The organism is Hydrogenophaga sp., from assembly GCF_030651625.1.
Taxonomy (GTDB): domain Bacteria; phylum Pseudomonadota; class Gammaproteobacteria; order Burkholderiales; family Burkholderiaceae_C; genus Hydrogenophaga.
In genome coordinates, this window is the sequence record NZ_JAUSCF010000006.1 from 168,229 (window position 1) to 279,489 (window position 111,261).

The window sequence follows — 111,261 nt, forward strand, 5'->3', positions numbered from 1 at the left end:
CCAGCTTTTGCTCGGCCAGCTTGGTGCCCGGCTGCAGGCGATGTTCCACAATGGCCTTCGTCAGCGATGCGACGATGTGGTGTGTGCTGGAGATTTCCATCGCGGCATCATATCCGGAACAATGAAAAACTGTATACACTTTTGGTCGACTGCAGACCGCCAAGAAAGGACACGGGCATGGGCATGAGTACACACGTTCTGGACACCATGCATGGCTGCCCGGCCGCTGGCATGGCGGTGGCGCTCTACACCACCAACGGTGAGCAGGCGACGCTGGTCAAACGGTTCACGCTGAACGCAGATGGAAGGAACCCGGACGGCCCGCTGTACGACAACGCCAGCCTCAAGGTGGGAACCTACCGCCTTGTGTTCGATGTGCAGGGTTACTTTTCGCAGTGTGGCGTCCCACTGCCGGAGCCGCAGTTTCTGAACCGCGTGGCGATCGACTTCGGCGTGGCGCATGTCGATCAGCACTACCACGTGCCGCTGCTCGTGAGTCCCTGGAGCTACTCCACTTACCGGGGCAGCTGACGCTGCGCCCCCCTGCGCAGCAGGGGGGAAGACGCGTCAGCGGCGCAGGGGGGCTTTACCGATTCCGCTGGCCTTCGGTCAATGTGTCCAGCTGGAAGTGACCGCTGCGGTCCCAGAGCCAGACGTCCGTGTAGACGACACCGCCCAGCGAAACAGGCGCCGGGAAGGGTGCAGCCGAGTGCACGGTGCGTTCGATTTCACGCATCACGTCCGGAACGTGGCTCGGTGCACGCATCCAGTTCAGGTTGCGCACATTGCCCCGGTTGTCCACCTCCACCTGTAACACGCCCACCGCATGCAACAGCGGCGGCATCTTGCCCTTGAAGATGCGGTGCCCGTTGTGACCATACAGGTGGCTGGCGCCGTCCTTTCGGTATTCGAGGGGGGTGCGCGCATGGGAAATGATGGCCGGTGGGGGCAGCTCGACCACGGGTGGCGGAGCCGGCGGGGTGGGCAGGACAATGGGCTCGGGCGCAACTGGCTCCGGCAGCGGCGTTGCGCAGGCGGCCAGCAGTGCGGTGATGCCTGCGGCCATCCAGAGCCGCACGCCACGCAGGGGATCTGCCTGCTGGGTCGGTGTAAGAGGGTCAGGGACGTTGTCTCTCATGTTGGCGGCCTGTCGTTTGTTGGAGGGCCACAGCGGCTCAAAGAGGGCATATGGCTGCGCGAATGCAGTGTATGGTGGTTTCGAAATTCCGGTGCGCCTTGCATCGTCCGATACTCCACGCTGGTCGCTGCGTTAACGTTTTCACACAATTTTTTGCATCCATGCCACAGCGCTGCTCGGATTTGGACTGCCTTCTGGATCGGCTTCGTCGCGAGCCGGCGGTGCTGGTCACCGTTTCCCGGACCCGAGGTTCGGTTCCTCGCGAAGCGGGCGCATGGATGGCCGTATTTGCCGACTCGGTGTTGGGCACCATCGGAGGTGGTCATCTGGAATGGGATGCTGAGCGACAGGCGCGAGACCTTCTGAACAGCGGTGAAGGGCGGGTCCGCGAACACACGATGGTGCTCGGACCCAGCCTGGGTCAGTGCTGCGGCGGCGCCGTGGGCCTGCGAATGGAGCCGGTGGACCGGAGCCGCTTCACTGAACTGCAAAGCCGGTTGGCACCGCCGCTTTGGCCGGTGGCCCTGTTTGGCGGCGGACACGTGGGGCGCGCCATCGTGCAGGCCCTGCACCCCTTGCCTTTTGCCGTCACCTGGGTCGACAGCCGAGACGAGGTGTTCCCGGTCGATCTGCCAGTGTCTGTGCGAACCGAGCACTCCGAGCCGGTGCAGGCGGCGGTGCGCGAACTCGTGCCTGGCAGCCGGGTGTTGGTCATGAGTTTTTCCCACGCTGAAGACCTGGAAGTGGTGGCCGCCTGCCTGCATCGAATGCGCGAACGCAACGATCTGCCCTTCGTGGGGCTCATTGGCAGTCAAACCAAATGGGCCACTTTTTCAAACCGTTTGCGGCAGCGCGGTTTCGAGAGTGCTGATCTGGCGAGCATCACCTGTCCCATCGGTGTCCCCGGCGTCCATGGCAAACAACCTGCCGTGATCGCTGCGAGCGTGGTGGCCCAGTTGCTGATGGTTCGCACTGACGCAGTTCGATGAGCAGTGGTGACGCTCCATCGCGCAGTGCGTCAGTCAATCTGCTCAGGTAGCCACAAGTTGAGGGTGATGGAAATGGCTGCGGCGGGCAGAAGGCCACTGGTCATGATGATTTTCAATGTGTCGGGCAGATGCTGCAGCGCGTCTGGTGCCTGCTGCAGACCCAGCCCCACCGACAGCGACAGCGCCAAGATGATCATGCTGCGGCGGTTCCATTTCACCTCGGCCAACATGTTCAGACCCGCTGCGGCGACCATGCCGAACATGATGATGGCGCCGCCTCCCAGCACGGTGACCGGCATGCTGGCCACAATGGCACCGAGTTTGGGTACCAGTCCGCACAGGATCAGAAAAATCCCGCCCAGCGTCACCACGTGGCGGCTCATCACGCCTGTCATCGACACCAGCCCCACGTTCTGGCTGTAGCTGGTGTTGGGCAATGCACCAAACACACCGGCCAGTGCGGAGCCCAGGCCGTCGGCGAAGGTGGCACCCCGGATCTCTGTGTCGGTCGCCTGCCGACCGGCGCCCCCTTTTGCAATGCCTGAGACGTCTCCCACGGTTTCAATGGTGGAGACGATGGACATGAAACACATGCCGATGATGATGGTCCAGTTCAATTCCCAACCGAATCTGAAGGGCTGGGGCAAGGTGAACCAGGCGGCATCTGTCACGCCCGCAAATCCGACGTTGCCCAGCAGCGCGGCATACAGGTACCCGGCGACCAGACCGAGCAGCACGGCAGCCACCGAAAGCATCCCTCGCGTAAAGAATTTCAGCAACAGCGTGACGCCGATCACCACGAGGGCGGCCGACCAGTTTTCAAGACTGCCGTAGGCTGGCTGGCCCTTCAGTGCGGCACCACCCGCCGCGTATTCCACGCCCACCTTGATCAGGGCGAGTCCGATCATCAGAATGATCAGCCCTGTGACCAGCGGCGGAAAGGCGTGGCGGATTCGGCCAATGACGAACCCGATGCAGAAGTGGAAGATGCCTCCGATCACCACGCCTGTCATCAGTCCGGCCATCCCGGCCACACCTGCGCCGGCGACCGCCGGCACCATGATCGGGATAAACGCGAAGCTCGTGCCTTGCATCACCGGGAGCCGTGCGCCTATCGGCCCCATGCCCAAGGTCTGCAGCAAGGTGGCCACGCCAGCGAAAAGCATGGACATCTGGATGAGGTAGACGGCACTTGGGAAATCGGATGAGCTCGACCCGAACCCGAAACCTGCGGCGCTCGAGACAATGATGGCCGGCGTGACGTTGCTCACGAACATGGCCAGCACATGCTGAATGCCCAGTGGCACCGCCTTGGCCAGGGGTGGCGTGTGATCCGGATGCCGCAGTTGCTCCGGTGTGCCAAGAGAATGGTCGGCCACGCATGCCTCCATGAGGGGTTATCGGGGGCGTGGCCATAGCGTTCCATCACCCGTTTGCATCAGCAATATACGGAAAATGTGAAACCTTTGGCTGCGGTCTACCCGTTACGCAAGTGGTGCGTGCGATCTGTCACGAACATGGTGGGATGGCACGCGCCGTGCTTCGGCTTCCCATGCGCAGAGCGCCAGTCAGATCGTCAACGTGTCGATCTTCGTGTTCCAGTGTTCAAAATGTGTATACAATTTTTCTACAGGCCGCAGCGGCGCAGGACGTTCCATCCAACGTTCCCGGTTCGCGGCCTTCATCCGGTTCAGAGCGCCCGCAGTGGTGAACCGCAAACCATTGACGGTAGATACCGACCCGTCGATCTGAGGTGCCATGGAAACTTATTTGCTGGATTGGGCCAACCTGCTGCTGCGATGGGTCCACGTCATCGTGGCCATTGCATGGATTGGCTCATCGTTCTACTTCGTGTTTCTGGACAGCAGCCTCACCCCACCCGTGGATGAACAGCTGAAAAAGGAAGGCGTCAGCGGTGAGCTCTGGGCGGTGCATGGCGGGGGCTTCTATCACCCCGTCAAATTTGCGGTGGCGCCCCCCAAACTGCCGGAGCATTTGCACTGGTTCTACTGGGAGAGTTATTCCACCTGGCTGTCGGGTTTTGCGCTGTTCCTGGTGTCCTATCTCTGGAGTCCCAGCGTCTACCTGATTGACCCGAACGTTTTCGACTGGTCTCCCGCAGCCGCCATTGCCAGCGCGCTGGCGTTCTTGATTGTGTTCTGGCTGCTTTACGACGCCATCTGCCGCAAGCTCGGTGACAGGGACAACGGTGACGCCAAGGTTGGTGCGCTGGTGCTGGTGCTGGTGTGTGTGGCTGCGTGGCTGGCGACGCAGCTCTTCGCGGGCCGAGCGGCGTTCCTGCTGGTGGGCGCCATGATCGCCACGGCAATGAGTGCGAACGTGTTCTTCTGGATCATTCCGGGGCAGCGCACCGTGGTGGCAGACCTGAAGGCGGGCAGGCCGGTGGACCCGATCCATGGCAAGCGCGGCAAACAGCGCAGCGTGCACAACACCTACTTCACACTGCCGGTGCTGTTCGCCATGTTGAGCAACCACTACAGCTTCACTTATGCCCACGAACACAACTGGCTCGTGCTGATCGCCATGATGTTCGCGGGCGCCGCCATTCGCCAGTTCTTCGTGATGCGGCACGGCTACAAGCTGGGCCGCAATCGCCATCCATGGCCTTATGCCGCTGTGGGCGTGGTGGCACTGGTGGCGCTCATCGTCTGGCTCAGGCCTGCGCCCGCAGACACGGCGGAGGCCACCGCTGGCGCCGGACCCGTCAGCATGGCGCAGGTGCAGACCATCATGGATCAGCGCTGCGTGATGTGTCATGGGGCGGCGCTGCAGTCCAAGAACGTGCGGCTGGATTCGCCTGCGGCGATCCGGCAGCATGCCATGACGGTCTACCAGCAGGTTGTGGTGACCCGCCAGATGCCGATGAACAACGCCACAGGCATCACCGAAACCGAGCGTGCACAGATCGCACAGTGGTTCAAGGACGGCGCCAGGCTGGATTGACCTCACGCAGCGCTTCGCGTCAACCCCCAATGGGGCAGCAACAGCGGTCAGGCAATGTCAGTTCGTCGGCTTTGCGGGTTGTGATCATGCCGTTTTGCATGGGGGTTCCTGATCTGCGGTAACCTTTGAGACCCGGTTCACTCACCCTCAAAGCACCGAACGCCCATGAAGACCCAAGCAGCCGTCGCCTGGAAAGCAGGACAGCCCCTCACCATTGAAACAGTGGATCTGGAAGGGCCGAAGTTCGGTGAAGTGCTGGTCGAAATCAAGGCCACCGGCATCTGTCACACCGACTACTACACCCTCAGCGGTGCGGACCCCGAAGGCATCTTCCCGGCCATTCTCGGTCACGAAGGCGCGGGCATCGTGGTGGACGTGGGCCCTGGCGTGACCTCGCTCAAGAAGGGCGACCACGTGATTCCGCTCTACACACCGGAATGCCGCCAATGCAAGTTCTGCCTGAGCCGCAAAACCAATCTGTGCCAGCTCATTCGCGGCACCCAGGGCAAGGGCCTGATGCCCGACGCCACCAGCCGCTTCAGCATGGACGGCGAGCCCATCTTCCACTACATGGGCACCAGCACCTTCAGCAACTACACCGTGGCGCCCGAGATCTCGCTGGCCAAAATCCGTGAAGACGCCCCCTTTGACAAGGTCTGCTACATCGGCTGCGGCGTCACCACCGGTATCGGCGCGGTGATTTTCACCGCCAAAGTGGAGGCTGGCGCCAATGTGGCGGTGTTCGGCCTGGGCGGCATCGGGCTGAACGTGATCCAGGGTGCGAAGATGGTGGGCGCTGACAAGATCATCGGCATCGACCTCAATCCCGAGCGCGAAGCCATGGCCCGCAAGTTCGGCATGACGCATTTCATCAACCCCAAGACCGTGCCCAACCTGGTGGACGCTATTCAGCAGCTCACCGACGGCGGCGCTGACTACAGCTTCGAATGCATCGGCAACACCAAGGTCATGCGCGACGCTCTGGAATGCACCCACAAGGGCTGGGGTCGCAGCATCATCATCGGCGTGGCCGAAGCGGGGGCCGAGATCAGTACCCGTCCGTTCCAACTCGTCACCGGCCGCAAGTGGGAAGGCTCGGCTTTTGGCGGTGCGCGCGGCCGCACCGATGTACCCAAAATCGTGGACTGGTACATGGAGGGAAAGATCAACATCGATGATCTGATCACCCACAAGCTCAGGCTGGACCAGATCAATGAAGGCTTCGACCTGATGAAGCGCGGTGAATCCATCCGCTCGGTCGTCGAGTTTTAGCCGTTGGCCCACCCCTGCCGAGTTTTGCTCTCCTCCATCCAGGGTGCGGTGCAAGCGGCTCGGCTGAGCCGGCAGTGCTTCACCTCTGGATCCAGCACACTTCAGTTCCACCACCTCATCGGGGTATTTCATGTCTTCTTCATTTGATGGTCTTGAGTTGGTGAGCGAGCACGGCAGCTTTGGTGGTGCGCAGCGCTTCTACAAACACGCATCGGCTGAGATTGGATTGCCGATGCACTTTGCGCTGTACCTTCCGCCCCAGGCGCTGCTCGGCAAGACAGTGCCGGTGATCACCTTTCTCGCCGGACTGACTTGCACCGAAGAAACCTTCGCCATGAAGGCGGGTGCACAACGAACGGCAGCCGAACTGGGTCTGGCGCTGCTCATGCCCGACACCAGTCCGCGCAACACCGGCGTGGACAGCGAGGATCATCACTGGGATTTTGGTGTGGGTGCCGGCTTCTACCTGGACGCCACGCAGGCGCCCTGGTCTGGCCATTGGTGCATGGAAAGCTACCTGCTCAAGGAATTGCTGCCTCAGGTGGTGAACGAGTTCGGTTTGAACGCCGACCGCATGGGCTTGTTCGGTCACTCCATGGGTGGCCACGGCGCGCTCACACTGGCATTGCGGCATCCGGGCCGTTTTGCCAGTGTGTCCGCCTTCGCACCGATCTGCGCTCCCACCCAGTGCCCCTGGGGTCACAAAGCCTTCACGGGTTACCTGGGGCAGGACGAAAGCACCTGGGGTGCGCACGACGCCAGCGTGCTTATGGGGCAGCAAACCGCTGCGCCTTACCCAGGCGGTATCCTGATCGATCAGGGGTTGGCCGACAAATTTCTCGCCGAGCAGCTGCATCCGGAAGCCTTTGAAGCGGCCTGCGCCAAGGTGGGTCAGCCGCTCACACTGCGCCGCCACGCGGGGTACGACCACGGCTACTATTTCATCAGCAGCTTTGTCGACGACCACCTGCGCCACCACGCGCGCGGCTTGGTCATCTGAACAAGCCCCAATCTTCATGCCACAGCGTCAATTTGACCTCATCGCCTTCGACTGGGACGGCACCCTGTTCGACTCCACTGCCCTGATCACCCGCTGCATACAGGCCGCAGTTGCCGACGTCGGTGGCACCGTGCCCACGACCCGGGATGCCAGCTACGTGATTGGTATGGGGTTGATGCAGGCGCTTGCACATGCGGCGCCCGATGTGCCGCTCGAAAAGTACCCTCTGCTCGGCGAGCGCTACCGATTCCACTACACCCGGCATCAGCGCGACATCAGTTTGTTTGAAGGGGTTCTGCCCATGTTGGCCCACCTCAAGGAGCGGCACCATCTGCTGACGGTGGCCACCGGGAAAAGCAGAGGTGGATTGAACGAGGCCCTGCGCAGTGTGGAGCTTGTTGGGGTGTTCGACGGGTCGCGTACCGCCGATGAGACGGCTGGCAAACCCAGTCCCCTGATGCTCAATGAACTGATGAGTGAATTTGGTGTGACTCCCGAGCGCACGCTGATGATAGGAGACACCACCCACGATCTGCAGATGGCGCTCAATGCCGGCTGTGCCAGTGTGGGCGTGAGCTATGGCGCTCACGAGCCTGATGCGTTCCATGTTCTCCATCCGAGGCACGTGGCACATTCGGTTCAGGAACTGCGAGACTGGCTCGCCACCCACGCCTGAACGTGTCATGCACCAACATGATGGTGACGCCGCCCTCCATCCCCTGTGCAACAGCCGGGACCTGACGGACGGCGGCCAGGCGGTTCCTTTCGATGTGAACCACGCCGGGCAGACCTGCAGGGCATTCGCCATTCGGTTCCGGGGTCTCCCTCACGCCTACCTCAATCGTTGCGCACACGTCGCCATGGAGATGGACTGGCAGCCGAACCGCTTTTTTGACGACACCGGCCGTTGGCTGCTCTGCGCCACCCACGGAGCCGTCTACGAACCCGATACCGGTGCCTGCAAAGGGGGGCCATGCCGGGGTGGCCTGATCAAGATCGAATTGACGGAGCGCGATGGGGTTGTGCACTGGCGGTCACAATATCCGTTTTCCCCTGTCGAATTCTGAGCAATCCACCATGAACCAAGACCACACGGGCTTTGCCCACGAACCAGGTGCCGACCGCCGATGGGAGCGCGACACCATCGAAAAGCTTGTGTTCGCGACCTTGAAGGAACAACGCAGCGCACGCCGCTGGAAGCTGTTTTTTCGACTGCTGTGGCTGGTCCTGATTGCAGCGCTGATCTGGTGGGTCTACACCTCCGATTCGGTGGGCACGACCGCCAGCGCGCCGCACACCGCGCTGGTGGAAATCAAGGGAGAAATCGCCTCGGGTGCGGAGGCCAACGCGCAATCGGTCATGGCGTCTCTGAGGTCTGCCTTCGAGGACAAAGGTGCTCAAGCGGTGGTCTTGCTCATCAATTCGCCCGGAGGCAGCCCGGTACAGGCTGGCATCATCAACGATGAAATCACCCGCCTGCGTCAGCTCCACGACAAGCCGGTGTACGCCGTGGTGGAAGAAACCTGCGCTTCTGCGGCTTACTACATCGCCGCCGCAGCCGACAACATCTATGTGGACAAGGCCAGCCTGATTGGCAGCATCGGTGTGCTGATGAACGGCTTCGGTTTCACGGGTCTGATGGAGAAAATCGGCGTTGAGAGGCGTTTGTTGACCGCCGGCGAGAACAAGGCCATGCTGGATCCCTTCAGCCCGCAAGACGAAGAGCAACGGGCCTATATCCAGGCCATGCTGGGCCAGATTCACAACCAGTTCATCGAAGTGGTCAAGAAGGGGCGCGGCAGCCGCCTCAAGCAGGATGAAGACACTTTCAGTGGGCTGGTCTGGAGCGGTCAGCAATCCATCGAGCTGGGTCTGGCCGACGGGCTGGGCAGTCTGGACTACGTGGCCCGCGAGATCGTCAAGGCCGAGAACATCGTGGACTACACGCAGCGCGAGAACCTGGGGTTGCGACTGGCGAAACGCTTTGGCGCGAGCATCGGAGAGGGCATCTACCTCGCAGCAAGCTCGGCCGGGTTCCAGCTCAAGTAATCATTCACCGTCGGCCCTTCAGACATCGCCCGATCGGTAGCCGGTCGGGTTGGCGCTCTGCCAGCGCCAGGCGTCGGTGCACATGTCCTGCAAGGTGTGCCTGGCTTGCCAGCCCAGCAGTTCTTTGGCCATTGCTGGATTGGCAAAACATTCGGCCACGTCACCCGCGCGCCTGGGCACGATCTGGTAGGGCACGGGGCGGCCAGACGCTTTTTCGAACGCCCCCACCACCTCCAGTACGCTGCTGCCGGTGCCTGTCCCGAGGTTCACCGTGAAGCTTTGGCCATTTTCCAGCAGCTTTTGCAGTGCGGCCACGTGGCCGGCAGCCAGATCCTGGACATGGATGTAGTCGCGAACGCCGGTGCCGTCTCGCGTGGGGTAGTCGCCGCCGTAGACGTTGAGGTAGGGCCGTTGACCCACCGCGACCTGCGCCACATAGGGCATGAGATTGTTGGGTGTGCCATTGGGGTCCTCGCCGATCAGGCCGCTGGGGTGTGCACCCACCGGGTTGAAATAGCGCAGCACACCCATGCGCCAATGCGGCGCCGAACGTTGCAGCGCTTCCAGCATGTCCTCGATTACCAGCTTGGTGTGGCCATAGGTGTTGGTGTGGCTGCGCGGAAAATCCTCAGTGATGGGCACGGAAGCCGGGTCCCCGTACACCGTTGCGCTGCTGGAGAAAACGAGGGTGGGTGAGCCCTCCATGCCACCGTCAGCCGCCACCCGTGTCATCGCCTGCAGCAGGCTGATCGCACCGCCAATGTTGTTGTGGAAATATTTGAGCGGATTTGCGACGCTTTCACCCACTGCTTTGTCGCCTGCAAAATGCACCACCCCCCTGGGGCGATGGCGCATCAGAACTTGCTCCAGCCACGGGGTGTCGAGCACATCCCCGCGCTCCAGCACCACAGGCCGGCCGAGGATGCGGGCCAGCCTTTCCAGCACCACCGGGTTGCTGTTGGAAAAATTGTCCAGCACCACGGGTTCGTAACCGGCCTCGACCAATGCAATGCAAGTGTGGCTCCCGATGTACCCGGCGCCCCCGGTGAGAAGTATTTTCATGGTGTGTCCGTTTTGCAGAGGCACGGCGCCTCTCACTGAGCGTGGAGCATGTGCACGGACGGTCCTGTGGTCCGGCGCGCACTGCAAGGAGACTTACTTGGCAATCTCGGTGGTGTTGCGACCGTAGTTGTCTTCCAGGCGCACGATGTCGTCTTCGCCAAGGTAGCTGCCCGACTGCACTTCGATCATTTCCAGTTCCATCTTGCCCGGATTGTGCAAGCGGTGCACTTCGCCAATGGGGATGTAGGTCGACTGGTTCTCGGACAACAGGAAACGTTCCTGGCCACGCGTGACTTCGGCCGTTCCCTTGACCACTATCCAGTGTTCGGCTCGGTGGTGATGCTTCTGCAAGCTCAACGAAGCACCAGGTTTGACGCCGATCCGCTTGACCTGGAAGCGTTCACCCGCATCCACGCTGTCGTACCAGCCCCACGGCCTCGCCACGCGCCGATGCAGCAGTGCCTCGGGGCAATTTCGCTGGTTCAGGTAGGCGACCACATCCTTCACTTGTTCGGCATGGTCTTTCTGGGCCACCAGAACCGCATCCGGCGTTTCAATGATCAGCAGATCGGTTGTGCCCAGAGCCACCACGGTTCGACCAGTAGAGTGGATGTAGGTGTTGCGTGCATGCATCGCATGGCCCGGTCCGGTGATCCGGTTGCCTGAGTCGTCCGCGATGCTGAGTTCGGCCACGGCATTCCAGCTTCCCACGTCGCTCCACTGGCCATTGAAAGGCACGACCGCCACGTTGTCGTGCGGTTCCATCACGGCATAGTCGATGCTCTGCGAGCGGCATCCTGTGAACACGGCGCCGTTGGGGCGAACAAAGCGCACCGAGGCGTCAGGCTCCCCGACCTGCTCGGATGCTGGCTCACTCATGGCTTCTTCACACACCTTGAGGATGTCAGGGGCATGTTGTGACATGGCGGCCAGCAGCGCGCTGCCTCGTGCCAGAAAGATGCCCGCATTCCACAACACATTCCCTTGCAGCAACAGCTTCTGGGCATCGGCTGGCGCCGGCTTTTCAATGAATCGCTCGACAGAATGGCTGCCGTCATTGCGTTGTTCCCCTTGCAGGATGTAACCATAGGCGCTGCTGGGGAAACTGGGCGTAACACCAAATGTGACGATGGCGCCTGCTTCGGCCGCCGGTACGCCACGCCGCACGGTGGCTTCAAACGCCTTGATGTCGGGAATGTGATGATCGGCCGGGCAGAAAAGCAGCAGGGCATCGTCGTCTGCATTTGAACGCGCAAGCAAAGCCGCCAGGGCCATGGCCGCAGCGGTGTTGCGCGCAGCGGGTTCCAGCAACACATGGCCTTGTGTTTTTTCGGTGCGCAGGGCGTCTTGCACCAGAAATCGATGTTCTTCGGACGCCACACAGATCACCGGCTGTTCGCACCAGGTCAGTCGGTCCAGTGTCAATTGAAGCAGGTTTCGCTGCCCTATGAGTGGCACAAACTGCTTGGGAAAACTCTGGCGACTGAGAGGCCAGAGCCGCGTTCCAGATCCGCCACAGAGAATGACGGGGGTGATTTTCGTGGACAAGCTCATTTGGGGTCTGGAGGGGGTTGGATGGTCACGCGCGACCGGGTGCCTGTGTATTGTGGCGATGCGGCGCTTGTATTATGGATGTCTGTCAAACCAATGCATTAGGGATTCAAAGCGTCATGATGATCAGAAAAGCCGTTTTCCCTGTGGGAGGCTTGGGAACACGCTTCCTGCCAGCCACCAAAGCCATCCCCAAAGAAATGCTGCCTGTTGTGGACAAGCCGCTTATCCAGTACGCTGTCGAAGAAGCCTATGCGGCCGGCATTCGGCAGATGATCTTCGTGACAGGGCGTCACAAGCGCGCCATAGAAGACCACTTCGACACCGCCTTCGAGCTCGAGACCGAACTGGAGGCCGGCAACAAGCATGCGCTGCTTGCACTGGTTCATGCGATCAAACCCGACGACATGGACTGCGTCTATGTGCGCCAACCGCGCGCGCTGGGCCTTGGCCATGCCGTTCTGTGCGCGGAGCGACTGGTTGGCGATGAACCCTTCGCCGTGCTGCTGGCTGACGACCTGATGATCGGTGATCAGCAGGGCGGTGGCGGCCCAACGGTATTGCAGCAGATGGTGGCTGCGTTCGAGCAGAGTCCGGGCACGGTCCTGGCCGTTCAGGATGTACCCAGGGCCGACACCCGACGCTACGGCGTTGTGGATGTGCACGGTGTTGATCAGCCGCTGGCTGAGGTGTTCGCCATGGTGGAGAAGCCAGCACCAGAGGTGGCGCCTTCCACGTTGGCGGTTGCGGGGCGCTACATCCTCACGCCTGCGGTGTTCGAGAGCGTGAGGCGTCAACCGCGTGGTGCCGGTGGTGAGATCCAGCTCACTGACGGCATTGCGGCCCTGATCGGCAGGGAAAAAGTTCAGGCATTCCGCTACCAGGGCACACGATACGACTGCGGCAGCAAGGAGGGCTTCTTGCAGGCAACCATCGATCTGGCCCTGGCCAATGACGAGCTCAGCGAGTCAGTGAGGGCTCACATCCGACGCGTGATGGCATGAAGGAAGCACCCCCACGCCGCCTGCAGCACCACCCACTGCGGCGGGATTACCAGTTGTCCGGCCAGGCCGGCCCGACGGTCTCTCTGGATGGAGCGGCCCGGTGGTGTTCCGGGACGGGCCTATTCATGTGTCAGGGCATCAGCGTCCGAAAAGAAACACCGTTGGCTTGTCCAGGGGCAGTTGCTGGCTCAAGGTCTTTCGTTTCCAGTCACTGACCAATGCACTGCGCACCGCTTGCTCCGGCAGCGTGAGGGCACAGGCCAGAGCGAGGCGGCTGTGGGGCTGCAATGTCTGCAACAGGCTTTGCAACAAAGCCGAATTTCGGTAAGGCGTTTCGATCAGGATCTGGGTCTGGCCCGTTTTCAGAGCGAGACTTTCCAGTTCGCGCACGCGCTGCGCTCGCTCAGCCGGGTCCTGAGGCACGTAGCCCACAAATGCGAAGTTCTGCCCGTTGAGGCCGCTGGCGGCCAAGGCCAACATCAATGAAACAGGCCCGGTCAACGCCACCACCCGCAGCCCAAGGGCGTGTGCCGCCCGCACCACCGAACTCCCTGGATCCGCAATGGCGGGCATGCCCGCCTCGCTGACCAATCCCATGTCGTGACCTTCCAGCGCCGGTGCCAGCAGACTGCGTGCCATGGCATCGGCTTCCATTCCGGGCTGGTGATCGCCCTTCTTGTGAGCGGCGCGCGGCAGTTCCATCAACTGCTGTGCCTGCAGCGGGCAGCCCAGCGTGCCAACCGACTCGACGCGCTTGAGGAATGCCCTTGTGCTCTTGGCGTTTTCCGTGATCCAGTGTGTCAGCCGACTGGCAACGGCAAGCGTTTCAGTCGGCAGCCACTGCGTCACTTCCTCAGGCTCGGCGGCATTGGTACCGAAGTCCAGCGGAGCAGGGACCAGATAGAGCGTTCCAAGGTGCCCGTCGCCCTGGTGCCCGTCGCCTTTGTGCCTGTTCACAGGACGTGTCCTCCTGCCGCGCGAATCAGATGGCAGGTTCGAATCAGGGGCAGTCCGATCAATGCCGTGGGATCGTCGTTGTCGATGCGCTCCAGCAAGGCAATGCCCAGTCCTTCGCTCTTGGCACTGCCAGCACAGTCATAGGGCTGTTCCGCTCGCAGGTAGCGCTCGATCTCGCCATCGCTCAGTTCCCGAAACTTCACATTCACCTGCGCCAGCTCGCTTCGCTCGAAGCCGGTGTCAAGACAGACCACAGCGAGGGCGGTCTGAAAGATCACCGTCTTGCCGCGCATTCGGCGAAGCTGTTCGGTGGCCTTTTCGTGTGTGATGGGCTTTCCCAAAGGGCTCCCGTCCAGGTCGGCCACCTGGTCGCTGCCAATCACGATGGCATGAGGTCGTCGAAGCGCAACGTCGCGCGCCTTGGTCATGGCCAGCCTCAGCGCAAGGTCGATCGGAGATTCTCCAGGGAAAGGTGTTTCGTCCACATTCGGGCCGACCACTTCAAATGGAATCTGCAATCGGGAAAGCAGTTCGCGCCGGTAGGGTGAGGTGGAGCCCAGAACCAGGCTGCGGGGGGCGATGTCGGTTGCCCGGGAAGAGTGTTCGTGCATGCAGCGCATTTTCCCCGCATTCTTTTAAACTGGCTCAATGAACACGCCTCAATCGAAAACAATGTGGACACCTGAGCGCCTGGATGTGCGTTCTTTTGCTCGGGCTTCTGGACAGATCACCGGCGAGGCGCCCGTGACGCGGTTTGCGCGACTGGTTGAAGAATTGTTTGAGTCTTCCCTGGCCGAGGTGCCGGCTCTTGTTCAGTGGCGTGCCGAAGGCAGCGTGCGCGAAGATCCTCAAGGCGGCACGCCCGCCATATGGCTCAATCTGCACGCAAAGGCGGTGGTGCCACTTCAGTGTCAGCGTTGTCTGGGGTCGGTGGATACGGCGCTGGAAATCGATCGATGGTTCCGGTTTGTCGCAGACGAAGTCACCGCCGAGGCACAGGATGATGAATGCGAGGAAGATGTGCTAGTGCTGGAACCCTCAATGTCGCTCTACGACCTGCTGGAGGACGAATTGCTGATGTCGTTGCCGCTCGTTCCCATGCACGACACCTGTCCGGTGTCCGTCGTCATGCAGGTGTCCGACCCTGGCATGGCCGCGGAAGGTGGTGACAAGCCCCCAGTGCATCCATTCGCGGCGCTTGCCCGGCTGAAGAAGTGATGCTTGTTCGGCGGGTGAGTGGCTTGGGGGTATGCATCGGAACAGCCACGTTCTGGGCTCCTGCTTGCCTCACCAGCCCCTGTTGGACGCGCCGGATACTTCGAGTTATAATGCTTGGCTTTGCGCTGGCATGCTACTCACCGAACCGCAGATGACGCGGTCGGGATTCATCAGTTACCAGACAGTCATCAGGCGCACCCGACCCACTTACCGATTTTAGGAGCCCACCATGGCCGTCCAGCAAAACAAGAAGTCCCCCTCCAAGCGCGGCATGCACCGTTCGCACAATGCACTGAATGTGCCCGGTATCGCGGTCGAGCCCACCACCGGCGAAATCCATTTGCGTCACCACATCAGCCCCAATGGTTTCTACCGCGGCCGGCAGGTGTTGAAGAACAAGTCTGAAGCCTGAAAGTGACGGGAGTCAGCAGGCCTCGTCGCACGGATGCGAGCAGGGCCTGTCAAACCTGTGAAACGCAGGCCCGCATGAATCATGCGGGCTTTTTTCTGGTCAGTGCTGTTGTCAGCATCTGCATCGAGGCAATGTCATGATCACCGTTGCTGTCGACTGCATGGGCGGAGATGTGGGTCCGGCGGTGACCCTGCCTGCCTGTGAGGCTTTCTTGTCAAGGCACCCGAATGCCCAGTTGCTGCTGGTTGGTCTGCCCGATGCAATGAGTGCCTGGCCACAGGTCAAGAACAACGTGCGTTGCCGGGTGGTGCCCGCAACGGAGGTGATCACGATGGACGACACGGTCGAGGTGGCGCTTCGCAAGAAGAAGGACTCCTCGATGCGCGTGGCCATTGCGCAGGTCAAGGAAGGCTCTGCTCAGGCCGCCGTCTCGGCTGGCAACACCGGCGCGCTCATGGCGATCGCCCGATATCTGCTCAAGACACTCGACGGTATCGATCGGCCGGCCATTGCCACCCAGCTGCCGAATGCCAAGGGAAAGGCAACGACTGTTCTGGACCTGGGGGCCAATGTCGACTGCAGCGCGGAGCACCTGCTCCAGTTTGCCTTGATGGGCTCTGCTCTGGTATCTGCCACAGGCGGCAAGGATCCCACGGTGGGGTTGCTGAATGTGGGTGAAGAGGTGATCAAGGGCAGCGAAGTCATCAAGCGGGCGGGGCTGTTGCTTCGGGATGCTGCCGATGCCGGCGACCTCAATTTCTACGGAAATGTCGAGGGAGATGATATTTTCAAAGGCACAACCGACATCGTGGTGTGTGACGGCTTCGTGGGTAACGTGGCGTTGAAAGCGAGCGAAGGCCTGGCCACCATGATCAGTGGATTCATTCGCGATGAGTTCTCCCGCAATCTTTTGACAAAAATGGCGGCGATCGTTGCCTATCCGGTTCTATCTGCTTTCAAAACGCGTGTAGACCATCGAAGATACAACGGCGCGGCCTTGATGGGTCTGCGGGGACTGGTCTTCAAGAGCCACGGCTCTGCAGACGCTTTTGCGTTTGAGCAGGCTTTGTGCCGGGCTTATGATGCGGCCCACCACAATTTGCTGGGCAATGTGCGTGATCGTATCGAGCATGCCCGGCACCTTCTGGTGCCGCCAGGCAGCACCAGCGAATTCAAGAACGTCCCCACTCTCTGAGCCCTTTCGTCATGACCCGCTACGCCCGAATCACCGGCACAGGCAGCTGTCTGCCTTCTCAGCGCCTGAGCAATGCCGACATGGTTGCCATGTTGGCCAAGCGCGATGTGGAGACCAGTGACGAATGGATCGTTGCCAGAACAGGCATCCGGGCCCGCCATTTTGCGGCCGAAGGTGTTTTTTCGAGCGATCTGGCGGCGCATGCCTGCCGCCAGGCTTTGAGCGCGGCCGAGGTTTCAGCAAGCGAGATCGACCTGATCATCGTTGCCACCTCGACGCCAGACATGGTCTTCCCGTCCACTGCGGCGCTGCTTCAGCACAAGCTGGGCATTGCAGGCTGTCCTGCATTCGACGTTCAGGCGGTTTGCAGCGGTTTCATCTATGCACTGACCGTGGCGGACGCCATGATCCGCACGGGCAGCGCGAAAAAAGCACTGGTGGTGGGCGCCGAGGTGTTCAGCAGAATTCTGGATTTCAACGATCGGACCACCTGTGTGCTGTTCGGTGATGGCGCCGGTGCCGTGGTGCTGGAAGCCAGTGATGAGCCTGGGATTCTGGCGACCGACATTCATTCGGATGGCAGGCACAGCGGTATTCTGTGTGTGCCGGGGCATGTCTCGGGCGGGCAGGTGCTGGGTGATCCCTTGCTGAAAATGGATGGTCAGGCCGTGTTCAAACTGGCCGTGGGCGTGCTTGAAGAAACGGCGCTGGCCTCGCTGCACAAGGCGGGCAAGTCGGCCGAAGATATTGATTGGCTGATTCCCCACCAGGCGAACATCCGCATCATGCAGAGCACCGCCAAGAAGCTGAAACTCCCCATGGACAAAGTGGTGGTGACGGTCGATGAGCACGGCAACACGTCTGCCGCCTCCATTCCGCTGGCGCTCGACCATGGCGTTCGCACCGGAATGGTCAAACCGGGGCACATGCTCTTGCTGGAAGGTGTGGGTGGTGGATTCACCTGGGGCTCGGTCCTTCTTTCCTACTGAGGTCCCGCGAAATCTCGCGCCTGGATCAACTTCCTGATTTCATGATGAACTTTGCTTTTGTTTTTCCTGGTCAAGGATCGCAATCCGTCGGCATGCTGGATGCCTGGGGCGACCATCCTGCTGTCGCTGAGGTGCTTCGCGAGGCATCTGACGCGCTGGGAGAGGACGTCGCCCGTTTGATTCATGAAGGCCCGGCCGACGTTCTGGCGCTGACCACCAACACGCAGCCCGTGATGCTTGTGGCAGGCGTGGCCGCGTGGCGGGTCTGGCTGGCTGAAGGGGGTGCGCTGCCTGCGGCCGTGGCAGGACATTCGCTGGGTGAATACAGCGCACTGGTGGCTTCCGGCGTCTTGTCGTTGTCTCAGGCCGCGCCGCTGGTGAGGTTCCGGGCAACAGCGATGCAGGAAGCGGTGCCGGTGGGGGTGGGGGCCATGGCTGCAGTGCTGGGTCTGCCTGCTGACCAGGTCATGGCGGTCTGCGCGAAGGTGCAGGCCTCTTATGGCGATGGGAGCATTGAGGTGGTGGAGGCTGTGAACTTCAATGACCCGGTGCAAACCGTGATCGCAGGGAGCAAGGCTGCGGTGGAAAAGGCATGCGAAGCGGTCAAGAGTGCCGGGGCCAAGCGGGCGCTCCCACTCCCTGTGTCTGCACCATTCCATTCGTCGCTGATGCGACCGGCCGCAGAACGTCTGAAAGTGAAGCTGGCTGAAACGGTCTTCGCTCCGCCGCAAATCCCTGTGATCAACAACATCGATGTGGCGGTGGAAAGCGAGCCGGATCGCATTCGCGACGCGCTGTACAGGCAGGCCTTCGGGCCAGTTCGTTGGGTTGAGTGCATTGGCGCCATCAAGGCTCGTGGTATCCACACGCTGGTCGAATGCGGACCCCGCAAGGTATTGACCTCGCTCACCAAGCGGATCGATCCGGACCTGACTGCGGCCGCCATTTTTGATCCGTCGACACTTGGCGAAGTCAAGTTGATGCTGGCGTGAACCAAGACAGAAAGCTGACCATGGCAGAAGTGAATTTCAAAGGGCAGGTCGCTCTTGTGACGGGTGCCACAAGAGGCATAGGTGCAGCCATTGCCCAAGAACTTGTATCCCGTGGTCTGGTGGTGATTGGAACCGCGACCAGTGATGAAGGTGCCGCACGCATCGGACACAACCTGATGGCCGTGAAAGGCGCTGCTGCCGGCTGCCGGGGCGCCAAGCTCGATGTGAACGACATGGCATCAGCAGATCAGCTGATTGAAGAGATCACAAAGTCACACGGCGGTCTTCATATTCTGGTCAACAACGCGGGCATCACCCGTGACATGCTGGCCATGCGTCTGAAGGATGAAGACTGGGATGCCGTACTCGATACCAACCTCAAGGCGGTTTTTCGCTTGAGCCGGGCGGTGATTCGTCCCATGATGAAACAACGTTATGGGCGCATCATCAGCATCACCAGCGTGGTGGGTGCTTCTGGCAATGCTGGACAAGCCAACTACGCTGCGGCCAAGGCCGGTGTGGCCGGCATGACCCGAGCCCTGGCTCGCGAGCTCGGCAGCCGCAACATCACGGTGAACTGCGTGGCGCCCGGCTTCATTGAAACGGACATGACGGCTGGACTGCCCGAAGAGCAACAAAAGGCATTGCTGGGGCAGATCCCTCTGGGTCACCTGGGCAAGCCCGCAGACATCGCGCACGCGGTAAGCTATCTGGCCAGCCCGCAAGCCGCGTATGTGACAGGACAGGAACTCCATGTCAATGGTGGCATGTTCATGGCCTGAACACACGAAAACAACCATCGGTTCAATGCGTCGAAAAGCCGCCCGGCGGGCCGTCTAGGGGCATCTCCCTAGCCCGGCTAAAATGGCGGTCTGTATTTCAACCACCCTCAGAGGGACTTATGAGCGACATCGAAGCACGTGTTAAGAAAATCATTGCCGAGCAACTCGGCGTGGAAGAAGGTCAGGTCACCAACGAAAAGGCTTTTGTGGCCGACCTGGGTGCCGACTCGCTCGACACGGTGGAACTGGTGATGGCCCTCGAAGACGAGTTTGGCATCGAGATCCCCGATGAGGATGCAGAGAAAATCACCACGGTGCAAAACGCCATCGACTACGCGATGGCCAACCAGAAGGCCTGATCCAGGTGCTGGCGGCCACGCGCTGTCTGAAATTGATCATCGCTCCCTGCGGGGAGCGTTCTATTTTTACGCAGTCACCGGCGTGGGGGAAATGAATGAATCGTCGACGCGTTGTCGTGACCGGCTTGGGATGTGTCAGCCCTGTCGGAAACACAGTGGCCGATGCCTGGTCCAACCTGATTGCCGGGCGCACTGGCATTGACCTGATCACCAAATTTGACGCGACCGCATTCGCGTGCAGGATCGCTGGTGAGGTCAAAGGCTTCGACCTCGATGCCTACATCGGGACCAAAGAAGCCAGAACGATGGACACGTTCATCCACTATGGCATTGCGGCCGCGCATCAGGCGGTTGTGGACTCTGGCCTGCCTGTAGGTGAATCGCTTGATGAAGAGCTTGCCAATCGCATTGGCTGCATCATCGGATCCGGCATCGGGGGCCTTCCCCTGATCGAAGAGACCCATGCAGAGCTGGTCGGGCGTGGTCCCCGGCGCATTTCGCCGTTCTTTGTTCCGGCCTCCATCATCAACATGATCGCCGGTCATGTTTCAATGCGATTCGGCTTCAAGGGCCCCAACCTGGCGGTTGTCACAGCCTGCACCACAGGGCTTCATTGCATAGGCGAAGCGGCTCGCAAGATCGAGTATGGCGACGCCGATGTGATCGTGGCTGGTGGCGCAGAGGCCACGGTATCGCCGCTGGGTGTGGGTGGGTTTGCAGCCATGCGTGCACTTTCCACCCGCAACGACGACCCTGCCACCGCATCACGTCCCTGGGACAAAGACAGGGATGGATTTGTGCTGGGTGAGGGCGCCGGTATCCTGGTGCTTGAAGAGTACGAACATGCCAAAGCCCGTGGAGCGAAGATTTACGCCGAGCTTTCTGGCTACGGCATGAGCGCAGACGCCGGGCACATGACGGCTCCGAGCATGGATGGGCCGCGGCGAGCCATGATCAATGCCTTGCGCAACGCGGGAGTCAATGCCGATGAGGTGGACTACCTGAATGCACATGGCACATCCACTCCCCTGGGTGACGTGAACGAAACGCACGCCATCAAGGCCGCACTGGGAGAGCATGCGAAAAACACGGTTGTGAACTCCACGAAGTCCATGACAGGGCACTTGCTCGGTGGCGCCGGCGGGATAGAAAGTGTGTTCACCGTGTTGGCCGTTCATCATCAGAAGAGTCCTCCAACCATGAACATTTTCAATCAGGATCCGGAATGCGATCTTGATTACTGTGCCAATGTGGCCAGGGACATGAAGATCGACGTCGCAATGAAAAACAACTTCGGTTTCGGCGGAACCAACGGCACGCTGGTATTCAAGCGCGTTTGAATCTGACTCCGCACAGATCGCTCACTTCTGGTCATGCGCAGCGCCCCATCGGTGGTCTACCCTGTGGGGCGTTGTGTTTTGTACGGGCGTTATCTGTTCGCGTTGAGCGCGCTCGTACTGACTGTCCTGATCGGGTGGGCACTGAGTTCATCAGGCCGATACTTCGTGGACGCGATCTGGGCGGGAGTCGCCTCGTGGGCGCTTTGGTCGATCTGGGTGTTCAAGTCCTGGTGGTACACGCCAAAGGGCGCACTCCATTGGGATTCGCTTGCGCCTTCCGCTGGCGACTCGCCGCGAGCCGGCGCATGGCGGTGGCTTGCCGACGAAGGGGGCGAAAATGTGTCGCTGCAGGCCATCGAGTGTGTCATCGACTGGCAAAGCTGGATGCTGCTCCGCTTGAAACAACCATCGCACTTGGCAACCTGGGTGTGGGTGGAGCGCCATTGCGGTCCCGCGCGTTGGGGCGATTTGAGGCGAGCCCTGATGGCGACCCGCCGCGTTTAGCCTGCATGGTGAATGGCCGCGCACGGGGTTGTGTGCAAGCTTCTGGGTTATATTTCCGCGCGCATGACACCTGAAGACCACAACGCTCCGCCACCGCCCGACAGCGATGTCATGTTGGTGCAACGCACCCTTGGGGGGGAGCCGCGGGCCTTTGAATTGCTGGTGATCAAATATCAGCGTCGAGTCGAACGCTTGATCGGACGCATGGTCAGGGATTCTGATCTGGTTCAGGACATCGCTCAGGAAACTTTTATCCGCGCTTACCGCGCGTTGGGGCAGTTCCGGGGTGATGCGCAGTTTTATACCTGGCTCTACCGGATAGCCGTTAACACCGCCAAGAAGCAGCTCATGGAGCTCAAGCGCGACCCCCTGGTTTTTCAGTCCCAGATGAAATCTGGCGACGATGATGAAACTTCCGGCTCGGAACGCGAACTAAATCCCAGTGTGGCCGACACCGAAACGCCTGAGGCGGTGCTGGCCTCCAAGGAAATTGCGGAGGCGGTCAACGCTGCCATGGAAGCATTGCCTGAAGAGTTGCGCAATGCCATCGCGCTGCGCGAGATCGAGGGCTTGAGTTACGAAGAAATTGCGCAGGCGCTCGACTGCCCCATTGGCACGGTGCGCTCGAGGATTTTTCGGGCAAGGGAAGCGATTTCGAACCGCATCAAGCCCATGCTGGAACGTCAGACCGGCAAGCGCTGGTAGGAATTTCATAGGTGTCAGCGCCTGCTGTGTCGGGTGAACGGGATGTGAGATATGAAAGCTTCAAACGAACCAATGACCGATGCTGCCTTGGCGCAGCAGGCATTGCAGCGTGTCGAATCAAGCCAGGCAAGTCCTGACCATTGGGAAGACGCGAGTGCGTGTTCTGCATTGGTGGATGGGTCTGCCAGTGAACGCGACTGGAATGCGTTGTGGGAAAGCTCTCGCGCCTCGGCGCTCGAAGACTGGAATGCTTATCAAGTGGTGGGCGATGCTCTCAGGGGCGGAGTGCCGCTTGCTGCTGTCACCCCGGCGGCTACGTTCCTGGTGAATTTCCAGGCCCGCATACAGCAGGAGCTGTCAGCTGCAACTCGCAGGCCAGTGACTCAATCGGTCGCGGAATCCGTGCACTCTGTGGATGGACGCCACAAGACGCCTGCCAACGACGCTCTCTTTCGCTGGAAAATGCTGGCGACGGCGGCCTCGATTTCGGCCGTCATGGCCGTGAGCTGGGCGGTACTTGGAACGGTGACTGGTGATCCCGCATCGCAGAGGGGCACCGAGATGGCCATGACCGCGCCTCCTGCACCTCCGGCGGAGGGGGTTGTTGCAGAATCCGCCAATCCCGATTCGGCCGTTATCGTCAACACCGGGCAAGGGCCTTTGATACGGGATGCCCGACTTGAAGCGTTGCTGGCTGAGCATCGGCAATATGGTGGACTGTCGGCATTGCAGAAGCCAGCAGGTTTCCTGCGAAACGCCACCTATGACGCGCCAGCCCGCTGAACCCGTTATGTCAGCCATTTGCTCACACCAGGTTCGCGGTCCCGTTCTTCGCTCGACGCCCGGTCGCACCCAGCCATACTGCTGGATCAAGCGCGTGGGGGTTGGCTGCCTGGTTGCGCTAGGCCTGTCTGCGGCTGGCTGGTCGTCGGCTCAGTCCGCAACACCGATTGCAGGCAGCGAACGGTCAGTGACCGAATGGTTGACCCGCATGCACGACGCGTCCCGTCGAAGGGCCTACATCGGGACGCTGGTGGTTTCGGCCGGTTCGTCCATGTCTGCCTCGCGCGTATGGCATGTCTGCGATGGCGAGCAGCAAATGGAACGCGTGGATACGCTCACAGGCGCTCCGCGGACCACGATTCGTCACAACAACGATGTCATCACCTTTGCGCCAGAGTCCAAGACAGCATGGGTTGAAAAGCGCGAATCTTTGGGATTGTTCCCCGACCTATTGCGGACCCCTGACAATGTGATTCCGGACCACTACACCGTCCAGGCCACAGGTCATGATCGGGTGGCCGGACACAAGGCGGATGTGCTGGAAATCCGCCCGCGAGACACCTTGCGGTTCGGCTACCGAATCTGGTCAGAGAAAGACTCCGGTCTGGTGGTCAAGCTGCAAACCCTGGATGGTCAAGGGCAGGTGCTGGAACAAGTGGCATTTACCGAACTCCAGCTGAATGCCCCTGTCAGCATGGACAAGCTCTCCAAGCTCATGAAGGGCACCCGTGGCTACGAGGTGCACCGGCCTGTGCTCAGGAAGACCACTGCGGCGGCTGAAGGGTGGCGATTGAAAGAGGTCGTTCCGGGTTTTCAGTCGATGAGTTGCCACACCCGGGAGAACGCCAGTGCTTCGGGAGCGACCAGTCATCCCATGCAGTGGGTGTTCTCGGACGGTCTGGCATCTGTTTCGTTGTTCGTAGAGCCCTACGACGAGCAGCAACATCTCGAAGAGAAAGCCGCCGTCATTGGGGCCACGCATTCGCTGACCCGCCGCTTGGGGCAGCATTGGTTGACCGCCTTGGGCGAAGTGCCGCACGCCACTTTGCTTCTGTTTGCCAAATCGCTCGAGTACACCCGTTGATTTGCGATTTGCCGTGGACCGAAGTGCGGCCAGTGTTGCTTGGTGGTTTGTGCCAGGGCCTGCACTGTTTTTCTTTTGCATCGATTGTGTGAGGTTACCGATGAATATGATTTCCGCGAATGGACACGCTTCTGTGCGCAAGCTGCTGCTGCTGCCTGCTGCGCTGTTGACGTTCTCCGCCGCCACGTTGCTTGCGCCCTCCCAAGCGCTGGCTCAATCTGCACCCGCCGCCCCGGCCCTGGTTCAGGGTCTGCCCGACTTTACGGGTCTGGTTGATTTGGTGGGGCCTTCTGTGGTCAATATTCGCACGCTTGAACGGGCGGCGCCCAGAACAGGTACTGGTCCTGGCACCGATGAGCAGATGCTGGAGTTTTTCCGTCGATTCGGCATTCCTGTTCCTCCTGGCATCACGCCACGTGGACCGCAGCAGGAGCAACCGCCGAATGGTGAAGCACAACCACGGGGCGTGGGGTCCGGCTTCATTCTCAGCTCCGACGGTCTGATCATGACCAACGCCCACGTTGTGGAGGGGGCTGACGAATTGATGGTCACCTTGCCTGACAAACGAGAGTTCATGGGCAAGATCGTGGGCGCTGATCGTCGCACCGATGTGGCGGTGGTGAAGATCGAGGCCACCGGGCTGCCAGCCGTGAAGATCGGTGACATCAACCGCTTGCGTGTGGGCGAGTGGGTGATGGCGATCGGTTCACCCTTTGGTTTGGAGAACACGGTCACCGCAGGCATTGTGAGCGCGAAAAAGCGTGACACCGGCGATTTCCTTCCTTTCATTCAAACGGATGTGGCGATCAATCCGGGTAACTCGGGCGGCCCTTTGATCAACATGCGCGGCGAGGTGGTCGGCATCAACAGTCAGATCTACTCCCGCTCCGGTGGCTTCCAGGGCATCTCCTTTGCGATCCCCATCGACGAGGCGGTCAGTGTCTCCGATCAGTTGCGCGCCACAGGAAGGGTCACTCGCGGCCGTATTGGTGTACGCATCGACCAGGTCAGCAAGGAAGTGGCGGAGTCGATCGGGCTGGGGCGGCCCCGAGGCGCGCTGGTGCGGGGCGTTGAACCCGACTCGCCCGCCTCGCAGGCCGGGTTGGAGCCAGGTGACATCGTGCTCAAATTTGATGGCAAGGAAATTGAACGTTCGGTGGATCTGCCACGCATGGTGGGTGCCACCAAGCCAGGCAACAGAAGCCGGATCACCGTGTTTCGCCGTGGCAGCCAGCAGGAGCTGACTGTGACGGTGGCGGAGCTTGAGCCCGAGCGTACACAACCGATTGCCGCGGTGCCTCAAACGCCAGCGCCTTCGGCCTCGGTGGCGGGGGAGTCCCTGGGATTGACCCTGGTGGAGCTCACCGACGCACAAAAGAAAGAATTGAAACTGCAGGGCGGTGTTCGTATTGCCAAGGCTGAGGGGCCTGCTGCGCGCGCGGGCCTGAGGGAGGATGATGTGATCCTCGCGATCGCCAACAAGGAAACGTCCAACCTGAAGGAGATGGAGGCTGCGATGGCAGGGTTGGACAAGTCCCGCCCTGTCAACGTGCTTTTCAGGCGTGGTGAGTGGGCGCAGTATGTGGTGATCCGCCCCCAGCGCTGAAAGACGAAGTTGGGGCTGCGTCAAGCCCCCTGATCGATTGGGGCTATCCGCACAGGCAGAGGTAGCGTGTGCGCCACAGGCTTGCCAACCTTCGATCAGCTTGCCAGCGGGCATAAAAGTTAGTCACTGCTGACATAGTTTGTCGCGCATTGACCGAATTCGATAAAATCCCAGGATTGACAAGCACATTCAGGTCAAATGAGAAGCCTGGAGTTCACAATACGGAAAATTTATGGGTCGTGCTGTGGACATCCCCACGCTGTTCTGATTCGAATGAATATTCTGTTGATAAGTTGTTGATAAAAACGCTGTTGTAGCCCTGCGACAGGCGTAGGCTGGCGGTTTGAGGGTTGGCTTTCCCGGCTTTTTGCCTACAATGAAACCCCAACTATCGCAGTTGCCATTGATTGTTGGTTATGGGCGCGTCAGCAGTTGACGCGCCCTTTTTTATGGCTGTCCGTCCCTGTTCATGATGGCCATGTTCTCTGTGTCTGAGCTGATTTTTTGATGAACCACATCCGCAATTTTTCCATCATCGCGCACATCGATCACGGCAAGTCCACGCTCGCTGACCGGATCATTTCGTTGTGCGGCGGGCTCTCCGACCGCGAGATGAGCGAGCAGGTACTCGACTCCATGGACATCGAGAAGGAGCGTGGCATCACCATCAAGGCACAGACCGCTGCGCTGCGTTACCAGGCCCGCGATGGTCAGGTCTACAACCTCAATCTGATCGACACACCCGGGCACGTGGATTTCTCTTACGAGGTCAGCCGTTCGCTGTCGGCATGCGAAGGTGCTTTGCTGGTCGTCGATGCGAGTCAGGGTGTCGAAGCGCAGACCGTTGCCAACTGCTACACGGCGCTGGACCTTGGCGTGGAAGTGGTGCCCGTGTTGAACAAGATGGATCTGCCCAACGCCGATCCCGAAAACGCCAAGACCGAAATTGAAGACGTGATCGGCATCGACGCCACCGATGCCATTCCATGCTCGGCCAAGACGGGCATGGGGGTCGAGGACATCCTGGAAGCGGTGGTCGCCCGCATCCCGCCTCCCAAAGGCGATCCGGCTGCGCCCTTGCGCGCCATGATCGTGGACAGCTGGTACGACGCGTACGTGGGTGTGGTCATGCTGGTCCGGGTCGTTGACGGGCGCCTCCTCAAGGGCGAGCGCTTCAAGATGATGGCGACCAACACGGTCTACAACGCGGACAACCTCGGAGTGTTCACGCCCGCCAATGCGCCACGGGACTCTTTGCAGGCGGGTGAGGTGGGCTACATCATCGCGGGCATCAAGGAGCTGCAGGCGGCCAAGGTCGGTGACACGATCACGCTGGAGAAAAAGCTGCCGAACAATGCCGGGCCCGCCACAAAAGCGTTGCCGGGCTTCAAGGAAGTCAAACCGCAGGTTTTTGCAGGCCTGTATCCAACTGAAGCCAATCAGTACGACGGCTTGCGCGACGCACTGGAGAAGCTCAAGCTCAATGACGCTGCCTTGCAATATGAGCCTGAGGTGTCCCAGGCGCTGGGCTTCGGGTTCCGGTGCGGATTCCTTGGACTGTTGCACATGGAGATCGTGCAGGAGCGCCTGGAGCGCGAGTTCGATCAGGACCTCATCACCACCGCCCCGAGCGTGGTGTATCAGGTGGTCAAGCCCGACGGCGAAGTAATTCTGGTGGAGAACCCGTCCAAGATGCCGGAGCAGGGGCGCATAGAAGAAATACGCGAACCCATCGTGACCGTGCACCTGTACATGCCGCAGGACTATGTGGGCGCCGTGATGACGCTGGCCAACCAGAAGCGCGGCATGCAGCTCAACATGGCCTACCACGGCAAGCAAGTCATGCTCACTTACGACATGCCACTGGGCGAGATCGTGCTGGACTTTTTCGACAAGTTGAAGTCAGTGAGCCGTGGCTACGCTTCCATGGATTACGAATTCAAGGAATACAGGCCGTCCGATGTGGTCAAGGTCGACATTTTGCTCAACGGCGAAAAGGTCGATGCCCTGTCAATCATCGTGCACCGGTCACAGTCTCAATACCGGGGACGAGCGGTTGCTGCCAAGATGCGGGAAATCATCAGTCGCCAGATGTTCGATGTGGCCATCCAGGCGGCCATTGGCGGCAACGTGATCGCGCGCGAAACCATCAAGGCACTTCGCAAGAATGTGCTGGCAAAATGCTACGGCGGTGACATTACCCGCAAACGCAAACTCCTCGAAAAACAGAAGGCGGGCAAGAAGCGCATGAAGCAAATCGGATCTGTTGAAGTGCCTCAAGAGGCATTCCTGGCTATCTTGCAGGTGCAAGACTGATGGGGGCCGCAATGAGCGCACTGACTGCGCTGCTGCTCACCGCTTTCATAGGCTACACAGGCGCCTGGTATCTGGGCATGGTGCAAGGCAATTTCGCCTTGCTGTTGATGATGGCCACATTGGTCACAGGTGTTTACTGGATTGCCGAAAAGCTGGTATTCCTGCCTCAGCGAAAGAAGGCAGCTGAACAATTGCAGGTTGAACACAATGCCCGCAGGGCTGCATTGCAGCAGCAGGGCTTCAGCCAGATCGAAGGCGATGTCGATGCCGCTCGGCAGAAGCTGCTGGCTCAGCCATGGTGGCTGGACTGGACCGCCGGTTTGTTCCCGGTGATTCTTGCCGTGTTTGTCCTTCGGTCGTTTCTGTTCGAGCCGTTCAAAATTCCATCGGGATCCATGATCCCCACATTGCGTGTTGGCGATCTGATTCTGGTGAACAAATTTCACTATGGCATTCGGTTGCCAGTTTTCAATACGAAGCTGATAGCCAACAACGACCCGGAACGCGGTGATGTCATGGTGTTCCGTTACCCCCCTCAGCCCAGCCTCGACTACATCAAGCGCGTGGTGGGGCTGCCAGGAGATGAGGTTGCTTACCTGAACAAGTCACTCACGGTGAACGGTCAGTCTGTGCCAAAGGCTGCCCAACCCGAGTTCTTTGACAGCGACAGCATGCGTTATACCAAGCAGTTTCGCGAGACGATAGGGTCGCGTTCCTACAACACCCTCAACGACGATGAGCGACCTGCCTTCATTCCAGGTGCAACGGAGTTCCCTTTTAATGACAATTGCCGGTACTCCGTCGAAGGGGTGGTGTGCAAGGTACCTCAGGGGCACTATTTCCTGATGGGTGACAATCGGGACAATTCGCTCGACTCCCGTTACTGGGGGTTTGTACCTGAAGCCAATATCGTGGGCAGAGCCTTCTTCGTGTGGATGAATTTTGGTGATCTGGGGCGCATTGGCGCCTTCGAATAGATCCGTTCGTTACGGTCAATCTGGAGATCAAGAATGAAAACGAAAAAACGTCAGCAAGGACTCACTTTTTTTGGACTGCTGGTGGTCGGTATTCTGCTGGCGCTTGCAGGGGTGGTGGCCGCGCAAGTGGTCCCGACTTACATCGAATACCTCGCCGTGCAGAAGGCGGTCAAGCAAGCGTCTACCGGTACGACCGTCGCAGAGGTTCGCAGCATTTTTGACAAGGCCGCTCAGATTGACGACATTCGAACCATTTCAGGCAAGGATCTCGAAATCGGCAAAGAAGGTGATCGCGTGGTGGTCTCGTTTTCCTACGACCGCGAAATTCATTTGACTGGGCCGGCCTATCTTGTCATGCGGTACGAGGGTCGCTCGCGATGATCAGGTGGAACCGGAGATGGCGCCCTGTGGGGTGCCCTGGCGCTTGAACGCAGACCTGGCAGCGCTGCAACAGCGCCTGAATCACAGCTTCAACAATGTGCGCCTGCTGGAGCGCGCGCTGACACATCGCAGTTTCTCGGCCGACCACAACGAGCGCCTTGAGTTTCTGGGAGACTCCGTGCTGAATTTGGCCGTGTCCGGTCTCCTGTTTGAAAAGCTCAGCGATCTGCCTGAAGGCGATTTGTCCCGTGTGAGAGCCAATCTGGTCAAGCAGGACACCTTGTTTCAGATAGCGAGCACGCTGGGCCTCGCCACGGCGTTGCGACTGGGCGACGGTGAGAAACGCTCGGGCGGTCACAAGCGACCATCCATACTGGCCGACGCACTTGAAGCGATCATCGGTGCCGTGTATCTGGATGCCGGATTCGATGTCGCTGCAGTTGTGGTGCGTCGCCTGTATGGTGATCTGGAACTGAACACGCAGATGAGCGCGATGGGCAAAGATCCCAAGACAGAATTGCAGGAGTGGTTGCAGGGGCGCAAAATGAAGCTGCCTGCCTATCGGGTGGTGGCCACGCTGGGTGAAGCGCACAAGCAGACTTTCGATGTGGAATGCACGGTCACCGAGTTCGCTCACAGCGAGCGGGGTATTGGCGCTTCCCGCCGTGCGGGCGAACAGGCCGCTGCCGCGGCCATGTTGCAGCACCTTGCTTTGCATGCAGGCGAGCGCAGCGCCTGAGTGCTTCCTTGCAAATGGTGTGTCCTTGGCACATCCCAACCGAATCCAGCTGACCCGAACCCATGCCCAAACATCCCGACCATTCTCCACAGTCGAACGCCGCTCCCGCTGATCCGGGCGCCAGCACCGAGCTCGATGCCATGCTGGCCCGTGCGCTGGGTAAACCCGGTGCGCCAGCGGATGGCGTTGATTCCCATGCGGGCGAGGTACCTGAGGCGGTAGATCCTGAAATGCAGCGGTGTGGTTACGTTGCCATCGTAGGCAAACCCAACGTCGGGAAATCCACGCTGCTCAACGCGCTTGTGGGCCAGAAGGTCAGCATCACGTCGCGCAAGGCCCAGACCACGCGCCACCGTATCACCGGCATGCGCACGCTAGGGGCTTCCCAGTTTGTTTTCGTTGACACACCCGGCTTCCAGACCCGGCACGGCAATGCCTTGAATCGGGCGCTCAACAAGACAGTGCTCGGTGCCGTCAGTGATGTGGATCTGATCCTGTTCGTGGTGGAAGCCGGGCAGTTCAATCTGGCGGACGCCAAGGTGCTGTCGCTGCTGCCCGCCAACGTGCCCGCCATTCTCGTGGCCAACAAGTTCGATCTGGTTCACCGCCGAGGTGAACTTGCTCCCTGGCTGCGCGCCATGCAGGAACGCCATTCCTTTGCCGAGTTTGTTCCGATGTCGGCCAAAACGGCCAAGGACATCGAGCGGCTTTTCGGTATTTGCGAGAAATACCTTCCCCAGCAACCCTGGATGCACAGCCCCGACGACCTGACCGACCGGAGCGAGCGCTTCATGGCCAGCGAAATGGTACGTGAGAAGCTGTTCCGGCTCACAGGTGATGAACTGCCCTACACCTCGACCGTGATCATCGACAAGTTCGAAGAAGAAGGACGACTCAAACGGATCGCTGCCACCATCGTGGTGGAGCGCGAAGGTCACAAAGGCATGGTCATTGGTGACAAGGGCGAAAAGCTCAAGCGCATCGGAACCGAAGCCCGACAAGAGCTTGAGAAACTCTGGGACTGCAAGGTGTTCCTGGAGCTCTGGGTGAAGGTGCGGTCTGGCTGGGCTGATGACGACGCTCGCGTGCGTTCCTTTGGTTATGAATGAGTGTCGAAGCGCATTCAGCGGTATCGAGAGCCAAATTCGCAGATCTCTGCGCGATTGATTTTTTGCTGATGAGCTCCTGACATGGCTTCGCGCCGTTTTGCCGACGAACCCGCTTTTGTCCTGCACCGGTACGACTGGAGCGAGTCGAGCCTTGTTCTGGAAGTCTTTGCCCGCCACCATGGGCGCGTCGCCTTGGTGGCGAAAGGGGTCAAGCGACCCACCTCTCAATTCCGCCCGGTGTTGTTGCCGCTGCAACCGCTGCTGCTGAGCTGGAGCGGAGATGCCGAGGTCAGAACGCTCAAGGCCGCGCAATGGCAGGGTGGGCACGTCATGCCGACCGGTGAGGCGCTGCTGTCAGGCAGTTATCTCAATGAATTGCTGATGCGTCTTCTGGCCAGAGATGATGCGCACGAGCGCCTTTTTGACCACTACGCCATGGCAGTCCAGTTGCTGGCGGAGCGGGGCGACACGCAGGAACTTCTGCTGCGGGCTTTTGAGCTTTTGTTGTTGAAAGAGACTGGTCTGCTGCCAGATCTGTCTCGGGATGGGAGCTCCATGATCGCCGTGGATCCGGAAGCCTCTTACGTGCTTGCGCCCGAGAGCGGCCTGCGCATGGCGCAAGCTGGCGACAGCAGCCCATTGTCTGGTGAGCAGTGCCTGGGCCTGTACCGTGCAATGGAAGGGGACAGTCCCTTTCTGGCCACGCTGCGGGCTTGTGCTTCTTGCATGGCAGCACTGCGCATCCCTTTGCGTGGCCTGCTGCACTACCATTGCGGCGTCAGGGTGTTCAAGACCCGGCAATTGATGATCGATGTCCAGACCATGATGCGTGTGAGCGCGCCGTCCGTGCTCGACAAAGATCGGATCTCCGTTCACAACAAATCCTCCGCCCCATCATGACTGCAGCCCTACCGCCCGGCGTCTCCGGCACGGCCTTGTCTGTCAACCTGAACAAGGTGGCCCTGGTTCGCAACACCCGCCATCTGGGTATTCCATCTGTGGTCCGCGCGGCAATCCAGTGTCTGGAGGCCGGGGCACAAGGCATCACTGTGCACCCTCGACCGGACGAACGCCACGTGCGCCTGAGCGACGTGTTCGATCTGGGCGAACTGATGCGGTCATGGCCCGATCGGGAATTCAACATTGAAGGCAACCCACTTCACAACCTGATGAGCGTGGCGCACGAGGTCAAGGCAAGAGGACTGCCCCTGCACCAGTTGACTTTCGTGCCCGACAGCGAAGGCCAGTTCACGAGTGATCATGGTTGGTCATTCCCGCAGGACGCAGAAACCCTTCGCGAACTGATTGCAAAGGGGCATTCACTGGGCGCGCGGGTGAGCCTTTTCATGGATGCCGAGGCTGCATCCATGAACGCTGCGCGCGAGGTGGGCGCAGACCGGGTGGAGCTTTACACCGAGCCGTATGCCGCCGCCTGGCATGTGCCTTCCGCGCGCGCGTTGCAGCTGGAACGGTTCCATGCCGCAGCGCGAGCCGCAGCGGCGGCTGGCCTGGGTGTGAACGCCGGTCACGATCTCAACCGGGAGAATCTGGCCGAGTTTCTTCGCCAGGTGCCAGGCGTGCAAGAGGTGTCCATCGGTCATGCATTGATCGCCGATGCCCTTGAAATGGGTTACGCCGCGACCATTCGAGCCTATCGTCGTGTCATGGACGAGTCCTCGAACTGAGACAACGAAGCCCCATCCTTGAACAGGCACGAGATGATTTACGGCATAGGTACCGACATTTGCGACATCCGGCGCATCGAGGCCACCTGGACACGCCAGGGCGAACGATTCGCTCGCCGGGTGCTGGCCGATGCCGAATTTGCAGTCTGGCAGCAGCGCAGCGTACGTTGGCCGCAACGAGGTCTTCGCTATCTCGCCACCCGGTTTTCGGCCAAGGAAGCCTTCTCAAAAGCGGTGGGCATGGGCATGCGCATGCCCATGACCTGGCGAAGCTGCGAAATTGCAAACCTGGCCAGCGGACAACCGGTGATCGTCCTCCATGGCGACCTCAAGAGCTGGTTTGAAGGCAAAGGCCTTCGCGCCCACGTGACGGTCACCGACGAAACCGATTACGCCGCAAGCTTCGTGATCGTGGAGCGGGACTCGATCACGCCTTGACAGTTCACTCAATACTTCAGCCATGCACGCCCTAGCTCCTTTGATCATCGATGTGGCCGGCTTCGGGCTCAACCCTGACGACCGCCGTCGACTTGCCCATCCGTTGGTGGGAGGGGTCACGCTGTTCGGACGCAACTGGCACGATCGCGCCCAGCTGACCGCGCTGTGCCAGGAAATCAAGGCTGTGCGAAGCGACCTCCTGATCGCGGTGGACCACGAGGGAGGGCGGGTGCAGCGATTCCGTACCGACGGTTTCACTCATCTGCCACCCATGGCCGAGCTGGGTCGGCTGTGGATGGCACCAGCAGAAAAAAATGGGGAGGAAGGTGCAGCCGCATTGCGAGCATGCAATGCCGCCGTGGCTGTGGGCTATGTGCTGGGTGCCGAGTTGCGCGCCTGCGGCGTGGACCTGAGTTTCACGCCTGTCCTCGATCTTGACCATGGCGGCAGCACCGTCATTGGCGACCGATCTTTTGCGCGAGACCCCCGGATCGTTTCTCTGTTGGCGCAAAGCCTGATGCACGGAATGCTGCAAAGCGGCATGGCCAATTGTGGCAAGCACTTTCCGGGGCATGGTTTCGTTCGTGCCGACTCACACCAGGCCATCCCGGTCGACCCGAGAAGTCTCAAACGCATACTGGCCGAAGATGTCGCGCCCTACGGCTGGTTGTCTGCCAGTCTGCAGGCGGTCATGCCAGCCCACGTGGTTTACCCCAGGGTGGATTCGCGCCCGGCGGGATTTTCTGCACGCTGGTTGCAGGACGTGTTGAGGCGAAAGCTCGGGTTCACCGGAGCGATCTTCAGCGATGACCTGAGCATGGAAGCAGCGCGCCACATCGATGGGCAGCAGGTCGGCTTTGCAGAAGCCGCGTTGGCCGCACTCGCTGCGGGTGTTGACATGGTGGTGTTGTGCAATCAGTCGGTCGTCGACGGTGGCGCGCCCATCGATGATGCGATCGAGGCCCTTTCGCGAGCGATCTACATGGGCCGATGGGTGCCCAATTCGTCCAGTGAAGGAAGGCGCCTTGCATTGTTGCCCCGTTTCAAGGCACCGGAATGGGACGACTTGATGGTGAGCGAACCCTACATGCGGGCCATGAATCTGCTGCCTTGATGCCTTGACAGGCGCCGTCTGTTCAGCCGTCGAGCCCCAACTTTTCTAGCAGATCGGAAACCAGCTCCAGGCGCAGCAACGGGTTGTCCAGCGCCATCAACCTTTGTTTGAGGTCGGTCGGTGCCGGCAGCAGCTCGGTCCAACGGTTGGCGACCCAACCACTGTCGTCCCAATGGTAGGGGGGCTGGATGGGCAGCTCTTTCAGTTGCTCGGGGTCACGCTCTTGCAGGTTGTTCAACAGTCGCTGCAGCGCATCCCGGGTACTTGCAAGGTGGTCGGGCACCGCAACAGTCGCTTCATGCGCGTCCAGTCGCACGTCGGCCACCCACAGTCCGTGTTGCAGCTGCTGGCGGCGGTTGACATGAAAACGCTGCAAGCCTCGACACCGGATCAGCATCAACCCAGGCTGGGGTCGCTCCAACATTTCAATCTGCGCCAGGGTCCCGACGGAATGAAACACCTCCTTGGCAAAGCCGTCTCCGCTGGGAGGTGCCAGAGGATCGATCCGGCGCACTTCGCTGCCTTCGCTGAGTGCCACAATGCCAAACGGAGCCCCAGCCTTGTGGCAGCGGCCAATCATGTCGAGGTAGCGCACCTCAAAAATGCGCAAGGACATCCACCCGCCCGGAAACAGCACGGTCTGGAGTGGAAACAGGGGCAGCTGTGACAGCGTGAGCGGTTCAGCCTCGGGTCGCGAGGTCAATCGACGACCACCGCATCAGCGCTTTGGCGCTGCAACATGGCCAGCGTGCTGGCGATGGTGGCGCGCAGTTCGCGCCTGTCACAGATGAAATCGACAGCACCCTTTGTCTGCAGGAACTCGGCCCGCTGGAACCCTTCGGGAAGCTTCACCCGCACGGTGTTTTCAATCACCCTGGGACCGGCGAAGCCGATCAATGCCTTGGGCTCTGCGATCACCACGTCACCCAGAAAGGCAAAGCCTGCCGAAACGCCGCCCATGGTGGGATCTGTGAGCACGCTGATGTAGGGAAGGCCCTTCTTGGCCAGTCGCGTCAAAGCGGCATTGGTCTTGGCCATCTGCATCAGTGACAGCAATCCCTCCTGCATGCGCGCCCCACCGGTTGCGGTGAAGCAGACAAACGGCACTTTTTGTGCGATTGCTTCTTCCACACCGCGCACAAAACGCTCACCGACCACCGAACCCATGGAGCCGCCCATGAAATCAAACTCGAAGCAGGCCGTGACCAGGCTGATGCCGTGCACGGCACCGCCCATGACGATGAGGGCGTCGGTTTCGCCTGTGGTGTCCAGTGCTTCATTCAGCCGCTCGGGGTATTTGCGACTGTCCTTGAATTTGAGTGCGTCAACCGGCAGCACCTCCTGGGCCAGTTCGTAGCGGCCTTCAGCGTCGAGAAAGGCATTCAGGCGCGCACGGGCGCCGATCCGATGGTGATGGCTGCAGTGAGGGCATACGTTCTGGTTTTTCTCAAGATCATTCTTGTAGAGCACAGCCTCGCAGCTGGGGCATTTGATCCAAAGGCCCTCTGGCACGCTGCGGCGTTCGGTGGGATCGGTGCGGGTGATTTTTGGGGGCAGCAGTTTTTCTAGCCAGGACATGGATTCTCCTTTGCGTGGGCGGCGTGTGCCGACCACGAATTGCGGATTATGCGTCGAGCGCTTTTCGGATGGTGCGAAGGAAATTCGACGCCACGGCGATGACTTTTTCGTGTGGTTCGTTCTCGATCAACTGGATGATTTTGCTTCCGATCACCACCGCATCGGCCGATCGTCCGATGGCTCTGGCGGTTTCGGCATCCCGAATCCCGAAACCCACACCCACCGGAACGCTCACATGCGCACGAATGCGCGGCAACATGGCCTCAACCTGACCAATGTCCAGCGTGCCGGCACCCGTGACACCTTTGAGTGAAACATAGTAGACATAGCCACTGGCCACGCGCGCCACCTGTGACATGCGCTCGTCTGTGGAGGTGGGTGCAAGCAGAAAAATCAGGTCCATGCCGCGCGAGCGCAGGTCAGCCGCAAAGTCTTCACACTCTTCTGGTGGGTAGTCGACGATGAGCACACCGTCCACACCTGCAGCGCTGGCGTCATTGACGAACGCCTTGGCGCCGTGCTTCTGGTCGTAGCGCTCAACCGGGTTGGCGTAGCCCATGAGCACCACGGGCGTGGTGGTATCGCGCTCACGAAAGGTCTTGACCATGGCCAGCACCTGCACCAGGCCGATGCCCAGCGCGAGTGCGCGGTCGCCCGCCTTCTGTATGACCGGCCCGTCGGCCGAAGGATCAGAGAATGGCACTCCCAGCTCGATCACGTCGGCACCTGCTTCAACCATGCCGTGCATCAGGTCTGGCGTGATGTCTGCATAAGGAAACCCCGCGGTGACATAGGGTATGAGTGCCTTCCGGTGCTGGGCTTTCAATGCGCTCAAAGCGGTATCAATGCGGCTCATTGGGGTGCCCCCGCTTTGTCACCCTTTGCTCGGGAAGTGCGTGCGGAGCCAAGCTTGGGCGCGACCTGTATGGGCGCAGCGTCCATGCCGCCTTTGACGGACTGCCCACGACAACTGGGCCTGCAATAGAAGTCGGCTTGCGAGAGGTCGGCCACGGTGCCGATGTCCTTGTCGCCCCGACCAGACAGGTTGACCAGAATCGACTGGTCGGGCCGCATGGTCTTGGCCAGCTTCATGGCGTAGGCAATGGCATGGCTCGACTCCAGGGCCGGAATGATGCCTTCGGTGCGGCACAGGTAGTGAAATGCTTCGAGCGCTTCGGCGTCGGTGATGCCCACATACTCGGCACGACCAATGTCCTTCAGGAAAGCGTGTTCTGGCCCTACCCCGGGGTAGTCCAGGCCGGCGCTCACGCTGTGTGTTTCGGTGACCTGACCGTTGTCGTCCTGCAGTACATAGGTGCGGTTGCCATGCAGCACGCCCGGACTACCCTTCTGCAACGAGGCAGAGTGTTTACCGCTGTCGATTCCCTCACCGGCCGCTTCAACGCCGATCAGGCGGGTCTGGGTGTGATCGATGTAAGGGTGAAAGATGCCCATGGCGTTGCTGCCGCCGCCCACACAGGCCACCACCGCGTCGGGCTGTTCGCCACTGCAACCGGCTTGCATGAGCATCTCGGGCATCTGCACCAGACACTCCTTGCCGATCACGCTCTGGAAATCGCGCACCATCATCGGGTAGGGGTGGGGACCAGCCACGGTACCGATGATGTAGAAGGTGTTGTCTACATTGGCGACCCAGTCGCGCATGGCTTCGTTGAGCGCGTCTTTCAAGGTCTTGCTGCCGCTTTCCACCGGCACCACAGTGGCGCCAAGCAGTTTCATGCGGTAGACGTTGGGGCTTTGTCGTTTGACGTCTTCGCTGCCCATGTAGACCACGCATTCCAGTCCATATCGGGCACAGATGGTGGCGGTGGCAACGCCATGCTGGCCTGCGCCGGTTTCGGCAATGATGCGTGGCTTGCCCATGCGCTTGGCGAGCATCGCCTGCCCTATGGTGTTGTTGACCTTGTGTGCGCCGGTGTGGTTGAGGTCTTCGCGCTTGAGGAAGATCTGCGCGCCACCCTGCTCGCGGCTCATGCGCGCGGCGTGGTAGACCGGGCTTGGCCTGCCCACGAAGTGGGCGAGCTCGCTGTTGAATTCGGCGAGGAATTCAGGGTCATTCTGGTACGTGGCGTACGCGGCCTTCAATTCGTTGATGGCGTGGGTGAGCGTTTCGCTCACGAAACTGCCGCCATATATGCCAAAGTGGCCTTTGGCATCGGGTTGCTGGTAAGTGGTCATGGGATGTCCCGAAGCGGAGGTCCGGGCCTACTCCCCAAGGAGATCAGCCTGAACGGTCAATCAATGCATCGGCTGCGCGAACGGCAGCCACGAAAGCGAACATTTTGGTGCGGTCCTTGATGCCCTTTGACATCTCCACACCCGAGCTCACGTCAACGGCCCAAGGCCGTACGAGAGTGATGCCATCGATCACGTTTGCAGGCGTGAGTCCACCAGACAAAACGAGGCGAGAGCTGGCGCTTAGATGCGGATGTGACCAAGGGAAAGCCGTCCAGTCAAAAGTCTGCCCTCCGCCGCCATAACCTTCGACATGAGCGTCAAGAAGGATGGCCTGGGCATCGGAATGTTGGAGCGCGTATTTTAGGAGATCGAACCCGGCCCCGGCGGGGCCAGGTGGAATTCTGGCCGCTCTCAGGTAAGGCCGGGCAGCGGCTTTGCAGGTTTCGGGTGATTCGTCCCCATGGAACTGCAGCAAGGCGTTCGGGACTTCGCTGCATCCCTGATCAACGTGATCGCGTGTGGCATTGACGAACAGCAACACCGGCGTGACAAATGCAGGCAGGCGACGAGCCAGTTCGCCTGCCCGCGCTGGCGTGACAGCGCGGGGGCTGGACGGATAGAGAACGAATCCAATTGCATCAGCGCCTGCATGCACTGCCGCGTCCACGTCATCTTCTCGCGTGAGGCCGCAGATCTTGATTCGGGTTCGATGGATGGGCATGTTCTGCAGGTTGTCTGTCCGGAAAGGCCGCCGATTCTGTGCTTGGGCGGAAGCGCGCGCAGGTGGTGGAGGCGGTTGCAAGAGGATCCGGCCCGTGCCGGACGGTTCAGGGCAGCCAGTCGAAGGCAGCGGTGTGGACGGGAAGGTTCAAGGCTGGATCGTACCGTGGCCCCACGAAGTACAGACCATCCGGGGCGAACGTGGGCGCTGCCACCTCCCTGCATTTCGCCTCCAGCACCTCGTTCATCCAGCTTGCAGGCCGGCTGCCAGTCCCGATGGCCACAAGACAGCCCATGATGTTGCGGATCATGTGGTGCAGGAAGGCTGAGGCCTCGAATTCGAGACGCCAGTAGGCCCCTCGCCGCTGGATGTCGATGCGCAGCATGCGTTTGACGGGCGAGAGGGCCTGGCAGCGGGAGGCGCGAAACGATGAAAAGTCATGTTCCCCCAGCAGCATTTCCGACGCTTGGCGCATGGGCTCCAGTTGCATTGGCCGAAACACCCAGCCCACGCGCCGCGCTTCCACGCTGGGTCTGACGGGTGACTCCAGCAGCACGTACGCGTAGCGGCGCGACTGTGCGCTGGCGCGCGCATGAAAGGAGGAGGGGACATGCCGAGCCCATTGGACTGCGATGTCTGATGGCAAAAAGCTGTTGGTGCCACGCACCCATGCGGCGTCTGAACGCTCGACCGGGCAATCAAAGTGAACCACCTGCATCAGGCCGTGCACAGCGGCATCGGTACGGCCGGCGCACAGTGTGCTCACCCTGTTCTGGGCGGTGAACTTTGACAAGGCCAGTTCGAGCTGATCCTGTATGGTTCGCCCGCTTGGCTGGCTTTGCCAGCCTTCGTAGCCGGCTCCGTTGTAGCTGACACCCAGTGCAATGCGGGCAGACTGCCCAGCTGAGACCAGATAGGGAGCAGCCCGGCTATCGTCGATGAGAGCCGGGGGAGAGGCCGCAGACTCAGGCAAGATCCGAAAGGAAAGTTCGTGCTTTGGTCTTGAGTGTGCCGGACGCTTCAGCAAGCACTTCTTCTGCCAGAGAGCGGGCGCCCTCCATATCGCCAATTGCACGGAATTCCTCGGCCAGCGACAGTTTGGTATCCAGCGGGCTCTCTTCGGTGACCTGTTCGACATCGACCTGTGCAGCACTCGATCCATCGTCAAGATCGAGATTGAGTTCGTTCAGGTCGAAGGCCATCAACTCGGCGGCATTTGCATCTGATTGCTCTTCAGTTTGAGGCGTATCCAGATTCATGAGCGGTACGTCACTTGCGCTGAAGTCGGGCAATACCTCGCTCTCATCGAAAGTGGGCGCCATTGCGTTGTCCTGAGGCGCTTCGGCGACCAGCTCTGCTTCATCCGATTTGGCCAAAGGCACTGGTTCAGAAGGAAAGTCAAGATCGAAATCCATGGACTTCGATGTTGGGCCGGCTGCGGGTTCGTCGGGCAGATCGGTCAGTGCTTCAGTGAATTTGAGATCGTCCAATGCGGAGACAGGCTCGCTCCCGCTCTGAGCTGGCATCGAATCGCCAAGTCCTGCTGGTTCGACAGGATCATCGAACGAAAAATCGAGGTCCAGCCCGGAACCACCCTCGACATCCCCGCCTGCGGACTGCGTGCTGTTCATGAAGGGCTGGGTATTGAGCGCTCCACCTGCCACGCCCGCCGCAGCTGCCAGCTTGACCGCTGGACTGCCTCCGGGTTGGTACAAGGGGTTGGATGGGTCCAGTTCCTTGCCAATATCGCAGGCATGCTCCCACTCAGGACCCTGGCCCTGTGTGAGGTTGTAAGCCTCCGTTGCCACCACTTCAAATGCCTTGGCGTCCCGACGCTTGGCGTAGATCTCAAGCAGCTTGACATGAATCGCCACACGGGTGGGGGTGCTGCGCATGGCCTCCTTGAGAATTTCCTCGGCTTGAAGGTCACGGCCGTAGGCGAGGTAGACGTCAGCTTCTGCCACGGGGTCCACATCACCTGCAGCATCCAGTTGGCTGGGTGAATACACCATGGAAGATCCGGACACGCTGGCGTCTGCGGTGTCGATGCGCTGACCTCCACTCGATCCGAAGAAGGAGTCGGGTTGCAGTCGGCTCTCGAGGAACGAGCTGTCTACGCTGGCGCCTTTGTTGCGCTGCCGCAAGCGGTAGAAACCGAGTCCGGCCAGCAATGCCAGCAGACCGCCTGCCAGTGGAAGGATCAGCGGGTTGTCCTTGAGCTTGTCGATCAGGCTTGGCTCATCGGGGAGAGGCGCTGGAACCGGCGCTGGCGCCAGAACAGGAGCTGGTGTGACTGGCGGAGCCGTTTCTTGTCCGGCCCCTGCTTCAGCAGGCCCGGCTGGCGCACTGTCGGCAGCTGCAACAGGTTCGGCGGCTGTGGCAGGCGCCCCAGGCACCACCAAGGCGGGACCGTCAGCAGATCCAGCCGGGGCACTTCCTTCTGCCGCGGGTGCCGACGGGGCTGCTGGCGTCGCTGGCTGCAACCGGGCCAGTTCTTCAATGTTCCGGGACAGTTCTGCCACGCGGGTGGATGCGTCTTCCGCCTGCCGCTGCTGAGCAATCTGCGCTTCGGGCGCGACCTGTCCTGGTGTGGCCTCTTTGGAGAGTGTCAGACGATCTGGTGCAGTGACGGCGGGGCTGGCGTCCTGCACTTCGGTTTGCACACTGCCGGCTGCCTGTCGATCCGCCGGACCTACATCGGCCTCTGGTGCGGCCCCGGCAAGCCGGCGGCGGAATTCGTTGAAATCGCGGCTCTGGGCGGCGATGATCTGGCGTGCTTCGCCAGTTCCCACGGCAGAGGCTTCTTCGGCGCTTGGCAGGTCGAGAACCACGCCAGCGCGCAACCGATTGACGTTGTTTCCTATGAATGCGCGCGGGTTCGACCTCAGCATGGCGACCAGCATCTGATCGAGCGACACATTGGCTGGCCGGTTGGCTTCTGCAATGCGTCCTGCCGTGTCACCCGATACCACGCTGACACGCGAACTGGGTCCTGAAGGCGCCTGGGCGGGTGGCAGGCTGGTTGCCGCAGGAGCCGATGGCGGTTGAACCTGCTGGGTGATCGGAGCAGCGGGTGCTGACGGTGCGGTCGCGGCTGGGGCCGCCGGTCTGGCAGGTGCAGAAATGCCAGGTGCGACCGGGGCCACTGGCGTTGCTGCGCGCAGTCGGGGTGGATCAAACAGCAGCGTGTAATCGCGGACGATGCGGCCAGATGACCAGTTCGCTTCCACGATCAGGTCAACAAACGGTTCTGTGACCGGCCGGGTGCTAGAGAGCTGGAGGTAGGCGCGGCCATCTGGGCGGCGCTGCAGTGTGATCTGAAGGTTGCTCAACGCGGGGTTGAAGTCCATGCCCGCAGCGCTGAATGCGTCACCTGACGCCAGCCCCACCGTGAGGGTGGACGCTTCATCCGCATTGATTTCCGGAATGTCGATCTGCGCGCGCAGTGGCTCGCCCAGCGCGGATTGCACCACGATGCGCCCAAGTGCGAGCGCCTGAACGTCTGCGTGCTGTGCCAGGCCAGCACAAAGCAATGCCGCAATCGCAACCGAATGCATCCGCGTTAGACCGCGAGATTCGGTGCCCACTCTATGGGTTTTGACCGGGGAAGAATGGGTGTGACGGGAGTTGGATGGCACTTGAACCTCGACGTAAAAATCCGAGAAATGACCTTAACATCAACGCATTACAGTGACAAGCTGAGAATCCGCTTGAGTTTCATTGCCTGCCTTCCGTCGCCTGCGACCCCCCATTCACGTTGCTACTTCGCAACGCGAATGGTGCGGGGGCGGGGCGTGTCGGCACTCTCATCTTGAAACAATCAAGCGGCCAGCAGGATCCTGAGCATGCGCCGCAAGGGTTCGGCTGCACCCCAGAGCAGCTGGTCGCCTATGGTGAAGGCACCCACATATTCCGGGCCCATGGCAAGCTTGCGAATGCGTCCCACAGGGATGGTCATGGTGCCGGTCACGGCCACTGGCGTCAGATCACGAAGCGTGTCTTCACGGGTATTCGGTACGACCTTCACCCACGCGTTGTCTTCGGCAATCATGGCTTCAAGGTCGGCCACTGGCACGTCTTTTTTCAGTTTGAAGGTGAGCGCCTGGCTGTGGCAGCGCATGGCACCGACGCGCACGCAAAAGCCGTCCACAGGGATGACCGCGTCATCGGAACCCTCGCCTTTGCCCAGAATCTTGTTGGTTTCGGCCAAGCCCTTCCATTCCTCTTTGGACATGCCATTGCCGAGATCCTTGTCGATCCAGGGGATCAGTGATCCGCCCAGTGGCACGCCGAAATGGGCTGTCTCTGCGGTGCTGAGGGAACGCTGCTTGGCGATCACCTTGCGGTCGATCTCCAGAATGGCGCTCTTGGGGTCGTCCAGCAGGGCTTTGACTTCCTGGTTGAGCGTACCGTACTGGGTGAGCAGTTCGCGCATGTGCTGAGCGCCACCACCGGAAGCCGCCTGATAGGTCTGGGTGCTCATCCATTCCACCAGACCAGCCTTGTACAGCGCTCCCACACCCATGAGCATGCAGCTGACCGTGCAATTCCCGCCGACCCAGTTCTTGCCGCCCTTGGCAAGGGCGTCCTTGATCACCGGCATGTTGACCGGGTCAAGAATGATGACGGCGTCCTTGTCCATCCGGAGGGTGGACGCAGCATCGATCCAGTGGCCGGTCCAACCGGCAGCGCGCAGCTTGGGAAACACCGCGCTGGTGTAGTCGCCACCTTGGGCGGTGATGATGATGTCGCAGCGCTTCAGGGCGCCGATGTCGTGGGCGTCCTGCAGTCTGGTTTCGTTCTTTGCCATGGCCGGCGCTTGCCCGCCTGCATTCGACGTGGAGAAGAAGAGGGGTTCGATGTGATCAAAGTCGTTCTCTTCGATCATGCGGTCCATCAACACCGATCCCACCATGCCGCGCCAGCCGACCAAGCCTACCAATTTGCTCATTCCAACACCCTTTCAAAAGTTAAAAACAGTGTCGACCGACCTGTTCCGCCCGGCTCGTCTGGCCAGGGAGGGCGCACGACGAACCAGGCTGGATCAGCCCTTAATGGTCGTGGTTTTGATGGTGATTGCGCGCGACGCCACATCCACCAGGGCGGTGGATGCGATGTTCAATTGAAACGGGCGGGCGGCAAACATAGCCTCAAATTGTAGCTGATGCCTTCTTGAGCGAAGTTTTTACGCCCGATGTTCGGCCGCACAAAAGAGCAACTCAGGGTTGCCCTTTTGTGCCAACGCGATGGCCCGAAGCGATCAGACCGGTTGCTACACCGCGCAGCGCGCGACCCACGACGAATGAAACGGTCCAGCCCAAGGGGCACCGCCGGGCCGGCTTTGCCGGACGGCCAGTGCTGCACCCTTGAGGGTGTGGCGCGAAGTGGCGCGAAGTGGCTCGGGGGTGTTTCAATTCAGCGCTTTGACCACCGCGTCGCCCATCTGGGAAGTGCCCACCTTGGTGGTGCCTTCACTGTGAATGTCTGGTGTGCGCAGCCCCAGGGCAAGCACTTTTTGCACGGCGGCTTCAATGCGTTGGGCTGCGGCTTCCTGGTTCAGACTGAAGCGCAGCATCATGGCTGCGCTCAGGATGGTGGCCAAAGGGTTGGCAATGCCTTTGCCCGCGATATCAGGTGCACTGCCGTGGCTGGGTTCGTAGAGCCCCTGGTTGTTCGCGTTCAAGCTGGCGGAAGGCAACATGCCGATGGAGCCTGTCAGCATCGACGCTTCGTCTGACAGGATGTCGCCGAACATGTTGCCGGTGACCACCACGTCGAACGCCTTGGGCGCCTTGACCAGCTGCATCGCGGCGTTGTCCACGTACATGTGCTCAAGCGCCACGTCCGGGTATTCCTTGTGCACGTCGGTCACCACGTCTTTCCAGAGCTGGAAGGTTTCCAGTACGTTGGCCTTGTCCACGCTGGTGACTTTTTTGCTGCGCTTGCGGGCGGCCTCAAAGGCCACGCGGGCGATGCGTTCGATCTCGGGGCGGCTGTAGCGCATGGTGTCGAAGGCTTCTTCGGCACCTGGGAAGTGGCCATCGATGGCCACACGACGGCCACGCGGCTGGCCGAAATAGATGTCGCCCGTGAGTTCGCGGATGATGAGGATGTCGAGGCCGGAAATCAGTTCGGGCTTGAGGCTGGATGCCCCCACCAGCTGTTCGTAGCAGATCGCCGGGCGGAAATTGGCAAACAGACCCATGTGCTTGCGCAGGCCCAGGATGGCCTGCTCGGGGCGCAGCGGGCGGTCCAGCTTGTCGTATTTCCAGTCGCCCACCGCACCGAACAGGATGGCATCGGCCGACCTCGCGAGATCCAGGGTGGCGTCGGGCAGTGGATGACCGTGTGCCTCATAGGCGGCGCCACCCACGAGCGCGGACTCCATCTCGAAGGGCAGATCGAGCGCGTTGAGGACCTTGACAGCTTCGGCGACGATTTCGATGCCGATGCCGTCACCGGGGAGAACTGCGATTTTCATGGTGGTTTGGTGGAGATGAAGGGGTTCTTGTCGAGGTTGCCGTGGGACTGGCTTTGCCGGGTCACTGGCAACGCCCCCTTGAGGGGGAGACGCCGCAAGCGGCGCGGGGGTGTTACATGGTTTTGGCGAGCCAGGGCTTGGTGGCCAGACGCTCTTTTTCGAACGTGGCAATCTTGTCCTTGTGGCGCAAGGTCAAGCCGATGTCGTCCAGTCCGTTGAGCAGGCAGTATTTGCGGAAGGCCTGAACGTCGAACGGAATCTCTTCACCCTGTGTCTTGACGATCACCTGGCGTTCCAGGTCGATGGTGAGTTGGTAACCAGGGAAGGCTGCCACCTCGTTGAACAGTTGGTCGACGGTGGCTTCGGGCAACTGGATTGGCAACAACCCGTTCTTGAAGCAGTTGTTGAAGAAGATGTCGGCGAAGCTGGGGGCGATTACGGCACGAAAGCCGTACTGGTCGATGGCCCAGGGCGCGTGTTCGCGGCTGGAGCCGCAACCGAAATTGCGGCGGGCCAGCAGAATGGAGGCGCCCTTGTAGCGCGGAAGGTTCAGCACGAAGTCGGGGTTGGGCTTGCGGCTGGCGGGATCCTGGCCGGGCTCGCCCTTGTCGAGGTAGCGCCATTCGTCGAACAGGTTGGGCCCGAAGCCGGTCTTGTGGATCGACTTGAGGAACTGCTTGGGGATGATGGCGTCGGTGTCGACGTTCTCGCGGTCCATGGGGGCCACAAGGCCTTGGTGAATGGTGAACTTTTGCATGATGTGAGGGGAGTTATTTGGTCACTTCTTCAATCTTCTCGCCAGCCCGCTCGAGCCCGCGCCCTGTGGCTTCACCGGCTCGCTCCAGGCCACGCCCGGTGGCATCTGCAGCCCGTCCGACACCTCGCTCGGTAGCGCCCACGGCGCGCTCGATGCCACGGCCCGTGGCGCCCACGGCGCGGTCAACCCCGCGTCCGGTGGCCTCTGCGGCGCGCTCAATACCGCGACCAGCTGCCTGACCGGCTTGGCTGGCGCCCTGCTCGACCCTGGACAGCGGTTGGCAAGCTGACAGCGAAATGAGCACGGGTACAACGGTGCAGATGAGGGCAAGGTGCTTCATGAGAGCCTCCAGCGACGGCAATGAATTTTTGAAGGGACAAAGCCGAAATCAGGCGATGGTGCGGATGTCGATGAAATGACCGGTGACTGCGGCGGCCGCAGCCATGGCAGGCGACACCAGATGGGTGCGGCCGCCCGCACCTTGACGGCCTTCAAAGTTGCGGTTGCTGGTGGAAGCGCAGCGCTCCCCCGGCTCCAGCCGGTCGGCGTTCATGGCCAGGCACATGGAACAACCGGGTTCACGCCATTCGAAGCCGGCGGCCTTGAAGATTTCGTGAAGGCCCTCGCGTTCGGCCTGTTCCTTGACCAGTCCGGAGCCGGGCACGACCATCGCCAGTTTGATGTTCTTGGCCACCTTCTGCCCGAGCTTCTTGACCACCGCAGCGGCTTCGCGCATGTCTTCGATGCGGCTGTTGGTGCACGATCCGATGAAAACTTTGTCAACGAAGATGTCGGTCAGCGGTTTACCGGGTTCAAGTGCCATGTAGCTCAATGCGCGCTCGATCGCTCCGCGTTTGTTGGCGTCCTTTTCCTTGTCGGGGTCGGGCACCTGGCCATCCACGCCGAGCACCATTTCAGGCGAGGTACCCCAGGTGATTTGCGGCACGATCTGGCTGGCGTCCAGTTCGACCACGGCATCGAACTTTGCATCCGGATCAGAGAACAGTGTTTTCCAGTAGACCACGGCCTGGTCCCATTCCATGCCCGTGGGCGAGAGCGGACGACCACGCACGTATTCAATGGTTTTTTCGTCCACGGCCACCAGGCCGGCGCGGGCGCCTCCCTCGATGGCCATGTTGCAGACCGTCATACGGCCCTCCACGCTGAGTGAGCGGATGGCACTGCCACCGAATTCGATGGTGTAGCCTGTGCCGCCGGCCGTACCGATCTTGCCGATGATGGCCAGCACGATGTCTTTGGCGGTGACCCCCTTGACCAGTTGGCCCTCCACCTTGACCAGCATGTTCTTGGCCTTTTTGGCCAGCAAGGTCTGGGTCGCCATGACGTGTTCGACTTCGCTGGTGCCGATGCCGTGGGCCAGCGCGCCGAAGGCGCCGTGTGTGGAAGTGTGCGAGTCGCCGCAGACCACCGTCATACCTGGCAGCGTGGCGCCGTTTTCCGGGCCGATCACATGCACGATGCCTTGCCGTTTGGACATGAAAGGGAAGAAAGCCGCCGCACCGTATTGTGCGATGTTGCTGTCCAGCGTGGTGATCTGCTCCTTGCTGATCGGATCGGTGATGCCGTCGTAGCCGAGCTCCCAGCCGGTGGTGGGGGTGTTGTGGTCGGCGGTGGCCACCACCGAACTCACGCGCCACATTTTGCGCCCTGCCTGACGCAGGCCTTCGAAGGCCTGTGGGCTGGTGACTTCGTGCACCAGATGGCGGTCGATGTAGAGGACGGAGGTGCCGTCTTCTTCGGTGTGGACGACGTGTTCGTCCCAGATTTTGTCGTAGAGCGTGCGTGGCATGGATCGGTATTCCTTCTGTTGGGGCGATTTTATGTGGGGGTGTTGGAAACAGGTGTGGTGTGGGAGCTCTGTGCCAGGTGGTTCACCAGCAGGCGGGCCGACGCTGGCAGCGTGGCAAAGTCGCGTGCCACGAGGTCGATCTGGCGGGTGGCCCAGTCATCGGTCAGCGCCACGCAGGTGAGGTCCCCCACACCGTGCATCAGCTCGAATGCCCTTTGCGGCATGAGACCAACGCCCAGGCCGTTGTGGATCATGCGACACATCGCGTCAAGGCCGGTCACGCGGATGCGCAGCCGGATGCTGCGGCCGGCGGTAGCGGCTGCCGCGTGCATTGCCAGATAGATGGAGCTGTTGGCATGCAGACCCACATGGTCCCACGCCAGGCTGTCGGCAAAAACTAGTGATTCGTGTTGTGCCAAAGGGTGGTGGATTGGCACCACGAGGGTGAGCTGGTCTTGCCGGTACCTGCGGGTCTGCAGGTTGTTCGGCTGGCCGGAAGAACGGGTGTGACAGATGCCCAGATCGGCCGCGCCTTCGTGCACGGCCCGAATCACTTCGGTGGACAGGTGTTCTTCCAGGTCGATCTTGATGCCTTCGTGGCGAGCGATGAAGGTGCCCAGATCCTCAGGCAGAAACTGCACGATGGCCGAGATGTTGGCGTGCACCCGCACGTGGCCACGCACCCCGTCGGCGTATTCAGAGAGTTCGCCCTGCATCTTGTCGAGGCTGAACAGGACCGACCGTGCATGGTGCAGCAGGCTCTGGCCTGCCGGAGTGGGGGTGGCTCCTCGGGCGTGGCGGTCGAGCAGCCTGCTGCCCACGGTGCTTTCCAGGTCAGACAACCGCTTGCTGACCGCCGATGTGGCCATGAACGCCAGCTCCGCTGCCTTGCCGATGCTGCCGCGCTCGCACACCGCCACATAGAGCTGGAGTGAGGTGAGGTCGATGCGGCGAACGAAGCTGCGGTCCGGGAAATTCATGCGTTAGCCATCGCGAATGACGATGAATTGGTGATTTTCCTCTCTTTTGTGCGGTCGTGCCATCGTATTTGGCGATGAGAGGCGCCGCCAAAAAGAAAACCCGCATGGCTTGCGCCAGGCGGGTTTTTTCTGCCGGACAGGGTCCGGGGCGGAATGGACTCAGGCCAGCGGCTTGACGTCGCGGCGCTCGGAGCCTGTGAAGAGTTGGCGCGGACGGCCAATCTTGTACTCGGGGTCGCCGATCATCTCGTTGAGTTGCGCGATCCAGCCGACGGTGCGGGCCAGCGCGAAGATACCGGTGAACAGGTTGACCGGAATACCGATGGCGCGCTGGACGATACCGGAATAGAAGTCGACGTTGGGGTAGAGCTTGCGGCTGACGAAGTACTCGTCTTCCAGTGCGATCTTCTCCAGTTCCTTGGCGAGCTTGAAGAGCGGATCGTTTTCAAGGCCCAGTTCCACAAGGACTTCATTGCAGGTTTCCTGCATGAGCTTGGCGCGGGGGTCGTAGTTCTTGTAGACCCGGTGCCCGAAGCCCATGAGCTTGACGCCGGAGTTCTTGTCCTTGACCTTTTCCATGAACTCACCCACCTTGGACACGCCCCCCTGAGCCTGAATGTCTTCCAGCATGTTCAGGCAGGCTTCGTTGGCGCCACCGTGAGCAGGGCCCCAGAGGCAGGCCACGCCGGCTGCGATGGCAGCAAACGGGTTGGTCCCGGACGATGCACACAGGCGAACCGTGGAGGTGGATGCGTTCTGCTCGTGATCGGCGTGCAAGATGAAGATGCGGTCCAGCGCACGCTCAAGCACGGGGTTGACTTCGTACTCTTCGCAGGGCGTGCCGAACATCATGCGCAGGAAGTTGCCCGCGTAGCTGAGGCTGTTCTTCGGGTAGATGTAGGGCTGGCCGATCTTGTATTTGTATGCCATGGCCACCAGGGTGGGCATCTTGGCGATCAGGCGGATCGCAGCCACGTGCCGGTGTTCCGGATTGTTGATGTCGGTGCTGTCGTGATAGAAGGCGGACATCGCGCCCACCAGACCAGTCAGGATGGCCATGGGGTGGGCATCGCGGCGGAAACCGCGCAGGAAGAACTGCATCTGCTCGTTGACCATGGTGTGGTTGGTCACGAGCTTGTGGAATTCGGTGCGTTCCTGAGCGTTGGGCAGCTCGCCGTTGAGCAGCAGGTGGCAGGTGTCGAGGTAATCGCAATTCGTGGCGAGCTGTTCGATGGGGTAGCCACGGTAGAGCAATTCGCCCTTGTCGCCGTCGATGTAGGTGATGGACGACTGGCAGGAGGCGGTCGACAGAAAACCGGGATCGTAGGTGAACATGCCCGTTTGCGCGTACAGCTTGCGGATGTCGACCACGTCGGGCCCGATGCTGCCCGCGTACACCGGCAATTCGACGCTGGGACTGCCGTTGGAGAAGGAGAGGGTGGCTTTGTTGTCGACGAGTTTCATGCGAAATCCTTTTCTAGGCGTCTGAGACGGATGGCCGGGCAGTGCGAAGCATGCCCAGTACGTTCGTGATGTCATCACGGGCGAGGTCGCCCTCGGGACTTTTGCGGGCCAGCAACAGATCAAGCAGATCGTTGTCTGAGAGGTCCATTAGAACTCCCAGAGCTTGAGCCTGCCTGACGGTCAAGTCACTTGCGTGCTTGGCAAAGAAGCGTTCAATGAAGAGATCGTTTTCGAGCAGTCCCCGCCGGCATCGCCACCTGAGCTTGCTCCAGGCACGCTCATCAAGCAGTTCGTCTGTGGGGGTGGCGTTCATGTGGATACAGGAGGGAAACCGCTCAGACCGAACGCATCACCATCATTTCCTTGATCTTGCCGATGGCCTTGGTCGGGTTCAGATTTTTGGGGCAGACGTCGACACAGTTCATGATGGTGTGGCAGCGGAACAGGCGGTACGGATCTTCCAGGTTGTCAAGCCGTTCTGCGGTTCCTTCGTCGCGGCTGTCGGCGATGAAGCGATAGGCCTGCAACAGGCCGGCAGGGCCGACAAACTTGTCAGGATTCCACCAGAAGCTGGGGCAACTGGTGGAGCAGCTGGCGCAGAGAATGCATTCGTACAGGCCATTGAGCTCGTCCCGCTCTTCGGGGCTCTGCAGGCGTTCCTTCTCTGGGGCCACGCTATCGTTGATCAGGTAGGGCTTGATGCTGTTGTACTGCTTGAAGAACAGCGTCATGTCCACGATCAGGTCGCGCACCACAGGCAGACCGGGCAGGGGTTTGAGGGTGATCACGCCGGGCAGCGTGTTCATGTTGGTCAGGCAGGCCAGGCCGTTCTTGCCATTGATGTTCATTGCGTCCGAACCGCACACGCCTTCGCGGCAGGAGCGGCGGAACGAGATGGACGGGTCCACTGCCTTGAGCTTCATCAGCGCATCAAGCAGCATGCGCTCGTGTCCGTCGAGTTCAACTTCGATGGACTGCATGTAAGGCTTGGCATCCTTTTCGGGGTCGTAGCGGTAGATCTTGAATGTGCGTTTGGCCATGGTGTTTTCTCTGTGCGTCTTGGGAGCGAAGCGTCGGGCTTCAGAAAGTGCGAACTTTCGGCGGCACCGACTCCACGGTCAGGGGCTTGAGGTTGACTGGCTTGTAAGTCAGGCTGTTGTCGGCGCTGTGCCACAGGGTGTGCTTCATCCACTCGGCGTCGTTGCGGCCGAGCGGGAACTGGGCGTCGTCTGCCGGGCGTTCGTAGTCGTTGACTGTGTGCGCACCTCTGCACTCGTGACGTGCCGCAGCCGATGTCATCGTGGCTTGGGCGCTTTCGATCAGGTTTTCCACTTCCAGCGCTTCGATGCGGGCCGTGTTGAAGACCTTCGACTTGTCTTTGAGCGCTATGTCGTTCACGCGGGCACGCATGGCGTTGATCTTTTGCACACCCTCGTCCATGCTGGCCTGGGTACGGAAAACCCCTGCGTGCAGTTGCATGGCCGCGCGCAGGTCGTTCGCCACGTCTTGCGCGTACTCGCCGCCGGAGGTGCCGTCGAGCCGGGCCAGCCGCGCAAGCGTTTTGTCTGCTGCATCGGCTGGCAGCGGCTTGTGGATCTTGTTCTTGTCGTTGAACTGCACGATGTGGTTGCCCGCTGCACGGCCGAACACCAGCAGGTCCAGCAGCGAGTTGGTGCCCAGGCGGTTGGCGCCATGCACCGACACGCAAGAGCATTCGCCCACGGCGTACAGACCGTTCACCACGGCCTGACCACCATGACCGTCAGGGGTGACGACCTGACCGTTGATATTGGTGGGAATACCGCCCATCTGGTAGTGGATGGTGGGCACGACCGGAATCGGTTCGCGTGTGATGTCCACGTTGGCAAAGTTCACACCGATTTCGTACACCGAAGGCAGGCGTTTGTGAATGGTGTCAGCGCCCAGGTGGTCGAGCTTGAGCAGCACGTAGTCCTTGTTGGGTCCGCAGCCGCGGCCTTCCTTGATTTCCTGGTCCATGCAGCGGCTGACGAAGTCGCGTGGCGCCAGGTCTTTCAGCGTGGGCGCATAGCGCTCCATGAAGCGCTCGCCTTCGCTGTTGAGCAGGATCGCACCTTCGCCGCGGCACCCCTCCGTCAGCAACACGCCCGCACCGGCCACGCCGGTGGGGTGAAACTGCCAGAACTCCATGTCCTGTAGTGGAATGCCGGCGCGTGCGGCCATGCCCAGACCGTCGCCGGTGTTGATGAAGGCGTTGGTGGAGGCCGCAAAAATACGACCTGCACCACCGGTGGCCAGCAGGGTGGTCTTGGCTTCCAGAATGTAGGTTTCGCCGGTTTCCATTTCCAGTGCGGTCACACCGACCACATCGCCGCTGGCGTCACGGATCAGGTCCAGCGCCATCCATTCGACGAAGAAAGTGGTGCGGGCCTGCACGTTCTGCTGGTAAAGGGTGTGCAGCATGGCATGGCCAGTGCGGTCGGCTGCGGCGCAGGCACGCTGCACCGGTTTTTCGCCGTAGTTGGCGGTGTGGCCGCCAAAGGGGCGCTGGTAGATGGTGCCGTCGGGATTGCGGTCGAACGGCATGCCGAAGTGTTCGAGTTCATAGACGACCTTGGGTGCTTCGCGGCACATGAACTCGATTGCGTCCTGGTCACCGAGCCAGTCGGAGCCCTTGATGGTGTCGTAGAAATGGTAATGCCAGTTGTCTTCGCTCATGTTGCCCAGCGAGGCGCCAATGCCGCCTTGCGCTGCCACGGTGTGCGAGCGGGTGGGAAACACCTTGGAAAGCACGGCCACCTTGAGGCCGGCACGGGCGAGCTGCAGCGAAGCACGCATGCCGGAGCCGCCGGCGCCGACGATGACCACGTCAAATTGACGCTTTGAAAGGGATGCGGTTGCGGTCATGACTTCAGAGTCTCCAGAGAACTTGCACGCCCCAGCCCAGGCAGGACAGGAGCCAGACGATGGTGAAAACGTGCAGAACCAGTCGGATGCCGGCGGGCTTGACGTAGTCCATCCAGATGTCACGCATGCCTACCCAAACGTGGTAAGCCAGCGCCAGGAAAACCGCAAAGGTCAGCGCCTTCATCCATTGCGCTGCGAAGATGCCGGCCCAGCTCTCGTAGCCGATCGGGCCAGTGGAGAAAAGCACCTGCGCCAGAACGATGAGGGTGAACAGCGCCATGAGCGCAGCGGTGATGCGCTGGGCCAGCCAGTCGCGCAAGCCGTAGTGAGCGCCGGTGACGACGCGTTTGGAACCGTAGTTGACAGACATTTGGGGTAATCCAGTGGGTATCAGGGCGGACTCAGTACAGACCGAACAGCTTGGCGCCGAGCACAACGGTCAGGCCAATGCTGAGCACCAGCGTGACGATGGCCGATGACTTGCCGAATCCCTTGGTAACGGCATGGGTGGCGTCCATGTAGAGATGGCGTACGCCGGCAATCAGGTGGTGCAGGTAGGCCCAGATGATGGACAGAACCACCAGCTTGAAAAACCAGCCAGGCACAAAGCCCAGCCCGACCGCGAATGCGGCAGTGAATCGTTCAAAGGAAAGCTCCGAGGAGACCGAGGTATCAAAGAGCCAGACGATCAGCGGCAACAGTACGAACATCAGGCCACCGCTGGCTCTGTGGAGGATCGATACCCACCCTGCCGGTGGCAGGCGGTAGGTGGTGAGGTCTTTGAATGCGTTGATGTTGCGGAACTCTGGCCGCTTTCGGGTCAACTCGGTCATGGTGGGGCTTTCTTCCGGTGTGGATTGAAATTTGGAAGGCTTCGTAACTTGTTGGTAACTCAAGCCACGTGCCCGTAAATTCTATTGCAACGCAGCATACCGGCAACTGACGAAGGGCTGTGTCCGCTGAAAGATGGACACAAAGACCTCACGCTCAGCTCAGTTCGTTGCGGTAATGTCGGCTTTCCGTTCGGTACAAGCCCCGGCGCAATTCCATCGGTTCGTCGTTGTATGTGTAGGCCACCCGCTCGACGCTCAGCAGTGGCGCACCGGGTTCCGAGCCGAGCAAGGATGCCACATCCGGGTCGGCGCTCACTGCCTTGAGCTTTTCTACCGCGCGAACCATGCGGACGCCGAACTGCGATTCAAACAGTGCGTACATGGGACCTTTGTCTTCGGCCAGCGTTTCCTGGGTGAGTCCCTTGAAGGCGGTGCCTGGCAACCAGATGTCTTCCAGGATGGCGGGCATACCGGAGAACGCGAGCACGCGTCGAACCTGAAGAACAGGGTCGCCCGTACGCAGACCCAGCTGGCGGGCCACCTCCGCCGATGCCCGTTGGCGTTTGCATTCGATGATGCGCCGTTCGGCAGGCCCTTGGCCGTCCAGGTCACCCGTATCGGGCAGCAGGCGAAGAAATCGGTACTGAATGTGTTGCTCGGCATGTGTGGCCACAAAAGTGCCTTTGCCCTGGCGTCGCACAAGCAGGTTGTCCGTGGCGAGCTCATCGATCGCCTTGCGCACGGTGCCCTGGCTCACCCTGAATCGCGCAGCGAGATCGAACTCGCTCGGAATCACATCGCCGGGTTTCCATTCCCCGGACTGAAGGCTGCGCAGGATCAGGCCCTTGATCTGCTGGTAAAGAGGACTGAAGGCGGGCGTGCCATGTGCAGGCGCCGAAGCGGATGGGTTTTCGCCGCTCGCAGACACCCCTGTTCCGGGCGAAGTGCGCGTGTCCAGTGGGGTGGCTTCTGTGGCGTGAGAGAGTGGGGTGGCCATGCTTTGGTGGCTTTCAGGCCTGCTGTCAGTGAGCAGTCAGTGAGCACAATCATATCTTATATAAGACATAAGACAAATTGACGTATCAGGGTTTGCGAGGGTACACTTGAAAGCTGTCTCGCAAGCCAAAAATATCGGATTTGTGTCCGGGTTTGGGGTCGAGGTCTGGACACATTCGATTCGAATTTCACTTTCCTTCCGTCAATTTCTGGAGTTCTCAACATGAGCAAGAAGCCTGTTCGCGTGGCCGTCACTGGTGCCGCTGGTCAGATTGGTTACGCCCTGCTGTTCCGCATTGCATCGGGCGAAATGCTCGGCAAAGACCAGCCCGTGATCCTGCAATTGCTCGAAATCCCGGACGAGAAAGCCCAGAAGGCTCTGAAGGGCGTGATGATGGAAATCGACGACTGCGCCTTCCCGCTGCTGGCCGGCATGGAAGCCCACAGCGACCCGATGACCGCCTTCAAGGACACCGACTACGCACTGCTGGTGGGCTCGCGTCCACGCGGCCCCGGCATGGAGCGCGCCGAGTTGCTGGCCATCAACGGCGCCATCTTTACGGCGCAAGGCAAGGCACTCAATGCCGTGGCCAGCCGCGACGTGAAGGTGCTGGTGGTGGGCAACCCCGCCAACACCAACGCCTACATTGCCATGAAGAGCGCGCCGGATCTCAAGCCGGGCAACTTCACCGCCATGCTGCGCCTGGACCACAACCGCGCCGCATCGCAGATCGCTGCAAAAACCGGCAAGCCCGTGGCCAGCATCAAGCAACTGGCTGTGTGGGGCAACCATTCGCCCACCATGTACGCCGACTACCGTTTTGCCACCATCGACGGCGCTTCGGTCAAGGACATGATCAACGATCAGGTCTGGAACAAGGACGTGTTCCTGCCCACTGTGGGCAAGCGCGGCGCAGCCATCATCGAAGCGCGCGGTCTGTCTTCTGCCGCGTCTGCTGCCAATGCCGCGATCGACCACATGCGCGACTGGGCGCTGGGCACCAACGGCGAGTGGGTGACCATGGGCATTCCTTCCAAAGGCTGGTATGGCATTCCCAAGGACACCATGTTCGGCTTCCCGGTCACCTGCGAAAACGGCGAGTACAAGGTCGTCGAAGGCCTGGAGATCGATGCTTTCTCGCAAGAGTGCATCGACAAGACCCTGGCCGAGTTGCAGGGTGAGCAGGACGGCGTAAAACATTTGCTGTGACCCCCCGCGCCGCTTCGCGTCGCCCCCCTGAAAGGGGGGCCACACCTACGGTCTGGCAAAGCCAGTTCCCTGGTGTGTGCTGGAAGCATGCGGCGCGCGTTGGCATCCGTAACCACCTCGTAACTCACCAGTGAATATCCATCCACGTTCCATTCTTCTGGGTGCCCAGGCTGGCGCGTTGGCGCTGCCGGTCTGTGACCACTACAGCGGCGTGGAGGCGCGGATGAAGAAGAGCCTGCAATTGCAGGCCGAGATGACTGAAGAATTCGGCACCTGTGTTTTTGACGTCACGCTCGACTGCGAAGACGGTGCGCCTGTGGGTGGTGAGGCGGATCACGCCGCGCTGGTCACGTCTCTCGCGCTGGGCGCAGCGCCCGAAGCCCGTGTGGCGGTGCGCGTGCACCCGGTGGAACACCCGGCTTTTCAGGCCGACGTGGCCACCATCGCAAGCCGGGCCGCTGCCCGACTCGTGCACCTGATGGTGCCCAAGGTGGAATCGCTGGCCGATGTGGAGGCGGCTGTGGCCGCGCTGGATGCCGCTGGTGCCGCGGCGTTGCCCCTGCATGTGCTGATCGAGTCGCCGGCTGCGGTGTACCATGCCTTTGACATCGCAGCCCACCCGCGTGTGCAGAGCCTGAGCTTTGGGCTGATGGATTTTGTGTCGTCTCACGGCGGCGCGATTCCAGCCGAGGGCATGGGTGTGGCGGGGCAGTTCAGTCACCCGCTGGTGCTGCGCGCCAAGATTGAGATTGCGTCTGCCTGCCATGCGCACGGCAAGGTGCCGTCGCACAACGTGGTGACCGAATTCAAGGATCTGGCCGCGCTGCAGACCGCTGCACACAAGGCTGCCCGGGAACTGGGCTACACCCGCATGTGGAGCATTCACCCCGACCAGATACGTCCGATCATTGCGGCGTTCGCACCGTCCGAACGCGAGGTGGACACCGCCGCTGCCCTGATCGAACGCGCCATGGCCGCCGGCTGGGCGCCCGTGCAGTTCGAGGGGCGCCTGCACGACCGCGCGAGCTACCGCTATTTCTGGCAGGTGCTTGAACGCGCACACCAGACCGGCCTTCCGTTGCCCGAATTGATGCAGGGTCACTTTGTCGAACCCATGGCGGTTCGGCATTGAGCTTGCTTCACCTTCCTGACCACATATTTTTCTGACCCCGCGTATTCCCTTTCTTCTGGAGAACAAGATGTCCAACACCTTCCTCACCGACTACCGCGCCCACGCCGCTGAACGCGCCGCGCTGGGCATTCCACCGCTGGCGCTGGAAGCAAAGCAGGTGGCTGCCCTGATCGAACTGATCAAGGCACCGCCGGCTGGTGAAGACGCCTTCCTGCTGGACCTGCTGACCCACCGCGTGCCCCCGGGCGTGGACGACGCGGCCAAGGTCAAGGCCAGTTTCCTGGCGGCTGTGGCGCATGGTGAGCTGAAGGTGGACCTGATTTCAAAGGCGAAGGCGACCGAGCTGCTGGGCACCATGGTGGGTGGCTACAACGTGCATCCGCTGATCGAGCTGCTGGACGACGCCGACGTGGCTGGCGTGGCCGCAGAGGCGCTGAAGAAAACCCTGCTGATGTTTGACTTCTTCAACGACGTGGCCGAGAAAGCCAAGGCTGGCAATGCCAAGGCCCAGGAAGTGATGCAGAGCTGGGCGAATGCCGAGTGGTTCACCAGCCGTCCCGAAGTCGAGAAAAAGATCACCGTCACCGTGTTCAAGGTGCCAGGCGAAACCAACACCGACGACCTCTCGCCCGCACCCGACGCGACCACGCGCCCGGACATTCCATTGCACTACCTTGCGATGCTGAAGAACACCCGTCCCGATGCGGCCTTCAGGCCAGAAGAGGACGGCAAGCGCGGCCCGATGCAATTCATCGAAGACTTGAAGAAAAAGGGCAATCTCGTGGCCTACGTGGGCGACGTGGTTGGCACCGGTTCTTCGCGCAAGTCGGCCACCAACAGCGTGATCTGGGCCACGGGCCAGGACATTCCCTTTGTTCCGAACAAGCGCTTTGGCGGTGTGACCCTGGGTGGCAAGATTGCCCCCATCTTCTTCAACACGCAGGAAGACTCCGGTTCGCTGCCGATTGAAGTGGACGTGAGCAAGCTGGAGATGGGTGACGTCGTTGATGTGATGCCCTATGACGGCAAGATCGTGCGCAATGGTGAGACCGTGGTGGAGTTCAAGCTCAAGAGCGATGTGCTGTTCGACGAAGTTCGCGCTGGGGGCCGCATCAACCTGATCATCGGCCGTTCACTCACTGCCAAGGCGCGCGAGTTTCTGGGCCTGCCAGCGTCCACTTTGTTCCGCCTGCCCAGCGTGCCGGCTGAGACCAAGGCCGGCTTTACGCTGGCCCAGAAGATGGTGGGCCGCGCGGTGGGTCTGCCGGAAGGCCAGGGCGTACGCCCCGGTACCTACTGCGAGCCCAAGATGACCACTGTGGGTTCGCAAGACACCACCGGCCCCATGACCCGTGACGAACTGAAAGACCTGGCCTGCCTGGGCTTCAGCGCCGACTTGGTGATGCAATCCTTCTGCCACACGGCGGCCTACCCGAAACCGGTGGACGTGAAGACCCACCGCGAACTGCCTGCCTTCATCAGCAGCCGTGGCGGCGTGTCGCTGCGCCCCGGCGATGGCGTGATCCACAGCTGGCTCAACCGCCTGTTGCTGCCCGACACCGTGGGCACCGGCGGTGACTCGCACACCCGTTTCCCCATCGGCATTTCCTTCCCTGCCGGCTCCGGCCTGGTGGCATTTGGCGCCGCGACCGGCGTGATGCCGCTGGACATGCCCGAGTCCGTTCTGGTGCGCTTCAAGGGCAGCATGCAGCCCGGCATCACCCTGCGCGATCTGGTGCACGCCATTCCGCTGTACGCCATCAAGGCCGGTCTGCTCACGGTGGCCAAAGCTGGCAAGACGAACATCTTTTCCGGCCGAATTCTGGAGATCGAAGGCTTGCCTGACCTGAAGGTGGAGCAAGCCTTCGAATTGTCAGACGCGTCGGCTGAGCGCTCCGCCGCAGGCTGCACCGTGAAGCTCAACCCGGAGCCGATCAAGGAATACCTCACCAGCAACATCGTGCTGATGAAGAACATGATTGCCAACGGCTACCAGGATGCACGCACCCTGCAGCGCCGCATCGAAAAAGTTGAAGCCTGGCTGGCCAGCCCCAACTTGCTCGAAGCCGACAAGGACGCCGAATACGCCGCCGTCATCGAGATCGATCTGGCCGACATCCACGAGCCCATCCTGTGCTGCCCGAACGATCCGGACGATGCCAAGACCTTGTCGGAGGTGGCTGGCACCAAGATCGACGAAGCTTTCATCGGCTCGTGCATGACCAACATCGGACACTTCCGTGCAGCCGCCAAGCTGCTCGGCGGCAGCCGTGACATCCCGGTCAAGTTGTGGGTGGCGCCGCCCACCAAGATGGACGAGAGCGAGCTGATCAAGGAAGGCCATTACGCCAACTTCGGCGCGGCCGGTGCACGCACCGAAATGCCCGGCTGCTCGCTGTGCATGGGCAACCAGGCCCAGGTGCGCGAAGGCGCGACCGTGGTGTCCACCTCCACCCGCAACTTCCCGAACCGCCTGGGCAAAAACACCAACGTGTTCCTCGCTTCTGCCGAGTTGGCTGCGATTGCTTCCAAACTGGGCAAGATCCCCACGGTGGCGGAGTATCACGCCGCCATGGGTGTGGTGAACAAGGACGGCGCGTCGATATACAAGTACATGAACTTCGACCAGATCGAGGAGTATGCGGAGACCGCAAAGGGTGTGGCAGCCTGAGCAGATTGCACCGCGTTACCCTTTTCCGACTTCCATAAAGCGGCGCTGAACCACCGGAACAGCGACCCCGGCACCCTGGCCTGAAAAGCCGCTGCGATTGCAGCGGCTTTTTCACGTCTGTGCTTGTGCGCGCAGCAGGTCCAGGGCACTGCCAAAGGGTCTGCCTGGGGAATGACCTGACTGATTTGGCAGGAGGTATGGGTCGCGGTGCTGACCGAATGGTGGGGGTTGGGTCTGTCAGGTGACCGCTCGTTGATGGTTGGGTGGAGCCAGGCTGGAACGAAGGCCTGATAGTCATGTGTGACAGCGAACAGACGGCGTCTCACGGGAGGTCTACGCTGCGATCCATCAGGTCATGTAGACCTGTTGAACCTGTTGCGGGCAAAGGCCTGAGGCAGGTTCCGTGAACCCAACCTGGAACTTTGATGAAAAACGCACTTTTGCTGACAGCCGTGCTGTCGACCCTCGCACTGGCCGCCTGCGACCGTGAACCTGTGGTGGTCAACAACCCACCACCAGCCACCGTGGTGGTTCCCGGCCCTGCCGGCCCTGCCGGCGCCGATGGCGCGCAAGGCAGCACCGGGAACACGGGTAGCACGGGCATGACCGGCAGCACCGGCAGCACCGGCAGCACCGGAAGCACCGGCGATACGGGCGCACAAGGCAACACCGGCAACACCGGCTATACAGGAAGCACTGGCGCAACCGGTAGCGCGGGTGCACAGGGTGAAACTGGTGAAAAAGGCCGCACCGGCGGCGACACCAGCGTGATCGTCGTCCCGGCTCCACCCGCCACCACCAACTGATCCGGTTGATCAACCTTTTGAGGAAAACATCATGAGCGTGGGAACCATTCTTTTGATCGTATTGGTGCTGTTGCTGTTGGGCGTTGTCCCAAGCTGGCCGCACAGCAAGTCATGGGGCTACGGGCCCAGCGGCATCCTGGGCCTGGTGCTCGTGGTGGTGGTGGTACTGTTGCTCATGGGGCGCATATGACCTGAGGCCGGGCGGGGCGCCGGGCCATGCGCCCGAACCGTGTCAAACCATGCTGACAGCGCGGTGATGGATGCTACTGACAGAATGGGTGTGCGATCTTCCGAACATTGCAGGAACCCCCATGGCACACAGCGCCCCGTTTTCCCATCCCTTCGCCGCCACACTGAAATCGTTCAAGACCGCTTCGGGCAAGAGCGGTCGCTTCTATTCGCTTCCTGAACTCGCGAAGCAGTTCCCTTCTGTCAAGCGTCTACCGGTTTCGCTGCGCATCGTGCTGGAAAGTGTGCTGCGCCATTGCGATGGCGAACGCGTGACCGACGCGCATGTGGCCCAGCTCGCCCAATGGCAGCCGCACGCATCGCGCACCGACGAGATTCCGTTCACCGTGTCCCGAGTGGTGCTGCAGGACTTCACCGGCGTGCCACTGCTGGCCGATCTGGCTGCCATGCGCAGCGTGGCCGCACGACTGGGCAAGGATCCCAAGCGCATCGAGCCTCTGGTGCCGGTGGACCTGGTGGTGGATCACTCGATCATGATCGACCATTACGGCAGCAAAAACGCACTCGATCTGAACATGAAGCTGGAGTTCCAGCGCAATCGCGAGCGCTACGAGTTCATGAAATGGGGGATGCAGGCGTTCGACACCTTTGGTGTGGTGCCGCCGGGCTTCGGCATCGTGCACCAGGTGAATCTGGAGCACCTGGCGCGCGGGGTGCACATGAAAGGTGGCCTGTACTACCCCGATACGCTGGTGGGCACCGACAGCCACACCACCATGATCAACGGCATAGGTGTGGTGGGATGGGGCGTGGGGGGCATCGAGGCGGAGGCGGCCATGCTGGGTCAACCGGTGTACCTGCTGACGCCCGACGTGGTGGGTTTCGAGATGACGGGTCGCTTGCGCGAAGGCGTGACGGCGACCGATCTGGTGCTCACCGTGACCGAGATCTTGCGCAGCCACAAGGTGGTGGGCAAGTTCGTGGAATTTTTTGGTGACGGCACGGCTTCGCTCACGCTGCCCGACCGCGCCACCATTGCCAACATGGCGCCCGAATACGGCGCCACCATGGGCTTTTTCCCCGTGGACGACAAGACGCTGGACTACTTCCGTGGCACGGGCCGCAACAAGGCGGAAATTGAAGCCTTTGAGGCTTACTTCCGCGCGCAGGGCCTGTTCGGTGTGCCTGGCGCCGTGGGCGCATCTCAAAAAGCGGGAGAGATCGACTACTCGCAAGTGATCCGGCTCGATCTGGGCAAGGTCACGCCCAGTCTCGCCGGGCCGAAGCGCCCGCAGGACCGCATCGAGCTGGGCCAGGTGGCACGCCAGTTCGCCGAACTGTTCAGTCTGCCCAATGCACAAAACGGCTTCAATCGGCCGGCAGAGTTGCTTCATGTGCGATACCAGCCAGAGGGACGATCGGATGTGCCTGGCACCGTACGGCAAACCCCGACACCACCCGGTGCGCCGCGCTTCGTGGCCGAAATGGAAGCGAACAAGCCGGCCCGCACCAGCGCCAAGACCGCTGCTCCCGCATCCAGCCCCGCCCTGACCGTGGGCAATGGCGACGTGCTGATCGCTGCCATCACCAGTTGCACCAACACCTCGAACCCCGGCGTGCTGCTGGCCGCGGGACTGCTGGCCAAGAAGGCGGTGGAGGCTGGGTTGAAAGTCAAGCCGCACATCAAGACGTCGCTTGCGCCCGGCTCGCGCATCGTTACCGAATACCTGACCGAAACGGGGCTGCTGCCCTACCTGGAGAAACTGGGCTTCTCCCTGGCCGGATACGGCTGCACAACCTGCATTGGCAACGCGGGTGATCTGGCGCCTGAACTCAACGAAGTCATCACCCGCCACGAACTGGTGTGCGCAGCGGTGCTGTCTGGCAACCGCAACTTTGAAGCCCGCATCCACCCCAACCTCAAGGCCAATTTCCTCGCCAGCCCGCCGCTGGTGGTGGCCTATGCCATTGCCGGCAATGTGATGAAGGACCTGATGACCGAGCCGCTGGGCAAGGGGAAGGGCGGTCAGCCGGTTTACCTGGGCGACGTGTGGCCGACCAGTGACGAAATCCATGCGCTGATGAAGTACGCCATGAAAGGAAAGGCCTACCGCGACAACTATGCCCGCGTCGCCAGCGAACCCGGCAAGCTGTGGGAACGCATTCGCGGCGTGGACGGCACCGCCTACACCTGGCCAAAGAGCACCTACATCGCTGAGCCACCCTTCTTCGAAACCTTCGAGCTGGCGCCCCCGGTCGCCACCGAGCCCCCGTCGGTGAAGGGCGCGCGCATCATGGCGCTGTTCGGCGACTCCATCACCACGGACCACATTTCACCAGCCGGCAACATCGCAGAGCGTTCGCCTGCCGGTCAGTGGCTGCTGGACAACGGCGTGCTCAAGGCGGACTTCAACAGCTATGGTGCACGGCGCGGAAACCACGACGTGATGATGCGTGGCACCTTTGCCAACGTGCGCATCAAGAACCTCATGCTGGCCCCTGACCCGAGCGGCTCGCGCGAGGAGGGTGGGTGGACCATTTACCAGGCAGAAGGTACAGGCCATGGGCAGAAGATGAGCATCTTCGACGCCGCCATGCGCTACCAGGCCGCCGGGGTGCCCACCGTGGTGTTTGCCGGTGAAGAATACGGCACCGGCTCCAGCCGCGACTGGGCGGCCAAGGGCACGCAGTTGCTGGGCATCAAGGCGGTGGTCGCGCGCAGCTTCGAGCGCATCCACCGCTCCAACCTGGTGGGCATGGGTGTGCTGCCACTGCAGTTCAAAGCCGGTGACTCGTGGGAAAGTCTGGGCCTGACGGGCGAAGAAACCGTCGACGTGCTTCCGCATCCCGACCTGACCCCCCAGAGCGATGCGCAACTGGTGATCACCCGCCCGGATGGGCAGACGCGCCAGTTGTCGGTGACGCTGCGCATCGATACACCCGTGGAGGTGAACTATTACCGTGACGGGGGAATCCTCCCCTTTGTGCTCAGGCAATTGTTGACCGCTTGAGCCGGCTGCCGCAAAGCGGCATGATGTGTTTCCGTCAGCCCCCAAGGAGTTGCCATGCGAAAGCCTGCTCTTTACAGCCGAACGGCCCGTGCAAGGCCTGGGGTGGACGGTGCTCCCGCGCCGGCGGCCATGGGTGGCGAGACGCCCGCACGCCATGGTCGCATCCAGCGATTGCGCGCCAGTCTGGGCCGCGCAGCCATCAACCCCCGTTTGATGTGGGCGGCGCTGGCATTGCTGGCGAGCTTGCTCCTGGCGAGCAACCTGCAGCAAGGAGCGACGGGCAACAATGCACTGACCCAGAAAGACATAGACGCGGCTGTTTTGCGCACCCTGAGCACCCAGGTTCTGCCATCTGCGCCTGCCCGCGCGGCCGAGGTCATCCGCCCGGCCGTCGTTCGGGTGATGTCGTTCGGCAAGAACGCCAAGGGCGAAGAGGAAGAGCAAGGGGTTGGCACCGGTGTGGTGATCGTGGACAAAGGCATCATCCTGACCAATCTGCATGTGGTGCAAGGCGCTGCAACCCTGAAACTGACTTTTTTTGATGGCTCCGAGTCCGCCGCCAGTGTGGTGGGTGCGCAGCCCGAGAACGACCTCGCGGTGCTGCAGGCCCACACGATCCCGGACGACCTGATCGCAGCCACCATGCGCTCCACCGCCGATTTGCTGCCCGGTGAGCAGGTGGTGGCGGTGGGCTTTCCCTTCGGCATTGGTCCGTCGGTGTCGTCGGGCGTGGTGTCTGGTCTTGGACGGTCCTTTCGTTCACCCGAAGGTGAGCAGGAAATTTCCAACCTGATCCAGTTCGATGCGGCGGCGAACCCCGGCAACTCGGGTGGTCCACTGGTCACCATGAGTGGTGAGGTGGTGGGCGTGGTCACCGGCATTCTGAATCCCACCAGTCACCGGACCTTTGTTGGCATTGGTTTTGCTGTGCCGATCGAAAGCGCGGCGAGCGCGGCTGGCCTGCCACCGTTCTGATTGGATATGAGCACCCCCGCAGCGCTTCGCGCCACCCCCTCAGGTAGGCGGCACTGGCCGTCCGGCAAAGCCGGCCCGGCGGTGCCCTTGTTCGAAGCACCCTTGCCCTCGCTGTAAAGCGGTGGCTGAAATTCTCAGGAGCACCTATGGAAACCTCGCACAGCCCAGAATCCGCCCAGCTCATGGAACAAATCCTTTATGAGGTCAAGCGCGTGGTGGTGGGCCAGGACCGGTTCCTGGAGCGCGTGATGGTCGCCATGCTGGCACAAGGGCACTTGCTGGTCGAGGGCGTGCCGGGGTTGGCCAAGACGCTCACAGTCAAGACATTGGCCGATGTGGTGCGTGGCCGCTTCAAGCGCATCCAGTTCACGCCCGATCTGGTGCCGGCCGACCTGATTGGCACGCGCATCTACAACCAGAAAACAGGCGACTTCAGCACCTCTCTGGGCCCGGTGTTTGCCAACCTGCTGCTGGCCGACGAGATCAACCGCGCACCCGCCAAGGTGCAGAGCGCGCTGCTGGAGGTGATGCAGGAACGGCAGGTGACGATTGCCGGGGAATCGCACAAGGTGCCTGCGCCGTTTCTGGTCATGGCCACACAGAACCCGATCGAGACCGAGGGCACCTATCCCCTGCCTGAAGCGCAAGTGGATCGCTTCATGATGAAAGTGCTGGTGGATTACCCGACCGACGAGGAAGAGTATGTGATCGTCGAGCGCGTCACCGGCCCTGCAGTGACGGTGCAGTCGGTGGCCACCACCGATCAACTGGCGACCCTGCAGGCACAGTGCCGAAACGTTTACGTGGACCCTTCCATGGTGCAGTACGCGGTCAAGCTGGTGTCGGCCACGCGCACCCCGGAAAAGCATGGCCTCAAGGGCCTGGGTGCGTTCATCACCTACGGCGCCAGCCCGCGCGCCACCATCGGCCTGGTGGAGGGCGCTCGCGCACTTGCCATGCTTCGGGGGCGCAGCTACGCATTGCCTGAAGACATGACCGACCTGGTACCCGATGTGCTGCGGCACCGGCTGGTGCTTTCTTACGAAGGCCTGGCCGAAGGGCTCGATGCCGATGCACTGATCGGACGCATCATGGCTGCGGTCACTCCGCCGGCCAAGCCGCTCGAACACGAGAAACGGGCGGCGTGAAATGAATCACCCCCTGCGCCGCTTCGCGTCATCCCCCTCTCTCGCCTTTGGCGGGAGGGGGACGCACCCTGTGGCCCGGCAAAGCCGGTTCCACGGGAGCCCTGGTCTCGGGACACGCGCTCCGGAAAGGTGGTGCCACTGTCTGCGCCGCTTCGCGTCTTCCCCCTCGCTCGCCTTTGGCGGGAGGGGGACGCACCCTGTGGCCCGGCAAAGCCGGTTCCACGCGAGCCCTGGAAGGGGCGCTTCACGCGTTGCGGATCGTGTTCCGGCGTGGTGGAGAACTGAAATGCGAGGGTGAGGCATGTTCTTCGGTCTCTTCAAGTCCCACCCGCCCGAAGCGTCGGCTGTGCCTGCTCCGGTGGTGCCTGCCGAGGTTCCCGAACGCGCAGATGCCTTGATGCGCCGCCTGGAGTGGACAGTGATCCGCCGGCTCGATGGCTTGTTGCAGGGCGACTACCGCACCCTCATGCGCGGCACAGGGCTGGACCTGGCCGACCTGCGCGAGTACCAGCACCACGACGACGTGCGCCACATTGACTGGAATGTGACCGCGCGTCAGCAGATGCCCTTTGTTCGGGTCTTCACTGAAGACCGTGAAATGGCCGCCTGGTTTTTGCTTGACCTCAGCCCGTCGGTGGATTTCGGCTCCGGGGACCAGCACAAGAGCCAGGTGCTGCGCGATTTTGTGGCGGTGCTGGCACGGCTCATCAGCCGCCATGGCAACCGGGTGGGTGCTGTGCTCTATGGCTCGCGCGGACGGGCGGCGGTGGACGCTGTGTTGCCGGCGCGTGGCGGCCGTACCCAGGTATTGCGTCTGATGCAATTGATCCAGAAGCCTGCCGAACCATTGGCCAAGTCCGGAAAAAAGGGAGCGCCCGCTGGCGCCACCCGTCTGTCGGATCTGCTGAACGCGGCCACCCACACCGTGCGCCAGCGCAGCACCGTGTTCGTGGTGTCCGACTTCATCAGTGAGCCCGACTGGGAGAAGCCACTGGGCGAATTGGCGCGACGCCACGATGTGGTTGCGGTGCGCTTGCTAGACCCGCTGGAACGGGACCTGCCCGACCTGGGCCTTCTCACCATGCGCGATGCCGAAACCGGTGAACAGCTGTTGGTGGACACCCACGACGCCGGCTTTCGTCAGCGGTTTGCCCGCATCGCCGCCGAACGCGAAGCGGTGCTGCGCACCAGCCTGGCCCGCGCTGGCGTGGACACGCTGGAGCTGGCCACCGACGACGATCTGGCCGACGCCATCCTGCGTTTTGTGGACCTACGCAAGCGCCGCAGCGGCCTGCGTGCCGGTCTGCCTGCCCATCTGGGAGTCCGTGCATGAACAACCTGCCCATCACCTTCATCTGGCCGCAGTTCCTGTGGTTGCTGCTCGCCTTGCCCCTGCTGGTGCTGATCTACTGGTGGATATTGCGCCGCCGCCGGCACACCGCCTTGCGTTACGCGAGCCTGTCCATCGTGCGTGAGGCCATGGGCAAAGGCCCCGGCTGGCGGCGGCACATACCGCCGGTGCTGCTGCTGTTTGCGTTCGCCGCGATGTTGCTGGCCTCGGCCCGGCCCATGGCGTCCATTGCATTGCCGTCGCAGGAGCAGACCATCATTCTGGCCATGGACGTGTCGGGGAGCATGCGCGCCGAAGATGTACAGCCCAACCGGCTGGTCGCATCACAGAACGCAGCCAAGGCTTTTCTGGCCGAGCTGCCACGTCATGTGAAGGTGGGCATCGTTGCGTTCGCCGGTACCGCCCAGGTGGTGCAGCCGGTCACGCTGAGTCGCGAGGACCTGGTGACCGCCATCGACAAGTTCCAGCTGCAGCGTGCCACGGCCATCGGCAGCGCCATCGTGGTGTCGCTCTCGGAGCTCTTTCCCGAGCAGCGCATCAACCTTGGCGACATGACTTACAGCCGTAACACCGATCCATTTGCTCCCAAAGGCCGCTCCCTGGACCAGCCCAGAGCCGACGAAACGCCCTTCACGCCTGTGGCACCCGGCTCCTACTCTTCGGCCGCAATCATCCTGCTCACCGACGGGCAGCGGACCACCGGCGTGGATACGGCAGAAGCAGCCAAGATGGCGGCCGATCGCGGTGTGCGCGTCTACACCGTGGGCGTGGGGACGGTCGATGGCGAGATCATCGGATTCGAAGGCTGGTCCATGCGGGTGCGTCTGGACGAAGAAAGCCTCAAGGAAGTCGCCACCACCACGCAGGGCGAGTATTTTTATGCGGGCACGGCAGAAAACCTCAAGCAGGTGTACGAATCGCTGAGTACCCGCCTGACGGTGGAAAAGAAGGAAACCGAGATCGCCGGCCTGCTCGCCCTGCTCGCCTCACTGCTGGTGATGGTGTCTGCGGGGCTGTCTTTGCTCTGGTTCAACCGCGTGGCCTGAAAACGCATACCCACTCCGGAGGCGGTGCGCCCTTCGTGGCCGGTCTCGAGGTGATTTCTGCGGTGAAGCTGCGCTGGGTTGCCCTTTGTCAAGGCCCGGAAAGCTTGCCGGGGGACAATTCGAGCAGATGAACAAGAACGTATTGGTGGCCGGGGGCGGCATCGGTGGTCTGGCCTGCGCACTGGCCATGGCACGCGCAGGTGCTTCGGTGAACGTGATGGAGCAGTCCGGCGCGTTTGGCGAAGTAGGTGCGGGCCTGCAGTTGGGACCCAACGCGGTGCGGGTGCTGCACGAATGGGGTCTGACCGATACCCTGCGCGCCTGCGCCGCCTTTCCTGAGAGCCTGCGCGTGTGCGATGCCCGCTCTGCAAGATCACTCGGTCGCCTGAAGCTGGGTGCGGTTGTGCTCGCGCGCTACGGCCAACCCTACGCCACCTTGCACCGGGCCGATCTGCACAAACTGCTGCTGGAGGCGGTGCAGCACCAGCCCAAGGTGGCCCTTTCGCTCAATACCCGGATCGCGAGTTTCGAGACCACCGCCGATGGCGTGTGTGTGCACACCGAAGACGGTCGTGACGTGAACGGCGACACGCTGATAGGCTGCGATGGTCTTTGGAGCCAGGTGCGCACCAGTTTGCTGGGCGCCCAGCCGGTGCGCTCCAGCGGTCATCTGGCTTACCGCGGCATGGTGCCTTCGCACGATATGCCGATCGGGTGTCGGGGCAATGTCGTGACAGCCTGGCTGGGCCCGCGACTGCATGTGGTGCACTACCCGGTGCGCAGCGGCGACTGGTTCAACGTGGTGGCCGTGGTGCATGGTGTATTGGGCAAGGGCCATGGCGAGCCTGCTGAAAGCTGGAACCATGAGGCGCATGCGGTCGACTTGAAACGGGCGATGGGATCGGTCTGCGAAAGCCTCGCCGGTGTGATTGATGCTGTACCGGAATGGAAGCTCTGGGCACTGAACGATCGCCCTCCCATGCGTGGCCCCGGCGAACACGCCCAGGGGCGTGTGGCGCTGCTGGGCGACGCAGCACACCCGCTGCGGCCGTACCTGGCGCAGGGCGCCGCCATGGCCATTGAAGACGCATGGACACTGGGCCGTTTGCTGCAGGAAGCCATCGAACAAGGGCCGGTGGACTGGCCGCCCCTGCTGACCCGCTATGCCCGCACACGCTGGCAGCGCAACGCACGCGTACAAGCCCGCTCACAACGCAATGGCACCATCTTTCATGCCACGGGCCTGCTCAGAGTTGGGCGCAACCTCGGCCTGGGTTTGATGGGTGAATGGCTCATGGACAACCCCTGGCTGTACAGCGGCCCACCCCATCCGATACGATGAAACATCTTTCGCCTTTTCCCACCCAAAAGAGACAACCATGAAAAGAACCTCCACCCTCGATACCCCCCCGAACCGCCGCGAAGCATTGGTCGTGGCTGCGGCCATGGCGTCTTCCCTGGTGCTGCCCTCGGCGCAGGCTCAGTCCTCTGCATGGCCGAACCGGCCATTGAAGATCATGGTGGGCTTCCCGGGGGGCTCGTCGCCCGACCTCATGGCCCGCCTTCTGGCTGAGCCACTTTCTCAAGCGCTGGGCCAGCCCGTGGTGATCGAGAATCGCCCTGGTGCAGGTGGCAATATCGCGGCCGACCTGGTCGCGCGCGCCACCGACGACCACACCATCGGCCTGATGATCAACGGGAACATGACCATCGCCAAGATCCTCAACCCGGCCACGCCCTACGACCCGCTCAAGGACCTTACTCCGGTGTCGCTGATTGCCGTGGCGCCGCTCGTGCTCTGTGTGCCGGCCGAAACCACCACCACCGGCGCGGCCTTTTTTGCCGCCGCCCGCGAGGGCGGCGACCGCTGGAACTACGGCACCCCTGGCGTGGGCACGGTGGCCCACCTGGGCATGGAACTGCTCAAGCCCAAGGCCGGCATCGCACCCGTGCATGTGCCCTACCCGGGCAACCCGCAGGTGATCGCCGCCATGCTCAGCAACCAGATCCAGATGTCTTTGCTGCCACCGGGCCTGGCCATGGCCCAGGTGCGCGCGGGCAAGCTGCGCGCGATTGGCGTCACCTCTGCCGGGCGCAGCAGCGTGGTACCCGAGGTGCCCAGTCTGTCTGAAGCCGGCGTGCGCGACTTCCAGCTGGAAATCTGGAACGCCGTGGCCGCACCCAACAGCATGCCCAAGGCGCACGTGCAGAAGCTTGCCGGCCTGTTGTCCGAATTCGTGCGCCGCGAAGACATCCGCCAAAAGATTTTTGTGCAGGGCTGGCAGGTGGCCGGCACCGGGCCAGAAGGCCTGGCACGCCGCATTCAGAGCGACACCAAGGCCATGACGGAAGTGATCCAGCGCAACAACATCCGGCCGGGCTGAACGGGCCTTTGTTGCCGCTTGCACGCCCGTCGGTTCTGGAATGTCCTTCTGTTCCGGTGGTCGAAGGGTGGCGGTTCGCTGGGGCCCCATTGCATGGGCTCCCGCTCCAACTCACAAAAGGCACCCATGAAAAAACTCATCGCTCTGCTGTTCGTGGCAGCGTCGTTCACCGGTTGCGCCGTCTACACCCCCTCGGGCGCCGTGGTGGTGGACCCGGGTCATTCTCACGGCAAGAGCGGTGGCAAATTCTGTCCACCTGGGCAGGCGAAAAAGGGCAACTGCTGACCTACCGTCGCACCGGTGCGCGCCCGACGGCTTCGCGTCCGGTTCAGAGATCGGTGCGCAAGCGCCAGATTTCCGGAAACAGCACCACATCTAGCATCTTGCGCAGGTAGCTCACGCCACCCGTGCCGCCGGTACCTCGCTTGAAGCCGATCACGCGTTCCACCGTGGTCACGTGGCGGAAGCGCCAGAGGCGGAATGCGTCCTCCAGGTCGGTGAGTTCTTCGCCCAGTTGGTAGAGGTCCCAATGGTCCTTGGGGTTCCGATAGACCGCTAGCCAGGCCTGCTCCACTGCGTCGCTGGCCTCATACGGTTTCGTCCAGTCGCGCAGCGTATGGCTCTCTGGCACGTCCAGCCCACGGCGTGCCAGCAGGCGCAAGGCTTCGTCGTAGAGGGAGGGCGCTTCATATGAGGCCTGCACAACGGCCAGCCGCTCCGGGCTGTGGGCATGGGGCTTGAGCATGGCGGCATTCTTGTTGCCCATGGCGAATTCGATGCAGCGGTACTGGTGGCTCTGGAAGCCGCTGGACTGCGCAAGGTAGGGGCGCAACGCGCTGTATTCGGGCGGTGTCATGGTGGCGAGCACGTCCCAGGCGTGCACCAGCTGCTCCATGATCTTGGAGACGCGCGCCAGCATCTTGAACGCGGGCTGCAGTTCGTCCGAAGCGATGTGTGCGATGGCGGCTTTGAGTTCGTGCAGCATGAGCTTCATCCAGAGTTCGCTGGTCTGGTGCTGGATGATGAACAGCATCTCGTCGTGCGCGGGGGAGAGCGGTTTTTGTGCACCCAGGATGGCGTCGAGCTGCAGGTAGTCGCCGTAGCTCATGTCGCGGCTGAAGTCGAGCTGTGCGCCTTCTTCGCGCACGATGTCTTCGGGCTTGTTGGGGGCGGGCTGGTGAGGGCACATGATCAAGTCACCGCATGTTTGGTGTTGAATTCCGGGCGCTGCCACTCGCCGCTTTCAAGCACCTGGCACAGGTGTTCCACAGCATTCCACACGTCTTCGAAGCCGATGTAAAGCGGCGTGAAGCCGAATCGCAGGATGTCCTTGTGACGACCGCCGTCGCCGGCACGGTAGTCGCCAATCACGCCGCGTGCGATGAGGGCTTGCACGATGGCGTAGGCGCCTTCTTCCCTGGTCAAGCACACCTGAGACCCGCGTTGCGCGTGGTCGCGTGGCGTAGCCAGTCCAAGGCCTCGTGCTTCGCAGCGCTCTTCGACCAATGAGATGAACAGGTCGGTCAGTGCAAGCGATTTGGTGCGCAGCGCAGCCATGCCACCGTGAATTTCGGCCGCCAGCAGCGTGTCCACGCCGCAGTCCAGCGCGGCCAGGCTGATGATGGGTTGCGTGCCGCACTGGTAGCGCGTGATGCCCGGGGCGGGGCGGTAGTCGGGTGTGAATTCAAAGGGTGTGGCGTGGCCCCACCAACCGGCCAGGGGTTGCCAGAAGCGGTCGGTGTGCAGCGGGTTCACCCACACGAAAGCGGGTGCGCCCGGGCCGCCGTTGAGGTACTTGTAGCCGCAGCCCACGGCGAAGTCGGCCTTGGCGGCTGTGAGGTTCACCGGCACGGCGCCCGCGCTGTGCGCCAGGTCCCACACGGTCAGGATGCCTTCGGCGTGGGCAGCGGCGGTCACGGCGGCCATGTCGTGCATGGCGCCGGTGCGGTAGTTGACATGCGTGAGCATGAGGATGGCCACGTTCGCGGTGAGCGAGGCGGCAATGTCCTCCGGTTCCACCAGCACCAGTTCCATGCCGTTCTGTTGGCACAGGGCTTCGGCGATGTAGAGGTCGGTCGGGAAGTTGCTGCGCTCGCTCACGATCTGCTTGCGCTGCGGCGCGTCGGCGGCAGCGATGTTCATGGCTGCGCTCAGCACCTTGAACAGGTTGATCGAGGTGCTGTCGGTGGCCACCACTTCCTTTGCACCGGCGCCAATCAGGCGGGCGATCTTGTCGCCCACCTGCTGAGGCATACCGAACCAGCCGTTCTTGTTCCAGCTCTGGATCAGGTCGGTGCCCCATTCGCGGGCCACGGTGTCGGCCACACGGGCCGGCGTGGCGGTGGGCATCACGCCCAGCGAATTGCCGTCAAGGTAGATGGTGCCGGCTGGAATGTTGAAAAGATCGCGCAGGGCGCGCAGCGGGTCCTTCGCGTCGAGGGCGATGCAGTCTTGGAGGGTGGTCATGTCACTGTGGTTACGTTTTAGAACGGGTTCTGCTCTTTCCGGGCACACCGCGGAACCGGTTTTGCCGGGCCGCTGGTGTGGCCCCCTGGGCGGAGGCGCCGAAGGCGCATCGGTGGGTCACTCCAACTCCCTAAGGACCGCGCGCACCGGGCTGGCATCGGCGGTGATCAGCTTCAGGGGGAGGGCAATCAGTTCATAGTCGCCTTCGGGCACGTCGTCGAGCAACAGGTTCTCCAGCACGCGCAGACCGCGCTGGCGAATGGTCTGGTGGCTGTCCAGGGTCTTGCTGTCGGCGGGGTCGATGCTGGCGCTGTCGATGCCGATCAGCTTCACGCCCAGGTCGGCCAGCAGCGCGACGGTCTCTGGCGCAAAGGCGGGCAGGGCGTGGTCGAACCGGTCTTGCGGCATGTGGTGGTAGACGCGCACCAGCACCCTTTCAGGGAGTCCGTCCATCGCATGTGCCAGATGAACCGGCAAAACCAGTGGTCCGCAATGGATGGCGTGGATCACGCGACAGTGACCGATGAAGGCGTGTAAATCCACCGCGCCAATGGCCGCACCATTCGGGTCGTAGTGCAGGGGCGCGTCGGCGTGGGCACCCACGTGCGGCGAGAGTGTGATCGCGCTCACGTTGACCGGGCAGCCGGGGCCGATGCTGGCCACCCACTGCTGGTTGTATGCGGTGTCTCCCGGAAAAACCGGCGATGTCGCTTGAACGGGGGGTGAGATGTCCCAGATCTTTTTCATGGTGCTTTGAAGGTAGCACCAGCAAAAAAACCATGGTGTCGGTATTTTCCAACGGCCTGAAAAAATACTTCAGGTCTAAACGAATTTCCTCTATGCCAGAGGCGGCAGGCGCACCACCAGCACTTTCAAGGCCCGGTCGCTGGACACATCGGCAAAAACCCCCGGGTTGGGCAGGCGCTGCAACACCGCCAGCGCGGGCGCTTCTTGGGCAAGCAGGTCGCGCAGATACTGCTCGGGAATTTCTGGCGCGTTCAGGCAGAGCAGGGCATGGCCGCCGGGGCGAAGCAGGTCGGGCAGGCGGCGGATCAACCGGGCGTAGTCCTTGGTCGCCACGAAACTGCCCTTCTGATAGCTGGGCGGGTCCATGATCACCAGGCCGTAGGGCCCCATGCGGTTGACTTTGCCCCAGGTGCTGAACAGATCGTGCGCGAGGAACTTGGCGCCGCTGAGGATGCCGTTGAGCTGGTGATTCTGCTGACCGGTGGTCAGCGCGGGCTGCGCCATGTCAAGGTTGATCACCTCCCTGGCACCACCTTGCAGCGCCGCCACCGAAAACGCACAGGTGTAGGCAAACAGGTTGAGCACCTTGTGGCCCTGCGCGTGCGCACGCACCCAGCGCCGGCCTTCGGCCATGTCCAGGAAAAGGCCGTGGTTCTGGCCGCGCTGCAGGTTGACTCGGTATTTCGCACCGTCCTCCGTGACCACGTGCGAATCGGGCACCTTGCCCGCCAGCACCACAGTCTCGCTGCACCCTTCGTGCCGGGTTTGTAGCACGGCATTCAGCGCGTCATAGGGCGCGATCTGTGCATGACGTGCCTGCAGCGCCGCAGTGAGTACGGCCTGTTCTTCGAGCGTTGCTTCGCCGAACTTGGTGATCAGCCAGACGGGTGGAAAGGCGTCCAGCGTCCAGGCTTCACAGCCGGGGTGCAGGCCGCCTCGGCCATGGAAGATGCGCTGGGCATCGGTGGGCATGGCCATGGTGGCGATGGCGTTGAGCAGGGCTTGCATGAGCTGGAGGTTTGCTCAGTGCGCCAGCGGTGGCAGCCCATGGCGGCGGCGTGCCTGATCGCAGGCATCGCTACCTTCTTCAAACTCGCGGCAGGGGTTCGGCCGCCACTCGTAGATGCCACAGGTGGCTTTTTCACCGACATTGCCGCTGAGTGCCGAACAGCGCGGCTTGCCATGGTCGGTGCCGCGCATTCGCGCGATGTGGTCGGTCACGGGCACCCACAGCCCGTCTGGCACGTTGCCGCCTTCAGACTGGGTTTCGAACACCGAGAAGTCCACCCGGAAGCAAGCGCAGCAGGCACCGCAAGACGTACAGCTGCTCACAATCCGAATCAGCCCAGCTGGCCCAGCAACAGGTACTCCATCAGTGCTTTCTGCGCATGCATGCGGTTCTCGGCCTCGTCCCACACCACACTCTGGGGGCCGTCGATGACTTCAGCGCTCACCTCTTCACCGCGGTGCGCGGGCAGGCAGTGCATGAAGATCGCGTCGGGTTTGGCCACGGCCATCATGGCTTCGTCCACGCACCATTGTGAGAAGGCGGCACGGCGCACTTCGTTTTCGGCTTCAAAGCCCATGCTGGTCCACACGTCGGTGGTGACCAGATCGGCGCCCTTGCAGGCTTCTTTCGGGTCCTTGAATACCTTGTAGCAGCCGGCGTTGCTGATACCGGCCAGCCTCGGATCGACCTCGTAGCCGCTGGGCGTGCTCACGTGCACGGTGAAGCCCAGCAGTTCGGCCGCCTGCAGCCAGGTGTTGGCCATGTTGTTGCCATCGCCCACCCACGCCACGACCTTGCCCTTGAGCGCATCCAGCGGGTTGCCACTGGCGGCCGGGCGGTGTTCGACCAAGGTGAACAGGTCGGCCAGGATCTGGCAGGGGTGGAATTCGTTGGTCAGACCATTGATCACCGGCACGCGCGAGTGCGCCGCAAATGCCTCGATCTTGCTTTGTTCGTAGGTGCGAATCATCACCATATCAACCATGCGGCTGATGACCTTGGCGCTGTCTTCAATCGGCTCGGCGCGGCCCAGTTGGCTGTCGCCGGTGGTGAGGTGCACCACCGAGCCGCCCAGTTGGTACATGCCGGCCTCGAAGCTCACGCGGGTGCGGGTGCTGGCCTTCTCAAAAATCAGGGCCAGCGTCCGGTCGGGGTCGGCGAACGGCTGGTGTTTCTCGAACGCCTTGAACTTGGCCTTGATGAAGGCCGCGCGCGTGAGCAGGTAGGCGTACTCGTCGGCGTTCAGGTCGTTGAACTGCAGATAATGCTTGAGCTTCATGGCGTGTTCATTCTGCGAGGAAGGCGTGGATGAGCGGCAGCAGGATGGCAGCAATTTCGTCGGCCTCGGCGGTGGTCAGGATCAGCGGCGGCACGATGCGGATCACGCTGTCGGCGGTCACGCTGATCAGCAGGCCGGCGTCGGCTGAGCGCTGCGTGAGCACGCCACAGGGCTTGTCCAGTTCCACGCCGATCATCAGCCCCTGGCCGCGAATGTCCTTCACGCCCGGCTTGCCGGCCAGGCTCGCGTCCAGCAAACCGCGCAGGTGGGCGCCTACCCGCTCGGCGTTGGCCAGCAGGCCGTCTTCTTCCATGATGCGGATGGTTTCCACCCCTGCGCGCATGGCCAGGGGATTGCCGCCAAAGGTGGTGCCGTGGTTGCCGGGGGCAAAGATGTTCGCCGCCTTGGGGCCGGCCACCACCGCGCCGATGGGCACGCCCGAGCCAAGTCCCTTGGCCAGCGGCATCACGTCGGGCTTGATGCCCGCCCACTGGTGGGCGAACCACTTGCCGGTGCGGCCCATGCCGCACTGCACTTCGTCGATCATCAGCAGCCAGTCTTGCGCGTCGCACAGGGCGCGCACGTCTTGCAGGTACTGCGCACGCATGGGGTTCACGCCGCCTTCACCCTGGATGGTTTCAAAAAACACGGCCACCACGTTGGGATTGCCGGCTGTCGCCTTCTTGAGGGCTTCTATGTCGTTCACCGGTACACGGATGAAACCTTCAACCAGCGGGCCGAAGCCCGCCTGGATCTTGGGGTTGCCGGTGGCAGAAAGCGTGGCGATGCTGCGTCCGTGGAAGGCTTTTTCGTACACCACGATCTCCGGGCGCTCAATGCCTTTGTCGTGCCCGTACTTGCGCGCCAGCTTCAGCGCCGCCTCGTTGGCTTCCAGCCCGGTGCTGCAGAAAAACACGTTGGTCAGGCCGGAGCGCTCCACCAGCATTTGCGCCAGCCGCTCCTGATCGGGCACGTGGTAATAGTTGCAGCAGTGGATCATCTTGGCCAGCTGGTCCTGCAGTGCGGGCACCAGTTTGGGGTGGCCGTGACCCAGCGTGTTGACCGCAATGCCGGCCAGCGCGTCCAGGTATTCCTTGCCGTTCACGTCCCACACGCGGCAGCCTCGCCCGTGCGACATCGCAATCGGCAGGCGGCCGTAGGTGTTCATCACGTGGGGCGAAGAGGCCAGGACTGTGGCGGCGGCATTCATGCTTGAGACTCCGAAGGGAAAGGGCCAAAAAGAAAGCGGCTCAACGCAGGTTGAGCCGTTGAAAAGTGATTCTAGGCGCAGCGACGGGCATCATCGTTGCTTGTTTTGCATTGCAGTCATGCCGCACAACGTGGCTTCAGAGCACCGTACGGTGGGCGGGTTATCCCTTAGATCAAGTCTTATATAAGATAGAATACCTGGCGGCCAACGTGGCGAGCGATCCTCGCGCTGGTGCCGGCCATTTCCCCCTTTCTGGGCCCTCCACCCGCAGGCTTCCCCGATGGTTACTCCCTCCGCCAAGCAAGTGTTCATACAGGGCGTCACCCAGAGTGGTCGCACCTTTCGCCCGAGCGACTGGGCCGAACGGCTGGCGGGCGTGATGAGTTCTTTTCGACCAGGTGGTGCACAGCCGGGCAGCCACCTGAGCTATTCCCCCTGGTGCGTGCCCAACACCATCAACGGGGTGAAATGCGTGGTGGTGCACACCGATCTGCGCGACGCAGAGCCCATGGCATGGGACTTCGTGATGCACTTCGCCCGCGACAACGACCTGCAGGTGGCCGAGGGGTGTTTGCTCCCGGACAGATAGGTCCACCCCCGCCGCGCTGCGCGCGACCCCCTCAAGGGGGCGATACCAGTGGCCCGGCAAAGCCGGTTCCACGGTATCTCTGGATGGGGCACTTCGCTCCGGAAAAGCTCAGAAGCACCCCCGCGCCGACTTCGTCGTCACCCCCTCAAGGGGGCGATACCAGTGGCCCGGCAAAGCCGGTTCCACGGTATCTCTGGATGGGGCACTTCGCTCCGGAAAAGCTCAGAAGCACCCCCGCGCCGACTTCGTCGTCACCCCCTCAAAAGGGGGCGATACCAGTGGCCCGGCAAAGCCGGTTCCACGGTATCTCTGGATGGGGCACTTCGCTCTGGAGGGGGTGTGCATATCCAGCTGCTTGGTGTTTCTGGATGCCCGCGCTCCGTGTGATGGTTGTCCTTCCAGACGCAAAAAAGCCGTCTGGCGACGGCTTCTTTGCTTTTGCTGGCAGCGCACCGTTTCAAACGGCAGACCCCTGGAAGGGTCCGGGCTGGTGGTCTGCCGGGGCAGACCGTGGGTGTCAGGCGGCGACGGTGGTGGCCAGCGTCTTGACTTTGGAAGACAGGCGGCTCTTGTCACGAGCGGCCTTGTTCTTGTGGAAGATGCCCTTGTCTGCCACGATGTCCACCACTTTTTGCATCTTCGCAAACAGTTCGGTGGCCTTTTCCTTGTCGCTAGCCAGAACGGCTTTTTCCACGTTCTTCACGGCGGTGCGGTATTTGGAGCGCAGCGAGGTGTTCGCGGCGTTGATCTTGACGTCCTGGCGGACGCGCTTGCGGCCTGAGGCCAGGCGGGGGTTCTTTTTCTTTGGCTTGGTTGCCATGGTGAGTTTCCTTTACGTGTTTGGGATGATGCCAGCAAAGCCCGCGATTTTAGCATGAGCCACCATTCGCGCCGGGGGAGAGCTCTGCCTTGGTCCAGGGCAGCCAGGGATCGAGCTTCGCCCGGCCACAGGCTGCGTCCCCCCTTCAAGCCGAAGGCGCCAGAAAGGGGGGAAGACGCCGCAGGCGGCGCAGGTGGGTTCTCTTACACTCCCTGCGGTGACGCTGTTCAAATCCGCCTCCCTGATCTCCCTGCTGACGCTGGCGTCGCGCATCACCGGGTTGGTGCGCGAGTTGTTGATGGCATCGACCTTCGGTGCCAGCGCCCTGACCGACGCCTTCAACGTCGCCTTCCGCATTCCGAACTTTTTCCGGCGTCTGTTCGCTGAAGGCGCTTTCAGTCAGGCCTTTGTGCCGGTACTGGCTGCCGTGCGGGAGAAGGATGGTGATGCGTCCACCAAGGAGTTGGTGAACCAGATTGCCACGGTGCTTGCCTGGGCGCTGACCTTCACCTGCATTCTGGGTGTGTTGGGTGCACCGGTGCTGGTCTGGGCCATGGCCAGCGGACTTAAACAGTCCCCCGAAGGCTTTGAGGCCGCCATTTTCATGACCCGCTGGATGTTTCCCTACATCGCCTTCATGTCACTGGTGGCGTTCTCCGCAGGCATTCTGAACACCTGGAAGCGCTTCGCGGTGCCGGCCGCCACGCCGGTGCTGCTCAATGTGGCCTTGATCGCCGCCGCCGGCTGGGGTGCGCCCTGGTTCGGCAGCATGGGCATCGAGCCCATTTACGCCATGGCCGCAGGGGTACTGCTGGGTGGGGCGCTGCAGTTGTCGGTGCAAATACCCGCCTTGCGTCGGTTGGGCATGCTGCCCCAGGTGAGTTTGCGCTGGTCGGCGCTGAGCACGGCGTGGCAGCACCCTGGCACGCGCCGCGTCACCACGCTGATGCTGCCAGCGTTGCTGGGCGTGAGCGTGGCGCAGATATCGCTGCTGATCAACACCCAGATTGCGTCGCATTTGACGGTGGGCAGCGTGAGCTGGCTCACCTATGCCGACCGGTTGATGGAGTTTCCCACCGCCATGTTGGGCGTGGCGTTGGGCGTGGTGCTGCTGCCCCAGTTGGCGGCGGCCCGGGCTGCGGACGATGCCGATCGCTACAGCGGCCTGCTGGACTGGGGTCTGCGCCTGGTGGTGCTGCTGGCGGTGCCCAGTGCGGTGGCCTTGCTGACCTTTGCCCGTCCGCTGGTCGCGGTGCTGTACCACTATGGCGCTTTCACCGATGCCGATGTGCAGCAAACGGCGCTGGCCTTGATGGGCTATGGTGCGGGCCTGATCGGGCTGATCGCCATCAAGGTGCTGGCACCCGGTTTCTATGCTCGCCAGGACATTCGCACACCCGTGAAAATCGCCATCGTGGTGCTGGTGCTGACCCAGTGCATGAATCTGGTGCTGGTCCCGTACTTTGCACACGCCGGGCTGGCGCTGGCCATCGGCATTGGCGCCATGGTCAATGCCTTGTGGCTGTTGCTGGGTCTGATCAAGCGAGGTGCCTACTCACCGTCACCCGGCTGGGGTCGCTTTGGTTTGCAGGTGGTGGCTGCCAGCGCGTTGTTGGCGGTTTTCTTGATGGCGATGACCACCCAGGTGAACTGGCTGGGTTTTGAAGGGCGCGCTCTTGGTCGCGTGGGGTTGTTGACCCTCTGTATCCTGGGGGCCGTTCTGGTGTATTTTGTGACTTTGCTGCTGTCGGGTTTGAACCTGCGCCAATTCGTCCGAAAATAGCCGAACCGCTTCCACCTCCCTTCCACCATGTCTGACGCCTACGACTATCTGGCGCCCACGCCTCTGGGGTACTTCGCTGCCTTGGTGGGGGATGACGAAACCTTGCCTCTGCTGGAAGCAGCCACCGCTGTGGCGCAGGACGAATACCCCGATCTTGATGTGCAGGCCGTGCTGGGTGATGTGGATCAACTGCTGGCCCGCGTGCGTCGGCGCTGTGCGTCAGAGACCGAACAGTTGCCACGTCTGCGGCTACTGAACCAGTTTTTCTTTCATGACATGGGGTTTGGCGGCAACGTCAACAACTACTACGACCCGGACAACAGCTATCTGAATGCTGTGTTGCGCACGCGCCGGGGAATCCCCATCACGCTGGCGGTGCTCTGGCTGGAGCTGGCCCAGGGGCTGGGGCTCAAGGCGCGTGGCGTCAACTTCCCCGGACATTTCATGGTCAAGGTCAACTTGCCGAACGGGCAAGTGGTGATCGATCCTTTCAGTGGGCAGTCGCTCAGCCGAGAAGACCTGTCGGAACGGCTGGAACCCTACAAGCGGCGCAATGGCCTGGTCGACGATTTTGATGTGCCGGTGGGGCTGTACCTGCAAGCCGCTGCCCCCCGCGACATCCTCGCCCGCATCCTGCGCAATCTGAAGGAAATTCACCGCACCCAGGAGGACTGGCTGCGCCTGATCGCGGTGCAGGATCGCCTGCTGGTGCTGCTGCCGGATGCTTGGAGCGAATACCGCGACCGCGGTCTGGCCTGGGCCGAAATGGGCGAAATTCGACTGGCTGTGAGCGACCTCGAGATTTACATCGACCACACCGAAGACACCCTGGAGCGCGATGCCATCGATCTGCGCCTGCAGGAACTGCGCCGCGCGCTCAACTGACCGGGTGAGCCCGCTTCGCCCATGACCAAATTGCTGATTCTGGGCGCCACCGGCCTTGTGGGCCGATCGGTGCTGAGCCAGGCGCTGGCCGACCGCGTTGTAGGGCGTGTGGTCGCACCCACCCGAAAACCCTTGCCACCCCATGCCCGCCTGCTCAATCCGCAACCGGATTTCGAGCGATTGCCCGCCGACGCAGACTGGTGGAAGGTGGATGCGGTGATTTGCGCGCTGGGTACGACCATCGCCAAAGCGGGGTCCCGGGAGGCTTTTTACCGGGTGGACCACGATTTGCCCTTGCGCGCAGCCGAACTGGCGCGGGCGCACGGTGCCCGGGCTTATGCATTGAACTCGGCGCTCGGCGCGGACCCGCTGTCCAGGGTGTTCTATTCGCGTACCAAGGGCGAGCTGGAGCGCGATCTGCAGAAACTGGGCTATCCCTCCCTCACCCTGGTGCGGCCGGGGTTGATTGGCGGCGATCGCGGGGAGTCGCGCCCGGCCGAGCAGATCGGTGTGGCGCTGTCGCAGTGGCTGCGCCCGCTGCTGCCGCTGCGCTATCGCGTGGTGCCGGCCGAAAGCATCGCTCACCATTTGCTTCAGGCCGCCTTGGCGGCCCGCCACGGTGTGCATGTGGTGCCGTCTGAAGCGATGGTTTGAAGCAGAACATCCCTGCCGCGCCATGCGCGACCCCATCGATGTGGGGCTACCAGCGGCCCGGTCTGATCGCTCCGTCAACGACGGTCTGAGGGGGGCCAGGTTGATGGTGGCTGTCAGGCCACGACCACCGCCGCGCCCGTGCCACGCTCGGCGATCGCACCAATCTCAAATACCGTTTCGCCCAGCTCGCGCAGCTTGGCGGCGCAGGCAGGCGCTTCTTCGGCCGCGATCACCACCACCATGCCGATCCCGTTGTTGAAGGTGCGGTTCATCTCGATGTCGTCGATGCCAGCGGTTTTCTGCAGCCACGCGAACAGTTCGGTCTGTGGCCAACTACCCTTCTTCAAGTGGGCGGCTGTGCCTTCGGGCAGCACACGCGGGATGTTCTCCAGCAGGCCGCCACCGGTGATGTGGGCCAGGGCCTTGATGCCGCCGGGTGAGGCGGCATCTGCCGAATGCGGATACGCGGCCAGCGCAGCCAGCATGTTCTTCACGTACAGGCGCGTGGGGGCCATGATGGCTTCCCGGAACGGCTGGCCGTCCAGCGTGGATGGCAGGTCGGTGCCGGCGCGTTCGATGCACTTTCGCACCAGGGAAAAGCCGTTGGAGTGCACGCCATGCGAGGCCAGGCCCAGCACCACGTCGCCAGGCTTGACGCTCTGGCCGCTGAGAATTTTGGATTTTTCAACCGCGCCCACACAGAAGCCGGCCAGGTCGTATTCGCCGGCCGGGTACATGCCGGGCATTTCTGCTGTTTCACCACCAATGAGAGCGCAGCCGGAGAGCTCACAACCCCTGGCAATCCCGCCCACCACCGCAGCGGCCGTATCCACATCCAGCTTGCCGCAGGCAAAGTAGTCCAGAAAGAAAAGGGGTTCGGCGCCCTGTACCAGCACATCGTTCACGCTCATGCCCACGAGGTCGATGCCCACGGTGTCGTGCATGTCCCATTCGAAAGCCAGTTTGAGCTTGGTGCCTACGCCGTCGGTGCCACTGACCAGCACCGGCTCCCGGTAGCGTTTGGGCACTTCGAAAAGGGCGCCAAATCCGCCAATCCCGGCCAGCACGCCTTCGCGCATGGTCTTCTTGGCCAGGGGCTTGATGCGTTCGATGAGCGCATCACCCGCGTCGATGTCGACGCCGGCGTCTTTGTACGAAATGGGAGGGGTGGGGGAGGTCATGTGGGCAGGGCGGCGTGGGCCGCGAGGGGGTAGGAAGTAGGCAACTCAAGTCACCGGCGCAGCGCCTTTTGGCGGGGCGGAGCCGGCGCCGGGGGCGTTCGGCGTCGACAACAAGGGGGCGGAATAGAATTTGGGGTGGATTTTAAGGGTTTGCTCCTGCCGCCCGTCCTGTCAACACGCCGAACAGCATCCATGACCTTCACCCCCACCCAGATCCGCGCCGCCGTCTGGACCTCGATCGCGGTGGCGAGCTGGCTCCTGCTGACGCTGCTGGCGCCGGTGTTGATGCCGTTCCTGCTGGCGGCGGTGATTGCCTATGTCTTGCACCCCCTGGTGGAGTGGATGCGGGCAAAGCGCGTGCCTCGCTGGCTGGGTGCCGGCCTGGCCATCACCTCGCTCATGCTGGTGCTGCTGGCGGTGGTGCTGCTTATCGTGCCTGTCATCACCAAGCAGGTCCCGCTGCTGCGAGACCAGGTGCCTGATCTGCTGGAGCGTCTCAACGACTGGGTGGTGCCCTTCGCGGCCCGCTTCGGCGTGGATGCCCAGGTCGACGTCTCCGTGGTCCGAGAAGGCCTCAAATCACTCGTCAGCGGCCACGAGGGTGAACTGATCAACAGCCTGCTGTCTTCATTGCGCATCGGTGGCAGCGCCCTGGCTGCGGTGGTGGGCAATCTGTTTCTCATGCCCATCGTGGCGTTTTACCTTCTGCTGGACTGGAACAATCTGGTTCAGCGATCCAAGGGCTTGATTCCGCCGCGCTGGCGCGAAAACGTTCAGAGTTTCCTGGACGAAACCGACGAAGTGCTTGGCCAATACCTGCGGGGCCAGTTGGTCGTGATGGGCTTGCTGGCGGTGCTCTACACCGTGTTGCTGGTCCTGGTGGGGCTGGACCTGGCCTTGCCGATTGGCGTGTTCACCGGGTTGGCGGGCTTCGTGCCGTACCTGGGTTTCGGGCTTGGGCTGATGCTGGCCCTGCTGGCGGCTTTACTGCAGTTTCAGACCCTTCTTGGGGTGGCGCTGGTTTTCGGCGCTTACATGTTGGGGCAGGCCTTTGAAAGCATGTACCTCACGCCGCGGCTGCTGGGCGAGCGTATTGGCTTGCACCCCATTGCCGTCATCTTTGCCCTGCTGGCATTTGGTCACCTGTTTGGCTTCGTGGGTGTGTTGATCGCGCTGCCGGCCAGTGCGGTGCTGCTGGTGGCGATTCGCCGCGCTCGCAACGAGTACCTCAGGAGCGAGCTCTACCTTGACGAAGCGCCCGCCCAGCCTTCGCCCCCGTTGGCCCTCCCGCCTTCTTCCCAAGGTGGCGAAGCGTGAGCATGGACCCCGTTTCGATGAAGCAGATGGCCCTGGACATTGGCCTGGCCCCGGTGCCTACATTGAGCAACTTTGTCGCCGCCGGCAACGAGGCTGCACTCGAGCATCTGCGCCTTTGGACGGGCAACGCCCTGCGCTCGCCAGTGCCCACTTTCATCTGGGGTGAAGGCGGCAGCGGCAAGTCGCATCTGTTGCGCGGGGTGCGCGAATCTCTTCGGGAGCAGGGCAGCCGCGTGGGCTGGATCGACCCGACCACGCTCCACCCCCCTGAATACGACGAGCACTGGGATGCGGTGCTGCTTGATGACTGCCATCTTTACACCGCCGAACAACAAGCCGCCGCCTTCAACTGGTTCGTGAATGCGCAAAATCCGCCCCATGGCCAGGCCCGCTGGGTATTAGCCGCTGCGGACCGACCGCCGGCCGACCTGCAACTTCGTGAAGACCTGCGCACCCGCCTGGGCTGGGGACATGTGTTCCAGTTGCGGGCGCTGGGCGAAGCCGAACGCCGTGCGGTATTGCGCCGGTCGGCTGACGAGCGTGGCGTGTTCCTCAGCGACGAGGTCATGGACTTCATGCTGACCCGTTTTGCACGCGACCTCTCCAGTCTGATGCTGCTGCTGGATCAGCTCGATGGTTATGCCTTGCGCACCCAGCGCACCATCACCATCCCGCTGATCAAATCCATGCTCGAGAACGAATGACGACATCAACGAACCCTGACGCTTTGACGAACAGCTCCCCAGCCAACCCAGGCATTCGGCTCGCCCTCTTTGACCTCGATCACACCCTGATTCCGCTGGACTCCGACCACGCCTGGGGCGAGTTCACCGTGTCGCTGGGCTGGCGCGATGCGGCCACGTTCTCGCAGGCGAATGATCGGTTCTACGCCGCCTACAAGGCCGGCACGCTTGACATACATGAATACGTGCAGTTCGCCATCGCGGCTGTGCGCGAAAAAGGCATGGCTGCTGCCAACGATGCGCATGAGCGCTTCATGCAGCAGGTGATTCGCCCAGCGATGCAAGACCAGGCCATGGCCACGGTTCAGGCGCATCAGGCGGCTGGCGACGAGGTTGTGATCGTCACCGCCACCAATGCGTTCGTCACCCGTCCCATTGCCACCGCTTTTGGCGTGGACGAACTCATCGCGATCGACCTGGAGATGGATGCAACGGGTGCCCCCACCGGTGCGATTCGGGGTGTTCCTTCGTTCCGGGAGGGCAAGGTGGCGCGTGTGGAACAATGGCTGGGCGCGCGCGGCCTGAGCTGGGCCAGTGTGTCGCACAGCACTTTCTACAGCGACTCCATCAACGATTTGCCGCTGCTGGAGAAGGTGCACGAGCCTGTGGCGACCAATCCGGACGACCGGCTCAAGGCCATTGCCCTGGAGCGGGGCTGGCGCATATTGAACCTATTCGAATGATCAAAAAATTCATCAACAGGCTGCTGGGCAAGACCGACAGTGGCAACAGCCGCCGCGCCAGCCCGTTTGGCAAGCGCGAGGATGTGCCGGTACAGGTGCACGGTATCGACCCCCAACTGGTGGACCAGCGGGCACTGGACGTGGTGCACACCCTGAAGCAGGCCGGGCATGAAGCCTACATCGTGGGCGGCGCCGTGCGCGACCTGCTGCTGGGCCTGCGCCCCAAAGACTTCGACGTGGCCACCAGCGCCACGCCCGAACAGGTCAAAGGGCTGTTCCGTCGCGCTTTCATCATCGGGCGGCGCTTTCGCATCGTGCACGTGATTTACGGGCGCGGTCGCGAACACGAAATGATCGAGGTCTCCACCTTCCGTGCCTACCTGGACAGTGCCGACGCCGAACAGGTGGCCGGCAACGAGCGTACCAGCAAGGGCCAGCTCGCGGGGATGACGCACGCGGTCGACGCCAGCGGGCGGGTGTTGCGCGACAACGTGTGGGGCCCCATCGAGCACGACGCCGCTCGCCGCGACTTCAGCATCAACGCGATGTACTACGACCCGGAAAGCCAGACCGTGGTCGATTTCCACCACGGCATCCGGGACGCAAAAAAGAAGACGCTGCGCATGATCGGCGACGCGGTCACCCGCTACCGCGAAGACCCGGTGCGCATCATCCGCGCGGTGCGTTTTGCGGCCAAGCTCAACGCACTGGGCTTCCAGTTCGACCCCAAGACCCGCGAGCCCCTGGTGGCCTCGCGCAACCTGCTGGCCGACGTGCCGCAGAGCCGCCTGTTTGACGAAATGCTCAAGCTGCTGCAGACCGGCCACGCGCTGGCCAGCATCGAACAGCTCAAGGCCCACGGCCTCGCCAATGGCATCTATCCCTTGCTCGATGTGGTGGTGCAGCGCGCCGACGACCCGTTCGTGAAACTGGCGCTGCAGGACACCGACCGCCGGGTGGGCGAGGGCAAGCCGGTGGCGCCCAGCTTCCTGCTGGCCTGCGTGCTGTGGGCCGATGTGCGCAAGGGCTGGAGCCAGCGTTTGCAGCCACGCCCCAACCAGCGCCCGACCCCGCCGGTGGCTGCCCTGCAGGACGCGGTGGACGATGCTTTCGATGCCCGCATCGGCGACGTGTCGGGCCGCGGCAAGCTGGGAGCGGACATGCGCGAGATCTGGATGATGCAGCCGCGCTTCGACAAGCGCGTGGGTTCATCACCGTTCAGTCTGGTGGACCAGGCGCGCTTTCGTGCCGGCTTCGACTTCCTGCGTCTGAGGGCCCAGGTGGGTGAGGTCGAGGAGGAATTGGCCCACTGGTGGGAAACCTTCCAGCACGCCAGTGACGAAATGCGCGAAGACATGATCGACGCCCAGCGGCGCGCCAACCTGGCCAAGCCCGGTGGTCCGGGCGCTGCGCGCCGTGTCAAGCGCAGCGATGCTGAACATCCTGTGAACGCTCCGGCGCCTGATCCCCGTTTCCGCCCAGTGGCTGGAGCAGAAAATGGCGAAGAAGACGATGCTCCCGAATCGGATGGCCCAACGGACGCTGTGCCGTCCGACGGCACAGCCCCAGCCAAAAAGCGCCGCCGCCGTCGCCGCAAACCCACCGGTGCCCCGCGTGCCGAAGGCGGCAGCGGTGGTGATGGACCGGGCGATCCCGGCTGATCACGTTCGATCGGGCCAGGTGTTGGCCCGATGACATGGCGTCCATGATCCGCGAACCAGTCACCGCCTATGTGGCGCTGGGTGCCAACCTGGGCGATGCCGCCGGTGCACTTCGTGAAGCGGTGCAATCGTTGGCTCAGACCGACGGTGTTTCTGAAGTGCGTTGCTCGGGCCTGTACCGTTCGACACCGGTGGATGCCAGCGGGCCCGATTTCATCAACGCCGTGGTCGAGCTGCGCACCGTGCTGACCGCGCCCGACCTGCTGGATGCCCTGCAGGCCATCGAAAACCACGCAGGTCGATTGCGCCCCTACCGACATGCGCCGCGCACGCTTGACCTGGACTTGCTGTTGTACGGCAGCGCCAGCGTTTCTTCTCCCAGGCTCACCGTGCCACACCCGCGCATGTGGCAGCGAGCGTTTGTACTGGTGCCGCTGGCCGAACTGGCGCCGCACCTGGTGAGTGCGCATCAGCTCGCAACGGTTGCCGAGCAGGTCATTGAGTCGCTGGAAGTCTGAACGCCGTTGCGAGAGCGGTAAATTGCCCGATAGCAGGTGGACGAGGTTCCGGAGCGCCACAGTTCACGCCTGCAGAGGCGCAATCCAGAGAAACCGTGGAACCGGCTTGCCGGGCCACAGGTATCGCCCTTGAGGGGGTGGCGCGAAACGACGCGGGGGCAGTCATCCCAACCCCCACGCTCCGCCGCTGCGCGGGTCGCTGCCCCCCAAAGGGGCTGGCCTTGCTTGGGGTGGCCCGGCGCTGTGGCCCCGAGCTACGGTGCCAGGCGCTCACGCAGCCAGCCGCCGTCGTCCTGCTTCAGGTAGCGCAGGCGGTCGTGCAGCCGGCTCTTGCGGCCTTGCCAGAATTCCCAGCGCTCGGGTCGCAAGCGGTAGCCCCCCCAGTGCGGTGGGCGGGGCGGCTGCAGCAGGAACTGGGCGCCGTAGCGGGCGGCGTTGGTCACCAGCACCGAGCGCCCCGAAATGACCTGGCTCTGCGGGCTGGCCCAGGCCCCGATGCGGCTGTCGAGCGGACGGCTGTGAAAATAGGTGTCGCTTTCTTCATCGCTCACCTTCTCGACCGATCCCTCGATGCGCACGACGCGCTCCAGTTCCACCCAGTGGAACTGCAAGGCAGCAAAAGGGTTGCCGGCGAGTTCCTGGCCTTTTCGGCTCTGGTAGTTCGTGTACCAGACGATGCCACGCTCGTCGAACTCTTTGATCAGCACGATCCGCGTGCTGGGCCGCAGGTCGGAGCCCACAGTGGCCACCGTCATGGCGTTGGGTTCGGGTACCTCGCTCTGGATGGCTTCTTCCAACCAGCGGGCAAACTGGCGCAACGGATCGGCGTGTGAAGCGGATTCGCTGAGTTCGGCTTTTTCGTAGCTCTTGCGCAGGTCGGCGATGTTCATCGAAACAGTATAGGAGCGCAAGTGAGGCGCCGGCTTGCGCCGGGTCAATGCCAGGTCCCGCAAGCGCGGGGATCACTGCGCGAGTCGAAGAAGCCGTTCCAGCGCTCGGTCGTGAATGCCGTGCTGCAGCAGGCCCTCAAAAGTCTGACGTGCATAGTCCAGTGTGGTGCCGTAGCGTCCGCGGGAATGGGTGAAGATCTCGCGGTAGCGTTCCGGGCTGAGGTGGCCGGTGTAGCTGGGGCTGCGGCGCGACAGCGTGAAGGCCAGGGCGCGCACGGGGCCCAGAGCGGTCTGGCAGAGCAGCCACTTGGGGTCGTACACCGGGTTGGGCATTTCGCGCGCCCACAAGGTGGGCATGAGTGCTTCCACCTGTTTGTGCGGCACGCGCAGCGCCAGGCCGCTGCAACTGCCCCCGGGCAGCAGGGTGAACACCAGGCCCGGTCGCTCGGGTGTGCCGCGGTTGACGCGGCTCCACATCTGCAGGCAGCGGTGGTGGCCGTACACACGGGCCATGCGCTGCTCAACGGCTTCAAATTCGGGCCGCCAGACCAGTGAAGCGTAGGCAAAAACCCAAAGGTCCGGCCTGGGTCCTTGTGCGCGCCATTGCGCCAAGGCGTCGGCCATCATGCGGGCGCCGTCGCGCAGGGCCGGGTCGTTCGGGTGTGTCATTTGTTGTCTGGGGTCGGCCATTTAGAATCGTGTGTTTGCCCATGCGGGACCGGGGCATTCGTTTCGCCGGTCCGCACCCGCTGAATCGCCTGTTTCAGCGCATTATTCTTCAAGGAGTTTCTCACCCATGTCATCCCAGGAAACCGAAATCGAACACCGCGTGGTTGCGGTGGTGCTGATCCTCATCATTCTGCTGGCTGTGGGTCTGGCGTTGGGCATTGGCATTCACAAGACGCGCAGCGGCGGCATGCCGGCCAGTGTGTCAGCCTCGGTCGCTCCTGCGGCTGCGCCGGTCGAAGCGCTTGCCACTGCCGGCACGGTCGCCAGTGCCGCGAGTGCGGCCCCACGAAGCGAAGACGCCAGCATCGTGGTTGAAGACGGTGTCGTGGTGTTCTACTTCGCAACCGGCAAGGCCGAGCTCGCCAGTGGCGCAGTGGCCGTTCTGGGTGATGCCATCGCCGCCGCGAAAGCCGGCAAGCGGTTGGTGATTTCCGGCTTCCACGACTCGACGGGCGACCCTGCCTTCAACATCGAACTGGCCAAGCGGCGTGCCATGGCTGTACGCGACGCGCTGGTGGGAGCTGGGGTGGCCGAGTCAAGTGTGGAGCTGAACAGGCCGGAGGAAACCACCGGCAGCGGTAACCTGGCCGAGGCGCGCCGGGTGGAAGTGGTCATCGCCGACTGATCCCCTTGCCCGTTCAGCCGAAAGCCCGGTCGATGCCGGGCTTTCGGCTTTGTGTGTCAGCGCAGACCCTGGCCGCCCGCCTGTTCGGCACGCTGGATCAGTTCGATCTTGTAGCCGTCGGGATCGGTCACGAAGGCGATCACGGTGCTGCCACCTTTGACCGGGCCGGCCTCGCGCGTGACGTTGCCGCCGGCGGCCTTGATTTTTTCGCAGGCCGCATAGGCATCGGGCACGCCCAGGGCAATGTGGCCGTAGGCGGTACCCAGTTCGTAGTTCTCGGTGCCCCAGTTGTAGGTGAGTTCGATCTCGGCCTGTGCCGGGTTGCCTTCATACCCCACAAAGGCCAGCGAGTACTTGTATTCGGGGTTTTCCGAGGTGCGCAGCAGTTGCATGCCCAGCACCTGGGTGTAGAAGTCGATCGAGCGCTGGAGGTTGCCCACGCGCAGCATGGTGTGTAGAAGTCTCATGTGCCCGATTGTGGCTTCATCTCGAAAACCAGGCAGGTCGTCGTGGCATGGGCGTAAAGCGTGCCGTCAGGGCCGATGAGCTGTGCATCGGCGGTGGCGAGCTGGCGACCGCAATGGATGACGCGGCCAATGGCGCGCACGCGCTGCACCTTGGGTGTGAGGGCGCGCACGATGTTGACACTGAGTTCGGCTGTTGTGTAGCCACGTCCCGCAGGCATCTTCGTGTGAATCGCGCAACCGAGTGCGGAATCGAGCAGGGTGGCGAACCAGCCGCCGTGCACCGTGCCCATGGGGTTGAAGTGCCGCGGCATGGGTGTGCCCTGGAATGTGGCCGTGCCGTCGCCGATGCCGATCACCAGGAAGTCCAGCGTGTGCGCGATGGCCGCATACGGGATGTCGCCACGCAGCATGGCCTGCATCAACTCCATGCCTGACTTCCCGGCGACCTGTTCGGACGAAGCCACGCCGGGGCCAGGGCCGGCGTTGAGGTGTTGCAGCGCTTCGGCTTCTTCGGCGAGCCATGCGTCGATATGGTTGATCTTGGTCATGTTCTTCTCCTTAAAATTTGCATATGCAATTATTGTAGATACAATGAACTCATGCCATCTGACTCCAACGTGTCACCTCCTGAGCCTGATGTGCTGCCACGGCCGGTGGGTTGCACGAACTTCAAGCTGCGCCAGCTCACCCGGCGCGTCACCCAGCACTACGACCGGCACCTCGCTCATTCAGGACTAAAGACCACGCAGTATTCGTTGCTGAGTCACGTGGATCGGCTGGGGCCGCTGCCACCGGGTGAACTGGCCCGGCGCATGGACATGGACGCTTCCACCCTGAGTCGCAACCTGCGGCCGCTGCTGGTGGCGGAATGGGTGCACATGGGTGAGGGGGTCGACGGGCGCAGTCGCGTGCTGACCATCACCGATGCCGGACGCGATTTGCGCCGGCAGGCCCAACGCCACTGGAAGGCGGCCCAGGTGGCGCTGAACCAAATGTTGGGACCTGCCACTGTGGTCGCCTTGCACGATCTGCTGGACCAAGGCTTGGCCACGTTCCACACGTTCGACGAAACCTGACGTTCAGCTTCCGCCGCTGTAAGCCAGTCCCGAAGCCACGCCACCAAACAGATCCCCTTGCACCAGGGGCACGCCTGTAAACGCCGCTTGAAGGGCCTTCTGAAAGGGCTTTAGCGCAGATGAGCCGCCTGTGAGGTAGATGGCATCGAGTGCACCTTCTGACCTCAGGCCTGCACGGCGCACGCATTCAAGCGCACACGCGACGGTGCGTTGCAACAAGGCATCGAGGTGTTGATGCATGTCATCGGTGGACAGCTCGGCCATCAGACCGGCTTCCACCGCCTGCAGGTCTACCATGGTGGAAGCCTGCATTTCTGAACAGCGGATCTTGGCCAGTTCCACCTCGTGGGCGACGCGGTGGCCGTCCCGCTGGTCCAGCACCCGCATCAGGCGCTCGTGCAGCAGGGTGTCGCTGTAGTTCACCCGGAGCGATTGCGCCTGGGCCATGGCACGTGGCAGGTACAACCACTGGATCAGGTGCCAGGTGGACAGGTCGAAGAACACGCGGCTGGGCACCTCTCGCCCTTGCGGCCCGATATGGCGATGCCCAAGCAGCGGCATGACTCGCTCCAGGCTGAGCTTCTGGTCAAAATCGGTGCCGCCGATGTGCACACCGGTGGTTGCGAGCACGTCGGCGCTGCGATCAGGCCGATCGGCGCGGTCCGGGCCCAGTCGCACCACGGTGAAGTCCGAAGTACCGCCCCCGATGTCGGCCACCAGCACCCTGGCTTCGCGGGTCAGTCTCCGCTCGTAGTCGAGTGCTGCCGCGATCGGTTCCAGCTGGAACCGCACCCGACGGAAGCCGACCGATTGTGCCGCTTCGCGCAACGATTGCTCCGCCTGCGCATCGCGCTCCGCGTCGTCGTCCACGAAGTGCACCGGCCGTCCCATCACCACCTCGGTTGGCAGGTGTCCCAGAGCTTGCGCAGCGCGTTGGCGCAACTCGGCCAGGAAGGTGGCGATGATGTCCTGGAAGCTGATGGTCTGGTGGTTGATCTCGGTCTTTTCCTGCAGCAGCGAACTGCCCAGCAGACTCTTGAGCGAGCGCATGAGCCGCCCTTCGGTACTGGCGAGGTACTGGCCGACCGCATCGCGACCAAAGTGGGTCAGGTGGTCTTCCGCGTTGAAGAACACCGCCGTGGGCATCGACACGGCGTCACCTTCGAGCGCGATGGGTTGAGCAACACCTCCCGGTGGGGCCCAGGCCATGGCCGAGTTGGAGGTGCCGAAGTCGATGCCGAGGGTGCCGGGAGAAGAACGCGTCATGGTTGCCGAAGGGCTGGAGTGGGACGAAGTGCCGGTATGGCGCTTGCAGGGGAGGGGCGATTCTGACAGGCCCTGACCGGCGGCGCTCGCTGGTGTTCAGTGGCCAAACACCAATGATCGGTGCACAGACGCACCCGCCATGGCTCCATCGCCCACCGCCATGGCCACATTGCCAAAACCGCGTGCGGTGTCTCCGCAGGCGAACACGCCGGGCACGGAGGTCTCCATGAGCGAATTCACTTTCAGGTAGCTGCCCACCGGTCCGTGTTCCAGCGCGCATCCGAGCTGATGCGGCAGCTCGCTGGACATGCGGGTGTTCGGCATGGTGAACATGCCGTTGAAATGCAGTGTGCGGCCGTCTTAGAGCACTGCATTGCCGTGGTCCACCAGGCGCAGCACCGGGCTGGATTCGACCTGCACGCCGCACCGCTCCAGCAACTGCTTTTGCGCGTCGTCGGGTGTAGAGGCACCGTTGAGCAGCAGCGTCACTGTGCCCCATTCCGGCAACAGCTGCGCGTGGTGCATGGCCAGTTCGCTGGTGGCCAGCACGCCAATGACGCCCTGGTTCAGCTCATAGCCGTGGCAGTAGGGACAGTGGAACACGCTGCGGCCCCAACGCTCGCTCAAGCCTTCCACTTCTGGCAACTGGTCGACCACACCGCTGGCCAGTACAAGACGGCTGGCCGACAGCGTCTGTTCATTGACGAGCACGTCGAAGCTTTCGGCGTTGGGTGTTGCGTGTGTAGCTTCGCCTGCGATCCAGCGCACGCTGGGGTAGGTCGGCAACTGCTGTTTCGCCTCCTTGCGCAATGGCTGCGGGCGCATGACCGTCGCGGCCGAGAAAGCCGTGCGAATGACGGGCAAAGCGGTTGCGCCGCCGGCCCGCATCGACCACAGTCACATTGCGGCGAGCGCGCGCGAGTGGCAGGGCGGCGGACAGGCCAGCGTAGCTGCCGCCAATGATGATCACGTCGGTGTGCGTGGTCCGTGTACTTTCTGGCGCGGGGATCCGTCGCCATGCGTTGTTGAAAAGGCCGATACAGGTCGGCCAGCAAGATGCCGTGCAAGCGCTCCAGCACCAACCGTTCGGCATCGCGGTAAGGCGGCATAGAGCGCGGTGTTCACCGCCTGCTCGATCACGCATTCCGGGTTTTCATCGCGGTGTCCCACGGCCAGCAGGTGCGGAGCGCCCAGCGCCTGATGGATGTCGCCTACCGTGGTGGTATCCAGCGGGCAGGTCACCACCCAGCCACCGCCATGACCTTTGGCCGAGGTCACAAAGCCAGCCTTGCGCAGGCCACCCATGAGGCGGCGCACCACCACGGGGTTGGTCTGTATGGCCCGGGTCAGGGACTCCGAGGTGGTCGGTCCATCGCGCAGAGCCATGTGCATCAGCACGTGCAACACACCGGAGAGCTGGCTGTTTGATTTCATGCAAAAAACTTGTTGCTTGAAATGCAAATTGCTCCTTTTGTGGAAAAAACCTTCTCCGAATTGGGGTCTTGTGTGAGCGGCAATCGGCCGCGCTTGGTCAAGTGGATGTGGCAGCTTCCTCGGCACCTGCCGCCTGCTGGCAAAGGAAATCCAGCAGGCGCTCAGCGGCCGGTGTGAGATCGCCCTGTCGACGGAAGCACACGGCGAAGCGGCGGTGGGCCCAGTCGTTGCTCAGGGCAATGATGCGCACCTGGCCCGCCGACACATAGATCTGGCTGACTTGCCGCGGTACCACGCTGATGCCCAGGCCAGCGCCCACCACGCGGAACGCCGCATCGAAGTTGGACACCACCACCCGGTAGCTCATGGTGCGCCCAGCCTTCGCGGCTGCCCGGTGCAGCATGGTGTAGACCGCCGTGGAGGGTTGCAGGCCCACGTGCTCGTAGCCCAGCGTTTCTTCGAAGGACACCACATCGCGTTGCGCCAACGGATGGTCCAGCGGCACCGCCAGCGTGAGCTCGTCGCGCCGGTATGGCCGGTGCTCCAGGCCACCGAAATCGATGTTGCCCCAGCACACGCCCAGCGACACCACGCCTTCGCGCACCATGGTGACGATGTCTTTGGAGAAGCGCTCCTCGATGTCGACCTTGATGTCCTGGTGCAGGGGCTCGCGCATGAAATGCGCCAGGTCGTCGAGCAGCGTTTCTGCGATGGCGGACGCGCTGGCCACCACGCGCACCTGGCCCTTGATGCCGCCCTTGAAGGCGGCCATGTCGGCGTCTATGCGGTCCATGGTGAAGAGCAGGGTGCGTGCGTGTTCCAGCAGCGCACGCCCTGCCGGCGTGGGCACGGCGCCGCGCCGCCCGCGCACCAGCACCGGGGTGCCGATGGTGTCTTCCAGCTGGGCAATGCGCTTGCTGATGGCCGAGGGTTCGATGTGTTCCTGCGCGGCGGCGTCGCGCATATTGCCGTTGTCGCACACCGCGACCAGCAGGCGCAGTGTTTTCAGGTCCAGGTCTCTCATCGGGAATACCCTTGCTTTAAATTCCAGATTGGAATGTTAATGGTTCTCAGGATTCACTTGATGTTCAAAAGGGAATCCATAAACTGGCGGACATGTCTTCATCATCAATCTCCCACGCAGCAGGTGCCCATTCCCTGACCGGTTTGCCCGCCCAGGCCGTGATCCGGGAAGTCGGTCTTCGCGATGGCCTGCAGAGCATCCAGACCCTGGTGAGCACCGCGCGCAAATGCGAATGGATCGCCGATGCGTTTGCGGCTGGCCAGTGTGAGATCGAAGTGGGGTCTTTCGTACCCCCCAGGCTGCTGCCCCAGCTTGCCGACACCGCCGAACTGCTGGCTTTCGCCCGTGCGCTGCCAGCTTTGAAGGCCAGCGTGCTGGTACCCAACCTCAAGGGCGCCGAACGCGCCATCGAAGGCGGTGCCCACCTGATGATCCTTCCGCTCTCGGCCAGCCACGCACACAGCCTGGCCAATCTGCGCAAGACACCCGACGAGGTGGTGGACGAGATGAAGCGCATCCGGGCCGCACGCGACGCCGCCGGCAGCGCCACGCTGATCGAGGGCGGTGTGGGTACCGCCTTCGGCTGCACGATCCAGGGCGAAGTGAAGACCAGCGAAGTGCTGCGCCTGATGCAGGCCCTGCTCGACGCCGGTGCCGACCGCGTGAGCCTGGCCGACACCGTGGGCTATGCCGACCCGCATTCGGTTCGTCAGCTGTTCGAGCAGGCACTGCACATCGCGGGCGACCGCTTCTGCTGCGGCCATTTCCACGACACGCGGGGCCTGGCGCTGGCGAACGTGTATGCGGCGCTCGAAGTGGGTGTGACCCGTTTCGACGCATCGCTGGCCGGCATCGGCGGCTGTCCGCACGCGCCCGGCGCCAGCGGCAATGCCGCCACCGAAGACCTGGCATTCATGCTGCAGGCCTGCGGCGTGTCCACCGGAGTCGACATCCAACAGTTGCTGGCGTTGCGTGCCAAGGTGGTGAGCTGGATGCCGGGCGAGCCCACGCACGGCGCACTCTGGCGGGCTGGCCTGCCCAGGACCGCACCCGCTGCGCTCCCCCACTGACGCGCACCTTCCATCTGAACTCACACCTGCCCATGAACACAGCATCCACTGGTCTTCCGCTTGAAGGCGTGCGCGTCGTTGAATTCACCCATATGGTCATGGGTCCGACCTGCGGCATGATCCTCGCCGACCTGGGCGCCGAGGTGATCAAGGTCGAGCCCCCCGGCGGCGACAAGACGCGCAATCTGCCAGGCCTGGGCATCGGCTTTTTCCGCAGTTTCAACCGCAACAAGAAGAGCGTGGTGCTCGACATCCAGACCGAGGAGGGCCTGGCAACGGCCAAGGAACTCATCGGTCAGTGCGACGTGCTGCTGGAAAACTTCCGGCCCGGCCTGATGGACAAGCTGGGCCTGGGCAGCGAGGCGCTGCGCGAGCAGTTTCCCCGCCTCATCTATGTCTCGCACAAGGGCTTTCTGCCTGGTCCCTATGAGAGCCGGCTGGCGCTCGACGAGGTGGTGCAGAACATGGCCGGCCTGACCTACATGACCGGCCCGGTGGGGCGCCCGTTGCGCGCGGGGTCGTCGGTGAACGACATCATGGGTGGCATGTTCGGTGCCATCGGCGTGCTGGCCGCGCTGCGCGAACGCGATCGCCAGGGTGGCACAGGCCAGGGCCAGGAAATCCAGAGCGCGCTGTTTGAAAACTGCTGTCTGCTGGCATCGCAGCACATGCAGCAGTTCCAGATGACGGGCGAGGTGCCGCCGCCGTTTCCTTCCCGCGTGTCGGCCTGGAGCGTGTACGACACCTTCGATGTGGCCGGTGGAGAGCAACTGTTCATTGGTGCGGTGAGCGACAAGCAGTTCGCCACGCTGTGCGAGGTGATCGCCCGGCCCGATCTGGCCAACGATCCCGAGCTGGCCACCAACGCCCAGCGCGTGGCCGTGCGCCCCGCGTTGTTGCAGAAACTGGGCGAGACCCTGCAACACCAGGATCTGGAAACCCTGTGCGCCAGCCTGCAGGCCGCCGGCCTGCCCTACGCCAAGGTGGTGCGCCCGGACGAACTGGTGAACGACGAACACCTGATCGCCAGTGGCGGTCTGGTGCCCATGGGCACCGAAAACGGCGATACCGCACAGGTGGTGTTGCTGCCGCTGCTCATGGGTGGTCGCCGCCCGGGTGTGCGCAGCCCGCTGCCGGCTATTGGCGAGCACACCGAAGAGGTGCTGGCCAGCCTTGCCAAGGCATCCCTTCCTGCATCCGTTTGAGTTTGCCCCCTTTCACCTACTAACAGGAGACAACCATGACCAATACATTCCATCGCCGCACCCTCATCGCTCGAGCGCTCACCACTGCGGCCGCGTCCTGCCTTTTGGCCTCCGCGCCTGCCTGGGCACAGTCCAGCGCGCCGCTGCGCGTGATCTTGCCTGTGGGCGCCGGTTCAGGCGTGGACACCATCGTGCGCACGGCCCAAGGTGCGCTGTCAAAAGCATTGGGTGGTCAGTCGGTGGTGGTCGAGAACCTCACCGGTGCGGGAGGCATTCCCGGTACGTCAGCGCTGGTGAAGTCAGCACCCGATGGCAACACTGTGGCCTTCATTTCGAACAATCACTCGGTCAATCCCAGTGTGTTCAAGAACATGCCCTACGACAGTCTGGCCGACATCACGCCCATCAGTGTGGTGGGCGGTTCACCCTTCGTATTGGTGGTGAACCCGGCCAAAATGCCGGTCAGCAATGCGAAGGAAATGCAGGCACTGCTCAAGTCCAAACCCGGTGGATTCAACATGGGTTCATCGGGAAACGGCACCATCATTCATCTTGCGGGCGAAATGTTTGTAGATGCGGCGGGTGTGCAAGTGCAGCACATTCCTTACAAGGGCATGGGGCCGATGATGATGGATGTCATCGCCGGCCAGGTTGAGTTCGGTGTGGCGGCAGTGGCTGCGGCCCAGGGGCACCTGGCCACCGGTCGCATGCGTGCGATCGGCATCATGGGCAAGCAGCGCATCGCTGCGCTGCCCGATGTGCCCACACTCGCCGAACAAGGTTTCCCCGATGTGGACGTAGAAGGTTGGTTTGCCTTGGTGGGGCCGAAGGGCCTGCCGGCCGCACAAGTGGAACGGCTGCACAAGGCGGTGGTGGCCGCGTTCAATGACCCCGAAGTCAAGGCCGCCATGGACAAGCAGAACAACGTCATCAACCCGACCTCGCCCGACATGGCCGCCAAGTTCCTCAAGAGCGAGCAGGAGCGCTACGCCCGCATCGTCAGCAAAGCCAACATCAAGATCGATTGAGACTTTTTGAATTTGCCTGTCTGTGCCCCGCTGCTCCTGCCGATTGGCTTGCAAGGGGAGTGCGGCGGTACCTGCTGAAGGGCAGGTCGTGCTCACTCCAGTGGCAGTGCGCTGGTGCATTTCAACTCGTTCAGGCAGATGCTGGAGCGCACGCTGCTCACGCCGGCCAACTGCGCCAGCGTGCCCAGCAGGAAATCCGACAGGCCTTTGAGGTCGCGCGCCACCACCTTGCACACGTAGTCGAAGTCGCCCGTCACGGCGTAGCATTCCAGCACCTCGGGCATCTTGCCCACGGTGCGTTGGAACTTCAGCACCTCTTTGTGCTGCCCCCGTTCCATCGATACGTGCACGAAGGCAGTCACATCCAGGCCCAGCCGGTGCGCGTCCAGCCGCGCTTCGTAGCGCTGGATGTAGCCAGCCGATTCCAGCCGCTTGTGGCGCCGGTTGCTTTGTGCAGGCGACAGGTGAACGGCCTGCGCCAGTTCCTGGTTGCTGATGCGGCCTTGCTGCTGCAGCACCGAGAGAATACGCCGGTCCAGTCGGTCGAGGGTGGACGGATGCAAGGAATCGCCGTGAATATCGTCATTCATGAAAGGGTCTCTTGTAAATCACGCCACATACGCGGAACATGAGAGCAAATTGTCCGTCATGCGGTGCAAACTGCACAGCTTCAGCGGCGACGCTCTGAACATTCCTCCAGGAGACATCCACATGAACCCCATCGACCCCACCATCCTGAGCGCGCGGATGGAAGCATTGCCCGGCTGGAAGCTGGACGAGGAACAACGCGCCATCTCGCGCAGCTTTCGTTTCCTGGACTTTGCGCAGGCCTTCGGGTTCATGAGCCAGATGGCCATCGTGTCAGAGAAGATGGACCACCATCCCGAGTGGTTCAACGTCTACAACCGGGTGGAGGTGCGCCTCACCACGCACGATGCGAACGGCCTGACTGCGCGCGATCTTGACTGGGCCGCTCGCGCGGACATTGCCTTCAGGTTTGCTTCGGAGGCCGTATGAACAGCCCCAGCAAGCACGGCCTGGCGGCCGGAGACGCAGGTCGACCGGAGAACCCGGACTGGACCATCGACCAGGGCTGGGAGCAATACACCGCTGAAGATCACGCGACCTGGAAGACGCTGTTCGAGCGCCAGACGGAGCTGCTGCCCGGCCGTGCCTGCGACGAATTCGTGCAGGGCATGGAAGACCTGCCCATCGGACCAGACGAAATTCCCGATTTCCGCTGTCTCAACGAGGTGCTGATGCAGCGCAATGGATGGCAGATCGTGGCGGTGCCCGGCTTGGTGCCGGATGAAGTGTTCTTTGATCACCTGGCGCACCGGCGTTTTCCTTCAGGCAATTTCATTCGCAAGCCGCACGAGCTTGACTACCTGGAAGAGCCCGACGTGTTCCACGACGTGTTCGGTCACGTGCCCATGCTCATGAACCCGGCCATTGCCGATTTCATTCAGGCCTATGGCCAGGGCGGGCTGCGCGCGCAGCAACTCGGGTATCTGCCCCAGCTGGCGAGGGTGTACTGGTACACAGTGGAGTTTGGCCTGCTGCAGCAGGGCGACGGCCTTCGGCTCTATGGCGCGGGCATCGCGTCGTCGTTCACCGAATCCCAGTTTTGTCTGGAGAGTGCCTCACCCAACCGCATCCGCTTCGACCTTGAGCGGGTGATGCGCACGCACTACCGCATCGACGACTTTCAGGAGAGCTACTTCGTCATCCGCGATCTGAATGAACTGCTGGAATTCACGCAGATCGACTTCGCGCCGCTCTACCAGCGCGCGGCCCTTGGACCGGAACATCAGCCCGGCGACGTATTGCCAGTGGATCGCGTGTTTGCGCGCGGCCATGGCAGCTATCACCGTCTGAAGCGGGCCAGCGCTGTGGCTTGAGTGATCACCTGCTCGCGTGCTGCGCAGGCTGCGGCGTGCTTCGCAGGTCTGGCTGGACCTGCTGGGCGGTCTGAAGGATTTGTGCCAGGATGTCAGGTACTTCAAAGAGCGCGCGATTGCGCATGCGCCGCACGCTGCGCTGCCAACGGGCCAGTTCGCTCAGCAGGGTGTCCACCGCCACGTCCACGCGACGAAAGCTGCGCAGCACAACGCCGAGTTCGTTTTCTCGAATCCATTGCGCGTTGTATCGCTCTTGCGGCATGGTCAGCGCGTTGTCGACCACGATCACCGGCAGCCCCTGCTGCACCGCTTCGCTCAGGCTGCCAGGTCCGGGTTTGCCGATGAAAAAATCGGCCAGTTGCATGTAGCGCGGGATGTCGGTTGTGAATCCCACCACCACGCGCGGTGCGCTGCCGGCCAAGACTTTCAGGCGCCGGGCCAGCGCCTGGTTGTGGCCGCAAACCAGAATCAGCTGCGTGCTGTCTGCAAGCCGGCGCGCAATGCCCAGCATCGCCTTGGAGCCGTGACCGCCAAACAGCACGAGCCCTGTGGGCCGGGATGGATCCAGACCCAGGCGGCGCTGCTCGCTGGCGCGGTCCAGTGCCAGGGGTTCGTAGAACGCTGGGCGGATGATCATGCCGCTGGTGGCGTGCAGGCGCGATTCGTCATGGTCCATGCTGCGGGCCTGTTCCAGCGCACGCGGCGTACCGCACACGAAGTGTTGGGGCTGGCGCCGTTCGATCCAGAAGTTCGGTGGCACGTCGGCCAGATCGGTGAGCACCGTCACATAAGGTACGCCGGGCAGGACCGAGGCCAGGCTTTCGAACATGGCCTTGTTGAAATTGGGTACGAGTGAAACCACGAGGTCGGGCTCGGTACGAAGCCAGTGTTGCTGCAGTCGGCGCACCAACGCCGGGTGGGCCAGCCGGATCAGGCCCTGCAGCAGCCTGAGCTCCTGCGCCATACCGATGGTCCAGCCGCGTGCGAGGCGCTGGTTGTACCAGTCCTCGGGGGCGTTGCCCGTGAGCCTTCGGAACTTGTCCTTGGGGTCCAGCACTTCGAACAGATTGACAAGTCGCACGGCCCATGGCCAACCCTGACTCTGCAGGACCGCTTGCAAAGCCAATGCCGATGCACGGTGACCGCCACCGGCGTTGAAGTAAACCAGATCGACCGTCTTGGTATGGACCACGGGTCGAACCTCCAGGAAAGTGTGCCCAACGGGGATGGATGGGCACCACGATGCTGCCCTATCCACCTGAACCCGCTCATTGAAACGTACCTGTGTGACAAGTCGGTGGCAGAGGGATGTGGCCCGCTGACATCTTCCATTGAGAGGGGTGGTGCCAGACCTGGGAAAATTTCAGGCGCGGTGTGGCGGCTGGTGAGAACGGCAATAAAGCACGATTCCGATGCCACTTTCTACCCTTTAGACCAGATGCAGAATGCCGAAAATTGCGTTGTGCCTTGACTGAGCGACTGAAGGCACATGAGGCCTGTTGCAAGGGGTGCGGGCTTCCGTGATTCAAGGGTGGCCGCTCAGAACAGGGGATCGACATGACCTCACAGATGCGCGTCAGCGAACACCATTTGCTCTTTGCATCGCTGTTCCATCCCGGCCGTGGTATTTCTGTTCCGTGCGACGCGCACGGCGAAGTGCACATGGACGAGCTTTCCGAGCGATTGAAGAATGCCTACCTGGGTGCCCGTGCTCTCGTCGGCCGGGAGTACGCGTTGCCGATCGTGGAGCCGATGCCCTCCATGCACTGAAGCTGGTTGGTGCGCGCCGACCTGCCCGTCGGTGCTGTTAAAGGCCGATTCCAGGTGCAATCAAACCCATGGCTTCAAAGGTGGCGATGGACTGCCGTGCGCCGTCGGCCTGCGCCACCAGCAGGCGGCGGCGGGTGTCCAGTTCGCTGCGCTGAGCGTCGATCACATCCAGAAACCCCGAGAGACCGTTGTCGTACAGCACGCGTGCCTGGGTCACGGCGGCACTGGCGGCAGTGAGGCCCTGATCAAGGGCCAGGGCGCGCCGACGAGCACCACTGGCGCCCACCAATGCCGCCTCGGTCTGTTGCAGAGCCTGCAGCAAGGTCTGGCGGTACACCTCCACCGACTCGCGCAGCACCGATTCGGCCACTTCCACGCCGGCGCGGCGCTGGCCGCCATCGAAAAGCGTGGCGTCCAGTACGGCGGCGATGCTGGCGGTGACGATGTTCAAAGCGCCACCGCTGAGCGCACTGGAGGTGAGCGTGATCGAACCCGGCAGGCGCAGGCGTGGATACAGGTCGGACTTTGCCACGCCCAGATCGGCCGCTGCAACGGTCAGGGCGTTTTCGGCGGCGCGCAGGTCCGGGCGCAGGCGCAACAGATCCAGTGGGCGTACCACGGCTTGGGCGCCAGACACCGATGGCAGGCGTGGTGCATCGCCACCATCCAGCGAACCCGGTCGCTCGCCCGCCAGCACCTGCAGGGCCGCGCCGGCCTGGTTCACACGAACCACCGCATCGGCGGATTCAGCGGTCAAGGACGCGGCTTCGGCTTCGGCGCGATTCAGGTCGAGTTGGGGTGACAGGCCCGCATCCACCCGCACCCGCACCAGGCGCAAAACCTCGGCCTGCAGGTCCAATGCATCGGTCAGCAGGCGTTCGTCATGCAGGGCCTCGCGCCACGCCACGTAGGCGCGCGCGGTGAGCGCGGCGGTGGACAGACGTGCCACCTGAACAAGGTCATCGCTGCGCAAGACGGTCGCAGCAGCCGAGCGTTCGGCCTGACGCAGGCCGCCCCAAAGGTCAGCGTCCCATTCCAGACCGATGGCTGCTGAGGGAGCCACAGCGCGGGTGTCGGCGTTGCGGCGGGTACGGCCTTGCAGCGTCAGTTCGCCGCCGATCTGAGGGTTGCGCTGACCGCTGGCGCCGCGCAAAAGGGCGCGCGCCTGCACCGCCCTTTCGCGGGCGATGGCGATGTCTGGGCTGTGTTCCAGGGCGCGTTCCACCCACTGGGCCATGACAGGATCGTCAAAGCGATGCCACCAGCGCAGGTCGACCTCCTGGGCATCGGGGGCGTCCAGCGCTGCGCCTTCGAAGCGGGTGACGGCTTCCAGGCCCAGGGTGGGCGCTTCGGGTGCGGGTGGAGCGCTGGCGCAGGCTGCCAATCCGGCGCACAGCGACAGGAAGACCAGGCGCGCATGCGCAGGCATGCGGGGGTTCATACGGGTTCGCTCTGTTCGTTGACGGCGGCTTGCTTCATCTCGCGGTCCAGTTGTTCGGCCTGGTTGGCGCGGGGCCTGGAGAAGCGGGCGATGCCCAGGTAGACCACGGGCGTGAGGAAAAGCGTGAACAGCGCCGCCAGCGACAGGCCGCCAAAGATCACCCAGCCGATGGACGCTCGCGATTCCGCCCCGGGGCCACTGCCCAGCACCAGCGGCAGTGCGCCCAGCACCGTGGACGCCATGGTCATCATGATCGGGCGAAGGCGCGTGGCGGCTGCCTCCTGCGCGGCTTCCAGGACGCTGCGCCCGGCGTCGCGCAACTGGTCGGCAAATTCCACCATCAGGATGCTGTTTTTCGCCATCACACCCACGAGCAGCAACAGGCCGATCTGGCTGTAAATGTTGAGGGAGGTGCCGCTGAGCGCCATGGCGAACACGGCGGCGGCAAGACCGAACGGCACGCTGATGAGCACCACCGCCGCGCTGGTCACGCTCTCGAACTGCGCCACCAGCACCAGGAACACCACCAGCAGCGCAATGGCGAAGGTGATGGCGACGTCGCGCCCCGTCTGTTCGAGTGTGGCGGCGTCGCCGCGAAACAGCAGGCCCATGCCATCGGGCAGTTCGGCTGCCGCGAGTTCGCGCAGATCGTTGACAGCTTGCTGCAGCGAGACGTCGTCGGTAGCGATGGCGCTCAGCTGCACCGCCCGGCGCTGACCCAGGCGCTCCAGCTCGGAAGGAATGGCGGTTTCTTCAAAGCGCACGAACTGCGACAGCGGCACCAGCCGGTCGCCGTCCGGCCCGCTCGCGCGCACGCTGTAGGCCAGCAGGTCTTGCGGGTCGGTGGCGCCGCGTGCGGTGGACTGCAGGATCACCGGCACATTGCGGTCGTCGACCGTGAGGTCGGTCACTTCCGTGCCGTCCACCAGCGCGCGCAGCACGGTGTCGAGTCCATCCACCGGAACGCCCAGCGCCGTGGCACGTTCGCGATCGATCTGCAACGTGAGCTGGGGTTGCGAGGCGCTGTAGTTGACGCGCACGTCGCGCAGGCCGGGCAGCCGGTCTTCAATGGCCGCAGCAAACGCGTAAGCGGCTTCGGCGATGCGGGTGTAGTCGTCGCCAGTCACTGCCATCTGGACGCTGCCGTCGCCGCCGCCCACCCCCAGGCTGTTGCCCCCGCGGATGCGCACACGTGCACCGGGCAGGTCGTCGAGCTGTGCCTGAACGCGGGCGGTCAGTTCGGCCTGCGAGACGTTTCGATCTGCCCAGTCTGTCAGCGGCGCGGTGATCTCGGCACGGTTGAAATCCCAGCGCCCGGTGATGGTGAAGATATTGGTCACCAGGCCTTCGTCTTTCAGCGGCGTCACGGCCGCCAGCGCGGTTTCCAGCTGGCGATCGCTGTAAGCCAGGCCCACGCCATCGGGTCCGTCAAGCCGGATCGAGAGCACCCCGCGGTCTTCGGTAGGGGTGAGTTCCTGGTTGAGCTGGGTGTACGTGAACACGGCCCCACCTGCGAGCAAGACACACAGTCCCAGCACCCACCAGCCGCGCCGCAGCGCATGCGACAGCCAGCGGCCATAGGTGTCAATGCCACGTTGGCCCCAGCCGGAGAGGCGGCGCCAGAGTGGCCCGGGCGGCGCGGCCTCTGGCAGGCGCGAGGCGATCATGGGACCCAGCGACAGCGCCACGAACGAGGAGATCGCCACCGCAATCGCCATCACAAAACCAAACTCGGCAAACAGCCGGCCCGCCGCCGAGGGCAGAAAGGAAATGGGAACGAACACCGACACCAGCGTGGCGGTGGTGGCCACGATGGCAAAGAACACCTCGCGCGTGCCCAGCACGGCGGCCGCGCGCGGCTGCCGGCCCTGGCCACGCCGACGCTGGATGTTCTCCAGCACCACGATGGCGTCGTCGACCACCAGTCCGGTGGCGAGCAGCATCGCCAGCAGGGTCAACAGGTTGATCGAATAGCCGAGCAGCCAGATGGCAGCCAGCGTACCAATGAGTGCCACAGGGATGGCCACCACAGGAACCAGCGTGGCCCGCCACTGGCCCAGAAAGGCACCCACCACGGCCACCACGATCAGCACCGCGAGCATGAGGCTGAACAGCACTTCCCGAATGGCTCCGCTGATGAAGACGGCGTCGTCCGACACCACCGTGATCTGCAGGTCGCCACCGCTGCGGTTGATGCGCTCCACCACTGCTCGCACGCCGTCGGAAATGGCCACGCTGTTCGATTGCGCCTGACGCACCACGCCCAGGCTGATGACCGACTCGCCGTTGAGGCGAACATAGGAGTTGGCATCGGCCGGGCCGTAGAACACGTCGGCCACGTCGGCCAGGGCCAGTCCGGCGCGCAGGCGCAGCGCCCGAAGCTGCTCCGGCGTGGTCACCGAGGCGTTGGCGCGCACCAGCACTTCCTGGTTGGGTGACTCCAGGCTTCCTGCCGGCACATCGACCCGTGCCGTGCGAAGCAGGTCGGCGATGTCGTCGACCGAAACATTGAAGGCAGCGAGGCGAATGGGGTCGATGCGCACCCGCATGACGCGCTGGCGCGTGCCGAACAGGGTGATGTCGGCCACGCCCTCCACCGAGATCAGTTCGGGTTCGATCTGCTCCTCGACCCGACGCGAGAGTTCGTCAACCGCCAGCGTTGAGCTGGTGACCGCGAGCTGCATCACCGGGTCGGCGTCGGCGTCGGCCTTGACCACGGTCAGGTTTACAACGCCGGTGGGCAGGTTGCGTTCCACACGTGCCACCGCGTCACGCACATCGTTGGCTGCCGTCACCAGGTCGACACCCGGATTGAACTCGATGATCACCCTCAGGTTGCCTTCCTCGCTGACGGAGCGCACCAGGAACACGCCGGGCACACGGGAGGCTGCGGCTTCGAGCAGACGGGTCACTTCCGCATCGAGGGTCTCGGGCGCTGCGCCGGGGTAATCGGCCCGCACGGCCACAATGGGGCGATCGATGTTGGGCAGCTCTCGCACCTCCACACCCATCCACGCGCTGATGCCTGCGATCACGATCAGCAGGTTGATCACGATCACCAGCCAGGGCCGGCGGATGGCCAGAGCGGGCAGGTCGCCTGCGCGGTCGTGGTTCATGCAGGCATGGCTTTCAAGAACCGTTGCCGATCACCCGCACGGGCCGGTTTGCGCGCAGGCGTTGCACACCTTCTATCACCACGGTTTCCCCCACCTTCAGTTCGCTGTCGATCAACACGCGCCCGGCGATGCGGCGCACCGGGCGCGCCATGACCTGTACCGAGTTGCCATCGCGAACCGCCCAGACGAAGGAGCCGTCGCGGCCCCATTGCAAAGCCAGTTCCGGCACGCTCACATGGGTCTGGCCAGACAGCTGCAACTGCACCTGAAACGACATGCCCGAGCGCAATACGTCGTCGCTGTTGGGCAGTGTGGCCCTCACCCGCACGTTGCGCGTGACCGGGTCGACACGGCTGTCCACCTCGGTGATTTCGCCCTCAAAGGTCCGGGCAGGGTAGGCCGGGTTGATGGCGCTCAGAGGCTGCCTGGCCGCCACGCGCGATAGGTAAGCCTCGGGCACTTCAAAGTCCAGTCGCAAGGCGCGACGGTCGTCGAGCGTGACCAAGGCCGTGTCGGTGGTGACCCGGTCGCCCACCTCCACATTGGCCAGCCCCATCACACCATCGAACGGCGCACGCACCACACGGTCCGCCACGGCCTCAAGCGCCTGCTCACGCTCGATCTGGGCCGCACGCAAGGTGGCGCGGGCCTCGTCCACCACGCTCTCGGGTACGGCGCCGGTGCCGCGCGTGCCCTCATAGCGCCGCGCCAGTGCCTGCGCAGCATCTACCCGTGCCGCCGCCAGATCGGCCGCCAGCTTTTGGCTGCGGTCTGTCAGGCGGAACAGCACGTGGCCCGCTTTCACATTCTGGCCGGTTCGAAAGTTCACCTGAGCCACTTCGCCAGCCACAGCCGGGTAGAGTGTGACCGATTGCCGTGCCACCCCGCTGCCGATGACATTGAGTGCGACGTTGTCGCTGCCTTCGGTGCTCATGGCCACAATCACCGGCGGCGCGCTGGGTGGGGTTCCAGGGGCCTGGGCCTGGGACGGCAGCGTCCATGCGAGGACAAGTCCCAATGCAGCGGCCAGTGTGATGGTGGAGGGAAGACGAAGCAAGTTGGTGCAGAAAAAAACAAGAGGCCGCTGTTGCGGCCCGGGAAGCCAGTCGGAGCGCACCCGGCTGGGCGCGCCACCTGGCAAGTGGCTCGAAGATGGACGCCTGTGCCGGGTCAGAGTTCCCGAGCCGATCCTGGGTGCGGTGGTTCAGGCCACTGGCACGGTGTAGTTCAGCGTCATGCGCCCGCCATCCACGGTGACGATTTCCCCGGTGACATAGCTGGCGGCGTCGCTGGCCAGCCAGGCCACCACATCGGCAATTTCACCGGGCTCCCCCAGCCGCCGCAGGGGCGTGCGGCTCAGAATCTTGTGCCTCGCTTCTTCGCTGGTGAGCACGGCCCTGGCGGCCAGCTCGGTGGCGATGGTGCCCGGCGCCACCGCGTTGACACGGATGCCCTTGTCGGCCAGCGCGAGCGCCATCACGCGCGTGAGCTGGTTGATGCCGCCCTTGCTCACGTTGTAGCTGGCGATATTGGGAATGGCGAGCACGCCATTGACCGAACTCATGTTGACAATGCTGCCACCCCCCTGGGCGGCCATGACGCGGGCCACCGCCTGACCCATGAGGAACGAGCCTTTGAGGTTGACACGCAGCACATCGTCAAAGTCATCTTCCGTCACTTCCAGAAAATCGGCTGCCTTGAAGATGCCGGCGTTGTTGACCAGCACATCGATGCGGCCATGGCGTTGCAGCGTGGCGGCCACCAGGTCGTCCACGTCGATCTTGTCGCCGACGTCGCAACGCCGATAGGTGGCACCCAGTTCAATGCCCAGTGCGTGTCCCGGTGCATTGGCCACATCGGCGATGACCACTCTCGCGCCCTCCCGGGCAAAGCGCCGGGCGCAGGCCTCGCCAATGCCTTGCGCACCGCCTGTGACGATCACGACGCGGTCCTGATGACCGAAATGCACCGAATGGGCGGTGCGTGAAGGAGATGTTGGTGAAGTCGCGGGGGTGTTCATTCGCCGATGGTACCGGCTCTCTGTGCATGCAAAGTGGCACCGCGATTTGGCACGGCGCCAAGGGGACTGCTTCCGTTTGCGTCTGGCTGTTTTGCACCAACCCCTCTGCCTTCGCGCAGCCAAAGCGGCAGAAGCGCAGGGTTTTACAGCAGATTCACCACCGAATCGTGGCCGGCCTGGCGGGCCAGGTCCGCTGCGGTGAGACCCTTCTGATCTGTGCGGGCGGTGTCGGCGCCGGCGTCGAGCAACAGCCGCACCAGCGCCAGGTCACCACGCGCGGCCGCTGTCATGAGCGCTGTGCGACCGTTCACATCCGCCGTGTTGAGATCGTCGCCCCGGCCGATGGCCTCGCGTGCACTTGCCAGGTCACCCACCTGCGCGGCGCGCAGCAGCGCTGGCAAGGAAAGCGATTCAGGCGCCCTCTGCAGCGCAGGTCTGGATGCTTCGCCAGATGCTGCTGGAACGGGTGCCTGAATGGCCACAGGCGGTGCCGCGGCACGAGAGTGTGCAGCGGCAGATTCTGGAGGCGACAAGTCGGCGCCGGGCTCGGAAGCGCGGCGATCCGGTTGCGGCGCAGGGGCTTCCTTCGGCGGTGGCGCGGCAGAACTGGCTTGGGGGGGCAATTCGCATGCAGACTCTGGCTTCAGCCGAGTGGCTGGGGCTGGGCGCCTTTGTGGCGATTCGGCTCTGGACTCGGCCGCTGGCGCCTGCAGAACTGGAGGTGCTTCGACAGTTGCTGGCTCGGTGGCGATGTCTGCGGGTGCTGGCGCAGGCGATGGTGCGGATGATCGGGAGGCACTGGGCGTCGAAGCCGAGGGGGGCGAGCCAAAAGCGACCTCGCGTTCTTCTGGTGTTCCTTGGTCAAACTGCATCACGAGCAGACCCACCAGACCGAGTGCCGCCAGGGTGCCCAGGGCGCGCAGGGTCCAGGTCCGGTCGTTGGCTGCGGAAGTCGGTGGCGGCTTGAATGGGGCGTCGGAGGTGGCCTTTGTCGCTTGCGCACGGGCTTGGGCCAGCACGGCTTCGCGCAAGCCCGTTGCGGGGCGCCCATCGTCCAGCGCATTGGCTTCCCGGTAGCGTTGCAGCAAGGGGTCCGATGCGGCGTCGGTGGTGTTCGGATCGTCCTGGGATGGGGTCATGCAAAACTCTCCAGCGCAGCGCGCAATTGGGCGCGTGCGTATCGCAACCGGCTGCGGGCGGTTTCCAGAGGCACGTCCGTGGCCTGCGCAATGTCCGCCACGCTCATGCCCGCTTCGGCCTGCAGCAGAAAAGCCTCGCGCTGGGCGGCGGGCAGGGCGGCCAATGCATCCAG

113 protein-coding genes and 1 pseudogene (2 of these 114 cut by a window edge) are annotated in these 111,261 nt (G+C 62.5%); 61 read left to right on the forward strand and 53 right to left on the reverse strand.

Annotation, left to right across the window (positions count from 1 at the left end):
• Window positions 1-100: the 5' end (the start) of a GntR family transcriptional regulator gene (locus Q7V46_RS02320; RefSeq protein WP_304911882.1), read on the reverse strand. It extends 566 nt beyond the left edge of the window; only the first 100 of its 666 coding nucleotides appear in the window; it begins with the start codon at window positions 98-100; the stop codon falls past the left edge of the window.
• Window positions 101-177: 77 nt separating this feature from the next.
• Here Q7V46_RS02320 and uraH point away from each other — a divergent pair, with 77 nt between their 5' ends.
• Window positions 178-531 (forward strand): hydroxyisourate hydrolase, encoded by a 354-nt coding sequence (uraH, locus tag Q7V46_RS02325; RefSeq protein ID WP_304911883.1) that lies wholly within the window; start codon window positions 178-180, stop codon window positions 529-531.
• Between the two features lie 55 nt (window positions 532-586).
• On the opposite strand, the gene Q7V46_RS02330 is transcribed toward uraH, so the two are convergent.
• A complete protein-coding gene (locus tag Q7V46_RS02330; protein ID WP_370690261.1) occupies window positions 587-1,138 on the reverse strand; it encodes a hypothetical protein in 552 nt (183 codons plus the stop codon).
• A 161-nt stretch (window positions 1,139-1,299) separates the two neighbouring features.
• Here Q7V46_RS02330 and xdhC point away from each other — a divergent pair, with 161 nt between their 5' ends.
• On the forward strand, window positions 1,300-2,127 hold the full coding sequence (xdhC, locus tag Q7V46_RS02335; protein ID WP_304911884.1) for a xanthine dehydrogenase accessory protein XdhC: 828 nt from the start codon (window positions 1,300-1,302) through the stop codon (window positions 2,125-2,127).
• Between the two features lie 29 nt (window positions 2,128-2,156).
• On the opposite strand, the gene Q7V46_RS02340 is transcribed toward xdhC, so the two are convergent.
• Entirely contained in the window at window positions 2,157-3,506 is a 1,350-nt protein-coding gene (locus tag Q7V46_RS02340; RefSeq protein ID WP_304911885.1) for a uracil-xanthine permease family protein, read from the reverse strand.
• 189 nt (window positions 3,507-3,695) lie between these two features.
• Entirely contained in the window at window positions 3,696-3,887 is a 192-nt protein-coding gene (locus Q7V46_RS02345; RefSeq protein WP_304911886.1) for a hypothetical protein, read from the reverse strand.
• Here Q7V46_RS02345 and Q7V46_RS02350 point away from each other — a divergent pair.
• The 6 genes from Q7V46_RS02350 to Q7V46_RS02375 all read left to right on the forward strand — a co-directional run bounded on the left by Q7V46_RS02350 (window position 3,886) and on the right by Q7V46_RS02375 (window position 9,412).
• Window positions 3,886-5,091 (forward strand): urate hydroxylase PuuD, encoded by a 1,206-nt coding sequence (locus tag Q7V46_RS02350; RefSeq protein WP_304911887.1) that lies wholly within the window; start codon window positions 3,886-3,888, stop codon window positions 5,089-5,091. The genes Q7V46_RS02345 and Q7V46_RS02350 overlap by 2 nt on opposite strands.
• Before the next feature lie 165 nt (window positions 5,092-5,256).
• Complete coding sequence (locus tag Q7V46_RS02355) at window positions 5,257-6,363, forward strand: S-(hydroxymethyl)glutathione dehydrogenase/class III alcohol dehydrogenase (protein ID WP_304911888.1); 1,107 nt, start codon at window positions 5,257-5,259, stop codon at window positions 6,361-6,363.
• Window positions 6,364-6,493: 130 nt separating this feature from the next.
• Window positions 6,494-7,363, forward strand: coding sequence for an S-formylglutathione hydrolase (gene fghA / locus Q7V46_RS02360; protein ID WP_304911889.1), 870 nt, complete (start codon window positions 6,494-6,496; stop codon window positions 7,361-7,363).
• Window positions 7,364-7,379: 16 nt separating this feature from the next.
• A complete protein-coding gene (locus tag Q7V46_RS02365) occupies window positions 7,380-8,039 on the forward strand; it encodes an HAD family hydrolase (RefSeq protein WP_304911890.1) in 660 nt (219 codons plus the stop codon).
• Window positions 8,040-8,046: 7 nt separating this feature from the next.
• Window positions 8,047-8,430 (forward strand): Rieske 2Fe-2S domain-containing protein, encoded by a 384-nt coding sequence (locus tag Q7V46_RS02370; RefSeq protein WP_304911891.1) that lies wholly within the window; start codon window positions 8,047-8,049, stop codon window positions 8,428-8,430.
• Window positions 8,431-8,440: 10 nt separating this feature from the next.
• Window positions 8,441-9,412, forward strand: coding sequence for a S49 family peptidase (locus Q7V46_RS02375; RefSeq protein ID WP_304911892.1), 972 nt, complete (start codon window positions 8,441-8,443; stop codon window positions 9,410-9,412).
• An 18-nt stretch (window positions 9,413-9,430) separates the two neighbouring features.
• On the opposite strand, the gene galE is transcribed toward Q7V46_RS02375, so the two are convergent.
• The gene (gene galE, locus Q7V46_RS02380) at window positions 9,431-10,474 is read right to left on the reverse strand and encodes a UDP-glucose 4-epimerase GalE (protein WP_304911893.1); all 1,044 of its coding nucleotides are present in this window, start codon (window positions 10,472-10,474) and stop codon (window positions 9,431-9,433) included.
• Window positions 10,475-10,567: 93 nt separating this feature from the next.
• Window positions 10,568-12,028: a mannose-1-phosphate guanylyltransferase/mannose-6-phosphate isomerase gene (locus Q7V46_RS02385; protein WP_304911894.1), complete on the reverse strand. Its 1,461-nt coding sequence runs from the start codon at window positions 12,026-12,028 to the stop codon at window positions 10,568-10,570.
• A gap of 116 nt (window positions 12,029-12,144) precedes the next feature.
• On the opposite strand from Q7V46_RS02385, the gene galU reads away from it, so the two are divergent.
• The gene (gene galU, locus Q7V46_RS02390; protein WP_304911895.1) at window positions 12,145-13,029 is read left to right on the forward strand and encodes a UTP--glucose-1-phosphate uridylyltransferase GalU; all 885 of its coding nucleotides are present in this window, start codon (window positions 12,145-12,147) and stop codon (window positions 13,027-13,029) included.
• Window positions 13,030-13,167: 138 nt separating this feature from the next.
• On the opposite strand, the gene Q7V46_RS02395 is transcribed toward galU, so the two are convergent.
• Both Q7V46_RS02395 and Q7V46_RS02400 read right to left on the reverse strand, forming a co-directional pair.
• Entirely contained in the window at window positions 13,168-13,986 is an 819-nt protein-coding gene (locus Q7V46_RS02395) for an SAM-dependent methyltransferase (protein ID WP_304911896.1), read from the reverse strand.
• On the reverse strand, window positions 13,983-14,597 hold the full coding sequence (locus Q7V46_RS02400) for a Maf family nucleotide pyrophosphatase (protein WP_304911897.1): 615 nt from the start codon (window positions 14,595-14,597) through the stop codon (window positions 13,983-13,985). Before Q7V46_RS02400 ends, Q7V46_RS02395 begins: the two co-directional genes overlap by 4 nt.
• Window positions 14,598-14,634: 37 nt before the next feature.
• On the opposite strand from Q7V46_RS02400, the gene Q7V46_RS02405 reads away from it, so the two are divergent.
• From Q7V46_RS02405 to nagZ, 22 genes are all read left to right on the forward strand, one after another.
• Window positions 14,635-15,204, forward strand: a complete 570-nt coding sequence (locus tag Q7V46_RS02405) for a DUF177 domain-containing protein (protein ID WP_304911898.1) — start codon at window positions 14,635-14,637, stop codon at window positions 15,202-15,204.
• 229 nt (window positions 15,205-15,433) lie between these two features.
• On the forward strand, window positions 15,434-15,616 hold the full coding sequence (gene rpmF, locus Q7V46_RS02410) for a 50S ribosomal protein L32 (protein WP_019575026.1): 183 nt from the start codon (window positions 15,434-15,436) through the stop codon (window positions 15,614-15,616).
• Window positions 15,617-15,752: 136 nt separating this feature from the next.
• On the forward strand, window positions 15,753-16,811 hold the full coding sequence (gene plsX / locus Q7V46_RS02415) for a phosphate acyltransferase PlsX (RefSeq protein WP_304911899.1): 1,059 nt from the start codon (window positions 15,753-15,755) through the stop codon (window positions 16,809-16,811).
• An 11-nt stretch (window positions 16,812-16,822) separates the two neighbouring features.
• On the forward strand, window positions 16,823-17,800 hold the full coding sequence (locus Q7V46_RS02420; protein WP_304911900.1) for a beta-ketoacyl-ACP synthase III: 978 nt from the start codon (window positions 16,823-16,825) through the stop codon (window positions 17,798-17,800).
• Window positions 17,801-17,841: 41 nt separating this feature from the next.
• The gene (gene fabD / locus Q7V46_RS02425) at window positions 17,842-18,792 is read left to right on the forward strand and encodes an ACP S-malonyltransferase (RefSeq protein ID WP_304911901.1); all 951 of its coding nucleotides are present in this window, start codon (window positions 17,842-17,844) and stop codon (window positions 18,790-18,792) included.
• Between the two features lie 20 nt (window positions 18,793-18,812).
• The gene (gene fabG, locus Q7V46_RS02430) at window positions 18,813-19,574 is read left to right on the forward strand and encodes a 3-oxoacyl-ACP reductase FabG (protein WP_304912028.1); all 762 of its coding nucleotides are present in this window, start codon (window positions 18,813-18,815) and stop codon (window positions 19,572-19,574) included.
• A gap of 119 nt (window positions 19,575-19,693) precedes the next feature.
• Window positions 19,694-19,933, forward strand: a complete 240-nt coding sequence (acpP, locus tag Q7V46_RS02435; RefSeq protein ID WP_304911902.1) for an acyl carrier protein — start codon at window positions 19,694-19,696, stop codon at window positions 19,931-19,933.
• Window positions 19,934-20,028: 95 nt separating this feature from the next.
• The gene (gene fabF / locus Q7V46_RS02440; protein WP_304911903.1) at window positions 20,029-21,273 is read left to right on the forward strand and encodes a beta-ketoacyl-ACP synthase II; all 1,245 of its coding nucleotides are present in this window, start codon (window positions 20,029-20,031) and stop codon (window positions 21,271-21,273) included.
• 33 nt (window positions 21,274-21,306) lie between these two features.
• Complete coding sequence (locus Q7V46_RS02445; protein ID WP_304911904.1) at window positions 21,307-21,777, forward strand: hypothetical protein; 471 nt, start codon at window positions 21,307-21,309, stop codon at window positions 21,775-21,777.
• Window positions 21,778-21,840: 63 nt separating this feature from the next.
• Window positions 21,841-22,482, forward strand: coding sequence for an RNA polymerase sigma factor RpoE (rpoE, locus tag Q7V46_RS02450; RefSeq protein ID WP_304911905.1), 642 nt, complete (start codon window positions 21,841-21,843; stop codon window positions 22,480-22,482).
• Between the two features lie 72 nt (window positions 22,483-22,554).
• A complete protein-coding gene (locus Q7V46_RS02455) occupies window positions 22,555-23,265 on the forward strand; it encodes an RseA family anti-sigma factor (RefSeq protein ID WP_304911906.1) in 711 nt (236 codons plus the stop codon).
• A 94-nt stretch (window positions 23,266-23,359) separates the two neighbouring features.
• On the forward strand, window positions 23,360-24,349 hold the full coding sequence (locus tag Q7V46_RS02460; RefSeq protein WP_370690262.1) for a MucB/RseB C-terminal domain-containing protein: 990 nt from the start codon (window positions 23,360-23,362) through the stop codon (window positions 24,347-24,349).
• A 106-nt stretch (window positions 24,350-24,455) separates the two neighbouring features.
• A complete protein-coding gene (locus Q7V46_RS02465) occupies window positions 24,456-25,955 on the forward strand; it encodes a Do family serine endopeptidase (RefSeq protein ID WP_370690268.1) in 1,500 nt (499 codons plus the stop codon).
• Between the two features lie 507 nt (window positions 25,956-26,462).
• Window positions 26,463-28,271, forward strand: a complete 1,809-nt coding sequence (gene lepA / locus Q7V46_RS02470; RefSeq protein WP_304911909.1) for a translation elongation factor 4 — start codon at window positions 26,463-26,465, stop codon at window positions 28,269-28,271.
• An 11-nt stretch (window positions 28,272-28,282) separates the two neighbouring features.
• Window positions 28,283-29,248: a signal peptidase I gene (lepB, locus tag Q7V46_RS02475; RefSeq protein WP_304911910.1), complete on the forward strand. Its 966-nt coding sequence runs from the start codon at window positions 28,283-28,285 to the stop codon at window positions 29,246-29,248.
• A 33-nt stretch (window positions 29,249-29,281) separates the two neighbouring features.
• Window positions 29,282-29,629 (forward strand): DUF4845 domain-containing protein, encoded by a 348-nt coding sequence (locus tag Q7V46_RS02480; protein WP_304911911.1) that lies wholly within the window; start codon window positions 29,282-29,284, stop codon window positions 29,627-29,629.
• A gap of 43 nt (window positions 29,630-29,672) precedes the next feature.
• A complete protein-coding gene (rnc, locus tag Q7V46_RS02485; protein ID WP_304911912.1) occupies window positions 29,673-30,368 on the forward strand; it encodes a ribonuclease III in 696 nt (231 codons plus the stop codon).
• Window positions 30,369-30,508: 140 nt separating this feature from the next.
• A complete protein-coding gene (gene era / locus Q7V46_RS02490; RefSeq protein WP_304912029.1) occupies window positions 30,509-31,477 on the forward strand; it encodes a GTPase Era in 969 nt (322 codons plus the stop codon).
• 81 nt (window positions 31,478-31,558) lie between these two features.
• A complete protein-coding gene (recO, locus tag Q7V46_RS02495; protein WP_304911913.1) occupies window positions 31,559-32,377 on the forward strand; it encodes a DNA repair protein RecO in 819 nt (272 codons plus the stop codon).
• A complete protein-coding gene (locus tag Q7V46_RS02500; RefSeq protein ID WP_304911914.1) occupies window positions 32,374-33,162 on the forward strand; it encodes a pyridoxine 5'-phosphate synthase in 789 nt (262 codons plus the stop codon). The genes recO and Q7V46_RS02500 overlap by 4 nt, the downstream gene beginning before the upstream one ends.
• A 33-nt stretch (window positions 33,163-33,195) precedes the next feature.
• Window positions 33,196-33,600 carry a holo-ACP synthase gene (acpS, locus tag Q7V46_RS02505; protein WP_304912030.1) on the forward strand — a complete coding sequence of 135 codons (405 nt, stop codon included), beginning with the start codon at window positions 33,196-33,198 and terminating at the stop codon, window positions 33,598-33,600.
• 22 nt (window positions 33,601-33,622) lie between these two features.
• Window positions 33,623-34,714 (forward strand): beta-N-acetylhexosaminidase, encoded by a 1,092-nt coding sequence (gene nagZ, locus Q7V46_RS02510; protein ID WP_304911915.1) that lies wholly within the window; start codon window positions 33,623-33,625, stop codon window positions 34,712-34,714.
• 22 nt (window positions 34,715-34,736) lie between these two features.
• Here the strand turns inward: nagZ and Q7V46_RS02515 are convergent, their stop codons facing one another.
• The 20 genes from Q7V46_RS02515 to Q7V46_RS02610 all read right to left on the reverse strand — a co-directional run bounded on the left by Q7V46_RS02515 (window position 34,737) and on the right by Q7V46_RS02610 (window position 55,420).
• The gene (locus Q7V46_RS02515) at window positions 34,737-35,417 is read right to left on the reverse strand and encodes an LON peptidase substrate-binding domain-containing protein (protein WP_304911916.1); all 681 of its coding nucleotides are present in this window, start codon (window positions 35,415-35,417) and stop codon (window positions 34,737-34,739) included.
• On the reverse strand, window positions 35,414-36,292 hold the full coding sequence (accD, locus tag Q7V46_RS02520; protein WP_304911917.1) for an acetyl-CoA carboxylase, carboxyltransferase subunit beta: 879 nt from the start codon (window positions 36,290-36,292) through the stop codon (window positions 35,414-35,416). The genes Q7V46_RS02515 and accD overlap by 4 nt, the downstream gene beginning before the upstream one ends.
• A gap of 46 nt (window positions 36,293-36,338) precedes the next feature.
• The gene (gene trpA, locus Q7V46_RS02525; RefSeq protein WP_304911918.1) at window positions 36,339-37,148 is read right to left on the reverse strand and encodes a tryptophan synthase subunit alpha; all 810 of its coding nucleotides are present in this window, start codon (window positions 37,146-37,148) and stop codon (window positions 36,339-36,341) included.
• On the reverse strand, window positions 37,145-38,491 hold the full coding sequence (trpB, locus tag Q7V46_RS02530; protein ID WP_304911919.1) for a tryptophan synthase subunit beta: 1,347 nt from the start codon (window positions 38,489-38,491) through the stop codon (window positions 37,145-37,147). The genes trpA and trpB overlap by 4 nt, the downstream gene beginning before the upstream one ends.
• Window positions 38,492-38,534: 43 nt before the next feature.
• On the reverse strand, window positions 38,535-39,221 hold the full coding sequence (locus tag Q7V46_RS02535; protein ID WP_304912031.1) for a phosphoribosylanthranilate isomerase: 687 nt from the start codon (window positions 39,219-39,221) through the stop codon (window positions 38,535-38,537).
• A 97-nt stretch (window positions 39,222-39,318) separates the two neighbouring features.
• The gene (truA, locus tag Q7V46_RS02540) at window positions 39,319-40,125 is read right to left on the reverse strand and encodes a tRNA pseudouridine(38-40) synthase TruA (RefSeq protein ID WP_304912032.1); all 807 of its coding nucleotides are present in this window, start codon (window positions 40,123-40,125) and stop codon (window positions 39,319-39,321) included.
• Window positions 40,126-40,177: 52 nt separating this feature from the next.
• Window positions 40,178-42,769 (reverse strand): FimV/HubP family polar landmark protein, encoded by a 2,592-nt coding sequence (locus Q7V46_RS02545; protein ID WP_304911920.1) that lies wholly within the window; start codon window positions 42,767-42,769, stop codon window positions 40,178-40,180.
• A 263-nt stretch (window positions 42,770-43,032) separates the two neighbouring features.
• Window positions 43,033-44,163, reverse strand: a complete 1,131-nt coding sequence (gene asd, locus Q7V46_RS02550; RefSeq protein WP_304911921.1) for an aspartate-semialdehyde dehydrogenase — start codon at window positions 44,161-44,163, stop codon at window positions 43,033-43,035.
• A 459-nt stretch (window positions 44,164-44,622) separates the two neighbouring features.
• Entirely contained in the window at window positions 44,623-45,693 is a 1,071-nt protein-coding gene (gene leuB / locus Q7V46_RS02555) for a 3-isopropylmalate dehydrogenase (RefSeq protein ID WP_304911922.1), read from the reverse strand.
• A gap of 112 nt (window positions 45,694-45,805) precedes the next feature.
• Window positions 45,806-46,450, reverse strand: a complete 645-nt coding sequence (leuD, locus tag Q7V46_RS02560) for a 3-isopropylmalate dehydratase small subunit (RefSeq protein ID WP_304911923.1) — start codon at window positions 46,448-46,450, stop codon at window positions 45,806-45,808.
• Window positions 46,451-46,463: 13 nt separating this feature from the next.
• Window positions 46,464-46,790, reverse strand: coding sequence for a hypothetical protein (locus Q7V46_RS02565; RefSeq protein ID WP_304911924.1), 327 nt, complete (start codon window positions 46,788-46,790; stop codon window positions 46,464-46,466).
• A 48-nt stretch (window positions 46,791-46,838) separates the two neighbouring features.
• Window positions 46,839-48,260, reverse strand: coding sequence for a 3-isopropylmalate dehydratase large subunit (leuC, locus tag Q7V46_RS02570; RefSeq protein ID WP_304911925.1), 1,422 nt, complete (start codon window positions 48,258-48,260; stop codon window positions 46,839-46,841).
• A 29-nt stretch (window positions 48,261-48,289) separates the two neighbouring features.
• A complete protein-coding gene (locus Q7V46_RS02575; RefSeq protein ID WP_304911926.1) occupies window positions 48,290-49,240 on the reverse strand; it encodes a LysR family transcriptional regulator in 951 nt (316 codons plus the stop codon).
• 159 nt (window positions 49,241-49,399) lie between these two features.
• Window positions 49,400-50,704 carry a citrate synthase gene (locus Q7V46_RS02580; protein ID WP_304911927.1) on the reverse strand — a complete coding sequence of 435 codons (1,305 nt, stop codon included), beginning with the start codon at window positions 50,702-50,704 and terminating at the stop codon, window positions 49,400-49,402.
• Window positions 50,705-50,717: 13 nt separating this feature from the next.
• A complete protein-coding gene (locus tag Q7V46_RS02585; RefSeq protein ID WP_304911928.1) occupies window positions 50,718-51,017 on the reverse strand; it encodes a succinate dehydrogenase assembly factor 2 in 300 nt (99 codons plus the stop codon).
• Window positions 51,018-51,039: 22 nt separating this feature from the next.
• A complete protein-coding gene (locus tag Q7V46_RS02590) occupies window positions 51,040-51,744 on the reverse strand; it encodes a succinate dehydrogenase iron-sulfur subunit (RefSeq protein WP_304911929.1) in 705 nt (234 codons plus the stop codon).
• Window positions 51,745-51,784: 40 nt separating this feature from the next.
• On the reverse strand, window positions 51,785-53,590 hold the full coding sequence (gene sdhA, locus Q7V46_RS02595; protein ID WP_304911930.1) for a succinate dehydrogenase flavoprotein subunit: 1,806 nt from the start codon (window positions 53,588-53,590) through the stop codon (window positions 51,785-51,787).
• Window positions 53,591-53,594: 4 nt separating this feature from the next.
• A complete protein-coding gene (sdhD, locus tag Q7V46_RS02600; RefSeq protein ID WP_304911931.1) occupies window positions 53,595-53,960 on the reverse strand; it encodes a succinate dehydrogenase, hydrophobic membrane anchor protein in 366 nt (121 codons plus the stop codon).
• 31 nt (window positions 53,961-53,991) lie between these two features.
• On the reverse strand, window positions 53,992-54,423 hold the full coding sequence (gene sdhC / locus Q7V46_RS02605) for a succinate dehydrogenase, cytochrome b556 subunit (RefSeq protein WP_304911932.1): 432 nt from the start codon (window positions 54,421-54,423) through the stop codon (window positions 53,992-53,994).
• 154 nt (window positions 54,424-54,577) lie between these two features.
• Entirely contained in the window at window positions 54,578-55,420 is an 843-nt protein-coding gene (locus Q7V46_RS02610) for a GntR family transcriptional regulator (RefSeq protein ID WP_304911933.1), read from the reverse strand.
• Window positions 55,421-55,642: 222 nt separating this feature from the next.
• Here Q7V46_RS02610 and Q7V46_RS02615 point away from each other — a divergent pair, with 222 nt between their 5' ends.
• From Q7V46_RS02615 to Q7V46_RS02675, 13 genes are all read left to right on the forward strand, one after another.
• Complete coding sequence (locus Q7V46_RS02615) at window positions 55,643-56,629, forward strand: malate dehydrogenase (RefSeq protein WP_304911934.1); 987 nt, start codon at window positions 55,643-55,645, stop codon at window positions 56,627-56,629.
• A 130-nt stretch (window positions 56,630-56,759) separates the two neighbouring features.
• On the forward strand, window positions 56,760-57,761 hold the full coding sequence (locus tag Q7V46_RS02620; RefSeq protein ID WP_304911935.1) for a CoA ester lyase: 1,002 nt from the start codon (window positions 56,760-56,762) through the stop codon (window positions 57,759-57,761).
• A 67-nt stretch (window positions 57,762-57,828) separates the two neighbouring features.
• The gene (acnB, locus tag Q7V46_RS02625) at window positions 57,829-60,432 is read left to right on the forward strand and encodes a bifunctional aconitate hydratase 2/2-methylisocitrate dehydratase (protein ID WP_304911936.1); all 2,604 of its coding nucleotides are present in this window, start codon (window positions 57,829-57,831) and stop codon (window positions 60,430-60,432) included.
• Between the two features lie 425 nt (window positions 60,433-60,857).
• The gene (locus Q7V46_RS02630; protein WP_304911937.1) at window positions 60,858-61,238 is read left to right on the forward strand and encodes a collagen-like protein; all 381 of its coding nucleotides are present in this window, start codon (window positions 60,858-60,860) and stop codon (window positions 61,236-61,238) included.
• 31 nt (window positions 61,239-61,269) lie between these two features.
• On the forward strand, window positions 61,270-61,428 hold the full coding sequence (locus Q7V46_RS02635; RefSeq protein WP_304911938.1) for a DUF3309 family protein: 159 nt from the start codon (window positions 61,270-61,272) through the stop codon (window positions 61,426-61,428).
• Window positions 61,429-61,549: 121 nt separating this feature from the next.
• Window positions 61,550-64,438, forward strand: a complete 2,889-nt coding sequence (locus Q7V46_RS02640; RefSeq protein ID WP_304911939.1) for an aconitate hydratase — start codon at window positions 61,550-61,552, stop codon at window positions 64,436-64,438.
• Between the two features lie 54 nt (window positions 64,439-64,492).
• Window positions 64,493-65,413, forward strand: coding sequence for a S1C family serine protease (locus Q7V46_RS02645; protein ID WP_304911940.1), 921 nt, complete (start codon window positions 64,493-64,495; stop codon window positions 65,411-65,413).
• A gap of 146 nt (window positions 65,414-65,559) precedes the next feature.
• The gene (locus Q7V46_RS02650; RefSeq protein WP_304911941.1) at window positions 65,560-66,561 is read left to right on the forward strand and encodes a MoxR family ATPase; all 1,002 of its coding nucleotides are present in this window, start codon (window positions 65,560-65,562) and stop codon (window positions 66,559-66,561) included.
• Window positions 66,562-66,862: 301 nt separating this feature from the next.
• On the forward strand, window positions 66,863-67,894 hold the full coding sequence (locus Q7V46_RS02655; RefSeq protein WP_370690264.1) for a DUF58 domain-containing protein: 1,032 nt from the start codon (window positions 66,863-66,865) through the stop codon (window positions 67,892-67,894).
• Between the two features lie 11 nt (window positions 67,895-67,905).
• Window positions 67,906-68,958 carry a VWA domain-containing protein gene (locus tag Q7V46_RS02660; RefSeq protein ID WP_304912034.1) on the forward strand — a complete coding sequence of 351 codons (1,053 nt, stop codon included), beginning with the start codon at window positions 67,906-67,908 and terminating at the stop codon, window positions 68,956-68,958.
• A 127-nt stretch (window positions 68,959-69,085) separates the two neighbouring features.
• On the forward strand, window positions 69,086-70,300 hold the full coding sequence (locus Q7V46_RS02665) for an FAD-dependent monooxygenase (RefSeq protein WP_304911942.1): 1,215 nt from the start codon (window positions 69,086-69,088) through the stop codon (window positions 70,298-70,300).
• A 37-nt stretch (window positions 70,301-70,337) separates the two neighbouring features.
• Window positions 70,338-71,342: a tripartite tricarboxylate transporter substrate binding protein gene (locus Q7V46_RS02670; RefSeq protein ID WP_304911943.1), complete on the forward strand. Its 1,005-nt coding sequence runs from the start codon at window positions 70,338-70,340 to the stop codon at window positions 71,340-71,342.
• Between the two features lie 126 nt (window positions 71,343-71,468).
• Entirely contained in the window at window positions 71,469-71,627 is a 159-nt protein-coding gene (locus Q7V46_RS02675) for a hypothetical protein (protein ID WP_304911944.1), read from the forward strand.
• A gap of 43 nt (window positions 71,628-71,670) precedes the next feature.
• On the opposite strand, the gene kynA is transcribed toward Q7V46_RS02675, so the two are convergent.
• From kynA to Q7V46_RS02710, 7 genes are all read right to left on the reverse strand, one after another.
• Complete coding sequence (gene kynA, locus Q7V46_RS02680; protein WP_304911945.1) at window positions 71,671-72,531, reverse strand: tryptophan 2,3-dioxygenase; 861 nt, start codon at window positions 72,529-72,531, stop codon at window positions 71,671-71,673.
• Between the two features lie 2 nt (window positions 72,532-72,533).
• Window positions 72,534-73,808 (reverse strand): kynureninase, encoded by a 1,275-nt coding sequence (kynU, locus tag Q7V46_RS02685; protein WP_304911946.1) that lies wholly within the window; start codon window positions 73,806-73,808, stop codon window positions 72,534-72,536.
• A 117-nt stretch (window positions 73,809-73,925) separates the two neighbouring features.
• Window positions 73,926-74,555 (reverse strand): arylformamidase, encoded by a 630-nt coding sequence (gene kynB / locus Q7V46_RS02690; protein WP_304911947.1) that lies wholly within the window; start codon window positions 74,553-74,555, stop codon window positions 73,926-73,928.
• A gap of 90 nt (window positions 74,556-74,645) precedes the next feature.
• Window positions 74,646-75,563, reverse strand: coding sequence for a class I SAM-dependent methyltransferase (locus tag Q7V46_RS02695; RefSeq protein ID WP_304911948.1), 918 nt, complete (start codon window positions 75,561-75,563; stop codon window positions 74,646-74,648).
• Between the two features lie 15 nt (window positions 75,564-75,578).
• Window positions 75,579-75,887, reverse strand: a complete 309-nt coding sequence (locus Q7V46_RS02700; RefSeq protein ID WP_304911949.1) for a YkgJ family cysteine cluster protein — start codon at window positions 75,885-75,887, stop codon at window positions 75,579-75,581.
• An 8-nt stretch (window positions 75,888-75,895) separates the two neighbouring features.
• Entirely contained in the window at window positions 75,896-76,843 is a 948-nt protein-coding gene (gene argF / locus Q7V46_RS02705) for an ornithine carbamoyltransferase (protein WP_304911950.1), read from the reverse strand.
• A gap of 7 nt (window positions 76,844-76,850) precedes the next feature.
• Window positions 76,851-78,053, reverse strand: coding sequence for an aspartate aminotransferase family protein (locus tag Q7V46_RS02710; RefSeq protein WP_304911951.1), 1,203 nt, complete (start codon window positions 78,051-78,053; stop codon window positions 76,851-76,853).
• Window positions 78,054-78,333: 280 nt separating this feature from the next.
• Here Q7V46_RS02710 and Q7V46_RS02715 point away from each other — a divergent pair, with 280 nt between their 5' ends.
• A complete protein-coding gene (locus Q7V46_RS02715) occupies window positions 78,334-78,642 on the forward strand; it encodes a DUF3579 domain-containing protein (protein WP_304911952.1) in 309 nt (102 codons plus the stop codon).
• Window positions 78,643-79,159: 517 nt separating this feature from the next.
• Here the strand turns inward: Q7V46_RS02715 and rpsT are convergent.
• A complete protein-coding gene (rpsT, locus tag Q7V46_RS02720) occupies window positions 79,160-79,462 on the reverse strand; it encodes a 30S ribosomal protein S20 (RefSeq protein ID WP_304911953.1) in 303 nt (100 codons plus the stop codon).
• A gap of 217 nt (window positions 79,463-79,679) precedes the next feature.
• Here rpsT and murJ point away from each other — a divergent pair, with 217 nt between their 5' ends.
• Genes murJ through Q7V46_RS02735 form a run of 3 tightly spaced genes read left to right on the forward strand, consistent with a single transcriptional unit; the run spans window position 79,680 to window position 82,784 of the window.
• Window positions 79,680-81,245, forward strand: coding sequence for a murein biosynthesis integral membrane protein MurJ (gene murJ, locus Q7V46_RS02725; protein ID WP_304911954.1), 1,566 nt, complete (start codon window positions 79,680-79,682; stop codon window positions 81,243-81,245).
• 27 nt (window positions 81,246-81,272) lie between these two features.
• Window positions 81,273-82,130, forward strand: a complete 858-nt coding sequence (locus Q7V46_RS02730) for a SirB1 family protein (protein ID WP_304911955.1) — start codon at window positions 81,273-81,275, stop codon at window positions 82,128-82,130.
• A gap of 21 nt (window positions 82,131-82,151) precedes the next feature.
• Complete coding sequence (locus Q7V46_RS02735; RefSeq protein WP_304911956.1) at window positions 82,152-82,784, forward strand: NAD-dependent epimerase/dehydratase family protein; 633 nt, start codon at window positions 82,152-82,154, stop codon at window positions 82,782-82,784.
• 113 nt (window positions 82,785-82,897) lie between these two features.
• Here the strand turns inward: Q7V46_RS02735 and purM are convergent, their stop codons facing one another.
• On the reverse strand, window positions 82,898-83,965 hold the full coding sequence (gene purM / locus Q7V46_RS02740) for a phosphoribosylformylglycinamidine cyclo-ligase (protein WP_304911957.1): 1,068 nt from the start codon (window positions 83,963-83,965) through the stop codon (window positions 82,898-82,900).
• Window positions 83,966-84,157: 192 nt separating this feature from the next.
• On the opposite strand from purM, the gene Q7V46_RS02745 reads away from it, so the two are divergent.
• The 5 genes from Q7V46_RS02745 to folK are packed head-to-tail and all read left to right on the forward strand — an operon-like array spanning window position 84,158 to window position 88,887.
• Complete coding sequence (locus tag Q7V46_RS02745) at window positions 84,158-85,282, forward strand: AI-2E family transporter (protein WP_304911958.1); 1,125 nt, start codon at window positions 84,158-84,160, stop codon at window positions 85,280-85,282.
• Between the two features lie 17 nt (window positions 85,283-85,299).
• A complete protein-coding gene (gene hda, locus Q7V46_RS02750) occupies window positions 85,300-85,986 on the forward strand; it encodes a DnaA regulatory inactivator Hda (RefSeq protein ID WP_304912035.1) in 687 nt (228 codons plus the stop codon).
• Window positions 85,983-86,708: an HAD family phosphatase gene (locus Q7V46_RS02755; RefSeq protein WP_304911959.1), complete on the forward strand. Its 726-nt coding sequence runs from the start codon at window positions 85,983-85,985 to the stop codon at window positions 86,706-86,708. The genes hda and Q7V46_RS02755 overlap by 4 nt, the downstream gene beginning before the upstream one ends.
• Window positions 86,705-88,369, forward strand: a complete 1,665-nt coding sequence (gene pcnB / locus Q7V46_RS02760) for a polynucleotide adenylyltransferase PcnB (protein WP_304911960.1) — start codon at window positions 86,705-86,707, stop codon at window positions 88,367-88,369. Before Q7V46_RS02755 ends, pcnB begins: the two co-directional genes overlap by 4 nt.
• Before the next feature lie 35 nt (window positions 88,370-88,404).
• Entirely contained in the window at window positions 88,405-88,887 is a 483-nt protein-coding gene (gene folK, locus Q7V46_RS02765) for a 2-amino-4-hydroxy-6-hydroxymethyldihydropteridine diphosphokinase (protein ID WP_304911961.1), read from the forward strand.
• 254 nt (window positions 88,888-89,141) lie between these two features.
• Here folK and pdxH read toward each other — a convergent pair whose 3' ends face one another.
• Entirely contained in the window at window positions 89,142-89,777 is a 636-nt protein-coding gene (gene pdxH, locus Q7V46_RS02770; protein WP_304911962.1) for a pyridoxamine 5'-phosphate oxidase, read from the reverse strand.
• Between the two features lie 72 nt (window positions 89,778-89,849).
• The gene (locus tag Q7V46_RS02775; RefSeq protein ID WP_304911963.1) at window positions 89,850-90,446 is read right to left on the reverse strand and encodes a gamma-glutamylcyclotransferase; all 597 of its coding nucleotides are present in this window, start codon (window positions 90,444-90,446) and stop codon (window positions 89,850-89,852) included.
• Window positions 90,447-90,573: 127 nt separating this feature from the next.
• Between Q7V46_RS02775 and Q7V46_RS02780 the strand changes: the two genes are divergently transcribed.
• Complete coding sequence (locus Q7V46_RS02780) at window positions 90,574-91,131, forward strand: OmpA family protein (protein WP_304911964.1); 558 nt, start codon at window positions 90,574-90,576, stop codon at window positions 91,129-91,131.
• 56 nt (window positions 91,132-91,187) lie between these two features.
• Here Q7V46_RS02780 and gloA read toward each other — a convergent pair whose 3' ends face one another.
• A complete protein-coding gene (gene gloA / locus Q7V46_RS02785) occupies window positions 91,188-91,598 on the reverse strand; it encodes a lactoylglutathione lyase (protein WP_304911965.1) in 411 nt (136 codons plus the stop codon).
• A complete protein-coding gene (locus tag Q7V46_RS02790) occupies window positions 91,595-92,146 on the reverse strand; it encodes a PaaI family thioesterase (RefSeq protein WP_304911966.1) in 552 nt (183 codons plus the stop codon). The genes gloA and Q7V46_RS02790 overlap by 4 nt, the downstream gene beginning before the upstream one ends.
• Window positions 92,147-92,197: 51 nt before the next feature.
• On the opposite strand from Q7V46_RS02790, the gene Q7V46_RS02795 reads away from it, so the two are divergent.
• A complete protein-coding gene (locus Q7V46_RS02795) occupies window positions 92,198-92,674 on the forward strand; it encodes a MarR family winged helix-turn-helix transcriptional regulator (RefSeq protein ID WP_304911967.1) in 477 nt (158 codons plus the stop codon).
• Window positions 92,675-92,677: 3 nt separating this feature from the next.
• Here Q7V46_RS02795 and Q7V46_RS02800 read toward each other — a convergent pair whose 3' ends face one another.
• The 4 genes and pseudogenes from Q7V46_RS02800 to Q7V46_RS02815 form a co-directional block, all read right to left on the reverse strand.
• The gene (locus Q7V46_RS02800; protein ID WP_304911968.1) at window positions 92,678-93,940 is read right to left on the reverse strand and encodes an Hsp70 family protein; all 1,263 of its coding nucleotides are present in this window, start codon (window positions 93,938-93,940) and stop codon (window positions 92,678-92,680) included.
• A 96-nt stretch (window positions 93,941-94,036) separates the two neighbouring features.
• Window positions 94,037-94,949: pseudogene (locus Q7V46_RS02805) on the reverse strand (NAD(P)/FAD-dependent oxidoreductase).
• Window positions 94,907-95,374 carry an Rrf2 family transcriptional regulator gene (locus Q7V46_RS02810; protein WP_370690266.1) on the reverse strand — a complete coding sequence of 156 codons (468 nt, stop codon included), beginning with the start codon at window positions 95,372-95,374 and terminating at the stop codon, window positions 94,907-94,909. The pseudogene Q7V46_RS02805 and the gene Q7V46_RS02810 overlap by 43 nt, the downstream one beginning before the upstream one ends.
• Before the next feature lie 97 nt (window positions 95,375-95,471).
• Window positions 95,472-96,398, reverse strand: coding sequence for a LysR family transcriptional regulator (locus Q7V46_RS02815; protein ID WP_304911969.1), 927 nt, complete (start codon window positions 96,396-96,398; stop codon window positions 95,472-95,474).
• 92 nt (window positions 96,399-96,490) lie between these two features.
• Between Q7V46_RS02815 and Q7V46_RS02820 the strand changes: the two genes are divergently transcribed.
• Genes Q7V46_RS02820 through Q7V46_RS02830 form a run of 3 tightly spaced genes read left to right on the forward strand, consistent with a single transcriptional unit; the run spans window position 96,491 to window position 99,701 of the window.
• Entirely contained in the window at window positions 96,491-97,468 is a 978-nt protein-coding gene (locus Q7V46_RS02820; protein WP_304911970.1) for a hydroxymethylglutaryl-CoA lyase, read from the forward strand.
• A 32-nt stretch (window positions 97,469-97,500) separates the two neighbouring features.
• Entirely contained in the window at window positions 97,501-98,673 is a 1,173-nt protein-coding gene (locus Q7V46_RS02825) for a CaiB/BaiF CoA-transferase family protein (protein WP_304911971.1), read from the forward strand.
• A gap of 35 nt (window positions 98,674-98,708) precedes the next feature.
• Window positions 98,709-99,701, forward strand: a complete 993-nt coding sequence (locus Q7V46_RS02830; RefSeq protein WP_304911972.1) for a tripartite tricarboxylate transporter substrate binding protein — start codon at window positions 98,709-98,711, stop codon at window positions 99,699-99,701.
• 92 nt (window positions 99,702-99,793) lie between these two features.
• On the opposite strand, the gene Q7V46_RS02835 is transcribed toward Q7V46_RS02830, so the two are convergent.
• Window positions 99,794-100,291 carry an Lrp/AsnC family transcriptional regulator gene (locus Q7V46_RS02835; protein WP_304911973.1) on the reverse strand — a complete coding sequence of 166 codons (498 nt, stop codon included), beginning with the start codon at window positions 100,289-100,291 and terminating at the stop codon, window positions 99,794-99,796.
• A gap of 121 nt (window positions 100,292-100,412) precedes the next feature.
• Between Q7V46_RS02835 and Q7V46_RS02840 the strand changes: the two genes are divergently transcribed.
• Window positions 100,413-100,718, forward strand: coding sequence for a 4a-hydroxytetrahydrobiopterin dehydratase (locus tag Q7V46_RS02840; protein WP_304911974.1), 306 nt, complete (start codon window positions 100,413-100,415; stop codon window positions 100,716-100,718).
• Window positions 100,715-101,602 carry a phenylalanine 4-monooxygenase gene (gene phhA, locus Q7V46_RS02845; protein WP_304911975.1) on the forward strand — a complete coding sequence of 296 codons (888 nt, stop codon included), beginning with the start codon at window positions 100,715-100,717 and terminating at the stop codon, window positions 101,600-101,602. The genes Q7V46_RS02840 and phhA overlap by 4 nt, the downstream gene beginning before the upstream one ends.
• Window positions 101,603-101,606: 4 nt before the next feature.
• Here the strand turns inward: phhA and Q7V46_RS02850 are convergent, their stop codons facing one another.
• The gene (locus Q7V46_RS02850; protein ID WP_304911976.1) at window positions 101,607-102,794 is read right to left on the reverse strand and encodes a glycosyltransferase; all 1,188 of its coding nucleotides are present in this window, start codon (window positions 102,792-102,794) and stop codon (window positions 101,607-101,609) included.
• A 365-nt stretch (window positions 102,795-103,159) separates the two neighbouring features.
• Between Q7V46_RS02850 and Q7V46_RS02855 the strand changes: the two genes are divergently transcribed.
• Window positions 103,160-103,372 (forward strand): hypothetical protein, encoded by a 213-nt coding sequence (locus tag Q7V46_RS02855; protein WP_304911977.1) that lies wholly within the window; start codon window positions 103,160-103,162, stop codon window positions 103,370-103,372.
• A 37-nt stretch (window positions 103,373-103,409) separates the two neighbouring features.
• Here the strand turns inward: Q7V46_RS02855 and Q7V46_RS02860 are convergent, their stop codons facing one another.
• From Q7V46_RS02860 to Q7V46_RS02885, 6 genes are all read right to left on the reverse strand, one after another.
• Window positions 103,410-104,813 carry an efflux transporter outer membrane subunit gene (locus Q7V46_RS02860; protein WP_304911978.1) on the reverse strand — a complete coding sequence of 468 codons (1,404 nt, stop codon included), beginning with the start codon at window positions 104,811-104,813 and terminating at the stop codon, window positions 103,410-103,412.
• The gene (locus Q7V46_RS02865) at window positions 104,810-107,929 is read right to left on the reverse strand and encodes an efflux RND transporter permease subunit (protein ID WP_304911979.1); all 3,120 of its coding nucleotides are present in this window, start codon (window positions 107,927-107,929) and stop codon (window positions 104,810-104,812) included. Before Q7V46_RS02865 ends, Q7V46_RS02860 begins: the two co-directional genes overlap by 4 nt.
• 13 nt (window positions 107,930-107,942) lie before the next feature.
• Window positions 107,943-108,986 carry an efflux RND transporter periplasmic adaptor subunit gene (locus Q7V46_RS02870; protein WP_304911980.1) on the reverse strand — a complete coding sequence of 348 codons (1,044 nt, stop codon included), beginning with the start codon at window positions 108,984-108,986 and terminating at the stop codon, window positions 107,943-107,945.
• Window positions 108,987-109,133: 147 nt separating this feature from the next.
• Window positions 109,134-109,949 carry an SDR family NAD(P)-dependent oxidoreductase gene (locus tag Q7V46_RS02875; protein WP_304911981.1) on the reverse strand — a complete coding sequence of 272 codons (816 nt, stop codon included), beginning with the start codon at window positions 109,947-109,949 and terminating at the stop codon, window positions 109,134-109,136.
• Between the two features lie 143 nt (window positions 109,950-110,092).
• Complete coding sequence (locus Q7V46_RS02880; RefSeq protein ID WP_304911982.1) at window positions 110,093-111,088, reverse strand: ankyrin repeat domain-containing protein; 996 nt, start codon at window positions 111,086-111,088, stop codon at window positions 110,093-110,095.
• Window positions 111,085-111,261, reverse strand: partial view of a sigma-70 family RNA polymerase sigma factor gene (locus Q7V46_RS02885; protein WP_304911983.1) — the 3' portion only. 363 nt of this gene lie beyond the right edge of the window; 177 of the gene's 540 nt are visible here — the last part of the coding sequence; its start codon lies beyond the right edge, outside the window — the gene reads right to left on this strand; it ends in the stop codon at window positions 111,085-111,087. The genes Q7V46_RS02880 and Q7V46_RS02885 overlap by 4 nt, the downstream gene beginning before the upstream one ends.

Coding starts and splice junctions, on each gene's coding strand:
- Q7V46_RS02635 (WP_304911938.1), top strand. CDS start 61,270: ATGAGCGTGGGAACCATTCTTTTGATCGTATTGGTGCTGTTGCTGTTG.
- sdhA (WP_304911930.1), bottom strand. CDS start 53,590: ATGACCGCAACCGCATCCCTTTCAAAGCGTCAATTTGACGTGGTCATC.
- purM (WP_304911957.1), bottom strand. CDS start 83,965: ATGACCTCCCCCACCCCTCCCATTTCGTACAAAGACGCCGGCGTCGAC.
- kynU (WP_304911946.1), bottom strand. CDS start 73,808: ATGACCACCCTCCAAGACTGCATCGCCCTCGACGCGAAGGACCCGCTG.
- leuC (WP_304911925.1), bottom strand. CDS start 48,260: ATGCCACGCACGCTCTACGACAAAATCTGGGACGAACACGTCGTCCAC.
- Q7V46_RS02865 (WP_304911979.1), bottom strand. CDS start 107,929: ATGAACCACGACCGCGCAGGCGACCTGCCCGCTCTGGCCATCCGCCGG.
- fabF (WP_304911903.1), top strand. CDS start 20,029: ATGAATCGTCGACGCGTTGTCGTGACCGGCTTGGGATGTGTCAGCCCT.
- Q7V46_RS02825 (WP_304911971.1), top strand. CDS start 97,501: ATGAACACAGCATCCACTGGTCTTCCGCTTGAAGGCGTGCGCGTCGTT.
- fabD (WP_304911901.1), top strand. CDS start 17,842: ATGATGAACTTTGCTTTTGTTTTTCCTGGTCAAGGATCGCAATCCGTC.
- folK (WP_304911961.1), top strand. CDS start 88,405: ATGGCGTCCATGATCCGCGAACCAGTCACCGCCTATGTGGCGCTGGGT.
- Q7V46_RS02755 (WP_304911959.1), top strand. CDS start 85,983: ATGACGACATCAACGAACCCTGACGCTTTGACGAACAGCTCCCCAGCC.
- Q7V46_RS02400 (WP_304911897.1), bottom strand. CDS start 14,597: ATGCACGAACACTCTTCCCGGGCAACCGACATCGCCCCCCGCAGCCTG.
- Q7V46_RS02800 (WP_304911968.1), bottom strand. CDS start 93,940: ATGACGCGTTCTTCTCCCGGCACCCTCGGCATCGACTTCGGCACCTCC.
- acpP (WP_304911902.1), top strand. CDS start 19,694: ATGAGCGACATCGAAGCACGTGTTAAGAAAATCATTGCCGAGCAACTC.
- Q7V46_RS02695 (WP_304911948.1), bottom strand. CDS start 75,563: ATGCAAGCCCTGCTCAACGCCATCGCCACCATGGCCATGCCCACCGAT.
- Q7V46_RS02455 (WP_304911906.1), top strand. CDS start 22,555: ATGACCGATGCTGCCTTGGCGCAGCAGGCATTGCAGCGTGTCGAATCA.
- rpsT (WP_304911953.1), bottom strand. CDS start 79,462: ATGGCAACCAAGCCAAAGAAAAAGAACCCCCGCCTGGCCTCAGGCCGC.
- Q7V46_RS02405 (WP_304911898.1), top strand. CDS start 14,635: ATGAACACGCCTCAATCGAAAACAATGTGGACACCTGAGCGCCTGGAT.
- Q7V46_RS02745 (WP_304911958.1), top strand. CDS start 84,158: ATGACCTTCACCCCCACCCAGATCCGCGCCGCCGTCTGGACCTCGATC.
- hda (WP_304912035.1), top strand. CDS start 85,300: ATGAAGCAGATGGCCCTGGACATTGGCCTGGCCCCGGTGCCTACATTG.
- Q7V46_RS02820 (WP_304911970.1), top strand. CDS start 96,491: ATGTCTTCATCATCAATCTCCCACGCAGCAGGTGCCCATTCCCTGACC.
- Q7V46_RS02345 (WP_304911886.1), bottom strand. CDS start 3,887: ATGGCACCTCAGATCGACGGGTCGGTATCTACCGTCAATGGTTTGCGG.
- Q7V46_RS02815 (WP_304911969.1), bottom strand. CDS start 96,398: ATGAGAGACCTGGACCTGAAAACACTGCGCCTGCTGGTCGCGGTGTGC.
- Q7V46_RS02365 (WP_304911890.1), top strand. CDS start 7,380: ATGCCACAGCGTCAATTTGACCTCATCGCCTTCGACTGGGACGGCACC.
- uraH (WP_304911883.1), top strand. CDS start 178: ATGGGCATGAGTACACACGTTCTGGACACCATGCATGGCTGCCCGGCC.
- Q7V46_RS02370 (WP_304911891.1), top strand. CDS start 8,047: ATGCACCAACATGATGGTGACGCCGCCCTCCATCCCCTGTGCAACAGC.
- trpA (WP_304911918.1), bottom strand. CDS start 37,148: ATGAGCCGCATTGATACCGCTTTGAGCGCATTGAAAGCCCAGCACCGG.
- Q7V46_RS02640 (WP_304911939.1), top strand. CDS start 61,550: ATGGCACACAGCGCCCCGTTTTCCCATCCCTTCGCCGCCACACTGAAA.
- pcnB (WP_304911960.1), top strand. CDS start 86,705: ATGATCAAAAAATTCATCAACAGGCTGCTGGGCAAGACCGACAGTGGC.
- Q7V46_RS02835 (WP_304911973.1), bottom strand. CDS start 100,291: ATGAATGACGATATTCACGGCGATTCCTTGCATCCGTCCACCCTCGAC.
- acpS (WP_304912030.1), top strand. CDS start 33,196: ATGATTTACGGCATAGGTACCGACATTTGCGACATCCGGCGCATCGAG.
- Q7V46_RS02715 (WP_304911952.1), top strand. CDS start 78,334: ATGGTTACTCCCTCCGCCAAGCAAGTGTTCATACAGGGCGTCACCCAG.
- Q7V46_RS02710 (WP_304911951.1), bottom strand. CDS start 78,053: ATGAATGCCGCCGCCACAGTCCTGGCCTCTTCGCCCCACGTGATGAAC.
- rpoE (WP_304911905.1), top strand. CDS start 21,841: ATGACACCTGAAGACCACAACGCTCCGCCACCGCCCGACAGCGATGTC.
- fabG (WP_304912028.1), top strand. CDS start 18,813: ATGGCAGAAGTGAATTTCAAAGGGCAGGTCGCTCTTGTGACGGGTGCC.
- Q7V46_RS02385 (WP_304911894.1), bottom strand. CDS start 12,028: ATGAGCTTGTCCACGAAAATCACCCCCGTCATTCTCTGTGGCGGATCT.
- Q7V46_RS02630 (WP_304911937.1), top strand. CDS start 60,858: ATGAAAAACGCACTTTTGCTGACAGCCGTGCTGTCGACCCTCGCACTG.
- acnB (WP_304911936.1), top strand. CDS start 57,829: ATGTCCAACACCTTCCTCACCGACTACCGCGCCCACGCCGCTGAACGC.
- fghA (WP_304911889.1), top strand. CDS start 6,494: ATGTCTTCTTCATTTGATGGTCTTGAGTTGGTGAGCGAGCACGGCAGC.
- Q7V46_RS02655 (WP_370690264.1), top strand. CDS start 66,863: ATGTTCTTCGGTCTCTTCAAGTCCCACCCGCCCGAAGCGTCGGCTGTG.
- accD (WP_304911917.1), bottom strand. CDS start 36,292: ATGTCCTGGCTAGAAAAACTGCTGCCCCCAAAAATCACCCGCACCGAT.
- Q7V46_RS02575 (WP_304911926.1), bottom strand. CDS start 49,240: ATGAATTTCCCGGACCGCAGCTTCGTTCGCCGCATCGACCTCACCTCA.
- Q7V46_RS02375 (WP_304911892.1), top strand. CDS start 8,441: ATGAACCAAGACCACACGGGCTTTGCCCACGAACCAGGTGCCGACCGC.
- Q7V46_RS02480 (WP_304911911.1), top strand. CDS start 29,282: ATGAAAACGAAAAAACGTCAGCAAGGACTCACTTTTTTTGGACTGCTG.
- Q7V46_RS02645 (WP_304911940.1), top strand. CDS start 64,493: ATGCGAAAGCCTGCTCTTTACAGCCGAACGGCCCGTGCAAGGCCTGGG.
- Q7V46_RS02790 (WP_304911966.1), bottom strand. CDS start 92,146: ATGACCAAGATCAACCATATCGACGCATGGCTCGCCGAAGAAGCCGAA.
- Q7V46_RS02880 (WP_304911982.1), bottom strand. CDS start 111,088: ATGACCCCATCCCAGGACGATCCGAACACCACCGACGCCGCATCGGAC.
- Q7V46_RS02465 (WP_370690268.1), top strand. CDS start 24,456: ATGATTTCCGCGAATGGACACGCTTCTGTGCGCAAGCTGCTGCTGCTG.
- lepB (WP_304911910.1), top strand. CDS start 28,283: ATGAGCGCACTGACTGCGCTGCTGCTCACCGCTTTCATAGGCTACACA.
- Q7V46_RS02735 (WP_304911956.1), top strand. CDS start 82,152: ATGACCAAATTGCTGATTCTGGGCGCCACCGGCCTTGTGGGCCGATCG.
- recO (WP_304911913.1), top strand. CDS start 31,559: ATGGCTTCGCGCCGTTTTGCCGACGAACCCGCTTTTGTCCTGCACCGG.
- Q7V46_RS02545 (WP_304911920.1), bottom strand. CDS start 42,769: ATGCATTCGGTTGCGATTGCGGCATTGCTTTGTGCTGGCCTGGCACAG.
- gloA (WP_304911965.1), bottom strand. CDS start 91,598: ATGAGACTTCTACACACCATGCTGCGCGTGGGCAACCTCCAGCGCTCG.
- Q7V46_RS02675 (WP_304911944.1), top strand. CDS start 71,469: ATGAAAAAACTCATCGCTCTGCTGTTCGTGGCAGCGTCGTTCACCGGT.
- Q7V46_RS02875 (WP_304911981.1), bottom strand. CDS start 109,949: ATGAACACCCCCGCGACTTCACCAACATCTCCTTCACGCACCGCCCAT.
- nagZ (WP_304911915.1), top strand. CDS start 33,623: ATGCACGCCCTAGCTCCTTTGATCATCGATGTGGCCGGCTTCGGGCTC.
- asd (WP_304911921.1), bottom strand. CDS start 44,163: ATGAGCAAATTGGTAGGCTTGGTCGGCTGGCGCGGCATGGTGGGATCG.
- Q7V46_RS02610 (WP_304911933.1), bottom strand. CDS start 55,420: ATGGCCACCCCACTCTCTCACGCCACAGAAGCCACCCCACTGGACACG.
- Q7V46_RS02355 (WP_304911888.1), top strand. CDS start 5,257: ATGAAGACCCAAGCAGCCGTCGCCTGGAAAGCAGGACAGCCCCTCACC.
- argF (WP_304911950.1), bottom strand. CDS start 76,843: ATGAAGCTCAAGCATTATCTGCAGTTCAACGACCTGAACGCCGACGAG.
- lepA (WP_304911909.1), top strand. CDS start 26,463: ATGAACCACATCCGCAATTTTTCCATCATCGCGCACATCGATCACGGC.
- Q7V46_RS02840 (WP_304911974.1), top strand. CDS start 100,413: ATGAACCCCATCGACCCCACCATCCTGAGCGCGCGGATGGAAGCATTG.
- rpmF (WP_019575026.1), top strand. CDS start 15,434: ATGGCCGTCCAGCAAAACAAGAAGTCCCCCTCCAAGCGCGGCATGCAC.
- kynB (WP_304911947.1), bottom strand. CDS start 74,555: ATGAAAAAGATCTGGGACATCTCACCCCCCGTTCAAGCGACATCGCCG.
- leuB (WP_304911922.1), bottom strand. CDS start 45,693: ATGAAAATCGCAGTTCTCCCCGGTGACGGCATCGGCATCGAAATCGTC.
- sdhD (WP_304911931.1), bottom strand. CDS start 53,960: ATGTCTGTCAACTACGGTTCCAAACGCGTCGTCACCGGCGCTCACTAC.
- Q7V46_RS02650 (WP_304911941.1), top strand. CDS start 65,560: ATGGAAACCTCGCACAGCCCAGAATCCGCCCAGCTCATGGAACAAATC.
- plsX (WP_304911899.1), top strand. CDS start 15,753: ATGATCACCGTTGCTGTCGACTGCATGGGCGGAGATGTGGGTCCGGCG.
- Q7V46_RS02855 (WP_304911977.1), top strand. CDS start 103,160: ATGACCTCACAGATGCGCGTCAGCGAACACCATTTGCTCTTTGCATCG.
- Q7V46_RS02420 (WP_304911900.1), top strand. CDS start 16,823: ATGACCCGCTACGCCCGAATCACCGGCACAGGCAGCTGTCTGCCTTCT.
- Q7V46_RS02445 (WP_304911904.1), top strand. CDS start 21,307: ATGCGCAGCGCCCCATCGGTGGTCTACCCTGTGGGGCGTTGTGTTTTG.
- Q7V46_RS02665 (WP_304911942.1), top strand. CDS start 69,086: ATGAACAAGAACGTATTGGTGGCCGGGGGCGGCATCGGTGGTCTGGCC.
- pdxH (WP_304911962.1), bottom strand. CDS start 89,777: ATGAACATCGCCGACCTGCGCAAGAGCTACGAAAAAGCCGAACTCAGC.
- Q7V46_RS02350 (WP_304911887.1), top strand. CDS start 3,886: ATGGAAACTTATTTGCTGGATTGGGCCAACCTGCTGCTGCGATGGGTC.
- Q7V46_RS02670 (WP_304911943.1), top strand. CDS start 70,338: ATGAAAAGAACCTCCACCCTCGATACCCCCCCGAACCGCCGCGAAGCA.
- kynA (WP_304911945.1), bottom strand. CDS start 72,531: ATGTGCCCTCACCAGCCCGCCCCCAACAAGCCCGAAGACATCGTGCGC.
- phhA (WP_304911975.1), top strand. CDS start 100,715: ATGAACAGCCCCAGCAAGCACGGCCTGGCGGCCGGAGACGCAGGTCGA.
- Q7V46_RS02830 (WP_304911972.1), top strand. CDS start 98,709: ATGACCAATACATTCCATCGCCGCACCCTCATCGCTCGAGCGCTCACC.
- galE (WP_304911893.1), bottom strand. CDS start 10,474: ATGAAAATACTTCTCACCGGGGGCGCCGGGTACATCGGGAGCCACACT.
- Q7V46_RS02330 (WP_370690261.1), bottom strand. CDS start 1,138: ATGAGAGACAACGTCCCTGACCCTCTTACACCGACCCAGCAGGCAGAT.
- Q7V46_RS02590 (WP_304911929.1), bottom strand. CDS start 51,744: ATGGCCAAACGCACATTCAAGATCTACCGCTACGACCCCGAAAAGGAT.
- Q7V46_RS02810 (WP_370690266.1), bottom strand. CDS start 95,374: ATGAAATCAAACAGCCAGCTCTCCGGTGTGTTGCACGTGCTGATGCAC.
- Q7V46_RS02580 (WP_304911927.1), bottom strand. CDS start 50,704: ATGAAACTCGTCGACAACAAAGCCACCCTCTCCTTCTCCAACGGCAGT.
- Q7V46_RS02615 (WP_304911934.1), top strand. CDS start 55,643: ATGAGCAAGAAGCCTGTTCGCGTGGCCGTCACTGGTGCCGCTGGTCAG.
- Q7V46_RS02730 (WP_304911955.1), top strand. CDS start 81,273: ATGTCTGACGCCTACGACTATCTGGCGCCCACGCCTCTGGGGTACTTC.
- Q7V46_RS02780 (WP_304911964.1), top strand. CDS start 90,574: ATGTCATCCCAGGAAACCGAAATCGAACACCGCGTGGTTGCGGTGGTG.
- Q7V46_RS02775 (WP_304911963.1), bottom strand. CDS start 90,446: ATGACACACCCGAACGACCCGGCCCTGCGCGACGGCGCCCGCATGATG.
- sdhC (WP_304911932.1), bottom strand. CDS start 54,423: ATGACCGAGTTGACCCGAAAGCGGCCAGAGTTCCGCAACATCAACGCA.
- leuD (WP_304911923.1), bottom strand. CDS start 46,450: ATGCAAAAGTTCACCATTCACCAAGGCCTTGTGGCCCCCATGGACCGC.
- Q7V46_RS02565 (WP_304911924.1), bottom strand. CDS start 46,790: ATGAAGCACCTTGCCCTCATCTGCACCGTTGTACCCGTGCTCATTTCG.
- Q7V46_RS02795 (WP_304911967.1), top strand. CDS start 92,198: ATGCCATCTGACTCCAACGTGTCACCTCCTGAGCCTGATGTGCTGCCA.
- xdhC (WP_304911884.1), top strand. CDS start 1,300: ATGCCACAGCGCTGCTCGGATTTGGACTGCCTTCTGGATCGGCTTCGT.
- era (WP_304912029.1), top strand. CDS start 30,509: ATGCTGGCCCGTGCGCTGGGTAAACCCGGTGCGCCAGCGGATGGCGTT.
- Q7V46_RS02585 (WP_304911928.1), bottom strand. CDS start 51,017: ATGAACGCCACCCCCACAGACGAACTGCTTGATGAGCGTGCCTGGAGC.
- Q7V46_RS02860 (WP_304911978.1), bottom strand. CDS start 104,813: ATGAACCCCCGCATGCCTGCGCATGCGCGCCTGGTCTTCCTGTCGCTG.
- trpB (WP_304911919.1), bottom strand. CDS start 38,491: ATGACCACTTACCAGCAACCCGATGCCAAAGGCCACTTTGGCATATAT.
- Q7V46_RS02500 (WP_304911914.1), top strand. CDS start 32,374: ATGACTGCAGCCCTACCGCCCGGCGTCTCCGGCACGGCCTTGTCTGTC.
- galU (WP_304911895.1), top strand. CDS start 12,145: ATGATGATCAGAAAAGCCGTTTTCCCTGTGGGAGGCTTGGGAACACGC.